The following is an 89,984-nucleotide window of genomic DNA, read 5'->3' as shown; positions in this document are numbered from 1 at the left end:
GTAACACCATAAGCAAAAGCTGTAGGTTTACTTGAATCTACGTAATTAGTTAACCCTGGTGTACCGTTAAAATCAGTTTTTAAGCCTCTTAAGAACACTGCATAAGCTGTATTGGCTGGTACTGTTTGATTACTTGTCCATGTATTATTCGAATTATACGTTTTAATATAATTTGTACCACTAATATCTGCTATGGTATTGCTAATTGATGATGCAGGTGTTAAAGCAGTAAAAAACGGATTTGATAATACTCTGTAACCACGCTGACCTGTAATCCATTGTTGTAAAGTAACATTGGGTATTGTAGAAGCTGAATTATTGATAAATGCACCTGAGGCAGAAGCATTAGATTGTATAGTAATATTACCATTATTAGCGATAGTGCCATTATTGGTAAGTGTGCCAGTAATAGTAAGGTTTATGCCTGCATTTACGGTTAACGTTGCACCACTTGCTACTGTAAGATTTTGTAGAGTTAGGTTGGAACTTACGGTATTGCTAAGCGTAAGCAAAGCAGTATTGGAGTTTAAAACATATTGCCCCATATAGGTTACTACACAACGGTAGTATAATGCCGAATTAGCCGCAGCAACAGTCAAGGTATTGGTGATATTATTACTGCCAGAACTTATACCTGTGCCATTAGAAGCTACATTAGTCCAGTTGGTACTACCATCTGCACTAGATTGCCATTGATAACTATAATTGGTGCTAGCATCTGCCGCATTCATAGTAATAGTAAATGTGGCATCTGCCCCACTTAGCACTGTTGTAGCAGCTGGCTGCGTAGCAATATCAATAGGCGAAAATGCTACACCCCTAAATGCGGTATTGGTAGGCGCAGTAGCTAATGCAGTTGAAAATGAACCAGACATTGTGTTTACAAAGCCAGCAGCATCAGCAATACTATACAAGCTAGCTTGGCTAGTAGCATATAAATTTACAGTAGTACCCGATATATAGCCTATAAGCCCAAAAAGTTGTACACTAGATAAAAGTACACTCCCTTTTGCTGACCATGATGTACCATTAAAATAATATTTATAAATGCCATAAGTACTGCTACTGTTACCATCAGCAACATACATTACTAAATTACTACCCCCTGCAGATAATATCACAAAACTGTTAGGTTGAGTAGTACCAGTAATTACTGTTGTTGGTGTAAGCGGTGATGCTGCCGTGGTGGGCAGACCTGACAACATATAAATACCTTGCGTACCAGATCCAGTGGAATAATAAACGTTACCGTTAAAAATTTTTATGGAGCGAATATTATTTACGTCATTAGTACCAGATCTAGAAGTGAGTGATGTAGTGATGGTTGCGCTAGTGGCATTGCTATTATTATAAGCAACGGTCCTAATACCATCTGTACCATCACCACTTGAGCTAGCGGTACCACCTAACCAAAATTGAGAGCCATCTATAGAAGTAGCAGATCGAAAGGCATTAGATTTATAAGTAGAGGCGTTGGAAAATGCCATAGTATTCACTGTTTGTGCTGCATCTACCCTAGCTACTACCCTATTACCACCATTGGTAGTTGTAAGTGCCGTTGTTGAAGTATTACCATCATAGCCAGGGATGATAATATAGCGTCCATTGGTGGCTAAATTTATTTGCCCATCCGTAGTAGTAGTACCACCTTGTGCTATACGATTGGTAATATTTGTAGTAGTAGTGGTAGGCAATGTTAAGCTAGTACCAGCAGTACCATTTAATTGGTATTCAAGTAAATTAACAGTAGCCCCATTAGTAGTAAGTGCGGAACTACCCCCTTGGGTTATTTGCTGTACAATTAGCCTACCAGCGGTGAAAGATTGGCTAAATGATTTGCCAGCAATGCCACTTAATACAAGTAATAATAAAATTGTTTTGTTTGTAACACCAAACAGTTTGATTGTTTTGGATGGTTTGTAAATGTGCTTTGTCATTTTTGTTTTTTTCTTAATGATTGATTATTTATATTTGGGTAAAGAAATAGCAGAGGCATACTTTTTATATAAGTATACACTAATATTTTGTAAAATTTTAATTAATTATCAGTTAGTTAGCCATCTCGCCTTATAAAGACGTATAGCTGGTATTGCTAGTTGATTGTTTGGATTGAGAAAACTAATATGAAAACTCCACCAACTTTCTTCTGATTTGATGTACATCAATTGTTTTGTAACAGGATGAAATGTAACACATTTTATATCTCTTTGCCCTTCTAACTCTTTAAAGGGGGCAAAAGTTTTAGAGGTAATATCAAAGGTAAATACACCAAATTCAGTTGTAAAAATGAGTTGTTTTTTATCAGGCATCCATTGCAAATCATGGCCAGAACGGTCGGGTATTTTATAACTCTCTATTTTTTTTAACGATGGTTTATTTGTCGCTAAATCTTCTATTTGATATACCCTTAATTCATCGTACCCTAAGGCATATAATACCTGTTTTTCATCATCCCAAATAACACCATGTGCTGCATAAAAATTATCGCTACATAATACTACATCCGATTTATTAAGGTCGAATATTTGTATCGCATTGCCATTATCAGCCGTAGATAATGCCACTGCAATTTTACGATTGGGTAATAATTCGGCAGAGTGTGCATTGGGTGCTTGGGCGTAAAATGTGGTTTTGTTGCTAGCCCTGTTTACCAATGCTACAGCCCCTTTAGATGAGGTAACTAAAAAATCTTTACCATCATTGATTGGCTTACACTCATCTAATGTTCGCAAATATTTTTCTCTAAATAGCCTTGGTAATTCAGTTGAAAACTTCGGTTGCCATTGCCATACAATAGCGGGTACACTATCTGACGACATGGTATAATTAGCCACTGTTAATTTATCATCACCACAAAAAACAATGCTTTGTTTTTGGGTTTGCCCATACGAAACAAAAGTGCCAAACAGGCAAATTAGCAATAAGTTATTTTTCATTTTTTTAGGTATTTTTTTATGGGTCTAATGGGTCTAAACTGTCTACATGCAAAGCTATTTTTGCGGCTAAAAATTCAGTTTCAAAAATGCCAATAGGTAGTATAGATACAAATGGATAATACCCCAATTCTGTAAGGCAGCGTTGTTTAAATTTTTCGCTTTGCATGGTTTTAGTTTGGTACATATCGCTTATAACCAATGTGGTTTTTGCAACAGGTATTTTGTAGCGATACATTAACCTTACGGCATTGCGAATATTGGTAGTGGTGTGCCTTGCAAATGGTTCTAAAATAATGCACTCTTCTGGTATTTTAAACTGCTGCATTAGGTATTTCTTCATTTCAAGCCCTTCGCAAAATGGTGTTTGAAATGGCTTTACAAACCCACCAGAAACAATGATAATGGGTGCCAATTTTTTATTAAATCTATCTACCGCAATTTGTATCCTGCTTTTTGCCCAAGGATCAATTGCTGCTTTATCAATATCTGGCCCAGCACCCGGAATTAGTATAGCATTGTATTTAAATTGCTGCCATTTTACAGTGGGCAAATATGCTATTACTTTTTTATTGGCGGTTGTCAATGGCTCAAACCTTGCGGCTTCATCCCTCATATTTACATCTAACAACTGCAACGAAAAATTTAGCGATGGCTGATAAAACAGTGGCAATTGGGTTGATAACTCATTTAAAACCGTAACCACAATATTTATATTTTCTCGGTAAATAAGAGTTGCCAAATCGTAGCTGGCAGAATCTATTAAAGGATATTTTGGTTTAATACCTAACGCATAGGTTTTCATTATTAAGTTCATACCCTGTGCTACATCCTGCCAAGCTTTTACCAACAAAAATTCATCGGTATCATCTTGGTATTTTTGGTAATACCCCGATGGCCGCATGTGCTTTGCCACCATTTGTTTTACGGCTGGTTGCTGCCTAAAAAGCCTTACTAAAACATTGCCAACAGCGGCCACATCTTGGCTTTGCCATTGCAGGTTATTTACATGGCAAGTCACATTTTCTTTACAAGTGGTTGCTGCATTTGCCAGCAGTTTTAGGCGGTTGTTTTTTATGCCAACCAAAGCAGTATCAGTTTTAAAAATGGCAGCTACGGCGGGCAAATTTTCTATTAACGTAAACAAATAAAAAATTTTATCCTGCACATAAGATTTGCTTTTTAAAAATTGGTAATTGCTAGAAAAATTTTGCGTAAAACTTACTTGCACCCACAATAAAAGCGGTAGCAGAAACCCAATAACAGCCTTTTTTTTGTGTGTTTTATTTTCTAGCATTTTTGCCATTTTTTAAGTTTGCCAATGTGCATTGCTGCAACCAACAATTAGTATGTTTGTTTAATAGTTTTTCAAATTTTTGCCAAGCCGTAGTGCTAAAATTGTTAATTAAACCAGCGTTCTATTTTTTTATAAAACCCACTGTTTGCAAGGCATTGTTGCCATTGCTAAATGTTGCGAAATAGCTGCCTTGGCTTAAGTCACTAACATTTATACTTGTTGCTTGCTCATTAGTTGCAACTAGTTTTTTTACAAGTACTCTTCCTGCAGCATCTGTAATACTAATGGTTGAATTGTAGCTCGCTGGTAAGTGGTTTATCGCAATACTATTTGTAGCAGGGTTTGGGTAAATAGATAGATTGGCAACGGTGCTGGCATCATCTATTTTTACAACTGGGCTGTAAGTAAATTTACCGTCTTTATCCATCATTTTTAGCCTATAATAATTATAACCATTTTTTGCAGAAACCGAGTGTTGGTAGCTGTTTAACTGGGTAGTATTTTTAGAAACAACAGTACCTACGGTATAGAAATCAATACTGTTGGCGCTTTGTTCTACATCAAAAGCTGCTGTGTTTATTTCGTTACTAGTACTCCACCAAAGGTTTACTTGGTTGGCTACTTTAGCAGCATTAAACGATAATAAATTTAATGGTAACGCAGTGGCAGATGGTGCAAAGCATACACCTCTAAAAGCCGTACCAGTAGGTGCAGTAGCTAAAGTAGTAGGTGTTGCTGTAAAGTTGCCATTATAGCCAGAAGCATCTATTAAAGAAATAAGCGCATTGGCATTTTTTACGGCAAATAAATTTACCGTACTACCAGTTGTAGCACCAGCTAACCCACGATAACCTACCGTAGCATCTACCACACCATTATTTACCCAAGTACCACCTACTAAAGAGTATTTTCTAATACCCGGTGTGGTGGTGGCATCATCTACTAAGTACAGCACGTCTGGCCCAGCTACTGTGGCATCCATATCAAACAACAAAAATTGGTAAGGGCTATTTAAATTGGTACTAGAAATGCCCACAAGTGGGGTAATCGCTTGTCCACTAGTGGTAGATAAGCCTGCACCTACAGTGGCTACACGGCCTGTACCTGAGCCTGTGCTTATGTATAATTGCCCGTTAAAAATATTGATGGTTCTAAGATTGGTAGTGGTATTTGCAACCACTGTAGATGCTGCGGTAGACCCGATGGTATTGTAAATAACGCCACCGCTACCACCAACACACCAAATATTAGTGCCATCGTCTGAGACGCAAGACCGAGCATTGGCACCCGATGCGAAATCTGTGAGTGCAGTAGCGGTATTAATATTTTTAGAATTATCTATTCTTGCAACAATACGGTTAGTAGTGGCAGATGCTGAGCCAGATAAGCTAGTAGTTCCAGTACCAAAAGAGGCAGAATCTGCATCGTAACCAACTGCAAAAATGTATAAGCCGTTTACTGAGCGTGTAATTTGCCCTTCGCTGGTAGATGTGCCACTGGTAAATATTCTTTTGTTGCTACCAACAGTAGTTTTGGGCAATGCTACACTTTGTACTAAGGTACCTGTAGTTGTAAATTCATCTAAAAAAATAGGTGCTGCTATATTGGTTGCGATTGAGGCCGTGCCATCGCCTGCCCTAAAAACTACCAAGTTGGCGGGATTAAAATTTTGTGCAAATGCACCCATAACAAAGCCAATACCTACAATAAAAGTTACAATTTTTTTCATTTCAATTTATTTAGTGTTGTTTATAGTGTTTAGTTATAGCCAGGGTTTTGGCCAAATAAGCTAGGGTTATTGTATTTCTGTATTTCAGATGAAGGAATAGGAAATAATGATTGATAATCTTGTATGGTTATCAGTTCATTTAATCCAATTTGTACTTTGGCGGTATTAGTTCTTAATAAATCGAACCATCTATGCATTTCTATGGCAAATTCTAAACGACGCTCTTGATAAATAGCATTCCTAAAGCTTGGTTGATCTGGTAAATTGGTGGTAGTGTAAGCTGCTAAACCTGCTCTTGTTCTGATAGCATTTAATGACTGAAAAGCAGTACTATTAGCAACATATCCAATTTCGTTTAATACTTCTGCTTGCATTAATAATACATCTGCATAGCGTAAAAGAATTAAGTCGTTTCCTGCATTTTTTGTGGTGGTAGATGGGATATCAAAAAATTTATTCAAAGCAAATACATTACCTTGTTTGGTAAATCTGATTAAATTTCGTCTGTTATCAGAAACACTATAAGCGTTAATTAGCGATTTAGAAATAGCTGTAGCAGATACTGTGTCGGTTGTAGATAGCCACAAACCATGACTACTACCAGTAGATTCTTTATTGTAGCGCACAGCATAAATTACTTCTTTATTCAGCTTATTATTAACATCAAATACCAAAGCAGTTGAGGCAAGTAATTGGTATGTGTTTTGAGCAATAAGGGTATTCAATACATCGTTGGCTTGTACATATTTTTTTTGTGCTAAATACACTTTGGCCAATAGTGCCAATGCTGCACCATTTGTTGCCCTACCTGCATCGTTAGTTGTATAAGTTTTGGGTAAATTTTGTATGGCTGTTATTAAATCTTGCTCAATAAAGCTGTACACTTGAGCTACATCTGCCCTGCCAATGGTTAATGCTACAGATGGGCTTATAGGTTGCGAAATAATGGGCGCATTACCCCAAAACTGAGCTACGTAATAATAATTTAAGGCTCGTAAAAACTTAGCTTCACCATCGTACCTTTTTTTAAGGCTATCGCTAATTGCAGCATTGCCAATACGGCTTGTCACCTCGTTACAACGTTCAATACCATTGTAAAACATTGTCCACGCATTGGTAATAATAGTATTGGCAGGTTTGTCTACAAATTTGTCTATATCGTATCTATCCTGTGTACCAGCCGTTGGCGAAATAAGCGCCAACTCATCTGAGCGATAGCCCGTCATTTCTATCAAAGTGTTAAAATAATCTTTAGTGGTAGCGTAGCAGCCAGTAAGTGCGGCGTTATAGTCGGCTGCTGTTATATAAAACGTTTCAGCATTGGCTGATGATTGGGGAGCAATTTCTAAAAAATCTTTTTTACAACTTACCAAGATGATGATCAGAGAGAGAGAGATAATTAATTTATTTTTCATTGTTGGTGGTATTAAAAGTTAATATTGGTACCAAATACAAATGTTTTGGCAAGTGGATAAGCACCATAATCTACGCCTGGGGTTAGGGCGTCAGAATTTCCGTAAAGGTTTACTTCTGGATTGTAGCCCGAGTAATTTGTCCACGTATAAAGATTTTGACCACTGATGTAAAACTTAACGTTGGCAATACCAAGCTTGCTACAAAGCTTTACAGGTAAATTGTAGGCAATATTTATGTTTTGTAGCCTAACGTATGAGCCATCTTCTACATGATAAGTTGATGTACGACCATTATTACCAGTAGATTTTCTATTGGCACGGCTTAACTGACCATTACCAGGATTGGCTTCAGAACGCCAACGATTAATACCATCTACTGTATTATTAAAGTTACCTTCAAGGTTAGAAAGGTATCTTTTTTGAAGATTTACAATTTGGTAGCCTTGCGAGCCTTGAAATGTTGCTGACACATCAAAACCTTTGTAATCAATAGAAATATTGCCGCCAAATGTGTAATCTGGGAAATATTTACCTACAATCTTCCTGTCTTTATCTACATCTAAAATGCCATCACCATCTACATCCTCAAACCTAAAATCACCTGCCCTTGAACTTGCAAATGCAGGATACTTTGCTAAATCGGCTGCTGTGTTGTAAATACCTATTTTGTTAAGCAAATAGTACGAGCCGATGGCACTGCCCACTTGTGTAATAAAGTAGGTGTTGCTGGTACCAGCAGTTTGAATAATAGGTGTATTATTTGGTCCAAGCGATGCAACCTCGTTTTTATTGGCCGAAATATTGGCATTTACTTTTACATGAAAATTACCAATATTGTGGTTGGTTGTAACCGATGCCTCAATACCAGAGTTTATAACACTGCCTACATTTTGCCTAGCGGTTAAAAAGCCTGTAGTGGCTGGCACTGGTGTATTTAATAATAAATCTTTTGTAATACCACGATAATAGTTTAGTTCAAGGGTTAATTTTTGACCAAAAAAACCTGCATCTAACCCTGCATTAAACATGTAGTTTTTTTCCCAACCTAGGTTTTTGTTGGTTACATTATTGGTTATTAAGCCTAAATTGTTAATATTACTACCTAAAATATAATTGGCACTTGTTAATAGGCTAATAGATTCGTAGTTGCCAATATTAAAATTACCCGTAAGCCCATAACTTGCTCTTAACTTCAGGTTACTTAAAAAAGACATTTTTCTAAAAAAATTTTCACTATTCAACTTCCAAGCAGCAGAAACCGATGGAAAATTCCCCCATTTGTTATCTACACCAAACCTTGAGGATCCATCTGTACGAGTAGAGGCTGTAAGAAAATATTTACCAGCATAATCGTACTGTAAACGCAGTAAATAAGAAATAAGTGACCACTCATTAATAGAGCCACCTACGCCAGAAGCCTGACCACCGCTAACCGTTGTAATTAAATCGTTAGGAAAATTGGTAGCATTAACGCTGTAGCTACTGATATAGTCACGTTGCGATGTAAAACCTGCCAAGCCAGTAAAATGATGCTTTTTATATTTTGCCTTGTAATTAAGTGTTTGCTCTACCACCCAGTTATAGTTAAGGTTTGAACTGGAGCGAGCTGTTGGGTTTGATGCCGCAGTAAAAAAAGCTGCACCGAGTGATGGTAAAGTTGAGGGTCTGTAATAATCGTTACGTGAAGTGCTATACACACCACCAACCGATACATTGTAATGTAGGTTTTTTACAAACTCATAATCTGCATAAACTTTGCCAATAATATTTACATTAAAAATATCATCTTTAATGAGGTTGGCAACTGCAACCGGGTTTAAAATCTCGTTGTGCTGATAATCGGTACCAATACGCCAATAACCATTGCCTTGAAAATTATAAGATCCATCGGGATTGTAAACAGACCAAACTGGGGTCATTTGCAACGCAGATGATACAATGCCTTGATTTGAGTAAGTATCATCTGAATTTACTCGTTTACGTGATGAAAAAGACGGGCTAAAATTGATACCGAACTTGAACTTGTTGGACTTTATATCAAGATTGGTACGCAGTGAATATCGTTTATAACCAGAGTTGATAATAGTTCCATCTTGATTTAGGTAATTGCCAGAAATAAAATATTTTACATTTTGATTTCCGCCTGATAAGCTTAAGGTGTGGTTGGTGGTAAATGCTTTTCTAAAAATTTCATCTTGCCAATTAGTATTTGTAAGCCCCTGTACACCTTGTAAGTAAGGATACAATTCTAATGGCGTTCGCATAAAACCTTGTGATCTTATATTATCTGGATCAGCGGCTGTGCCAGTAGGTGTTAAATCTAAATAGGCGTTATCATGCCCATCTTTACTAAGTGCTGCGTACTGATACGCATCCATCATTGATATTTTTTTGGTTACTTCTTGATAGCCACCAAAAGCGTTGTAGCTTATTTTTAATTTTCCTGCTTCGCCTTGTTTTGTAGTAATCAACAACACACCGTTAGAGCCACGAGATCCATAAATAGCTGAAGCGGCTGCATCCTTCAATACCTCTATAGAGGCAATATCGTTTTGGTTAATGGTTTCAAATGCAATGCTTAATCTATCTAAAGGCACGCCATCCACCACAATAAGTGGGTCGTTACCTGCTGTAATAGAGCCAGTACCTCTAATGCGTATGGTAGAGCTAGTACCAGGTGTACCATTACTTTGTAATATTTGCACACCAGCTACTTTGCCAGCTATGGCTTTGTCAAAACCTGTAACTGGCTGCCCTGAAATATCATCGCCTTTTATGCTGCCAATAGCACCAGACACTGCATTTTTTTGTTGAGAGCCGTATCCTACTACTACCACATCAGAAAGGTTATCAACAGCTTCCTTCATTTTTACCAATAATGTTATCGTTTCACCTTCTTTAACCTGATAACCAGTAAACTCTTGCGATTGATAACCAATATTTGAAAAATTGAAGGTAAAACCTGTGCCAATGGGCAATTTTGCAAATTTAAACATCCCTTTTTCATCGGTAATAGTACTGGCACTAAACTTTGTTTTGTTGTTTTTTACGGTTACATTAATGGATGGTAATACTGTACCTGCTTCGTTTTTAACTATCCCAATTGCTGCATTACCACTTTGTGCTTTGCCTACATTTGTAATACACATTATAGTAAGTAACAAATAAATAATTTCTTTGCGCATTGCTATTGTAGAACTTCTATCTCTCATTTTTTTGGTCATTTTATTTACAAGTTTCATTTACTACTTCTCTTTTTTATTTAATAATATAAGTATTGCCTTGTTGGGTTACAGATAAACCGTTGATACCGCATATTGTATTTAAAATGTCTATCAACGCATCCGTTTCTGTGAATTCTGCAGTTACATTAATTGTGTTTACAGTTGAAGCCTCAATTTTAATGGTAGTGTTGTATTGCTTTTCTAGCTGTGCAATTACTTCGGTAAAAGGCTGTGCTTTAAATAATAGGGATTTGGCAGCTTTATTAGCATTTTGTAGCTTGTTATTAGCTTTTGCTGTTGTACTATTTATAAGTGGCAATGTTGCATTATTAATACTAGTAATTGTAGCTAGGTCTGTTATAAGGTTATATACTAGCTGCTGGCTAGGTAATAGATATTTTTCTTTACCCGCAACCCCTATTTTCTTTATCACCACCTTACCTTCATATAGTTGCACATTTACAGATGCTTGGTTACCAATTACTTTAAAAGTAGTGCCTAATGCCGTGGTAGCTATACCATTTGCATACACAGTAAAGGGCTTTGTTTTGTCTTTCGCAACCTTAAAAATGGCAGTACCTACCAAGTTAATCTCTCTTTTGTTATTGATAAATGGTTGATTGTATGAAAGCGAACTATTAGGATATAATTCAATTACAGAACCATCAGTAAGCATTATTTTTTGTTTAGCATTGGTATTGTTTGTATTACCAACTAAACCTTGAGGAACAACCGTAGAAACTTTGGCAGTATCTTTTAACTTTTGTGATTGTTGATTAACTACTAAAAATATACCAACAATTAATATGGCACATGCAGCAATAGCGCCTGCCATACGATACCAATAATTGATTGATACAAATTTAGAAGGTGCTTCTACTTTAGTTTCGCCTAATTGCTCTATTTGTTGATGGATGCCTTCGAGTAATTCTGATGCTCTATATTGTGAGATGCGTTCGGCAATTTGCTCATCAATAAGATGGTATTGATTTACAAAATAAGTTTCAAAATCTTGCCTATGAAGTTGGAGTAAGCGTTGCAAAAGTTGCAACTCTGCGGTTGTTGCAGTATTATTCCAAAATTTTTCAATCAATTGTACTATTTCTTCCATGGTCTATATGTATATCTTAAATACAGGACCAAGCAACAATAGTAGGGTATAGAAATGTTATGTAATTGTTACCAAAAATTATTTGTACAAAGTGTACAGTAAAAAAGCTGTGCAGGCACTATTAAGAGATGCTTTTTGTGAATACGCTTTTATTAATTTAAAAGCAAAATGTACATGCTCTTTTACGGTATTAGTAGATATACCAAGAATATTTGCGGCTTCTTCATAAGTTTTGCCTTCTAGCTTACAAAGAATAAATGCCTGCCTTTTTCGTAATGGCAAATTTTCAACAGCCTCATTAAAAATAGCTAACTGCTGTTCCACTATTTCATGGTCAATATTTATTACCTCACTCTGGTTAATGGGTAAATTATTAGTGGTATTAGCTAATGCTATTTGTACACGTTTTTCCAGAAAATTGATTGACTTATTGTAGCTAACTACTATTAACCAGCCTAGTAATGATTGCGATGCATCTATTTTATCTCTATTTTGCCATAAGGCAACAAACACGTCCTGTAATATTTCTTCCGCTTCATTTTGATTTTTTATAAGCTTAAAAATATTAGCAAACACAATTTTATAAAACGCTTGATACAACTTATTGAACGCTTGAGTATCCCCTATTTGTAGGCATCTAATAAGTTCTATTTGTGATTGATGAATGATAGTGCAGTATTTTGATTTTGTCAAAAGTAGATTGGCGCAACCGCTTAAAAGGGTTTAGCACATTAAAAAATCATTAATAGCACACCGAAACGTTAGTTTGTTAATCAAAACAGTAGTAATTGCGTAAAAGAGATTAACATTTTTGCCAATAAATAAATTAGCTAGTTTATTCATATAATTTTTAGAAATTCTAATAAGACGCTACGCACAGCATGAAGGAAAAAAACGTAACACTGGAATTTTCTTGTCAAACTCATCTTATCATATTTAATTTATTTTACAAGCGTATTCTAATAACCGACTATTATCATGTTATTGTATTATCAGTTACATGTCAATATCATATTGGCATAACTTGTGGGTGTGTGAGGCATTTAAATTAAAAAAGTAGAAAAACGCAACCATTTTCTCATTTTGCTATGGGAAATTAAATGGCATCCCCTATCTTCGCCTACCAAACAAGTAGAGTTTCTTTTTATGCAAACAAAATTCCTACATACTAATCTATATAAACGGTGCTGTTGCATGCATAAAATATAATCTTAGAAACACTTTTAGCTACTACTTCTCTCAAAAAAAGTCATAACAAAAAAATTAAAAATTAAATGTCAAATAACAATTCAATCGACCTTACATCATTAGTCTACCAAATTGGTGGGTTAAAAGTAAGGGAAAGTTTGGAATTACTTGCAAATAAATTTTCTGGGAAGGTTACTTTTTCTTCAAGTTTTAGTTTTGAAGACCAATTAATCAGCCACGAAATACTAGCTAATCAATTACCGATTAGCATTTTTACATTAGACACAGGTCGTTTATTTTCAGAGACTTATAGCGTTTGGAACAGCACAAACGAACGTTACAATACGCATATTAAAGCCTATTATCCTCAAGCCGAAGCACTACAAAATTTTGTTGCAGAAAAAGGCCCCAATTCTTTTTACGAAAGTGTAGAAAACAGAAAAAGTTGCTGCTATATTAGAAAAGTAGAGCCGCTAAAAAGAGCTTTGGCTGGTAATGAAGTTTGGGTAACTGGTTTAAGAGCAGAACATTCACCTGATAGAGAAAACTTGGAAATGCTAGAATGGGACGAAAGTAACAATATTATTAAATATCATCCTTTATTACACTATACCACCGAGCAAGTGAAGGAGGCAATCAGCAAACATAATATACCATATAATCCTTTGCACGACAGAGGCTTTGTAAGTATTGGCTGTTTACCTTGTACAAGAGCTGTAAAACCTGGCGAAGATTTTAGAGCTGGCCGCTGGTGGTGGGAAGACGCAAGCAAAAAAGAATGCGGCTTGCATGTACATCAATAAGTCAATAGTGAATGGGCAATAGTCAGTTAAGATGATTTTTACCATTCGATTATCACAATTACAAAGCGTATTATGAGCAATTACAGATTAGATTATTTAGACCAATTAGAATCAGAATCCATCCACATTATGAGAGAAGTGGCTGGTCAATTTGAACGTCCTGCCCTATTGTTTTCTGGTGGTAAAGATTCGATTGTATTGGTGCATTTGGCATTAAAAGCATTTCGTCCAGGAAAATTTCCTTTTCCATTGGTACATATAGATACTGGTCACAACTTTCAAGAAGCGTTGGATTATCGTGATAAATTGGCGAATGATCTTGGTGAAAGATTAATTGTACGCAATGTAGAAGATACTATTAAAGCTAAAAATTTAACCGAACCAAAAGGCAAGTTTGCAAGCCGTAATGCTTTACAAACCTATACTTTATTGGATACTATTGAAGAATTTAAGTTTGATGCTTGTATTGGTGGTGCAAGACGTGATGAAGAAAAAGCAAGAGCTAAAGAAAGAATTTTTTCGGTTCGTGACGAGTTTGGACAATGGAACCCAAAATTGCAACGCCCTGAATTGTGGAATATTTACAACGGCAAAATAGACAAAGGCGAAAACGTTCGTGTGTTTCCTATTAGCAACTGGACAGAATTGGACATTTGGAATTATATCAAAAGAGAAAACATCGTTTTGCCTTCTATCTACTTTGCACATGATAGAGAAGTGTTGGAATTTGAGGGTCAATATGTGGCAATGTCAGAGTTTATCCAGTTAGAACCAAACGATAAAGTTTCTGTAAAAAAAGTACGTTACCGTACCGTTGGTGATATGACTTGTACTGCAGCCGTAGAAAGCGATGCAAGCAGTATTGACGATATTATCAATGAAATAATTGCTACCAAAACAAGTGAACGTGGCGAAACAAGAATTGATGATAAAGTGAGTGAAGCTGCCATGGAAGATCGTAAAAAGAATGGTTATTTCTAGGCGATAAAACTACGCTTAGATAAAGCTCAATAAAGTATCAAACCGTTGCAGTGTGCGACGCAACGATGCTAAATTGGAAAACAAAAGTTGATTACAAAAAAGAAAAAACGTACATCGTAATAAAGCATATGGACTTACTAAGATTTATAACCGCAGGCAGTGTAGATGATGGAAAAAGCACCTTAATTGGTCGTTTATTGTATGACAGCAAAAGCATTATGATAGACCACCTTGAAGCAATAGAAAAGCAAACCAAAAACCGTGAAGATGGTGAGATTGACTTGGCTTTATTAACCGATGGTTTGCGTGCTGAAAGAGAGCAAGGCATTACGATTGACGTGGCTTACAAATATTTTTCTACGCCAAAACGTAAGTTCATTATTGCAGATGCACCTGGCCATATTCAGTACACTAGAAACATGGTAACTGGTGCTTCAAACTCTGAGCTCATCATCATTTTGATTGACGCTAGAAAAGGGGTTATTGAACAAACGAGAAGACATTCTATTATTGCTTCTTTGCTAAATATTCCACATGTTGTGGTGGCTGTAAACAAGATGGATTTGGTTGAATATTCGCAAGATGTGTACAACAACATTTTGATTGATTATGCAGAACTAGCAAAGCAACTAGGCATTAAAGATGTTACTTACATACCAATTAGCGCCTTAAATGGTGACAATCTTGTTGACAGATCTACCAACTTACCTTGGTATGAAGGCGATACCTTGTTAAACCATTTAGAAAATGTATCTATTGCAGATGATATTAATCTTACTAATAGTCGTTTTCCTGTGCAATATGTGGTGCGTCCACAAACAGAAGAATTGCACGATTATAGAGGCTATGCAGGTAAAATTATCAGCGGTATTTATAAAGTTGGTGATAGCATTACAGTGCTGCCTTCTGGCGTAAAAAGCAAAGTATCAAAAATTGAATTGGGTGGTAAAGAAGTAGCAGAAGCATTTGCACCGCAAAGTATCATTCTGCACCTAGCAGATGATGTAGATGTGAGCCGTGGTGATGTGATTGTGAACGATAAAGACTTACCACAAGTTGAGCAAGAATTAGAAGTAGTATTGTGTTGGATGGATAGCAAACCATTAACTGCTGGTAAAAAATACTTACTTCAAATAAACAGTACAAGAGTAAGAAGTGTAGTAAAAGACATTGCGTACAAACTGAACGTAAACACACTTGAGAAGGAAGAAAATATAGAAAGCGCTGGCTTGAACGATATTGTAAAAGCAACCATTAAAACAGCTATACCTGTTGCATTTGACAGCTATAAAAATTTGCGTGTAAATGGCGGCGCTATTTTAATAGACGAGACAAGTAATGTAACAGTTGGTGCTTGCATGATTCAATAATTAACAATAGATAATGACTGATAGTAACTTCATACAACAATTACTTGAGCGCAATAAAAACTGCTTTGGCAACTTTCCTGACAAGGAACTAACCGAGCAATTTATTGATGATTTATTTACGTTTTTATTTGCTTCATGTAGAGAGAAATTTCATACAGCAGAAACGCTTTTACAGCGCTATCAAAATCATAAAAGTACGTTTGAGGTAATACTATTTGATTTACTGAAAAGTAAAGAACTAGTAGAGAAAAATACTGAGATTTTCTTTGAAGTATTACCTACTCTGTACAATCAATTGATTAAGGATGCTAATGCCACTTTAGAGTTTGACCCAGCAGCAACTTCTATTGAGGAAGTATTGGTGGCATACCCTGGTTTTTACGCAACAGCTGTACATCGCATAGCGCATCAATTACACACGCAAAAAATACCAACCTTACCTCGTTTGCTATCAGAATATGCACATAGTAAAACTGGTATTGATATTCATCCTGGCGCAACCATTGGTGAACGTTTTACAATAGACCATGGCACTGGTATTGTTATTGGCGAAACAGCCATTATTGGTAATAATGTAAAAATTTATCAAGGCGTAACACTTGGTGCTTTGAATGTAAATAAAGCAAGTGCTAGCAAAAAACGTCACCCAACTATTCAAGATAATGTGGTGATATACAGCGGTGCTACCATACTTGGTGGCAAAACAGTTATTGGTCATGATTCTACCATTGGCGGTAATGTTTGGCTTACAAATAGCGTAGAAGCATTTTCAATTGTGTACCATAAAAGCGAAATCACTGTAAAAGGCAGTTATGATTTTTCTGAAGTTTTAAATTTTGTCATATAATCATTCAATCATTTTTAATCATAGATTATGAAAGCAACTAACATTCTACAAACCATTGGTAATACACCTCATGTACAAATCAACAAGTTGTTTGGCAGTAAGCACCAAGTATATATAAAACTAGAAAAAACAAACCCAGGCTCAAGCATTAAAGATCGTATTGCGCTTGCAATGATTGAAGATGCTGAAGAAAAAGGTTTACTAAATAAAGATAGTGTAATCATCGAACCTACATCTGGCAACACAGGCATTGGTTTAGCATTGGTGGCGGCTGTAAAAGGCTATAAAATTATTTTAGTAATGCCAGAAAGTATGAGCATTGAACGTAGACGTTTAATGGCTTTATATGGTGCTGAATTTGTACTAACACCAAGAGAATTAGGCATGAAAGGCGCTATTGCAAAAGCTACGGAATTAACTGCTAGCACACCAAATGCGTGGATGCCTCAACAATTTGATAATCCTGCTAACAGTGAGATTCACCGCCAAACCACAGCATTAGAAATTGCTGCTGATTTTCCTGATGGGCTTGATTATATTATTACTGGTGTAGGTACAGGTGGTCACATTACAGGTGTTGCAGAAGTTTTAAAAGCAAAATTTCCTAACCTAAAAGTATTTGCTGTTGAGCCAGAATTATCGCCAGTATTAAGTGGTGGTGCACCAGGCCCTCACCCATTACAAGGTATTGGTGCAGGTTTTGTACCATCTATTTTAAACACTGAGATTTTAGACGGTGTTATTCAAGTAAGTAAAGATGAAGCATATACCTACGCACAACGCATAGCTAAAGAAGAAGGTATTTTAGTGGGTGTTTCTACTGGTGCATCGTTAGCAGCAGTGGCTAAGAAACTTGCTGACATACCTGAGGGTGCAACGGTGTTAACGTTTAACTACGATACAGGCGAAAGATATTTATCAATTGAAGGTTTATTCTAAAATACATATTAACCACATAGACAGATAGGCACAAAGTAAACTGGGTTTAAAAACTATGTAATTAAACAACAAAGCAATAAAACGACTCTATGTGTCTTTGTGCCTATGTGGTAAAGTAAAACATGCAAGCAAGCAACAACATATCAACCAAAGGCTACGTGGTAATAGCAGGTGCAGGGCCAGGCGATGCAGAATTAATTACCATTAAACTGCAAAAGCAACTAGCTATTGCCGATGTTATTATTAGCGACCGCTTGGTAAATCCTGATATCATTACCAATAATGCTCTTAAAGATGTAGAAGTAATTATTGCTGGTAAACAAGCCTATAACGATGCCTCTTATACGCAAGATGAAATAAACGCTTTAATAGTAGCACATGCTTTAAAAGGCAAGCGTGTATTGCGTTTAAAAGGTGGCGATGTTGCCTTTTTTAGCAATGTACTTGACGAGTTGTATGCGTTGCTTGATAAAGACATTCCTTTTGAAATTATACCCGGCATTACCGCTGCTGCAGGGGCTTCAGCCTACACAGGTATTCCTTTAACGGCTAGAAGTTTTGCCCAAGGTGTTCAATGGATAACGTTTAACCCTAGCACTAATTATCGCCCTGAAAAATGGCGTTACTTGGCTGCAACTGAAGACACTTTGGTGTTTTATATGGCATCGAAAAATGTGGGCTATTTAGCAGAATTACTTACCCGCTATGCACCTAAGAAAAACACACCAATAGCCGTAATAGAACAAGCTACCACGCCTCACCAAAAAGTAAGCATTAGCACATTGCAAAAATGCGCCGCCGACTTTAAAGACATCCAATTTAGCTCGCCTAGTTTGGTAATTGTGGGTGAAGTGGTAAGCTTACATCATCAGTTTAAATGGTTTGAAACCGCAGCAACTGATGGTAGCATTTTTAAAGAACTGACAGCAAAATAACTGTCACCCTGACGAAGGAAGGGTCTAATCGAAAATCGTTAGATGCTTCGTTCCTCAGCATGACAATAAAAAATAGATTTTTTTATGTTGGATGAAGCAAGACTACAGCAATGGAACGCTTTGATAGCAACGCTTTCAAAGGAAGAGTTAACGTGGATACATGGCTATATTGCTGGCAAATTAAGCATTGGCACTACCAGCACAGCACCTATTGCTGCACATGCTAGTGTCGCTTCGCGAAAGGTAACCATTGCTTATGGTACAGAAACTGGCAACTCAAAAAAACTCGCTTCTGACTTTGCTGCTAAAGCAAAAAAAGTAGGCATTAATGCTAAGTTGGTAAGCCTGGATCAATATCGTTTAGCTGACCTTGCAAAAGAAGACTATTTTGTTACGGTTATCAGTACGCAAGGTGATGGCGAACCACCTGTTGGTGCCAAAAAATTCTACGACCATATTCACCAAAATGGTTTTACCGTGCCTAAAATGAAGTACGGTGTTTTGGCTCTTGGCGATACCTCTTATCCTATGTTTTGCAAAACTGGTGAAGATGTAGATGCACAATTTGAAAAGCTTGGTGCTACACGATTTGCGCCTTTAAAAAAGTGTGATTTAGATTACGATACTGAGGCAAATGAATGGTTTAACCAAGTGTTACAAACCATCAATGCACCTACTGCTGTTGTTGCGCCTACACCTGCTGTTGTGGCTGCACCTGCTAAGCGTGTAACTACTAAAAAAACTTACACAGGTACTATTGCTGCCAACATTAACTTAAATGGTAGCGGTAGCAATAAACAAACCCATCACATAGAAATTATTGCAGACGATATTGAGTACGAATGTGGTAATTCGCTTGGTGTAGTGCCAGAAAATGACTTAGAAGTTGCAATAGAAATTCTAACAATCGTAGGCATTAATCAAGAGAAAATTGTTGAGTTTAAGAAAGAGTCTGACACGATATTGAACGTATTAACTAAGAAAGCCAACATTGCTTACTTACAAGAAAATACCATCAAAAAATACGCTGCTATTATTGGGCAAGAGATACCAATTGTACGTATGGATTTATTGGATTTACTAAAAATTTATCCGGTAAAAAGTGGCGAACAATTTGAAGAAGTGCTTGGTATTTTAAATGCCATACCACCACGTTTGTACACCATTGCATCGTCACCAATTGCACATACTGGTGAGGTACACTTAACCGTAGCGAAAGATGTTTTTGAAGTAGATGGTGTGCAGAAATTTGGATTGTGTTCTCGCTATTTATCGTTGCAAAAGCCCGATACACAGCTTAACTTTTTTATACAGCCAAACAAGCGTTTCAAGCTGGTAGAACCAACCAAAGACATCATTATGATTGGCCCTGGCACTGGTATTGCGCCGTTTCGTGCTTTTGTGGCCGAACGTGATGCCACTGGCGCTACTGGACGCAACTGGTTGTTTTTTGGTGACCAACATTTTACCACCGATTTCTCATACCAAACCGAGTGGCAAAACTGGTACAGCACAGGTGTGTTAACCAAAATCAGTTTGGCATTTAGTAGAGACCAAGAAGAGAAAGTATATGTACAGCATCGCATGTTGCAGCAAGCAAAAGAACTGTACGAATGGATAGATAACGGTGCCGTTGTGTACCTTGCTGGCACTAAAAACCCAATGGGTAAAGATGTAGAACACACGCTGGTTCAAATCATCAAAGAGCAGGGCAATAAAACAGAAGAACAAGCGGCAGAATACTTTGAGAAAATGAAGGATGAGTTGCGATATATGGAAGACCTTTATTAGTGAATAGTTAGTGGTGAATAGTGAATGAAAGCGAAGTGTTTTTATGTAACGAGCGCTAGAACAAGCATTAAACTTTAGTTGCGTCGCACACTGCAACTATAGAATGTGTATTGAGCATTTAAGCGTAGATAAACTTTGGCTAAAGCCAAGTTACAAACATAACTAACCCAAGCTTTAAAGCTTGGGTTAAAACAAAATCGAACTTGGCTTTAGCCAAAGCTCTTTTTACAAGAATAAAGCGTTGTGAAACTTTGTGCCGTTGTGGTTAAAACTACGCTACAATAAAAGCTGCATAAAGTGACAAACGTACAAATAGGTGCTTCGTAAACTCAGCATGAACTTGCAACAGACGTTGATAAAAGCGTTATTGCTGGTAACCAAAATAATATTCATTCATCGATGCAAATCGATATTAAAATCCCCCTTTAGGGGTTAGGGGCAACATGGAAAAACAACAATTATCTGCGGTAGAACATATAAAACTGAGAAGTCAAGGGCTGCGTGGTACGCTGCGTGAAAGCTTGCAAGACGAGATTACTGGTGCTGTGCGTGAAGACGACCATGCATTGGTAAAGTTTCATGGTATGTACGAGCAAGATGACCGTGACTTGCGTGAAGAACGTGCCGAGAAAAAGCTAGATAAATTGTATTCTTTTATGGTAAGGATGCGCATACCTGGCGGTTTAATTACTGCGCCACAGTGGGTGGCTGCGCATCATATTGCTGGCAAGTATTCAACTGGTGTTATTAAAATTACCACAAGGCAAACGATACAATTGCATGGCATTTTAAAAAGTGCCATCAAACCTACGCTACAAAGTTTTAGTCAGGTAGGTTTAGATTCTATTGCCGCTTGTGGTGATGTGAATAGAAATGTGGCTTGTGCATCGCACCCACACCAATCGCCTATTCATGCGCAAGTACATGCTTATGCAGATAAAATTAGTCAGCTATTGTTGCCTAAAACAAGGGCTTACTATGAGATATGGCTAGATGAAGAAAAGATTGCAGAAATTAATGAGGCCGACCCATTGTATCAAGACAGATACTTACCTCGTAAATTTAAAATTGGTATAGCCATACCACCTAACAATGAGGTAGACGTTTTAACCAACGATTTGGGGTTAATAGCCATCATAGAAAACAACGAGCTCAAGGGCTTCAACATAGCTGTTGGTGGCGGTTTATCGGCTACGCATGGCAACCCGAATACCTATCCAAGATTGGCAACCGTAATTGGCTTTACCGATACAGAAGAAAAAACTTTGAAAGCCGTTTATGAAGTATTAACTATACAAAGAGATTTTGGCAACCGTGCTGATAGAAAGCTAGCCCGCTTGAAATATACACTTGACAAAATGGGTGTGGAAGCTTTTACCAAAGAGCTTGAAAGTCGCATTGGCTTTGCACTTGAGCCTGCCAAAGAAGTGACATTTACTGCAAGAAAAGATGAGTACGGTTGGGTAAAAGATTATCAAGACAAATGGCACTATACCTTATTTGTAGAACATGGTAGAGTGACGGATGAGAATGATTATCCATTAAAATCTGCCTTGCTAGCAATAGCAGAAGCTGGTAAATGCACATTCAGATTTACGAGTAATCAAAACCTGATTTTAAGCGATATAGCAGAAGCTGATAAGGATGTGGTAGAGGCATTGCTAAACGAGTATCAGATTATAGAAAAGCAAAGCAATTTAACTGGCTTGCGGATAAATTCGATGGCCTGTGTGGCTTTACCAACTTGCCCTTTGGCATTGGCAGAAGCGCAACGTTATTTACCAGCATTAATTAGCAAAGTAGATCCGTTATTGGCGAAATACAAACTTGAAAAAGACGACATCGTTATTCGCATGACGGGCTGCCCTAATGGTTGTGCAAGGCCTTATGCAGCAGAAATTGGTTTAGTAGGTACATCGGCTGGGCATTATAACTTACACATTGGTGGCGATAGAGAAGGCACAAGACTAAACACCAAATACAAAGAACAACTAGACGAGACCGCTATTATACAAGAGCTTGACATTTTATTTGGCCAATATAAAAAAGACAGAAAGAAAAAAGAAACATTTGGCGACTTTGTAATGCGTCAAAAACTAGTTTAAAATAATAAGGCTCGCAATTTTTGCGAGCCTTATTTGTAAATGATGTAATACTAAGATTTTACTTTTGCTTTTGCATCTTCAACTGGTGTAGTTACACCTTTATTTTTTAAGTGCTTTTTGTTAGCATTCAAATGTTTACGGTGTGCATTAATATGCTTTTGTTCTGCACTAGCAGATTTAAGCCTACCATATGCAATATCAGTATTACGCTCTTTACGAGCTTCTTTTAACTCCTTTACATCTTTAACCACTGCTTTTTCAGCAGCTTTTTTTGTAGGTGTAGTTTGTGTAGGTACTTGTGCCATGGCGCTTATAGTAAGTGCTGAACCTAATAATAGAAATAGTGCTTTTTTCATTGTTCATTTTTTCAATGTACCCATCTTGTTATAAAACCGTGCCAAGCTTATTGCTTGTATTTTCTTTAACTTTATGTGCCTGTTTAAACTTTATAGAATAATAGTTTTATAGCAGAAAGTTTCGTTATTTTTTTCTGCTGATTCCATTAGCGATTTATAGTTTCTGCATAATCTTCCTAACTCGTTGTAGTTTAAAGCACTTAGCACTAAACTAAAGAGACTCTACTAGCAGAAAAGGATTGATTTATTTACATTTACCGTAGCAAATTCTTCGTGATTAAGAACTACCTAGGCAAAGCTTTACACCGAGAGCGAAACAAATTTCTTATGACACAACCAGACAATCATTAACTACAAAAACGATTTAATGGGTAAGTATATACCGGAAGACATTTTGAAATCATTTTTACATTCTTATGTAAAGGGTAATGTATGGCAAGTGCATAGCGGTGGTTGACTGTTTGGCTTTATACAAATAACCAAATTGACGACAATAAGAATTTGCCTATTTACCAAAAGATGAAAGAGGAATACTTTGTATTGGTAGAAAAATATCTTGACTTGAAAATTTCTAGTTTTAATGATATTAGCCTAGACTTTGAAAGCAAAGAAAACTTTGACACAAAATATGAAAGTAATTGGCAGTTTTATTATACATAGCAATTTGACATATTAAATCATTCCCTTGAATCGGTGTAGTTTCCACCACTTACCACTCAGCGTAAGGCTTCCATTTTATTACACAACGAGTTTACGTACACTATTTTACCACACCTAGCAGTTCCACTTTACTTTACCCCAAACACTTTCACGTTCAAGTTTTTCATTTGCACATTCATGGGTAGCAATTGTGTGTAAATGGCTAGTTCAAATACCAAATGGTGGTATTGGCGGTAGTCATTTAACGAAAACAAATCGTTGGTAGATACATGATTCCACTGCCTAATTTTAAAATCGTTGTTCATTAAAAAGATGTTGCGGTTACTCCAGTACACGTAGTTTTTACCGTCGTCTTTCGTATCTACCAATCCAAAACGCAAGGCAGGATTTTCATTTTCTTCGCACTCGGTTAGCAGGTTTACATCGCCTGTCATTTCTATGTACAAGTTCTTATAGCCATCTGGTATTTTAAAAATAGGCATTACAGCCGTATCAGAACTTTTGGTGTAAAAGTTATGCTGCTGTGGCTCGTTAAATTCGTACAACAACTGCTTCTCGCCTATCGCAGGGTTTTGGCTCACAGGAAAAATCTTGTTATTGTCACACACATACGAGTTGATTAATTTAAAATTATTAAGCAGTTGGGTAATATGCTTTTTAAGGCTGTCATTTTCGTAAGGCACTTGCAGTAAATCAGGCGTTAACTTGTACAATTGCGTACCAGATAGCAGGTACTCTTTGTAAATGTAGTCGTTAATTTCACGGCTCCAAGCCATAAACGGCATAGCATGAATATTACGAAACTGCGTGCTTGTATCTAGTACACCACCCATCCAGTTCACTTCTTTTGGCTGATAAGGCAGCTTGTAATTATTAAGCAACAGCGATGTAATAGTAGGCGCAATATTGTTGTGAGAATTAACCGATAAAAAGCGCTTAGGCGCTTTTAACATAGGCGAATATACTATCAAAGGCACATGGTAATCGTCTATATCACCAGTGGAAGGAAAAGACCCAATATGATGATCACCCGTAATAAAAAAGATGGTGTTTTTATATTCAGGTCGCTTAGCATAGTCTTTAAAAAACTGTCTGATACAATCATCAGAAAACATAAAAGTTACCAGCACATCTTTACAGCTTTTCAGCGTTTTCTTCATGTCAGCCGATACGGCTAAGGTTTTCATTTTTTTGTCAAACAACTTCTCGTACTGCGGCTTTTGCTCAAACAAGTAAGGCATGTGCGTAGTGCCTGTATGATAAATATTAAAGTAGGGTTCGAAGTTTAAAGAGTCCATTACTTCAAAGGCACGGCTATATAAAGCATCATCAGGGTAGCCCATAGACCAACCTTCTTTACCCATACCCATTTGCTTGTACTTTGCTCCATATTTAGACAGCATAAAGTCGGTGCCTTGCAGGCGAATATAGCCGCCCATATTATCAAAGTCTGGATTAAAGCCTACCAGAAAGTTAGTCTTATAGCCATTGCTACGCAACAGTTTTATCAATGATAAATGGTTAGGCATTGTACCTATGAGAGAGAAACCCCTTCTACCATAAGGCAACGAACCAGACAAAGCAGGATGCGCTGCAAAAGTGCCCGGTGCGGTACTTAAAAAATTATCCCAAGCTAGGCTTTTTGTAGCCAAAGAATCTAAAAACGGTGTGAAGCTACTAGCATAAGCATTGCGGCCGCTAAAGTCACGAGACAAGCCTTCTACCACTAGCAACACAATATTGGGTGGTGTGGTAGTATCAAGATTAAAGAAGCTACCTAGCACATCTTTATCATTGTTTTTACGCAACAACGGATACTCTTGGCTGGTAAACTGAAGAGGTTGGTTTTGTTGGTAAAATTGAATCTCTGATTGCAATTGTTCTGCTGTAAGGTTACTTGCATCAAACTGCCCCTTGGTAGCAAAATAGTGGTAGCTATCGTATGCCCAAAAGCTTAATTTATTGCTGGTTAAATAATAAGCAGCCGTTTGCTTAAAAGTACTTTCAGATGGATTAGAATACTTTATACCAACAGTGCTACAAGCAGTGATACCAACAAAAGCCACAATTACTTTTCCACTAACATTCATTTTGCGAAGCCACCATTGGTACAACAGAAAATAGCCTGTAATGTATACAACAAAAGGTAAGTACACCGTAATGCCACTCGTCATCATTTGCTTGGTAGTAAACCAAGATTCGTGTCTACTTCTGGTAAAAAATTCATGGTCAAATGGGGTATTTCTCTCAGAGAAAGTGATGATTAAAGCGATGTACATCATTAACAGCAACACATGTACTATTTGCAATACAGCTTTGGTAAAGTGCTTATTAATAAGGCTCAATAACAAATAAGGTAATAGTAATAACATACCAATTATGCAAGCAGCCCACACATCATACAATACACCCACAAGCTCATAAGTATAAGCATGTGGCACAAAAAATTTAGAAGCTAGTAAACAATATTCGTAAAGCCTTACCAAAAAGAAAGTAACAGTAAAAGACAGCCAAACACGATAATAAGTAGGTAAGAAAGCAGTAATTCTCGATAACATTAAGGAGGGTTAAGCCGGTAAAATTAATTTATTATTAATTTTTTGAGCAAGTATTTTGGAGAAAGCACTTACGCTTTGTTTTTTACTCAGCAAACCCACAAATACCGTTTTGTTTACACAAATGCTTTTGTTAAAACATTGGCAAATCTAATAGCACAAATAACCCAAGCCGAATGGCTTGGGTTATTTAACATTTATTGATTCTTATAAAAAAGCTGCAAAGCGATTAGAACGTACAAGTGTGGACGCAACAGCAGCTAAATAGCAATACAACTGCTGGTAACACAAAGAAAATACTAGTACAACATACGCACTTTGATAGTTTCTTTTACATTGCGCAATAGTTCTGCTGCTTGTTTTGATAGTTTTTTATCTACGTCTAACACCACATAACCAATATCGTCGTTGGTTTTTAAGTATTGGCCCACAATATTGATGTGGTGCTTACTTAACTCAGTATTGATAGCGCTTAAAACACCTGGTACATTGTTGTGAATATGCAAAATACGATGCGCACCTTCAACCGGTGGCAAGCCAATAGCAGGCAAGGTTACAGAGCCGTTGGTAATACCTTTTTCAAGATATTGGAACAATTTATTGCTCACATCGTCACCAATATTTTCTTGCGCTTCCTCGGTGCTACCGCCAATGTGTGGGGTTAAAATCACATTGCTTAAACCTTGCAATGGTGTGGTAAATGTATCGCCATTTTTTTCTGGCTCCCAAGGGAAAACATCAATTGCAGCGCCACTCAACTGCCCATCTTTTAAGCATTTTGCCAAAGCATCTAAATCAACTACTTCGCCACGGGCATAGTTAATTAAAATAGAACCTTGCTTAAAATGCTTAAGGTTGTTTTTATTGATTAAGTTTTTGGTTTGCGCTGTTTCTGGTACGTGTAAAGAAATAATATCAGAAGTGCTTACCAAATCTTTTAATGTTTTGCAGGCAATGGCATTACCAAGTGGCAATTTGGTTTCAGTATCGTAAAAACGCACTTTCATACCAAGGCTTTCGGCCATAATACTTAGCTGAGAACCAATGCTACCATAGCCAATAATACCAAGGGTTTTACCACGCATTTCAAAGCTACCTTTGGCTTCTTTGTTCCAAATGCCTTTGTGCGCAGCCGCGTTTTTGTCTGGTATTCTGCGAATCAACATGATGCTTAAGCCAATTACTAACTCTGCCACGCTACGTGTATTGCTGTAAGGTGCATTAAAAACGGTGATACCTTGTTTGGTAGCTTCTTTTAAATTTACCTGATTGGTACCAATACAAAAGCAACCAATGGCTTGCAATTTTGCGGCACTATCTAAAACCTTTTTGGTGATTTGTGTTTTGGAACGAATACCTAGTAAGTGAACATCTTTTACTGCTTTTATTAACTCGTCTTCACTTAATGCGCCACCAAGTTTGGTGACATTGGTGTAGCCATTTTCTTTAAACTTTTGAACCGCTTTATCGCTAATGTTTTCTAAGAATAAAATCTTAATCTTTTCTTTTGGATAGCTGGTCAATTCTTGCTTACTCATGGCGCAAAAATAAATAAATTAGAAATCATTTAGCCAATTTGAAAATAATTACAAATTCTTAAAGAATACTAGCCTTTTTCTTGAATATTTTACAATTAGTTTACTAAAATCTAAACTTATTGTAGCGAAATTTAAAGAAGCGATAGTAGTTACTGAAATTCAAAATTCTAAACTTCAAATTTCAAATGCGCAAATAGCAACCCCTATATTTGCCGCAAGTGTAAAAATAGTGTCTGATGCAGAAATTTAAGATAATTCCGGTTCTCTCTTTTTTAGTTTTAGCTTGTAGCAACACCCCTACTAATCATACCACAAAAACCATAGCAAAAGCAGTAAGTTTTGCACCAATTACACCAAAGGAAAAAGAATATTATGCATCGCTTATAGCACCGTTGTATCAATCAATGCTATTACAAAAAGGTTTTAATGGTGCCATAATAGCAGCAAAAAATGGCGAAATTGTATTTGAAGATTATCATGGTTTGTACGATTATAAAACCAAAGACAGCATTACAGCTACCACACCTTTTCATATAGCTTCTACTTCTAAAACCTTTACTGCCATGGTGATATTGCACCTAATGGAACAAGGTAAACTAAACATTGAAGATAATGTACAGCAATATTTACCAACGTTTCCTTATGCTAATATTACCATTAAAAACTTATTGACTCATAGAAGTGCCTTAGCCAATTATGTGCATTTTATGGATGGCGGTAACACCGTAGAAATTATTAGAAAAAAGAACAAAAAAGGTAAAACAATCAGTGTAAGACGTGTAGTAACCAACAGGCAAGCAGGCTTTAAAGGCATTGCTAGCAATAACGATGTGTTGCAATACATGATTGATCATAAAATTGCCCTTGAAGGAACACCTGATAGATTTTTTCGCTACTGTAATACCAACTATGCTTTATTGGCTTTAATAGTAGAAAAAGTAACAGCACAAGATTTTCCTCGCTACATGATGGATAGTGTATTTGTACCACTAGGCATGAAAAGTAGTTTTGTATTTAGTAAAAAAGATACGGCTAATTATCATCCATCGTACCAGCCAAATTGGGCACCTTTTAGGTTTGACAAGCTAGATTGTGTGTATGGAGATAAAAATGTGTACAGTACCGTAAGAGATTTGTTGCAATGGGATAAAGCCTTATATGCAGGCAAATTTGTAAGCCCAAAAACTTTAGAGATGGCTTTTGCAGGCTACAGCAACGAGAAAAGAGGCGAACATAATTATGGCCTTGGCTGGCGCTTAATCACTAAACCCGACCAAACGATTGTGTACCACAACGGTTGGTGGCATGGCAATAATTCTGTTTTTCAAAGATTAATTAAAGACACAGCTACCATTATTATTTTGGGCAATAAATTCAATAGAAATATTTACGCTGCAAGCAAAATGTCATCTGTATTTACTGGTGTTGTTGATACTACCAAAACGATAGAATAGCTTTTTTAGGCAATTAAATAATACCATTATCTGATGAGTTCTTACGGTATTATTAACCGCAAACCTTACCATATTTGCAACTTTTTAACATTTTTCGTAAACGATTGCATATTGCATACATGTTTCCCCTACTTTTGAAATCCTTACAAAAACTAAATCTCTAAAACGAAAACTTGCGTATGAACAATTTGTTTTTTTATGCCGTGCCAGCAATGGGCATTGTTGGTCTCTTGTACACTTTACTCAAATTTAGTTGGGTTTCTAAGCAACCCGCAGGTAACGACAGGATGAAAGAAATAAGCACCTATATAGCTGAAGGTGCAATGGCTTTCTTGAAGGCAGAGTGGAAAATTTTAGGCTATTTTGTGGTTATTGTTGCATTACTATTAGGTTTTATGGCTACCAAAAATGAAGGCAGTCATTGGAGCATTGCAATCTCTTTTGTTATTGGTGCAGTATTTAGTGCAACGGCAGGCTACATAGGTATGAAAGTAGCCACTAAAGCTAACGTTCGTACTGCTGAGGCTGCTAAAACAAGCTTATCAAAAGCACTAAACGTATCATTTACTGGTGGTGCTGTTATGGGCTTAGGTGTATCTGGCTTGGCGGTTCTTGGTCTTGGTGGTTTGTTCTTAATATTAAAGCATTTCTTTTCACCAGATGGTGATGCCGCAGGTATGTTGCGCACCATTGAAGTATTAACAGGCTTTTCATTGGGTGCTGAATCAATTGCACTATTTGCACGTGTTGGTGGTGGTATTTATACCAAAGCTGCCGATGTAGGTGCAGACTTAGTAGGTAAAGTAGAAGCAGGTATACCAGAAGATGATCCAAGAAACCCTGCAACTATTGCAGATAATGTGGGTGATAATGTAGGTGATGTGGCCGGTATGGGTGCTGATTTATTTGGTAGCTATGTGGCTACTGTATTGGCAACTATGGTACTTGGCCAAGAAGTGACCAATGCAACTGGTGGAAAATTGATAGATGCCTTTGGTGGCTTATCTCCAATATTGCTACCAATGGTAATTGCAGGTGTAGGTATTTTATTATCAATTATAGGTACTTTTTTTGTGCGCATCAGCGATTCTGCTGGTATCAGCACGCATGCAGTACAAAATGCGTTGAACATGGGTAACTGGGGTTCAATGGTGTTAACTGCTGTTGCCTGTTATTTTCTAGTAACCAATATTTTACCAGAAACCATGACGTTGCGTGGGCTTGAATTTACACGTAATGGTGTAATTGGTGCTATTGCTGTTGGCTTGGTAGTTGGTGCTTTAATGAGCATTATTACAGAATATTACACTGCTATGGGTAAGCGTCCTGTGTTGAGTATTATTCGTCAATCTGCAACAGGCCACGCTACCAATATTATTGGTGGTTTGGCTATTGGTATGGAAAGTACGTTTTTACCAATACTAGTATTAGCTGGTGGTATTTATGGTTCATTTGCCTGTGCTGGTTTGTACGGTGTGGCCATTGCTGCTGCTGGTATGATGGCAACAACGGGTATGCAATTAGCTATTGATGCGTTTGGCCCAATTGCAGATAATGCAGGTGGTATTGCAGAAATGAGCGAATTACCGCCAGAAATTCGTGAGAAAACTGACGTATTAGATGCTGTAGGTAACACTACTGCTGCAAGTGGTAAAGGTTTTGCTATCGCTTCTGCTGCATTAACGTCTTTAGCTTTATTTGCTGCGTTTGTAGGTGTTGCTATGCCTAGCAATCAACACATTGATATTTATAAAGCAGATGTGTTAGCGGCGCTTTTTGTAGGTGGCATGATTCCTTTTATCTTCTCTTCACTAGCCATTCGTGCAGTGGGTGAAGCAGCAATGGCTATGGTAGAAGAAGTACGTCGCCAATTTAGAACCATACCTGGTATTATGGAAGGAACAGGAAAACCAGAATATGATAAATGTGTGGCTATTTCTACAGAAGCATCTTTGAAAAAGATGATGTTGCCTGGTGCCATCACTATTATATCACCATTATTAATTGGATTTATTTTAGGTCCAGAAGCTTTAGGCGGCTTTTTAGCAGGTGCTACAGTAAGTGGTGTATTAATGGGTATTTTTCAAAATAATGCTGGTGGTGCTTGGGATAACGCTAAGAAAAGCTTTGAAAAAGGCGTAGAGATAAATGGTGAGATGTACTACAAAAAATCTGAACCGCACAAAGCATCTGTAACTGGTGATACAGTTGGCGATCCATTTAAAGATACCTCTGGCCCATCAATGAATATCTTGATTAAATTGATGTCTATTGTTTCATTGGTAATAGCGCCTAGTCTTGCACAAATGCATAAAACCGAAGCTAGCGTGCCTACTACTAAAAAAATAGAAGTAAGTATTGTAAACAAAGAAACAGTTACTGATAGTACTGTGACTGTAAATGCTGAAGCTAAATCGCCTGATGCTTTAATTGAAGCGCTTAAAAAAGATGGTTTAGCTACTGGCAATGATATTAAGTTAAACATCAACAACGGTATTATTTCAATTAATGGCAAAACGCTTTCAGCAGAAGAAAGTAAAAAATACATTCAGTATTTACCAGCAAAAAAATAATTCTTGTTCATATATTTCATAAAAAATCCCATCTAAAAAAGATGGGATTTTTTATGTCAAATACTATCACATTAAACTATATATCTTAATTTTAGCCAAAAATATTGAATATGACTATCAAAAAATTAGGGCTTTTAAGTATGATTATCATGGTTGTAGCATCGTGTAATTCTAACAAAAACAATGAGTTACAATCGTCAGATACAAATGACACCACTACTTATATTACAAACGATACAATATCAAACTTTAGAAAGATTATTAACCAAAAGGCAGTTGCAAGCTTTAGTAAAAACGTGCCAGATGAGTTTAATAAGTGGGTATTTTCTGTAGATGTATACGAAACCAAAGAAACCTTTAAATACAATATGCGTATAAAATACAAAGAACTTGCGGTAACAGACTCTTTGGGGATACCCAATTTTGGTATTATGCCAAAGGTAATTTTACAGAGTGGTAAAGAGCCTTTGAGTTGCATTATAGGTTTTGCAGATAAAAAAGGCAACTTTAAAGAATACCGAAAAGCATTTATTGATAAGGACAGATTAAGAATTGTTTCTCTAAAAAGCTACTTTGTAGGTGTATATCAAACAAAAAAATAACGTTTTTCAGAATTATTGCGTAGCTAACCTTAAAAAATGCTTAAAAAATATTTAAAAAAGAAACTTTTTAACAAAAGACTGCGTATTTAATTGAAAATGTTGTACTTTTGGGCTACAAATCCATAATTACAAAAACCAAATCCTATGTTTACAAAGCTAAAGCTTAACACTGCTTTCATTGCAGTTTCTGCAATCGTTGTGACAGCATCTATCACAGCACCATTCACTAACATGTTCGGTAAACACTACAAAAAAGAAAAAGATTTTTCTTGCTGCAAAGGTGACCAATTAGTAATCAATCATTATTACACAGTAAAATTTTTATGGGCTGACGTATCTACAGGATACACAGCAGAGCCAACAGGAAAAGCGCTTCCAGGTGGTTGTAATATTAAATGCAATTAAAATCTCTATTCTATATCCTTTGATGAAAGACCATCAAAATCCTATGATGTACCTAAGCATTTAACCAGTTACATCGCATTTGCCCCCACTTTTTGGGGGCATTTTAATTTTATAGATTTATTGAAACATTTACGTGAATTTTACTTACAAATTCACAGTTATGAAATACGTTATAGCTTTTTTTGCTACCTGCTATTTTACTGCTTTTTCATTTGCACAAATACCTACTGAGAAAACGCTATTATGGAAAATTTCAGGCAAAGACATCAAAAAAGCGTCTTACCTATATGGCACTATACATGTAATGTGCCCCGACCAAATTGTGATAGATTCAAGTATTAAAACAGCATTCAACAGAAGCAAACAACTATATCTTGAAATAGATTTAGACGACCCCAACATGATGGCTAAAACCATGAAAAGTATGATGATGCCTGATACTTGCTCATTAGAAAAACTAGTAGGTAAAGCAGATTACGACAGCATGAATACCATTTTTAAAAATACAGCTGGCATGCCATTAAGTTTAATGGGCAAAGCCAAGCCAATGTTGCTAATGAGCGCTGTATTTCCTGCCATCTTAAAATGTAATCCTGATGGTTTTGAAAAGCATTTTCAAACCATGGCTAAAGAAAGAAGTATGGATTTAATAGGGCTAGAAACTATCGAGTACCAAATGCGTGTATTTGATACGATACCTTTTAAAGTGCAAGCAGATATGCTAAAGAATATGCTGTACAACTTAGATAGTGCAAGACTTCAATTTGCAGAATTAGGCAAAGTATATCTTTCAAAAGATGTAAATGCCATGCAACAACTAACTACCAAAGACCCTGAATTTGGTAAATACGATGCAATGATGTTGCAAAACCGTAATCAAAATTGGATACCTGTAATTATTGCCCAAGCGAAAGAAAAACCTACATTTTTTGCCGTAGGCGCAGCGCATTTAGGCGGTATAAATGGCGTTATTTATTTGCTTCGTAAACAAGGTTATAAAGTTGAACCAGTGTTTAATTAAAGAAACGATGCAGCCAAACTTTATGAGTATTGTCTGCATCATTTTACCCTATCCAATCTGTTTGTCTAATAGCAGTTTCCAATTGTCATAAACAGTGTTATAAGCTTCCACAGCAGTAGGTTCTATTAATTGTAGCGGTTGCATATTGGCAAATGCTTCTTTTTCTGAGGCAAAAATATTGGCGCCAATACCTGCACCTAATGCTGCACCTACGCTACCATCGCAGTTGTACAATTCTACAGGCACATTGGTCACATTTACAAATGCTTCTGCAAATACCGAACTTAAAAACAAGTTAGCCTTACCAGCACGAATTACAGATGGCTGCATACCATTGCTACGCATAATATCTAAACCGTACCTAAACGAGCAGGCAATTCCTTCTTGCACAGCACGAAAAACATGGGCTTGTGAATGCAAATTAAAATCTAGGTTTTGATAATGTGCACCTACAATTGTATTGTTGAAAATACGCTCTGCACCATTGCCAAATGGTAATACACTTAAGCCGTTACTGCCAATGGCAATTTTTGCGGCTTCGTCGTTAATAGTATTGTAACTTTTATCCGAAGCCAACATTCTTTTGGTAAAACTATTGGCAATACCTGTACCATTAATACATAACAACGTACCAACTCTTGTATTTTCTGCGGTATGATTAACGTGGGCAAAACCATTCACTCTCGATTGTTCATCATAACCCAAACCATCACCTACACCATAAATTACACCAGATGTACCTGCCGTTGCAGCTACTTCACCTGGTTGTAGCACATTCAATGATAGCGCATTGTTTGGTTGGTCACCTGCTTTGTAAGTAACAGGAATATTATTACTCAAGCCTAAGCTATCTGCTACTGCACTGCTTAACCTACCGTGGTCTGTAAAAACCTCTTTAACAGTAGGAAATAAAGACGCATCAAAACCATAATAATCTAACACATCTTTAGAAATCGTATTGGTAGAAAAATCCCATAAAATGCCTTCTGATAAAGCAGAAGCCGATGTAGTAATGTCGCCAGTTAATTTCATAGCAATAAAATCACCTGGCAACATCACTTTATCTATTTGCGCATAAATAGCTGGCTCGTTTTCTTTTACCCAAGCTAGCTTACTAGCTGTAAAATTGCCGGGTGAGTTTAATAATTTAGACAAGCATACATCGTGACCAATACTGTCAAATGCCTTATTGCCATAAGGTACTGCCCTACTATCGCACCAAATAATACTGTTACGCAATACATTTTGCGATTTATCTACACACACCAAACCATGCATTTGATAAGCAATACCAATAGCAGCAACATCTTTAGGATTGTAAGTACCAGAAGCATTCGCTTTTAAAATAGCCTGCTGTACATGTTGCCACCAAGTATTAGGATCTTGCTCTGCCCAGCCTGGTTGCACTGCAATAATGGGTGTTTCTGTTTCAGGATACTGTACCGACACGATGGTCTTTTGCGAAGCAGCATCTACTACTGACACTTTAATAGAAGATGTACCTAAATCTATACCAAGCAATAACATAATTGTGATTTGAAAAGTGACTAATTACAAAACACAATGTTACATTGAAACCGATTGCAAACGAAAAAAAGTTTGTAGCTTTTGATTTTAATGCGATCAGTCTTTCTTCAAAAAATGAAAGCGCAGATAAGACGTCAAAAATTTCCTAGTATGCCGATAGAAATTTCCTAGGTAGGAAAATAATTTTCCTAAGCAGGAAATCTCAATTTCCTAGGCAGGAAATTTTTTATAATTCCAAATAAAAAATGGCAACTTTTATGGAATAATTCCTTGACTGCATCTTAGTCACATTCATCACCAAAAAACTTTGCCTTATGAGACGTTTAATCATTATCTCAGCACTTTGTTTAGCAGCTATTTTACTAGGCGCTATTTACAGTTTAATTGATGGTATTATTTGCGGTAGCTATTTAGGTGTCACTTTATCTCTAGCTTGTATTGCAGCGTTATTTATTGGTGTGCATCAGTTTAAGAAAATGCTACAAGAAGCAACAGAAGAAGAATCTTATTAAGGCCAATTATTTTAGGTTAGTAAAATACAGAGCAAAGAAGTTGCATTTTATTTCACAACTTTATTACAGAGATATTTAAGTCCAATTTACTTCTCCGTTGCTTCTTTGCTCTGTGGTGAAAATTTAAAAACCGTTGCATTTACCCTACATTCGCCGCATGGCAATACCTACAACCCTAGCAACCCGTAGTGGTAATATCTGCGAACTATGCAGTAGTGACGACAATTTAGTAGCTTATGCAGTACCACCAAAAACAGATGATTCAGTGGATAACCAAGTAGTGATTTGTACCAATTGTTTTGGGCAAATAAGCAGCAATAACTATAGCGATGTCAACCATTGGCGCTGCCTTGAAGGTAGCATTTGGAGCGAAGTACCTGCTGTACAAGCGTTAAGCTACAAAATACTAGGTAATGTTACAGAAGATTGGGCCGCTGAAACCAAAGCATCTGTAAGCCTTGATGAAGCTGTAATTGAATGGGCAAATGCAGAAGCAGAAATGGCTGCGAATGTAATAGTGCATAAAGACAGTTTTGGTGTGGTATTAGAAACAGGTGATACTGTGATATTGACACAAAACCTAAATGTAAAAGGCGCCAACTTTATCGCACCAAAAGGCACTACCGTAAGAAAAATAAGACTAGTGCCTGATAATGCAGAACAAATAGAAGGCAAAATAGAAGGCGATACGATTGTGATTTTAACCAAGTATGTAAGAAAATCGGTGTAAAAATTCTTTCACCACATAGGCTCAAAGGCAGATAGATTTTCTATTTGCCTTTGTTATTTATTAATGAAAGTGTTTGGCTTAAAATGATGTGTCTACTGTGGCTATGTAGTAGATTACGCATTACCAAAAAACAAATAGCACAGTAAGATAGACGTGATAATACCTACCAAATCTGCAATTAACATGGTGCTAATAGCGTAACGAGTATTTTTGATACCAACCGAACCAAAATACACAGCAACAACGTAAAACGTTGTATCTGAAGAGCCTTGTAGCACACTAGCCAATCTACCTGCAAAAGAATCTGCACCATGAATATTCATTGTGTCTATCATCATGCCTCTTGCGCCACCACCACTTAAAGGTTTTATTAAAGCAGTAGGCAAGCCATCTACAAAACGTGTATCTGCACCAAGGGCACCAAATACCGATTTCATACCTGCAATAATTACTTCGAATGTGCCGCTAGTGCGTAGCAAACTTATTGCTACCAACATACCTACTAGGTATGGAATAATTTTCACAGCCGTTTCAAAACCTCCTTTTGCACCATCAACAAAAGCATTGAAAATGTCTATTTTTTTATACAGTGCACCTACAATAATGGCTACAAAAATGAATAGGATTAAACCATTACTCAGCAACTTAGAAAAATGTTGTACACCATCTGTATTTAAAGACTTTAGGTAGAAGACCAATAACGTAATTAAACCAGTAGCACCAAGCACCCAACCTAAAATAACTGGCTGTAATAAATTTATTTTCTGCTTAACAGCTACAATAATCATAGCGGCCATAGTAGCTACAAATGTGGCTATCATACAAGGCACAAAAATATCCGTAGGGCTTGCTGCTGCTGGCTTTACAGAAGCTCTTGCAGCAATAATGGTTACAGGTACTAGCGTAAGACCTGCTGCATGTAAACACAAAAACATTAACTGTGCATTGGTGGCTTTCTCTTTTTCAGGATTGAGTTCTTGCAGGCTTTCCATGGTTTTAATGCCAAAAGGTGTAGCTGCATTATCTAGATTGAGTAAGTTGGCCGAGAAATTCATCATCATATAACCGATAGATGGATGATTTTTAGGTACTTCTGGAAAAAGCTTTGAGAAAAATGGGCCAATAATTTTAGCCAACAAACGCATACCACCTGCTTTTTCAGCAATGGTTAAAAAGCCCATAAACAAAGCCATTACACCTATCAAATTGAAACAAATAGTTACAGCAGAATCGCAAGTAGCAATAACACCTGCAGCAGCTTGCTCTTTGTAGGTTAATACTTTGCCTTCGGCTTGTTTGATGTATTTGTTTTCGCCGTTTTTATAATTACCATTTTTGTTAAGCGCAGCAATAATTACAGGTGATAAAGTGGCGCTATCTACCACTTTGGTAAGCGAGGTATCGCCTTGCTTGCCTGTAACCATTTCTGTGAAAATGTCTTTCTTTTCTGGTATGGTTACAAACTTTACAAAAGCTACTATAAATGCAACAAGTATAAAAGCACTCCAAATTCTGCTTAAAGCCATTGGGAAAATTTGAGATTTGTGATTTGGTATTTGTGATTTTGAACGCTGAAAATAAGCAAATTGTTTTTGCTGTCAAATCTTACTTTTGCGGCTCGAAATTTATTGTTCAATAATGTTCTGAACGTACAAGTGTGCGACGCAACAGACGCTTAATAGTAGCACTAGCGCTGGTAACACAACCTTAGTTTTCAGAATAAAACCTCCCTTTAGGGAAAGAGGGTTACATATTATGAGTTTACAAGCAGGAATTGTAGGATTGCCAAATGTTGGAAAATCGACTTTGTTTAATGCCGTGAGTAATAGTGCCAAAGCACAAGCTAGCAACTATCGTTTTTGTACTATAGAACCCAATGTGGGCTTGGTAAACGTGCCAGATGAACGTATGACAAAATTGGCTGAACTAGTAAAACCAGATAGAATTGTACCTACACAATTGGAAATTGTAGACATTGCTGGCCTTGTACGTGGCGCTAGTAAAGGTGAAGGTTTGGGCAATAAATTTTTGGGTAACATTAAAGAAGTTGATGCCATTATTCATGTGATTAGATGCTTTGAAGACGAAAATGTGTTGCGTGAAGAAGGTGCGATAAACCCTGTAAGCGATAAAGAAATTATTGATACTGAGCTGCAATTGAAAGACTTAGAAGCAGTAGAAAGAAAGCTACAACGTAGCGAGAAAATGGCTAAAACCGACCCAAAAGCAAAGGCTGAAGTTGAGATTTTACAACAATGCAAAACGCATTTAGAGCAAGGTAAAAGCATTAGAGGATTAGATTTAAGCAAGGAAGAAAAAATAGCGATTGCTGATTTGTTTTTATTGACTGAGAAGCCAGTTTTGTATGTAGCGAATGTAGATGAAGCCAACATGCATACTGGCAATAAATACTCTGAAGCCCTTGCTGCTGCTGCAACAAAAGAAGGTGCACAAGTGATAGTAATGTGCAACAACATAGAAGCACAAATTGCTGAAATGGAAGCAGAAGATGACAAGCAGATGTTTATGGAAGAATATAAAATGACTGAACCTGCTTTAAATAGATTGATTCAATCGGCTTATAAATTGTTGCAACTTGATACTTACTTTACTGCTGGTGTACAAGAAGTAAGGGCTTGGACGATTCATCATGGCTGGAAAGCGCCGCAAGCTGCTGGTGTGATTCATACCGACTTTGAAAGAGGTTTTATTAAAGCTGAGGTAATTGCTTACGAAGATTTTGTAAAATACGGTAGCGAAGCTGCTTGTAGAGATAACGGCAGATTACGCATTGAGGGTAAAGAATACATTGTAAAAGATGGCGACGTAATGCATTTTAGATTTAACGTATAAATTCAATGTCACAAATTTTAAAGCAATGTCACGAATTACACGAATACAAATATTTTAACAAGATAATTAGTAGAAATTCGTGTAATTCGTGCAATACATTTTATGAAAAAAATACTTCTACCCTTTTTATCAGTTGTTGTACTTGCAGCTTGTAATGGCAATTCTGATTCACAATCAACCGAAACAACTGCACCTGTTGTAAGCAACGAGCCACCAACACTTAGCTACACGGTTACTAATATTTATCCGCACCAAACAAGTGCTTTTACCGAAGGTCTAGAATGGCATGATGGCAAATTGCTAGAAAGTACAGGTAGTTCAGATTACAGCGGTAGTAGCAAACTAGCTTATGTAGATTTAAAAACTGGTAACGACATCAAGAAAATTAATCTTGATAAGAAATATTTTGGCGAAGGTTGCACTTTATTAAATGGCAAAATTTATCAATTAACTTACAAGGAAAAGAAATGCTTTGTGTACGATGCAAAAACATTTGCGAAACTAAAAGAGTTTGACTACGATGGTGAAGGTTGGGGCTTGACAAATAATGGCAAGCAATTGATAATGAATAATGGTGGCGACAAACTTTACTTTAGAGACCCAGAAACATTTGCTGTAAAAAACATTGTAAGTGTTACAGATAATAATGGTCCTATGGCAATGATTAACGAACTTGAATGGGTAAATGGTGAGTTGTATTCTAATGTTTGGCAGAAAGACATTATTGTAAAAATCAATCCTGAAACAGGTAAAGTAATAGGCAAAGCAGATTTTAGCGGTATGAAAGAAAAATATTTTCCTGAACAAGCGGCTAACACAGATGTACTTAATGGTATTGCCTACGATAGTACAGCTAGACGCTTTTTTATTACAGGTAAAAATTGGCCAAAACTATTTGAAGTGAAGTTTTAAGTGATTGTCAATATACAAAAAGCCGTAGCATTATTAAATAGTACGGCTTTTTTATGCGATTACTGCATGCATTATTTTTTAGCTAAAACATAAATAACCGAACTGCAATTTTTAGGATTGCCAATGGTTTTTATATTTGAAACTAACCCTCGAAAGAAAGCAGCTACTAAATTGCCTTTACCATTTTTATATTGCTCACTTAGCATACTTACATAAAAACTATCAAACCACATAGGCTTGTAAGCCTTTACAGTAAAGCCTTTTAGCTTAGCCAACGTATCAATACTTTGGGGTGAAAAATGGTACAAATGTCTTGGCACATCGTAAGCAGCCCAACTGCTGCCGTAATAAGTTGCATCGTAGCTAGTAAAGTTTGGTACAGCAATTACTAACTTACCATTTGGTCTTAAAATGTCGTGAAATTTATTCAAATAGCCTTGTAAGTCATGTACATGCTCTAGCACATGCCACATAGCTATCGCATCAAATTGATTATTGTCTAAATAATATAAATCAGAAGGGCTTTGTAAGTCTAAATGGTATTTGTCTTTAGCTACTTTCCTAGCCGTATCATCAGGTTCTAAAGATATAACCTGCCAGCCTTTGTTAGCCATGATATTAGAAAACGCACCTGTGCCCGCACCTACATCAAGCAAAGCGCCTGTTTGTAATCCTGTTACATCTTTTAATAAAGCCAATTTACTTTTTAGCGTAAAATTTCTTACCAAGTGGTACAAACGATTAATTAAACCTTCGTTGGTATCACTGTGCGATACATAATTGGTAGATTGGTAATAAGGCCCTATTTCTTCTGCTGCAGGTATGGCTTGTGTAAATCTTAGTGAACAAATATCGCAATGCCAAATATCAAATACTTCGTTACTAACTGTATAATCTTTAGCAGACAAACAATTTTGTATTGATACACTACCGCAGCTTGGGCAATGCTGATGTTGAATTCTTTCAGCCATTAAAATTAGAATGAAACATTAAATGTAATAGTACAACAAAGCGCCTACACCCATTAGTGCTAATATTAACGCATATACCCACCAATAATCCTCGTCTTTTTCTTTAATAATCATTTCAAGACGATCATCTTCAGTTTCTTCGGTAATAATTAAATTGTCGCCAGTTTTATATAATTCTACCAAGTTGGCTTTACTATCTGTAGCCGAACTTAATTTAATATCGTTTAGATAGGCTGTTGTAGCAGTATGTTCTTCTGTAAACAAAATATCGTCGTCGCTATAGCCTTTTTGTAACTTACCAATGCCTGGTAATTCTACAGGTTTATTGCTATCAATATTCTCTTTTATAGATTGGCTAAATACTTGAAACGATTGCACAGCTTGCTTTTCATCAACATTTAATGCTTTAGATAAGTACTGAAAAAACTGTCTATCAATAGCAGGCTGTCCTTTCTCAAATGCTACTTTAGGCTGAGGCGCATGTAACACACCTGTTACAAAATCAAGTTTAGCTGAATCGGTATTTACTGAAAAATTACCAATGCCAGGAATGCTAATCTTTCTATTTAAAACAAAGTATTTATAGATTTCTTGGTACATACAGGACTAAAATATGGTACGAATATACAAGCCTTTAAGGCAAGCAACAAATGCTAGTTCATTAAAAGGATAGACAGACAATGAGTTTATTTAAATCAACGCTTCATTTTACTTAATATTTCTCAGTTTACGCAGCTTAGAAGGTTTTCTAGCACCATGTATTATTCCTAGTATAATAATTTCAGTAGCAGCTATTTTATAAACAACTATCCAAGAATGGCAAACTGCTTGTCGGTAAATTTTAGTCTTAGTGGGTAATTGTTGACATTCTTTGAAAACAAAAGGGTTGTCGCCAATTCTTTCAAACAAATTGAAAAACGCATCACCAACTTTTGCAGCACTTAAAGGTTCTTGTTTTACAAAGGCAATATAGCCAGTAATCTCATCAATGTTTTGAAGCGCATTTTCTGAAATTCTTACTTCTCTGCTTGCATCAATTGCTTTCTTTTCTTTTGCCATAAAGCTTTTGCATCGTTTAAGCTAATAGAGGGAGATACTTCTGAATTGGCAATCCAGTTTTTAAATGCTTGCAAATTCAACGCTTTACCAGGCAATGCAGGCGAATCGAACAAGGGCTTTTCGATAATTCTGATAAATGCTTTTTCCTCTAATGTTTGTAACACTTCTTTTGCAAGGTCGTTTGTAATTTCTAATGTTACTGTTTGCATAAACTAGTATTTAAGTGCTAGTAAAAATAAGTAAATAATGCTTCATTATTAATGCTAGTTATCCTTTGGCAAAATTATTTACGCCCCTCTGTCAGTTTTTATGACAGTCTGCGTCTAAAATAACAATGGTGGAAAAGTCAAATAAGCACCTTTTAATTTTGGAGGTATATTTGATATTCATTCAACAAGTAAAAACGGAGAATCATCTCAATCATAAACAAAAATTTACAATCATGGCTTTAGAATTTACAGACGCAAACTTCCAAGCTGAAGTTTTAGAAAGCGAGCAATTAAGTGTTATTGACTTTTGGGCAGAATGGTGTGGCCCTTGTCGTGCTATTGGACCAGTTATTGAAGAATTGAGTAAAGAATACGAAGGCAAAGTAAAAATTGGTAAAGTAAACGTAGACGTGAACCCACAAACCAGTATGAATTATGGCATCACTTCTATCCCTGCTATCCTTTTTGTAAAAGGTGGTAAAGTGGTAGACAAACAAATTGGTGCTGTACCAAAAAGCGTATTAGACAAAAAAATTCAAGCGCATTTATAAGTTGCTTGACTGATTATAAAAAAGCCTCCAAAAATTTTGGAGGCTTTTTTATGTGTATTTGTTTCTTCAAATCTATTAAGGAAAAATACCAAGCTCTGTATAGCTTGTACCTACTTTATTAATAGCACATACATAAGCTGCTGTACGCATATCTGGTATCTCTGGGTTGGCTTTCCAAATATCCATAATTTCTCTAGTGGCAGTAATCATGGTTTCTTCAAGACCACTGTGTACTAAGTCTACCTCATCAGCACCATGTTCTATAAATTTACGCTCAGCATCGCTTACTTTTTTACCAGTAAGGTCTTCTAGTTGCGATAAAATATGGTGGTTCATATTTTCTGTAAAGCGTTTTTCCATTCTACCATAGCGTACATGGCTTAGGTTTTTCAACCACTCAAAATAACTTACCGTAACACCACCTGCATTCAAATACATATCTGGCACTACTAAAGTTCCTTTTTGTGCAAACACTTCATCAGCTTCTGGCGTTAAGGGGCCATTTGCGGCTTCGCCAATAATTTTTGCTTGTACACGTGGTGCATTGTCACCGTTAATCACGTTTTCTAATGCAGCAGGAATTAAAATATCGCAAGCCAATTCTAACGCATCAGTAGTTTTTGCCAAATTAGTAGCACCTGGGAAGTTTAAAATAGAACCAGTTGCTTTTCTGTGTTGAAACAACTCTTCTTCGTTAATACCATCTTCTTTATAAATAGCACCTTCAAACTCTGCAATAGACACTACAATAGCACCATGTTCACGGAAAAACTTAGCACTGTGATAACCCACATTACCCAAACCTTGCACCACTACTTTTTTACCTTCAACACCTGTGGTTAGGCCAAGTTTTGCCATTACGTCTGGCATATTGCACACTTCACGAATACCAAAAAACACCCCCAAACCAGTGGCTTCTTTTCTACCACGCACACCACCTTGCGATACTGGCTTACCAGTAACACAACCAGCACTATCAATTTCACCTGGTTTTAACGATTGGTAAGTATCTACAATCCAAGCCATTTCACGTTCACCAGTACCGTAATCAGGTGCAGGCACATCTATACCTGGGCCTATAAAGTTTTTCTTTACCAATTCGCTGGTGTAACGGCGGGTAATTTTTTCCAACTCATAAGCACTGTGTGCTTTAGGATTGATTTTAATACCACCCTTACCGCCACCAAATGGTACGTTTACAATAGCACATTTGTAGGTCATTAAACTTGCAAGCGCCATTACCTCATCTTGGTTTACGGCCATACTAAAACGAATACCACCTTTACAAGGGGTTTTATGCTGACTATGTTGCACCCTGTAAGCCTCAATCACCTCTATCCTACCGTCATCCATTTTTACAGGAAACTTCATGCTGTAAATACTATTACAAGCTTTAATTTGTTCTAGCAAGCCTTTTTCCCACTTGGTAAATTTTGCTGCTTTGTCAAAACTTTGTTCCACACTGTGGAAAAAGCTATAATTTGCTTCAACCATGACTTTCAATTTTTAATTATTAAATATAGCAATCGTTATAAAAAAAGTAGTTATGTTTTTGTTACCAGCGGCTACCTAAAACCAAGCACCGGTTGTGTCACTCACTTGTACGTTCTGTGCGCTTTTCAGCTTTTCTCACCTAGTATTAGTGGTAACTATTGTGCATTTTCTGTCAATAATACTGCTCTGAGCTTCATGATTGCTGCTCTCACCTACATCGATGCTGCTTTTAACGGCATTGTTGCTGCTCATAACAGCATTATTGCTGCTCACAACGGCATTCATACTGCTTTTAACTGCATTATTGCTGCTCTGAGCTGCATTATTGCTGCTCTGAGCTTCATTCATGCTGCTCTGAGCTTCATTCATGCTGCTCTTAACGGCATTATTGCTGCTTTTAACAGCATTGTTGCTGCTCACAACGGCGTTCATGCTGCTCTTTACTGCATTGTTGCTGTTCATAACGGCATTTTTGCTGCTTTTAGCCGCAACTATATGTAAAAAGCTGAATAAAGAACTAAATGTTACAGTAGGTACTTCGTAAACTCAGCATAAACTCGCAACAAAAGCTACATAGTAGTACCTAAGCTGGTCTCATAATAAAAAAGCTAAAGAACTAGGATTGTTTTTCCAATTTACTCAGCTTTCTATCTACACTTATTAGGTAAATAAAAAAGCCAATCATGATGATAATTACCACAGCCAATACCACATAAATTTTGCCGTTGCTGCGCATCACATCGTTATTATCTGGTGTTTGTGCATTGGCAAAAGCAGTGATAAAAGCAAGCGCCATTACAGCACCAATACGTTGTAATTTATTCATGGGATAGTTTTTTCTCGATTAATAATTGTGTTCTAATTTTTAGTGTGGTAATCCACACACCTAAGAGCGTCCAACCAATAAATGCAGGGTACATAACGCTACGCATAGCCATGGTAGAATCTTTAGGGTTTAAACCAGGATTACCCTGACTGCCTTGCCCACCAGGGTGCAACGACTCTGTAAGGCGGGGCAAAATCCATAGCGTAGGAAACAGCATAAAAAAGGCAAAAATGTTATACACAGCACCTATTCTAGCTCGTTTTTCATCATCGGTCATGCTACCACGCAATACAAAATAGGCCAGATAAATAAGTATGGCAATGGCTGCACCGTTTTGTTTTGGATCACCGCTCCAAGGTTGCCCCCACTGATAATTGGCCCAAACCGCACCAGTAGTAATACCTAGCACCCCAAGCACTGTACCTGTAGTGGCATAGGCAGATGAATAAATATCGTACTTTACAGATGGATTTCTTAAATATAAAATGGCATAAACAAGCGAGGTAGTGAGCAGTACCATCATGGCTATCCACATAGGTACATGAAAAAATAAATTGCGAATACTTTGTTGCAGTGGCACACCAGGTGGATTAGGTACAGGGACCAAAAAACCGTAAGACCCCACGTATAAAAGAAGAACTATTGTTAGTATTTTCCACCAATATTTGTGCATCATATAAAATAGTTTAGCGACCGTCAATAAAACTAACAAGCGTTAACTTATTGAGGCAGCAAATGTAGTGCAAAGCCCTTCATCAAAACCAAACAGAATGTAAAAATTGTTGAGATGTAATTGAAAACTAATTTACTAGTCTTGCAATAATTGTAGCACCAAAACGCATGCAAAAAGCCATAACGCCTTCTTTACCATTATTTACCCCAAACTTTTTTGAAAGACTATTTACAGTGGTTTCTACAGTTCTAGGCGAGGAATTTGTAATAGTTGCAATAGTTTTATAGTCTACCTCAAACACGTTTAGACCAATTATTTCTTTTTGCTTTTTTGTTAATTTGTATTTCTTCTCTAATTCATTTTTCAATGTTTTTCGTTGATTTATTAAGTGTGTTCGCAAAGAAATGTCAAAATCCATACGTTCATCTACATAAGGAATATTATGTACCACACTTTCTAGTGCAACTTCTAATAACCCTTTACCTTCTTTTGTTTTATAAATAGGAATATTCATTTGCTTTGCAAAAGGCATTTCAATTACTTCGCCTTTGTACAAATATCCCATAGCACCGCAAGCAAACATATCGCTAATAACATGCCCCTTAAAATGGCTACTAAACCCAATTACTTTTATTGTAGAAAAATGTTCGCTAATAAAATCCATTGTGGTTATACCATCTATTGGGCGCATTTCAATATCTAAAATAATTACATGCGGTAAATTGTTAGAATTAGCCAAATACCTAATAGCTTCTACACCATCTTTAGCAGTAGTAATAACTTGGTAACCCAAAATTTGGTTTACTATTTTTACAATTTGTTGTAATTGATAGCTGTTATCATCTACCACCATTACTTTTATCATACTCGCTATTAGTTAGGATTATAAAAAACAAAATTAGCTTTTCTGCTATATAAAGGTATACGGGCTAGCCCTGAATTTTGTTAAAAACAAGTATATAAACCGTTAAAATAATGTAGAATAATTAAAATACAGGGCTAGCCCGTATTTTTAGTGTGTCATTGTGCAGATAGTTTTATAGCTGTAAGTAAAGAATACAGTACAATAAAACAAACTTTAACAATTAAAAAAAGAACCATGAAAAAATTCATTTTATTCGCATTGCTGTTAAGTGTAACAGCTATTGGCAACAACACTTTTGCGGCATCAAAATCTATTAATGTAAAAAATATTGCACAAGCAACAATTACACTACAAATTGATGCAAAAAATACCAATCCAAATTCAGAACCAGCAAAATCGGAAGTAATTGATGAAAGCAAGGCATTAATTGCTCGTCCTTGGTTATGTTTTGCATCAGGTTCATGGGAATATGCAAGTACAGCGCCAGATGGAACTGATTATTACAATTATGTAATAACAGTTACTTGTTACTCTTACAAATCTCCATTTACAGCTCAGTATTAAAAATGCAGTATTCTTTACTTACAATTTTAAACACAAGAAATATGACTAAAATTAAATTAACGCTTGGCTTATTTTTTTTAAGCACGATTACAGTTGTCGCTCAAACAAAGAATTATAAAATTATTTATAGGCATTGTATTCAACTAGATACTAATAAGGTATTACGTGATACAATAGGTGCAGAAGCCATTTTAATTGGCAATAAAGCTGCTTCCAATTATAGTTTTTATAAAAAACCACCTGCGCCACCAAATAATAACAATGAGAAACAAGTAAAAATAGAAGATTTAATAGCCAATAAAGTGGAAGGTTCTGGGAAAATAAAAATGGGGATTCTGTATGATAGTGCAGGCAGTATGGTTTTTCATAATAAAGCTAATGATTCCATTTTTGTACGAGAAAAAATGACCAATGAATATGTAATTACAGCGGAAAAAGCCCCACAAATTAATTGGATAATTACTGACGAAACTACAATGATAAAAACTTATAAGTGTATTAAAGCCACTACACATTTTAGAGGACGAGATTATACGGCTTGGTTTACAACCGATATAGCTATAACTGATGCACCTTGGAAGTTTAATGGCTTACCAGGCTTGGTGATGAACATATACGATTCAAAAAATCAAGTGAAAATTTACGTTGAAAGTATTGAATACCCTACAACTGAAACGGTGAGTTCATTTTATCCAGTGGGTACCAAAATAAGTCTTGATGAGTATTTTAGTTTTAAAAACAACGAATACAAAAAACAGTTAAAATCTATGGAAACGATGATCAGAAGCCAAGAAGGTTTTGACAAAACGGGCTTGACTGCTGTTAAATCAACTAGTGCATTGTATTTTATAGAAAAAAATAGAGACTAGCTTAACAATTATAAATAAATAATTTGTTTTTAAAACCTATTATATTTTTGCTTTTCTGCTTAATGGCTATAAATAGCTATGCACAGTTTTGTGTTGAAATTACTGGTAAGGTTGTAGATACAAGCTACAACCCTCTGCCATCTACCATTGTAGAAATAACGTTTTTAGGGCATACAAAATTTGCTATTACCAATAACCAAGGTTTTTTTAAGCAAAAAATTTGCTATGCAAATGATAGTATTAATAGGCTACCAATAACCGTAGCTACTAAAATAATTGGCTACTACAATACGATGACATCTATTGTAGCTAAATCAGCTACAATAGATATAGGCAATATCATCAAGCACCAAAATTTAGCAACCTTATCGGAAGTAATTGTAAAAAATAAGCCTATAACACAGCGTGGCGATACAACAAGTTTTACAGTGGGTGCATTTAAAAATAAACTAGATGCTAATTTAGAAGATGTTTTAAAAAAAATGCCTGGCTTTGATATTGATGCTAATGGCAATATTTTATATAACAATAAACCAATTGAAGACATTTTAATAGAAGGCGACCAATTAGCTAAAAACTATAAGCTGATATCGAAAAATATTAACCCTGACATGGTTGACAAGGTTGAAATGGTAGATAAATACAATATTAATCCTATTTTAAAGGGCTTATCTAACAGTAGAAAGCAGGTAATGAATTTGAAGCTTAAAAATAGTAATAGAATAAATGTATTTGGCGAAGCAAAACCAAGCGTTGGTATAGATGATAAATATGGCTTATCGGGCAATTTGTTCGCCTTAAAAGCAAAATTAAAAACGCTAATACTTTTGAACGCTAACAATTTAGGGCAAAGCCTTTATGAAGAAATAACTTCAACCGATAGGTCGGCTGAAAGTAGAGATTATGAATTTGACAATACAATAATACCTAACTACATTTATGAAAATGGCTTATTTACAAAATCTGAGTTCACAACAAATAGCAATGTAGCTAGTAGCACATTATTTAACGCCTCACGCCTAGCGGTAATAAATAACACGCTGCGATTTAATCCAAAATCAACACTCAAAATATCTACTGATGCATATAAAGATGATATTACAAAAAATCAGCAAAATGCCATCGTTAATAATATTACGCCGCAGTTTTCCTATAATGAGAACCTAGAAAAAAAGTATTCACCTTTTAATAGTAACAATAATATTCAATATAAATATTTGTCGAAAAAAATTCAGGTTATTACTGCTAGTACTCTAGTATTTAAAAATTATAATGAATACGATACAATTACTTCTAACATTGGTTATCAGTCAAACCAAAATGCACATTATAAACGACTTGGCGCTAGCTCATTTATCACTTATCGGTTAGATTCTACAAAAGCTTTAGAAATTGGTTTGCAATATGCTTTTGATAGCAAGCATCAATTTTATGACGTGGCACAAAATGTTAGTAGAAAATTGGATACCATTTCTACCTCTGAACAAATACAGCAAACTGAGAATGATATAGATTACTTTAAAGGTGAAATAAAATACCTTTTTAAGTCAAAAAAAAGGGCTGCAAATATTTTAAGTGTAAGCAATATTTACTTTAACTCTGGTTTCACTTCTAATTTAGATATAAAATCTAATGTAGGTTTACATCTATTTCCAACCCAATTTCAAAATTCAATTACAACTATTGGTAACAAACTATTATTAAACTATAACATTGGCTTTAAAATAAAAAAACTAGATGCTGTGTTTGATTTAGGCATTCAGTATACGCAATTAAAAAATCAATCTTTATTAAGCAATGCAAAACAGGAAAACTCGCAACTTGTACCCAAGCTGAATATTGCGTACAGCATTAACTCAAAAAGTACTCTAAGCAGTAACAGTAGTTTTAACAGCAATTTGCAAGAACTTTCAGCCCTATTTGATAATTCTGTTCTTAGTTCTTATAGAAGCTTTAACAAAAACATACCAAGCATTAACAATATAGACAACTTTCGCACTTCGCTTAGCTATTTGTATAGAGATATAAATAAAGCAACTTTTTTTGTTGCATCTTATTTTCATTCAATTCAGCTTAAAAGCAATGTTAGCAATGTTGCGTTTACCAAAGATTTTGACACATACACCAATCGTTTTATTGCAATACCTCAAGTTAATTCAAACATTTACTTAAAGCTTGATAAATACTTGTATTCTATTAATACAGCTTTTACTTTAAAAAATTCCTTCTCTTGGTTTGCAAATCCAATAGAAGTAAATAATGATATAAAAAGCAGTAAAAATTTTAGTTATAACTGCTTTTTATCGCTAAGACCAACCATAAAAGACAACATTAATGTAAACTTTGGAGCAGATTATAGAATAAATAAAGATCTTCAAAGCAAAAAAAGTAGTTACCAATTAAATCCATTTATCGATTTTACAAGTGTGTTAAGTAAGAAACTATCTGTGGGCATTAAGGCGAATTATTTCAATACCAATTATGCTGTAGATACCAAAAACTATTACTTTTTAAATGCGAATATTTGGTATTCAATAGTACCCAACAAATTAGAAGCAAAACTTGGCATTGTAAATTTATTAAATCAAGATGTAGTGTATGCAGGTAATAGAAATGATGTAATTACACAGTTTGCAGAAACACGCATTTTACCAAGATTTGCCTTATTGGAATGTCGTTTTAAGTTTTAATTTTTTTTAATGCCATACTTGTGTACAGCCACTCGCTGCGAGCTGTAAATACCTTTATGACCACTGCAATAATAAGCTGCAAAACAAGCGATGGCATAATACAAAACATGCTCACCACCAAACAACTCAACACCCATAATAGTACAAGCCAAAGGTGTATTTGTTGCGCCGGCAAAAACGGCAATAAAACCAAGACCAGCCAATAAATCTACCGGGCAGCCCGTGTAGCTAGCCAATACATTACCCAAAGCAGCACCAATAAAAAACAGCGGCGTAACCTCGCCACCTTTAAAGCCCATACCAAGCGTAATAGCTGTAAGCAAAAGCTTCCATAACCAACTAAAATTGGTAACGCCATTGCTGTTAAAAGCAGTAACGATGCTGATACCATTGTTAGGGTTAGTAACACCTAAGCCCATATAATCAAACGTGCCTAGCGCATAACTTATTCCTATTACTAAAGCACCACCAACAACAGGAACAAGCAAAGGCTGCTTAATGTAAAGGCTACTTTTTTGTTTGATAAAATGTGTAGTACTGGCAAATAAACCAGCCGTAAGACCAAATATGCAACCAGCTAAAGCTATTATTACCAAAAGAAACACATCTACTGAAAGAGTAAAGTTGCCCAATTGTGTACTTAGGTTTTCAATACTTGCAATGCTGTAATGAGTATGATGAATACCACAGGCCGCACAAGTAATATCTGCCACAATGCCTGCTAACAAGCAAGGTAGCAGCGCATCAAACTTGATAGAACCAATAGCAATAACTTCAAGCGCAAAAACAGCACCAGTAACAGGTGTACCAAACACAGCACCAAAACCAGCCGATATACCACATAGCAGCAATACACGTTTATCAGCAGGTTTTAACTTAAGCCATGTAGACCATAAATCAGCCGTGCTGCCGCCCATTTGTACAGCAGTACCTTCTCTACCAGCAGAACCACCAAATAAATGAGTGATAATGGTAGTTAACAATACCAAAGGCGCCATTCTAAAAGTGACTTTGGTACTAGGGGTGTGAATGGCATCGATGATGAGATTATTGCCTTTATCGCTGTTGTTGCCGAAAGTTTTATACAACCACACAATTAATACACCTGCAAATGGCAACAGCCAAATGAGCCATTCGTGCTGCCATCGCAGTTTAGTAACCACATCTAGCAGCCATAAAAACAAAGCAACCATTAAGCCAATAACAATAGCCAATGGCAGAACGAAAGCAGATAAACGTATTAGTGATACAACTTTGGTAGAAAAATGATGCTTAAAAAAACTAGCCATGCTACAAATAGGTGGTGTTAGCTAAAAATAAATACTATTTGTAGGCGTCATTAGTGCTTAAGTGTAAAGCAACGGTTAAGTAGGAAGACACCATTTCCTTTGAGAACGAAAGTAGCAAATTTGATTACAAGCACTTGAAAAAAATTATCTTTTAGCTAAGTGACGTATATTGACGCTTGAAGTATGAACCAACCTTTTTTACAAATAAAGAACCTCAACATCAGTTTTGAAGCCAATGGTAATAGCAGCAAGGCTTTAACCGATATTACTATTACAGTAAACAAAGGTGAGATAGTAGCTATTGTAGGCGAAAGTGGTTCTGGTAAATCGGTAACTTCTTTATCTATTTTACAGTTAATTCCTTCACCACCAATTAGGTACGATAGCGGCGAAATTTTATTAACTACTAATGGCGAAACGATTGACATTTTACAATTGCCCAAAGATGAACTAACGAAAATTAGAGGCAACAAAGTGGCTATGATTTTTCAAGAGCCAATGACGTCTTTAAACCCTGTATTAACATGTGGTGACCAAGTAATGGAGGCGATTTTATTGCATCAAAACATCGATAAAGAGACTGCAAAAAATAAAACGATTGCCCTATTTAATCAAGTACAATTACCCAATCCTGAAGCATTGTTTCACCGCTATCCTCACCAAATAAGTGGCGGCCAAAAGCAACGTGTAATGATTGCGATGGCCATGAGTTGCGAGCCAGATTTACTCATTTGTGATGAACCTACAACTGCCTTGGATGTAACCGTACAAAAGAATGTGTTGCAACTATTAAAGCAACTACAGCAACAAACACAAATGGGTATTATTTTCATCACACACGACCTTGGTGTAGTTGCTGAAATTGCCGATAAAGTGGTGGTTTTGTACAAAGGCAATATTGTAGAAGAAAATACGGTCGCTAATATATTTACCAACGCACAACATCCTTATACCAAAGCATTACTTGCATGCAGACCTATTTTGCATAAAAAAGGCGAAAGATTGCCTGTGGTAAGTGATTTTATTACCGAAGGAAACGTAAATCGTCAATCAATAATCGCTAGTACGCTTACGACTAACGATTTACCATTTACGACCACTAAAGAGCTTCAACAAGCAACACTTCTCTCTGTCAAAAACCTCAAAGTCTATTTTCCTGCTAAAAAAACATTTTTAGGTAAAGTATTAGATTACAATAAAGCAGTTGATGATGTGAGTTTTGATGTTTATGAAGGCGAAACTTTGGGTTTGGTAGGTGAAAGTGGTTGTGGTAAAAGTACTTTGGGCAGAACGTTGTTACGCTTAATTGCTGCCACTAGCGGCAGCATTACTTATAAAAGCGAGAATCTCATAGAAACTACAAATGCCAAACTAAAAACTTTGCGTAAGGATATGCAGATTATTTTTCAAGATCCTTATTCATCTTTAAATCAAAGGCTTACAATTGGTGAAGCCATTGCAGAACCTCTGCTTGTTCACAATATCGTTACCAATGCAAAAGCTAGAAAAGAACGTGTAATAGAATTGCTTGAGAAAGTGAGTTTAAGTGCTGACCATTATAACAGATACCCACATGAATTTAGTGGTGGGCAAATGCAACGTATTGTAATAGCTAGGGCTTTGGCTTTGCAACCAAGCTTTATTGTGTGCGACGAAAGTGTGAGCGCCTTAGATGTAAGCGTACAAGCACAAGTACTCAATCTACTCAACGATTTAAAAAGAAATTTTGGCTTTACTGCCATTTTTATCTCACACGATTTATCGGTAGTACGCTACATTAGCGATAGAATTATGGTAATGAACAAAGGCAAGATTGAAGAAATTGGCGCTGCTGAGCAAGTGTATCACCATCCTTCAAGTAGCTACACAAAAAAGCTGATAGCATCTATACCCAAGGGCTTCAATGTATCAGCTTTGTAAAATTTGTCTATAATATTATTCAGTAACCGCAGCTACTTTTTTCTTAACCTCAGCTTTCTTTTTGTCGCCACCTTTATCAGATAAGCTCGCAATATGTGCGCTTAAGTTTTTTAAAGTTGGTTCTTTATCAAACAAAACACCATTTATAAAGAAAGTTGGTACAGTGGTTACGCCCATTTTTATACCTTCATTAAGGTCGTCTTGAACTGTCCAACCGTAAGTACCATTAATAATATCTTCTAAAAATTTCTTATTAGTAGTGCCAATCTCTTTTGCGTAAGATTTTAAGCTAATAATGCCCAAATTCTTTCGGTTTCTAAACAATTCTTTATGCATTTCCCACAGTAACTCACCACTTTCTTGCCCAATAGCAATAGCAGCTTCAGCGGCTTTGTGGGCTTTTTGGTGAATTTTTAGTAAAGGAAAATGACGGATGTTTAAATTAACTTTATCAGGATATGTTTCTAACAATGCTGCAACCACTTCATTTACTTTTGCACATTCATCGCTTTCATAATCTACAAACTCTGTTATTGTTATTGGTGCTTTTGTGTTACCAACGATTATTTTTTTTGGTTCAATAATCTCAACCACTTCTTTTGGCTTCATCTATTCTATTTTATGTATCAAATCCACTTTGGCTAAATCATTTTAATTCATCTTGCAGATTTTTATAAATCAAAGGTACAAAAAAATAAAGATTTTGCCAAATACGTATTAAATTAATAACGTCTATTGTGGTAAATTTTATAGAAATATTAACATTTAGCGTAAAAATTAATGGCGTCATAAGCCTATGCATTACAAAATAAAAGAAGCGGCACACTTTATCGTACGCAATATGAAAGTTATAGCTCATCAATAAGTTACCATCGCATTGTTATATTTTCGCCACATGAGTTTGTTACGTGTTATTGATATTTCAAAAAAAAATAAGAAGGGCTTTGAACTAGAAAAAGCCAATTTTTCGCAAGCTATTGGTCAAAAAATAGCAATTGCTGGCGAAACTGGTTCTGGCAAATCGACACTTTTAAAAATAATCGCAGGTTTAGAACAGCCCGATAGTGGCACCGTTTTTTTTGAAGGCAAAAAAGTAATGGGGCCTTTGTACGAATTAATTCCTGGCCATCCTGGCATTGCGTATCTCTCGCAACATTTTGAATTGCCCAATTTTTTAACCGTTGAACAAGTGCTCATTTACGCCAATCCTTTGTGGGACGAAGAAGCTGAAAAAGATGGAAAAGCCAAGGCTTTGTACAAAATGTGTCGCATAGACCATTTATTAAAAAGACGTACCGATGAGTTGTCAGGTGGCGAAAAACAACGTGTGGCTTTAGCAAAACTCATTATATCTGCACCAAGGTTATTGTTGCTTGACGAGCCATTTTCTAACCTTGACATGATCCACAAAACCATTTTAAAAGACGTCATCAAAGACCTTAGCGAGCAGCTAAACCTTTCTTGCATCATCATTTCACACGACCCATTAGACACACTTTCTTGGGCTGATGACATTATTGTTATGCGTAATGGAAAAATCATTCAGCACGATACACCTTATCACATTTACACACAGCCAACCGATGCTTACACCGCAGGTTTATTTGGCAAATACAACACTATTAGCACCAAACTTGCCGCGTCTTTGGCCACTATTTTAGAAGATAACGCCATCGCTAGCAACACTTTTTTACGCCCAGAACATTTCATTATCAAAAACAGCAACGAGCCTTCTTTTAAGGGCGAAGTAACCGCAACAAGGTATTTTGGCAGCTATCAAGAAGTAGATGTCATCGTTTTTGGCGAAGCCATCACCATAAAAACCAATATTGCCAATGCAAAACCCGGCGATTTTTTAAACATTACGTATCGTTAGTTATATATTTATGTAACCAACTTTAGTACTACTATGTATCGTTCGTTGCGTCACACTGCAACGGTTTATATACTTTTTCAGCTTTTGTCGAAGCGTAATATTCTGCTCGGTTAAGATTTATTGATTGTCCAAATCACCGTTTTTCAATTGGTGTTTTATAAGCACTTTCACATAATGCCTATTGCGTCGACCTCTTTTAGAGTCGGCTCTTTTATCGTTACGCTTGTCTTTTACAATACGGTCTAGGTTGTTAAGGTCTTCAAGCGCTTTAACGTCATTAACAGAAGTTCGCTTTGGCATTGCTATTCAGTTTAATAATCTTCTAAAATAACAAGCATTAAAACAATTTGTTGTAAAGTAGGCGCTTATTTAAGCCAGGAAAAATCTATCGAATCAGCGTACCTATCAAAAGTCTAAGTTTTACTAGAATTACTCACCATCTCTTTCAATCTGTCTATTTCTACTTCACTTAAATAACGCCATTTGCCAAGGGCAATACCATCTAGTTTTATGTGCATAATACGCACACGTTGCAAGCTCATTACGGTATAGTCAAAGTGTTCGCACATGCGGCGAATTTGGCGGTTAAGCCCTTGTGTGAGTATAATTCTAAAGGTATGAGTGCTGACTTTTTTTACAATGCAAGGCTTAGTAAGTCCATCTTTTATGCGCACACCTGCCGCCATCTTTTGCATAAAATAACCATCCACTGGCTTGTTTACTTTTACAATGTATTCTTTCTCGTGATTATTACCTGCACGTAATATTTTGTTTACAATATCACCATCATTGGTTAAAAATATCAACCCTTCAGAATCTTTATCTAACCTACCAATAGGAAAAATACGCTTAGGATACTTAATGTAGGCGATGATATTACCGGGTATTTTTTCTTCGCTAGTAGTAGTGATACCAACAGGCTTATTAAACGCCAAATACACCAATTTTTCAGCCTTTTTAGGTTTATCAGCAGTGGTTATCAAACTACCATCTACCTCAACCGAATCACCAGGATTGTAGCGATTACCAAGTTGTGCAGGTTTATCATTCAGCAATACTCTTCCTTGGGTTATCAGGTTATCAGCTTCGCGGCGAGAACAGTAGCCCGTATCGCTGATGAATTTATTAAGACTAATTGAATTGGAATTCAAAATATACAATTGATGGTTGGCAACGAAAATACTTGAAATACACCGAACGCATTGGCACAAAAAAGAGGCTTCTAGAAAGAAGCCCCTGTATTATAACCCTGCTGCATAAAAACTATTTACTAGACTTTTGGTGGTTCAATAAGTTTAAAGCAGTTTTATTTTTTGTCAATCAAGCCTCTAATAACAACACTCGCCACCATGCAACCAAAAATAGCAGGCATATAACTTATAGTACCAATGACAGACTTTTTAGGGAACGCTTTTTCTGTTACTACTACCCTAGTTGGGTCTATTGGCTCGGGGCTAAATACCACCGTTAAGCCATCATAAATACCTACTTCGTGCAGGCGCTTACGCACATACTTAGCCAATGTGCATTGGTAGGTTTTTGAGATATCAGTTATTTGCGCCTGTGATGGATCTACCTTGCCACCTGCACCTAGCGAGGTTACAATCGGTATATTTCTATCCTTACAGGCTTTAATAAATTGCACCTTCGCACTAAGGGTATCAATGCAATCAACTGCATAGTCAAAAGCATTCTCATCAAGCAGTTTAGTGGTTACTTGATCTTGCAAAAAAATAGGTAATACCGTTAAGTCTAAATCAGGATTAATATCTTTTAAACGTTTAGCCATTACTTCTGCTTTCAGCTTACCAGCCTCAGAATGCAATGCAGGAATTTGACGATTACAATTGCTTAAATCTACCACATCATTATCTACAATCGTCATTTTGCCCACACCGCTACGGGCAATCATTTCAGCACAAATACCACCCACACCACCAAGCCCTACAACAAGTACGTTTTTACGCATCAAGGCACTTACTTGTTCATCACCCAATAATAATTCTGTTCTACTTAACCAATAAGGCACCATATGTTTAGTTTATAGTTGTCAGTTGTCAGTTGTCAGTAAGAAAATGTCAAAGCAATGATTTAAATTGTGCAATCCCAAAACTAATTGACTATTGACTATTGACTATTGACTATTGACTATTGACTATTGACTATTGACTATTGACTATTGACTATTGACTATTGGCTATTGACTATTGACTAAATGATACATCTCAAATCAGTACTCCAAAATAAAAAACGGCTGCTCACAAAAGTGAGGCAGCCGCCGTCTATAGGGGGTATTACAAACCAATGACAAATCACCACTGACTATTCACTTCTCACCATTCACTTTTCACCTTTCACTTTTCACCTCTTTACTCAACAATCGTCTGTCGTCTGTCGACGGTCGACTTTCCTCTACTGCCACCCACCACCAAGTGCTCTGTAAATAGTCACCATCGCATTCATTTGTTGCTTCTTGGTTTCTATCAATTCTATTTTGGCTTCTAGTGCATCACGTTGTGTCATCAATACTTCCATATAATCTGCCCTAGCAGATTTAAATAAGTCGTTGGCAATACCAATAGAATTATTCAACACTTCTACTTGCTTAAATTTCAGGTCGTAGCTTTTGCCAAGATTACTGATATTAGACAGTTGCGTATTCACCTCTAAATAACCTGTAACAATAGCTCGCTCATATTGATACATCGCTTGCAATTGACGCGCATTAGCGCTATAAAACTCAGCTTTAATACCATTTCTATTAATCAATGGGCCAGCAATATCGCCTGCTAAAGAAAAGGCAACCGATTCAGGAAATTTCAACAAATAAGAAGGCTTAAAAGCTTGAAAGCCCAAGCCAGCCGAAATACCAAATGATGGTAAAAACTCAGCCCTTGCAACTTGTACATCTAGCTTGCTAGCGGCCAATTCAAGTTCTGCTTGCCTAATATCTGGTCTATTAATAAGCAACTGCGATGGCACACCTGTTTGCACAAAAGTTGGCTGTAAGTCTAAGAAATTACTGGTATCTCTAGCTATCGGCTGAGGAAAACGACCAAGTAATAAGTTGATATCGTTCTCAGTTTCTTTGATATTTTGTAAAATATCAAACTCTAAATGCTGCGACTTTAATACCTCTGCCTGAAACTTTTGCACCGCCAATTCTGTGACCCTTGCTGCTTCTTTTTGCACTTTAATAATCTCTAGTGCATTGTTTTGCAAAGCAATATTTTGGCGCACAATACGCAACTGGTTATCGTACGATAACAACTCGTAGTAAGCATTGGCAATTTCAGCTACCAAACTTGTTTGCACCAATCGCCTACCTTCTACTGTAGCCAAATACCTTTCTACCGCTGCTTTTTTAGCATTGCGTAGTTTTTTCCAAACATCAATTTCCCAGTTGGCATAAGCACCAAAAGCTAAGTCAGACAATATATCTGGCACTTCTTGCCCCGGTGTAATTTCGGTAGACGCATCACCAGCACCTTGGCTAGTGTACCTACCTACTTTTTCTATGCCTGTACCGCCTCTTGCTGTAACGCTAGGTAGTATCAAGCCCTTCTTAAGCCGTATGTCATTTTTAGCAATCTCTATTTCCTGTAAGGTTATTAATAGCTCTTGGTTATTAGCCAAAGCAGTGTCTATTAAGCTTACCAAATAAGGGTCTTTAAAAAACTGCTTCCAAGCGATGGTAGCACTATTGGTAGAGTCATTTTGCTCGCTACCGTATTGTGCAGGTGTAGCAGTACGAGCTTGTGTTTGCACAGCTTGTGGTATTTTACAACCACCAAGCCACAAGCAAATACACAGTGCTGCTGCATTTTGTAAGGTTCTCATGTTATACATTATGATCAATTTCTTCTGTTAATGGATTTTCTTCTTCGTTTTTTACTAGAATGTGTTTTGCAGATATACTACCAAAGATGTAGTACAAGCCAGGAATGATGATGACACCAAAAACGGTCCCAAACAGCATACCGCCAGCAGCAGCCGTACCAATGGTTCTATTACCGATAGCACCCGGCCCAGAAGCAAATACCAATGGTATTAAACCTGCTATAAAGGCAAAAGATGTCATTAAAATAGGGCGAAAACGCACTTTTGCGCCTTCCATTGCTGCGGCCAAAACAGTAGCGCCATTCTTATGTTTTTGCACGGCAAATTCTACAATCAATACAGCATTTTTACCTAGCAAACCAATCAACATTACCATAGCTACCTGAGCGTAAATATTGTTTTCTAAACCCATAATTTTAAGAAAACAAAACGCACCGAAAATACCTGCTGGTAAGGATAACACAACGGCTAAAGGCAGCACAAAACTTTCGTATTGGGCAGACAAAATAAGGTACACAAAGCCCAAGCAGATTAAGAAGATATAAATCGCTTCATTACCTCTTGATACTTCATCTTTGGAAATACCAGCCCAGTCGATACCAAAGCCACGAGGCAGTGTTTTTTGTGCTACTTCGTTAATGGCAGCAATGGCTTCACCACTACTATAGCCGGGCGCAGCACTACCGCTAATTTCTGAAGCCGTGTACATATTATGCCTAGTAATTTCAGATAAGCCATACACTTTTTCCATCGTCATAAACGATGAATATGGTACCATTTCATCACGACTGTTTTTTACGTACAACTTCAAAATATCTTCTGGCAGGGCTCTATATTCTGGCGAAGCCTGTACCATTATTTTGTATTGACGACCAAACTTGATGAAATTGGTTTCGTAGTTACTACCTACCAATGTAGATAAATTATCCATGGCATTATCAATAGTAACGCCCTTTTGCTGCGCAATGTCGTTATCTATATGCAGCATGTACTGAGGAAAGCTGGCACTATAAAAACTAAACACAGAAGCAAGTTCTTTACGTTTACTTAAGGCTGCAACAAACTCTTTGTTTACCTCTTCTATTTTCTTGTATGAGTTAATACCAGATTTATCTAGCAAGCGCAACTCAAAACCACCTGCTGCACCATAACCTGGTACTGCTGGCGGCTGAAAATATTCAATAGTAGCACCAGGAATATCTTTGGTTTTCTCTTCTAATTCTTCAATTAATTGCGATGCAGATTTTTTACGTTCTTCCCAGCTTTTAAGGTTAATTAAGCAAGTACCAGAGTTAGATCCTGTACCTTCTGTTAATACCTCGTAACCTGCCAATGAACTTACAGACGATACGCCTTCAATACCTTCTGCTACCTTTTGCAATCTTTCAGCTATTTCATTGGTTCTTTCAAGTGATGAACCTGGTGGTGTTTGAATCACCGCATAAATCATCCCTTGGTCTTCATTTGGTATAAAACCTGAAGGAACACTACCGCTTAACAACCATGTACCACCACAAAATGCTAGTAAGATGGCAAATGTTACAAAGCGCCTATGTACAATCAATTTTAGAATGCCTTGGTACTTACCAGACAAATTTTCAAAGCCATTATTAAAGCCAGCTAAAAACTTGTCTACCAAGCTTTTCTTTGTTGCCTTACCATGGTTGTTTTTTAACATGATGGCACACAATGCAGGTGTTAATGTTAATGCCACAATACCAGATAAAATAATAGCGGTAGCCATTGTAATAGAAAACTGACGATAGAAAATACCCACAGGACCACTCATAAACGCAACAGGAATAAATACCGCTGCCATTAAGAAGGTAATGGCAATGATGGCACCACTAATTTCATGCATGGCTTTCATAGTAGCTTCTCTGGCCGATAGATGGTCTTCTTCCATTTTTGCATGCACAGCTTCTATCACCACAATGGCATCATCTACCACCACACCAATGGCTAGTACCAATGCAAAAAGGGTAATTAAATTAAGCGTAATACCAAAGAACTGCATAAACACAAACGTACCCACAAGCGATACAGGTACAGCAATGGCAGGGATAAGCGTAGAACGCCAATCACCCAAGAACAGAAATACCACCAAACCCACTAGAATAAAGGCTTCTACCAAAGTGTGTATTACTTTTTCAATAGAAGCATCTAAGAATTTAGATACATCGTAACTAATCTCGTAATCCATGCCTTTAGGAAAAGAATTGGCTTTAATTTCCTTCATCTTAGCCTTCACATCTTTAATAACCTGACTAGCATTACTACCGTATGATTGCTTTAACACGATAGCCGCTGATGGCTTGCCATTAATGTTAGAATAAATATCGTACATAGAGCTACCAAACTCAATATTAGCTACATCTTTTAAGCGTAATATTTCGCCCTGTGGTGTAGATTTTAAGATGATATTTTCGTAGCCTTCTTTGGTAGTAAAACGGCCTGGATATTTTAACACATACTCAAATGCTTGCGAACGCTTACCAGAACTTTCACCCGTTTTACCTGGCGATGCTTCTAAACTTTGTTCACCAAGGGCTTTCATCACTTCATCGGTAGAAATTTTATAGGCCAACATTCTATCTGGCTTTAGCCAAATACGCATGGCATATTCTCTATTACCCAAAATATCGGCAAAACCTACACCATCTACCCTTTTTAGCTCAGATAAAAGGTTGATATCAGCATAGTTGAACAAGAACTTTTGGTCGGTTAAAGAATCGGTACTGTACAAGTTGATGTACATTAACATGTTGGATTCTTCACGGGTAATTTTCACCCCTTCACGTACCACAATTGGCGGTAACTTATTTACCACCGAAGCCACACGGTTTTGTACAGCTAGCGATGCCTGATTAGGATCGGTACCTAAATTAAACACCACTTGTATAGAGGCTTCACCATCATTACCTGCATCAGAAGCCATGTATTTCATACCTGGCACACCATTTAAAGCCCTTTCTAATGGAATGATAACAGACTTAATCATCAACTCACCATTCGCACCAGGATACTCTGCCGTGATATTTACTTTAGGTGGCGATATGGAAGGAAACTGTGTAACTGGTAAATGCAACATAGCCAGCACACCCAAAAAAACAATAATGAGCGATATAACAATGGACAGGACTGGCCTGTGTATAAACTTATTAAACATGAATGTATTGGTTTAGAGAATTCAATAATTACTCCGCCTTTAAGCGAAGCGCTGCTACTACTTTTTTAGGTTCTACAAATTCGTACTGAACCTTTTCGTCGTCTTTTACTTTTTGAACACCCTCTAGTAAAATTTTATCGGTTTCTACCAAGCCAGATTTAATCACATACAAATCGGGCATTTCGCCACTAACCGTAATGTTTCTCGACTTTACAGTACCGTTTTTATCTATCACAAATACATACAGTTTGTCCTGTATTTCGTAGGTTGCTTTTTGAGGAATAATCAAGGCGTTTTTAAGTGGTAATGTCATTAGCACTTTACCCGTTTCACCATGTTTTAGCAATCTATCGCCATTAGGAAATCTCGCTCTAAAAGCAATATTGCCTGTTTCGTTGTCAAATTCGCTTTCTATTACTTCTACCTCACCTTTGTATGTAAAAGGCTGATTATTAGCCAATAGCAAGTCCACTTTTTTACTACCACGGTTATTAATATGTGTTTGATAATCCAAATACTCTGGCTCAGAAACATTAAAGTACACAAACATTTGGCTATTGTCAGATAAGGTAGTGAGCAAGGCGCCTTCATCTACCAAGCTACCTAATTTTAAAGGTAATCTATCAATAGTGCCATCAAATGGAGCTCTAATATCTGTAAATGATAAGTGAATTTTAGTTAATTGCAACTCTGCTTTTGCTTGGTCTAGCTTGGCTTGCGCCATAGCTTGCTCATTTTTAGAGACTACGTTTTTAGCAACTAGTACTTTGGTGTTTTGCAATTCAATTTCTGCTGAACTAACTTCAGCCTGCGCTTTGGCCATTTCGGCCTCTAAAATTTTAGGCATTATTTTAAACAGTAACTGACCAGCTTTTACAAACTGACCTTCATCTACATAAATGTTTTGCAAAAAGCCTTTTTCTTGCGCTCTAATTTCAATGTTTCTTACCGAGCGAATTTGAGACACATACTGCTTTGTAAAAACAGTATCTACTTTTAAAGGACTTGTTGCGATAAACTTTACAACTTCTTCTTTTTCTTCTTCTTTGTGCGTTTTACAACTTGTTTGGCACAATACAGCCAATACACTTGCGAGCAAAATAATTCGCTTCATAGGTTGAAAATGATACTTTAAAAAATGGTGATTGAAAAATGGAAATTTTACAACGTACACACACAAATGTGTAGGCATTGGTACTTGTAAAATGTATCTATTCAGTAAACAGAAACGCTAATTGGCAGCATTCAAAACCAATTGCATAGAAGCTTGTAAACAATGTATAATTGTTACAGAAGAGAAATTATTCAGCTAAAATAATGACGCAAAATGCAATGAGTAGAGAAAAAATACCAACTAATGAAGTTTGCGTTTATATTCTAAAAACGCAAAATAAAATGGACTTACTAGTACTTGTAAAGGCAACTATTGGTGCTTGAGTTTGCCAAGATTTTGGCGAATAAAAGTGGTAGGCACCTGCTTTTTGAAAAGCTTTTTGGCTAATGCAGAATTGCGTATTACTGTCAGACTGCTTTTTGAAAGATACACATTCAGTGTCTTCATCTTCCTCAACAACCTCTTCTATAGCATCAAAATTATTAGTAATTGAAGATGGCTCGTAAAGCACATTAGTAAGCGTAACAATACTTTTAGTAGCAACTTTTTCAACAACAGTAACGGGTGAAGAAATAAAACTGCTTTGAGAAGTATGCTGTAATGTAAATGTATGTGCATTAGAAATCCCGCTTATGAGAAAACAATAACCAATAAGAAAAATTCTGAGCAACTTTTTCATCATTCTTGTTCAAAAATAACAAATAAATGGGCAAATACTGCAAATACTAAATTGTTAAATATAGTTTAAGGAAAATTTAAGACTAACGCTATCAATTATACACCTCTTAATATTTCATCTAGCTTCAACACTTGTGGTATTAATAACTGTTGATCATCATTAGTAATTACATAGTCACACAGGCGCATTTTAATCACATCGCTTATTTGCTTATCCATACGTTGTATCACCATATCACGGCTCACATTATCTCGGTGCATCACCCGTTGAATACGCAATACATTAGGGGCTGTAACACCAATAATCGCATCTAATCCATTGGCGCTACCAGCTTCAAACAATAAAGCCGCTTCTTTAATGACATAAGTCGCTTGTTGCTGTAACACCCAGTTTTCAAAAGCACTAATAGTAGCAGGATGCGTAGTAGCGTTTAGTAATTCTAATTGGTACGCATCGTTAAATACAATATTGGCAATATAAGCTCGGCTTAATTTACCATTAATATAGGCATCTTCACCAAACTGTGCAGTAACGGCAGCTATTACCGTAGCATCTGTTTCCATTATTTGCTTAGCCACACTATCAGCATCAAACACTGGTATACCTAATGTTTTAAAAATAGCAGCAACAGTGCTTTTACCACTACCTATACCACCTGTTAAGCCTATTTTTTTCATATTGTTGGTTTTTAGTAACAATTCATGCTAAGTAATCACACTATTTCTCGACTAAAATTTATTAATCTAGCCTTAATTCTTATTAACTCAACCAATTTTCTTATTAAACTAAGATGAATTCTTATTAAACTAGCTATCATTCTTATTAAACTCAACCGATTTCTTATTAAACTAGCTAAAATTCTTATTAAACTGCCCCCAATTTTTATTAAACTAGCGGCAGTTCTTATTAAACAATACTCACTTCTTATTAAAATCAGCCTAATTTTTACACTAGGTAATTGACTTTAAAACAAAATTCCCAAACCTCTATTCAAAGTTTGGGAATAATTATCAATCCGTTCAAATGATTATTTGGTTTCAGCTACGGCTGCAGGTTTATTTACACCAGCTGTCCATTCCATGCTAATAGCGCTTTTTTCAATTTTCAAGTAGCTACCAGGATTTACTTCTATTTGCAAAGTCCCATCTTCATTTACTTTATTCACTGTACCGTGAATACCAGCAATAGTTACCACTTTAGCACCTTTTTGTAAATCATCTATAAATTTCTTTTGCTCTTTTGCTTTTTTAGCTTGTGGGCGAATCATAAATAACCAGAAAACCAATACAATACCACCCATCATTACTAATTGTATGGTACCAGCACCACCACCTGCTTGTGGATTGCCCATTAAAATAATTCCGTTGAAAATAGACATGTTGTTTGTGTTTTTTATAATGTAAAAATATTAGCTCTTTTTAGGTACTTCATGCGGAATGGCAATTTTATCGTTGCTTTCGCCACCAATAATCTCGCCTTTAAATAGTAAGTTCATGTCAGAATTTAGCGTGTTGGTAGTTACGATGATGTATTTAGTAACCGATGTACCGTGTGCCTTTTGCGTATCAAATTCGGCCGTTACTAAACCTTCTGCACCGGGTGCAATTGGTTGTTTGGTGTAATCTGCCACCGTACAGCCACAGCCAGGTCTTGCGTTGATGATAATTAATGGCTTAGTACCAGTATTTTGGCAACGAAACTTAATTTGAATTTTCTCGCCAAGTTTTGCTGTACCAAAATTTACAACACTATCTAACCATTTTACCGTAGTAAAATTAGCTGTATCGTTCAGTACAGCCATTTCAGCTTTCTTATTTTCCTTCAACTCATCTTTACAAGACATAGTTGCAGTAACGATAACTGCCAATACAACTAATAATTGCTTCATGTATGTAGTTTTAAATTTATTGCTTACATGTCAGAATCATTCAATCACTTCAATCACTTCAATCATTCCTAATCACAAATCCTATTTACGCTGCCTAAAATCTATCTTATTAATCTTGCCTTCTGCTATCAATTCTTTATGAATATTATCTAAAATACCGTTTACAAAATGCCCACTTTGTTCTGTACTATAGTCTTTTGCCAAATCAATATACTCGTTAATAGATACTTTGGTTGGTATGGTTTCAAAATACAACAACTCGCAAAGCCCCATTTGCATCAATACCATATCAAGCGATGCAATACGATCAGCATCCCAGTTTTGCAACTTTGGCTTAATAGTGTCTAGCAAAAATTGACGTTTATTAAAAGTACTAGTGAGTAGTGTTTTAGCAAATTGCCATTTATCGTCGCTAATAAATGCTGATAAATTGTAGCTACTAGGTTTGCTTAGGTAATTATTTACCAATTGCTCCATCATGTCTGCATCATCATCCCAATTATTAAACAACTCTTCTAGGTGCGAAGTAAAATGCTCATTTGGCAACAAAAGATTTGAGAAAATAAAACGCAGCATGCCTTTCTCGTCGCCCTTATTTCTGCTTTGTTCTACAATGTAGGTCTTGTATTCTTGGGTTTCTACAAGATTGGTATAAATTCTTTTTACCAAATTAGCATCAATTAAATGCTTTGGTTGTAATGCTTCTACCTCACGTATATAAGAAGGGCTTTCTAAAATATCCCATACCAAACCATTACCAGCAATTTTGGTATTAATATTTAAATCTTCAACCGTTTTTAAGTGCTTATTGGCTTTGTTGCGAGCGTCTGTCTCGGCATATTTAGCCACTTCTGTAATAAAATAAAGAATATAAACCAGTAGTTCTTTACTCTTGTCAAATTGCTTCTGTAACTCGTTTACAGGGTTTTTCATGGCTCCGTCTTCAATTGCCATTTCCATCATGTACAACACCTGCATCACCTTTACACGAATATTTCTTCTACTGATCATTCAAAAAAGAGCTTTTGTTTTGCGGCTGCGAAGATAGGGTTTGAAGAGATATGGGCTAAATAAAGGTTTAAAATACAGCTGAAAAGCCTAAACATAAAATCGGGCGCATGAGAACATGCACCCGATATCACTAAAAAACCTATATCCTATCCAACCGCTTATTTATGCAATGTAATTGTGCCTATTGATGTGTTACTATAACCACTAACACTCACATTGTTTATGGTAGTATCTACATAACCATTAGAGGCGTTAATAAACACAGAATATTTACCATCTGGTATACCACGCACTTTAAACTTACCATCACCATTTGGTATAGCATAAGCCGTATCAGTACTATTATACACACTTATAATGGCTTTTGCATCTCTAGGTGCTACCGTACCAGAAATACTATTGGTTTGCTTCGCAATGAAGAAATGAATCACTGGTTTTAAGTAAAAAGTATTGTTCACATTAACTATTGAACGAGCCACATCAAAATCTAACCACAAGCGATAGCTGCTATTGGCGAAGCGCTCACATTCATTACCTTTTAGTTTTACCAAAATGTAATTATTGGCATTCGGTGGTAAGTTTAATGGATAAGTAACGCTATCTTTTACCAAAGAATTATTAGTACCTAACTCAATTTTAATTAAGCGAATACTACCTGCTTTAATATTGGCAGATGATAACAAGGTATCTACGCCATTACTTAAAGCCAAAAGATTGTAAACACCTGCGGCTACATTACCATCTTGCCACACTAGCGACGAATCTAATTTACCGCCTCTACCATTGGCATCCCAATCGTAATGGTCGTGCTTTCTAGTGTCTGTACTTGTGTCTACCAGAATTTTTACCGACTTAATATCTACAAACACTTTGTCGTACAAACCAGGACCATCTGTTAAATAGAAAGTCATGTTTTGTGTTCCTTCAGGAACGTCTGCAGATGTGTTTTTAGAACAGCCCGTGAAGGCAACTGCTAAGCCCATTGCTACAATGGCCAAGCCAAGAAGGGTGTGCTTTGTTTTCATGTTGATTAAAAATTTAGTGTAGTAATATCAATCATGTATGGCATTTTTGAGTTGAGAAATGGTGTGTTTGTGTAGTAGATACACAGCGACAAACTTTTGTTTACTAAGGTTTTGTTAAAGGCTAAAAGTTTTTTACCAGTCATCATTTCTATTAACCTTTAATATGCCAAAAACACAAAAGCGAAAAGTTATTTACCTCTCGCTTTTGTTAAAGTTACTTTTATCAATTGTTGATTATTGGTCTACTAAAGTTAAGCGTACCAAATACTGTGCATTTTCATCTTCCATTAAAAACTCAGTTTTAAAGCCTGCATCGTAAGCGATGTGTTGTAGCGTGGCTTGATCTACATACAACCAAGTAAACCAATCAGTTTTTAACTTTTTGTATTGATATTGATAATCTATTTCGCCAAAATAATTACCTGATAAACCAACCGAGCCATCATATAAATAAGACACATCAGAAGAGTCGAATAACAACTGACCACCAGGCTGTAAAAATTGCTTTACATGCTCTAAAAATTTTTGCAAGCCACTCAAATTAGCCGTGAGCCCTATACCATTCATCAGCAACAACAGTGTATCGTAACGCTCATTATTAAAAGCAAAAACATCTTGGTTGTAAATGGTTGCGACGCCTCTTGCTTTCATTACCTCACAAGCTAATGGCGAGATTTCTAAAGCAGTAACATCTTTATTTTTTTGCTGTAACCACAAAACATGGCTACCTGCACCTGCACCTATATCTAAAATCTTGCCTTTACACAATTGCAAAGCCATCAATTCTAGCTTTGTCATATTGGCTTCATCTCTAAAATACACCTCCACAGGCATCTCTTCTCTAGCCCAATATTTATTATTAATCCAAAGCTTTTTAGGCTCGGTTTGGTAATAAAAATCTGCTATTGCCTGCCCTAAAACATCTATCATAACTCGTGTTGTTTGCAAAGTGCATAATTAAGTTTTTAGGCACAAAAGCAATCAATATTTTTTTGAGGCTTAATAAATCCAATACACTAATTGTGCGGCTTTCGTTCTATGCGTGTTAATACCATTGTAATAGAATCCTTTGCTAGTGTACCTTGTAGCGTCATAGCTTTTGGTGTAAGATTAGAAACTACAGCTTTTAACGTATCTACTTGCTTTTCCTTTACAGGAAAGCTAGCCACCAAAGTATGTGCAGTAGTATCGTATGTATAGCTACCTTTTTTAGATTGTTCGGGTATGTATTTATAAGGGTTAGGCGATAAAGCAATACCATATCTACCTTCAATATACACTTTCGTCCAAGCGGTGCTATCTACTTGCCATGCATTGGCAGAAACGGTATCTTTATTTTTAATCAAGGTTTGTATTTGCCATGTACCTAATAAGCGTTTATCAGCGGCACCAGCAACAACATAATAGTAGATTAATCCAAAAGCACAACCAACCATTAAGAATTTAAGAACATACTTAAAGAAGCCAAGTTTTATTGCTGGTAAATCATCAGTAGTTAACTGAAAGAATGCCCTAATTTTTCGTTGCTCAGTAGATATTAATAGTAGTAGTGCAAGCGTAAATAATATTGAGTTTAAAAAAGCGCCACTTGCTATGGTAAAAAAGATATTAATCAGCAAAATATTCACCATTACTGGCATTAAAATAAATGCACCAAGCAATGTGGTTTTTCTAAATAGCAACAAAATAGAACCGCCTATCTGTACACTTGCAATAATGACTGCTAAGGTGTAAGAGTAACCATAATAATACCAAGTAAGTCCAAAACCGGTCACTTCACCTAAGGGCATATCTAGCCTGTAATCAGGCGTATGAAATTGTGTACCTAATATTTTGGCAAAGCCATAAGTACATATTTGCGAAGCCAACCAATACCTTATAATACCACGCAAAATGGCATGAATTTTACCACTATTACTAACACCTGCTTTTTCTTTTTTATGCCAATAAATACTGTAGCCAATGGCTATCAAAAGGCTAATAACTATCTGGCCTAGATAGAGATTTTCAAAAAAGCTTTCTGGTATAGCTGTTACATACTTTTCTGGCAATATTTCAAAAACAATACTGAGCGTATTGAAAATAGCTAGCGTTGCCAATACAAATTCTGAGAACTTGAAAAACCAAGACGTACGATGAGCTGGTGCAGTAAGCATTTGATGTTAGTTTTGATAAAAATACAAAATATTCCTATCGCTACTACACGCTTTCTACCACTTTTGATACGGTTAATTCATCTTGCCCTGTGGCGTCACCAAGTGCTTGTAATTTACCAAAAGCTGCTGCTGTAGAAATGAACTAAAAAGATTTAGTTTTACTTAAAAATACAACCATTTTGCCAAATGCCTAAGATGTACATAATAGCAGGTTGTAATGGTGCAGGAAAAACAACTGCTGCCTTTGCTTTATTGCCAGATGTATTTAAAACCGATATTTTTATTAATGCAGATATTATTGCAGCACAATTAAATGCAACCAATCCTGAAGCTGTAGCAATAACTGCTGGTAGAATAATGCTTGATAAAGTACAACAAGCTATTGCCCAAAAAGAAACATTTGCAATTGAAACAACCCTAGCAACAAGAATATATTTCAACATAATAAAACAAGCTCAACTATTAGGCTACGAAATCATCTTGTATTTTTTCTATTTGCAATCAACTGAAATGGCAAAAGAAAGAGTACGATTAAGAGTAAGCAAAGGAGGACATTATATACCACCTGATGTTATTGAAAGAAGATACCATCTTGGTATAGAATATTTTTTCGAGTACTTGAAATTAACAGATAGGTGGTACATTTACAACAACAGTTTTACCAACTCAACATTAATTGCAAGAGGTGAAATGCCCAATACAGTTTTAATCTATAATTTTGAGCTATGGGAGCAATTGAAAAAAAAATAGGATTTAGTGATAAAGCACAAAAAGAATTTGAACTAACACAATTAGCACTCAACAAGGCTAAACAAAAACTTATTGCCGAAACTAAGGCTAAAAACAGTTATTTAGTTATTGCCGACGAAAAAGGTAATATCAAAAAAATACCTGCTAAAGATTTATAGTCTACTACACACTTTCTACCACTTTTGATACCGTTAATTCATCTTGCCCTGTGGCATCACCAAATTCTTGTAATTTACCAAAAGCCGCTGCTGTGGCGTAATCTATAATATCTTGTGGTGCATGTTGGTTGTACAAACCATAAATTAAACCAGCCATAAAACAGTCACCACTGCCAGACCTATCTACTACGCCTTTGGTAGTAAATTCAGCCGAGTTAAACTGCTTGCCTTGTGTAAATAAACTGGTATAATACAGTAAATGATTGGCCTCACCATCAAATCGAAAAGTGTTAGCTACCGTGTGGCATTTTGGGTAGCGTTTAATAATTTCTTCCGACGTGAATTTTGAATGGTCTAAGTAAGCTTGCTTTGTTTTTTTATCGTGAATATGTTCATCAACAGGAATACCAAGCAAAGTATTGGCGCTCCAAATATTGCCCATAATTACATCGCAATAAGGCACCAATTCTGTCATTACATCTATTGGCTGCTTACCGTATTTCCACAATCTTGAGCGATAGTTTAAATCTACTGATATAGTAATGCCTTTTTGCGAAGCAGCATCTAAAGCTTCTTTACACACATCTACCAAGTTTTGGTTTAATGCAGGCGTAATGGCAGAAAAATTAAACCAAGAAACATCATGCAACACTCTATCCCAATCTACCGTGCCTGTGGTTAATTCAGAGAATGCTGATCGGTCTCTATCGTACACCATTTTACCTTTTAAATCTGCACCACGTTCTAGATAATACAAGCCTACTCTATCGCCTTGCAGCAAAATAGAGGAAGTATAAATGCCTTTGTATTCTAGGTAATGCAGCATGTGCTTACTCATAAAATTATCTGGCAAAACAGTAAAGTATTTTACAGGAACATCCCAGCCAGCAAGGGCTGTAGCCACATTGGCTTCTGCACCGCCTACATATACTAGCATCGATTGTTTATCGGTTTGCTCTTTAGGTGCAGGCGAAATTCGTAACAACAATTCGCCAAAGGATAATACTTTCTTCTTACGCATAGCAACGCTAATTTGACGACAAGATAAGCAGATAGTTTTGACTAAATCCTACATCTACCCATCATTATTCATGGTATCGTTTGCGCTATTTTACCACATAGGCACAAAGGCACAGTAGAATAAAAAACAAAACACCCTATACACTTCTAAACTTCTAAACACAAAACATAAAACTCAGAACATAGAACTTCAAACCGCTATCTCCCTACTTTTGCAAAAATTTTACAACAATGGAATTGCAAAAATTAATATTAGAAGCATGGAGCAACAGGGAGCTTTTAAAAGACCCAATTTATGCTGATGCTGTAAGAGCGGTTATTGAAGAAGTAGATAAAGGTAGATTACGTACAGCCTCGCCTACTGATAATGGCTGGCAGGTAAATGAATGGGTAAAGCAAGCCATTCTAATGTATTTTGGTATTCAACAAATGAAAACCTACGAGCTAGAACCATTTGAGTTTTACGATAAAATGTTGTTGAAAAAAGACTACGCTAGCCTTGGTGTTCGTGCTGTGCCGCATGCAGTGGCTCGCTATGGTGCTTACTTGGCTAAAAACGTGGTATTAATGCCTAGCTATGTAAACATTGGTGCTTATGTTGATGAAGGCACTATGGTAGATACTTGGGCAACTGTAGGTAGCTGTGCGCAAATTGGCAAGGGTGTGCACTTAAGCGGTGGTGTAGGTATTGGTGGCGTGCTTGAACCTTTACAAGCTAGCCCTGTTATCATAGAAGATGGTTGTTTCATTGGTAGCCGTTGCATTGTGGTAGAAGGTGTAATTGTAGAGAAAGAAGCGGTTCTTGGTGCTAATGTGGTATTAACACAATCAACCAAAATTATTGACGTAAGCGGTAGCGAGCCAGTAGAAATGAAAGGTCGTGTACCTGCACGCAGCGTGGTAATTCCTGGTAGCTACAACAAAAAATTCCCTGCGGGTGAATTTGGTGTAGGCTGTGCATTAATCATTGGTCAGCGTAAACCAAGTACCGATTTAAAAACAAGCTTAAACGATGCATTGAGAGACTTCAATGTAAGTGTATAGTAATTTTATGTTACCAGCTTTGGTACTGCTATTTCGCATCGTTGCGTCGCACACTGCATCGCTTTGATACGTTATTCAGCTTTTATCTAAGCGTACTTTTTAACACATAGCTGCATAGTTTAAAGAAAAAAACACATAGCTAACTGCTATGTGCACTAGATTTCAAACTATGTATCTATGTGTTAATTTTTTTAGTCACCAAAATCCAAAAAATCCTTCCAACCCGATAGCTATCGGGTCCTAGTTCAGACAAATTATGGCGCAACCAGTTACATACAATATCACCATCAAAGGACTTATCATTGCCCTTACTGGTGCCATTTTGTTTTCTACCAAAGCCATTTTTGTAAAGCTAACTTTTGCAAGCACCAAGGTTGATGCTATTACATTGCTCAGCTTGCGTATGTTATTTTCTTTACCCTTTTACTTAGGTATTGCTTGGTTTGCCTCTAAAAAAGAAGGTGCAGAAACCGTTACCACTAAGCAGTGGTTTTACATAGCAGCAATGGGTATTCTTGGCTATTACATCAGTAGCCTTTTCGATTTTATCGGCTTACAATTTATTACAGCAGGTTTAGAGCGTTTAATTTTATTCCTCTACCCTACTTTTTCTGTATTAATTAATACCTACTTTTTTAGAAGCAAACTCAACCGTATACAAATCATAGCCCTGTTGCTAACCTATGTTGGTATTGGCATTGCCTACTATGGCGAGCTACGTATTGACACTAGCAATCCCAACTTTTTCTACGGCAGTTTTATGGTGTTTTTATGTGCTGTTACTTACGCTGTTTATCTAGTTGGCACAGGCAAATTGGTACAAAAAGTAGGTGCAACACGCTATACTGCTTACGCTATGTTGTTTGCAACACTAGGTGTATTTACACACTATTTTACTACCAGAACTTTTTCTGCTTTTCACTTTACACCTACACTTATTGGTTATGGATTAGCATTGGCCATTATAGCCACCGTTATTCCTTCGTTTATGATATCAAATGCCATGAAACGTATTGGCAGCAACAATGTATCTATAGTTACAAGCATTGGCCCTGTAAGCACGGTTTTGCAAGCGCATTTTATTCTAAACGAGCACATATTTACCGAACAAATTATAGGTACTGTTATAGTGATTGCAGGTGTTATTTTAATAGGCTGGAAAAGAGATACGGCATAAAAAAAGCCGCAACAAAAGTTGCAGCTTTTACTTTAAATTGAATGATTTTATTGACCAAATGCATGTCTAATAGCTTCAGGATCTCTAAGTCCTGCAACACCAACTAGTGCAATAGCAGCTACAATAAGTAAGATGTACAAAATAGACAAACTGATACCAATAATGGCACAAATTCTACCAGACTTTGCATTTTTATAGGAAGCCTCTGTGTAAAGCTCAGGACTTGCCATATACAATTGTTTGTCTTTGCTAAATAATACTATCGCAATAATGCTACATATTAAGCCCGGTACGCCGTAGCAAAAGCATCCTACAATACCAATAATACCCAATACTAATATAGCAGTTGCATTTGGTAATGGTTTTTGTACTTGAAAGTTTTGAAACTGTGTTTGTTGTTCATTTGTTTCCATTAGCAGAAAATTTTGTGGTTGATGATTTTATAAATATAGAACGTCAAGATAATAACCGCAATTAACATGAACAAATATTTTATAACAACAGCGCCAAAACGAAACTCAAACTTGGTATGCAAGGCTGTATAAATCATTAGAACAACTATCGGTGCCATTGCAGGATACAGTTGCCAACTTTTACCAAAATCACCTTCTAGCAATGCAAAAAAACTACGTTGAAAGCCACAACCAGGGCACTCAATATGCAGCAATTTTTTAGAAGGGCAAGTAAGCATAAAGCCTTTTAGCCATTGAATGACATAATGATAAGTAAGCGTAAGGAAAGTTGACCACATAGGCCCATAGGCACATAGAAAATGGATAGTTATCTTCATGGAAATTCTATAAAACTTTAGCTAAACTACTGTGTCTTTGTGCCTATGTGGTAAAAACTACAAGTATTCCTTCTTCATTTTATCTTTAAAATATTTCTCCAATTTCTCAACCTTTGGCCTTGCTACAAAGTAGCAATAGCTTTGGTTTTGGTGATTATTGTAATAATCTTGGTGATACGCTTCTGCTTGATAAAAGTTAACAAACGGCTCTATCGTGGTAACAATTGGTTTATCAAATACACCAGATTTATCAAGCTCAGTTTTGTACTGCTCAGCCTTTAGTTTTTGTGCTTCATTGTGGTAATAAATCACACTTCTGTATTGTGGCCCTACATCGTTACCTTGTCTATTTAAAGTAGTTGGGTCGTGTGTTTTCCAAAAAATCTCTAGCAATTCTTCGTAACGCACTTTGGTATTGTCAAACGTAATTCTTATCAGCTCAGCATGGCCAGTTTGTTTATCGCACACTTGCTCGTAAGTTGGGTTTACTACATGACCACCACCATAGCCACTAAGCACACTAACAACACCTTCTACCCTTTGAAATACAGCCTCTACACACCAAAAACAACCTGCGCCAAAATCAGCAATTTCTAGGTTGTTGTCATTCATTGTATTGTTCATAATTTTTCATTTTACACTCATAGAGACGCAGAGCTACTACTAATCTTACAGCGATTCGCATTACATCAGCATATCATCTAATTAACACATTATTTACCAATACTGTCTTTTACCTCACCACAAGTCAACATTTTTTTAGGTAAATACGGGTTTTCAATGTCTGATGATTTACTTAACCAATTAGCACCTGTTTCACCAAAAGCCATAGGGCAATATTGCTGATACACTTTTTGGTTATCGTATTGTACGGTTCTTGCAAGGTCAAATAAATGGTCGCTTGCCATTTGGAACGATTTACGTTTTGCATCAATCGTTTTTTCAGCTACCAATGCTTTTAATTCAGCCGCAATACTTTCTGAGTAAGATTTCGCAGTACTAATAACGCTACTATCAGCTTTTAGTTCTTTTAGGTTTAAACTATCTGCATCAGCTATTATAGCATTTGCGTAAGCGGTAATAGCACTGTCTTTTTCAGCAATAAAATTGTCTTTCAGTTGAAAATAATCGTCCATCAACTTATCAAACTGCAAGTTAAATGCTGCGCTGTTTTTGCTTTGTGCCAATGGTGCTTGCTTTACTTCTTCTGCAGGTTTATCGTTGCCACCACAAGCTGCTAAGCCAGCTATCATTACTAATCCCAATATTTTTTTCATATTTTATAGTTTATCATTCAAAAGTAAAGTAAAAAAACGCTCACCGTCAATTACCTTCGCCGTTCAAAAATTTTTTGTGCATGTTATTAGGTTTGCAGAACGTTACGTTTGAGTTTGGTGCTAGAGTGATTGTTGAAGATGCAACTTGGCATATTCATCCGGGTGAAAGAATCGGTTTAATTGGTTACAACGGTACAGGAAAATCTACGCTATTAAAGGTTTTAGTAGGTCAATATTTACCGTCAAAAGGCACGGTAGAAAAAGGTCGTAACACTAGCATTGGCTATTTACACCAAGATTTATTGAGTTTTGATACTAATGATTCTATTTTAGAAGTAGCCATGGGCGCATTTGAACGTGTACGTGAGTTAGAAAAAGAAATAGAAGCTTTGGGCAAATTATTAGAAGAAAAAGAAGACGAAAAATTACTGATAGATTATACTGATAAACTACATGAAATGGATGTATTGGATGGCTACAACATTCAATACAAAACAGAAGAAGTGTTACATGGTTTAGGCTTTACCAACGAGCAAATTGAGAAACCATACAAAGAATTTAGTGGTGGCTGGCGCATGAGAGTATTGCTTGCAAAAATGATATTGCAACAGCCTGATGTATTGTTACTGGATGAGCCTACCAACCACTTGGATTTACCATCTATCGAGTGGCTAGAAAAATACCTATTACATTATCAAGGTAGTGTGGTAATTGTGAGCCACGATAAATATTTTCTTAACCGCATGGTAAATAAGATTGTAGAGATTTACCAGCAAGAGCTACATATTTACTCAGGCAATTATGAGTACTACGAAACAGAAAAAGCTATACGTATTGATATGCAGCAGAAGGCTTACGAAAATCAGCAAGATTATATTCGTCAGCAAGAGCGATTTGTAGAACGTTTTAAAGCAAAAGCGAGTAAAGCTGCCGCTGCGCAAAGTATAGTAAAACGCCTTGACAAGATTGAACGTATAGAAAACGTAAGCCTAGAAAGACCGAACATTAAAATCAACTTTCAGGTAGATAAGCAGCCGGGCAAAGTGATTGTCACATTGAAAGATGTTAACAAGCAGTTTGGCGATAATATCATTGTACAAGGTGCTGTTGCCGAGATTGAACGTGGTGATAAAATTGCCTTGATTGGTGCCAACGGTAAAGGTAAAAGTACTGTGCTGCGAATAATAGCAGATGCTGAAACCTTTGAAGGCGAACGTGTTTGGGGCCATAATGTACAGAGCAGTTTTTATGCACAGCATCAGCTAGAAGCTTTGAACTTAAACAACACCATTTTAGAAGAAATGAGTGAATGTAGAAGTGGCAAAACCGAACTAGAACTACGCAGTTTATTGGGTTGTTTTTTATTTAGTGGTGATGATGCTGATAAAAAAATTAAGCTACTAAGTGGTGGCGAAAAAGCCCGTGTTGCACTAGCAAAAGTAATTGTAAGTAAAAGCAATTTTATGATGCTGGATGAGCCTACCAACCACTTAGATATGCATAGCGTAGAGTTGCTAGCAGAAGCTTTAAACAAATATGAAGGCAGCTTAATTTTAGTAAGTCACGACCGCTTTTTTGTATCGCAAACAGCCAATAAAATTTGGGAAATAATAGACCACGAGATTAAAGAATTTAAAGGTGGCTACACCGAATATTTAGAGTGGAAAGAAAGAATGGCTAAGCAAGCTAGAGAAGAAGGCAGAAAGCAACAAGAGCCAAAAGCAAAAGCTCAAGAAACAGCTGTAAAGCCACAAGATTCCAAAAACAAGCCACAAGAAAAGCAGCGCTTTGACAATACTGAACTGAAAAATCTGCAAAAGAAATTTCAAAAAGTTGAAGCTAGCTTAGAAGATTTAAAACAAAAAAAGACAGCTATAGAAGCAGAACTTGGCAACCCTGATATTTATAAAAATGCAGCAAAATTTGCTGAAACAGAAAAGAATTATAAAACCATTCAAACGCAATTAACACAAGCTGAAACTGAATACGAGCAACTATTTGAGAAGATTATGGAAATAGAAAGTGTTGCATAATTTCACACAAAGTAACAAAGCATACAAAGGGCGCAAAGTAAATTTTGCGCCCTTTGTGGTTAAAAAAAGATATTCAAGTTTCAAGGCATTAAACAGATTTTCTTTATGATACTTTGTGTTGTTGTGGCTTTGTGGCTAATAAGCAAACTCAAGCATAATAGCATATTGCTTTTTGTAGCCGTAATCGGTTAACATTGGTTCAGGCAAAGCCACTAAACTTAGGATTACGGTTTTGCGTTTGTAATTCTCCAAGTCTTTTACTTGTACAAAAGCCCAACGCTTAAACACAGGACCTTCGCTTGGGCAAGGCACACTGTAAAACACATAATCGCTACCAAGACTTGTACGTATGTTTGATAAATACACATCAAACTCAGTACGAACCGTGAAGTAATCATCAAAATCTGGCTTTTGGTAAGAGATGAAAACCGTATCGTTTGCCAGCCTTTTACCAAGGCATTTAAATGGCGGTACGGTTACAGGGCAAGTGGTCATTGCTTGGCTTTGCAAAGCTGCTAAATTGCTACGCAACACATTCACCATATTAAAGCTACCAATGGGCTCATTTTTAAAAATACGATAGTAAAACTGCGGCTTACCTTTGTATATCTGTAGCAAAATTCTAAACTTGCCATTGTGTAGCAAGCGAATAATATGCAGTGCAATATTAAAATGATAAAAGCCCCTGTTGGTACAATAAGCAATCTTTTCAAGCCTTACAACTGTGCCATTGGTATCAAGGTAATAGTCTTTTATAAAAGTGCGATTTTCTATGGCTGTGCCTACATTTTTTTCTAGCAAATCATAAGCAGCAAAAGCGTCTAGCATTTGTTCGTAATCACCAAAATAGTATTCTGCGTAAATGGTGCTATCAGTTACAATTCTACCGTACGTACTACCTGCAATTGCAACAGCTGTTTTAAAAGTATTTGAGGCCAAGTGAATCGTATCTTTTTGGTTGATTTGCTTGCCTTTTATATGCTTAAAATCATCACCAGCATCGTTGAGTACTTTTAAAAATGTACTGGTAAAAGCATCTGTTTTCTTAGGAATTTCAATAGTAAAACCTTGGGCAAAAATTTGGCTGTTGTTATTTAAAACTAATAAAATTATTACCAATTTTTTCATCAGATAACTATCAACTATTTTAAGTTGTCCCTATTTGCATATAAAACTAATTAAAACAATCCGTTGCTGGTATATAAATCGTATTTCTAAATACTATTAATTTGTAGTTACTGGCCTTTATATTTATAAACTTATGATTAGCATTATCATTCCTACATATAACGAAACAAATACGATAGCCGCACTATTGCAATTTTTAAAAAAATGTATTGAGCAATCAAGTTCTGAAATAATAGTTGTTGATGGTGGTAGCAACGATAATACGGTTGACGTTGCGAAATCTCAAGGTGCAATAGCAGTTATTTCACCAGAAAAAGGTAGGGCTGCGCAAATGAATTACGGTGCAATTTTAGCTAAAGGCGATATATTTTATTTCGTTCATGCAGATACTTTTCCATCAAACACATTTGTAAATGACATAACTGATGCTATACAAGCTGGCTATGGTTTTGGCAGGTACAGAACACAGTTTGACAGTAGCAAAACAATCTTAAAAGTAAATGCTTTTTTTACACGTTTCGATTTATTTGTGTGCTATGGTGGTGATCAAACTTTGTTCATTAAAAAAGAGCTCTTCAACGCAATTGGTGGTTTTAACAGCACCATGCGCATTATGGAAGATTATGATATAGTTGTAAGAGCAAAGCAAAAAGCAAAATATAAAATTGTACAAAAAGATGCACTAATTTCAGCTAGGAAATACGATACCAATTCATGGTTTACCGTGCAATTTGCCAATTACACCATTGTAAAAATGTTTAAAAAAGGCGCTTCACAAATGGCAATGGTAGAAAAGTATAAAACAATGTTAGATTATAGATAAACAGAGAAAACTTGTTTCATTACAATACCGTATTTTAAAATAACATTTTACTCATGCAAGATATTATAACTGGTATTCAACAAGTTGGTATTGGCGTAGCAGACGCTCAAGAAGCAAAATTGCTGTACAAGCAACTATTTGGTATGGATGTTTTGATTTTTGATGACAAGGCAGAGGCAAGTTTAATGACCCAATATACTGGTAAAGAAATTCATGAAAGACGTGCCATTTTATCTCTAAATATGAGTGGTGGTGGCGGCTTTGAAATATGGCAATTTTTAAGTAGAAAACCTACTCAAACTAGTGCCACACCATCGCTTGGCGATTTAGGTATTTTTGCTGTTAAAATTAAAACTAGTAATATAAAAGCTGCTTATCAATACTTCTGTAAGCTAGCATTTATAAGTGTTTCTGAGTTATTTGATAGCCCAGATGATAGGCAACATTTTTGGCTCACAGACCCTTATGGCAATTGCTTTAACATTGTAGAAGGCGATGAATGGTTTAAGCAAAATAAAGCCATTTGTGGTGGTGTTGTAGGTGCAGTAATTGGTGTGAGTAATATGGATAAAGCGTTGCACTTTTACCAGCAAGTATTAGGCATTAATAATGTAATTTATAGCGGTACTGCACCCATGATAGATGTACCACACAACCAAACTAAAGGGCAAATATTTAAACGCGTATTGTTAAAAAAGTCACTAGTAAATAAAGGTGCGTTTAGCAAATTATTAGGCTCAGTACAAATAGAATTAATAGAAATAAAAAATAGTGCCCCAAAGAAAATTTATGCCAACAGATTTTGGGGTGATTGCGGCTTTATACATTTATGCTTTGATGTGTTACACATGAACGAACTCAAAGCCTTGTCTCAACAATGTGGCTATCCGTTTACTGTTGATAGTGCCAATTCATTTTCAATGGGTAGTTCTGCTGGAAGATTTTGTTATGTAGAAGACCCAGATGGCACATTAATAGAATTGGTTGAAACACACAAAGTACCCATTTACAAGAAATTTGGCTTTTACTTAGACCTCACCAAACGCAAGCAGGATAAGCCATTGCCAAATTGGATGATTAATTTATTGGCTTTAAACAAGGTGAAATAATTACTGGATAAACTGTCTTAGTTCATCTGGCAAACTTGCCTCATCATCTACATCATTTAAAGTAGGCAAAACAGTATAGCTTAGATGTAATTGATTAAAAACAAACAATGTAGATTGAAAAACAGCATCAGTACTCCATTTTATATTACTGAAAAGTTGTGGCTGCAAGGCTTTCATACCCAATAAATAATAACCACCATCCTCACAAGGGCCGATAACTGCATCTCTTTCATTTAATGTATCAAAGCCAATTTCTAATTGTTTTTGCGATAATTCGTAGCAATCGCTACCAATAATGATTACATTTTTATAGCCTAAATTCAATACCCATTCAAACGCATTTTTCATACGTTCACCTAAGTCAGCGCCATATTGCAATTGTTTTTTGTAAATACCATTGGGCCATACATCTAGTTCATTTATATAGTCACCATAAAAAACAAATTTATCTACGGCCAAATGTTGTGTAATATTAAAATTGTGCTGCAATAACTGTTTGTACACAGCTACTGCAGCACTATTACCTACTGTTTTAGCAAGCCTCGTTTTCACTTGGCCTTCAACAGGATTTTTTACAAATATGATGAGTGCATTTGTCATAATAGTTTAGCAACAACCGCCCCCATCGTAAAAGAAACTTGAACCAGAAATATAAATATCTTCTTTACCTAAAGCGACTAAAGCAGCACCAGTTTTGTCGCACACAGCCAAAGGTTGGTTAGGCATCAAAATATGACCTTTGTTATCATCAAAGCACTCATCATCACCAAAGTAAATAGCTGTTTTACCAGTAAATACACAAGGCCCATCAGCTGGCATAGGATCCTTTATGGCACACACTTCTACGCTTTCTATAAATAACAATTCATCGGTAGCGTAATGCTTAGGATCTAAAATTCTGTATGGTCTTTTTGCTCTAATTTCTACAGTGCCAAAACCGCAATCTGTAATCATTTTTATATAATCCCACAAAGGCAAAGAACCGCTTAAACACAAAGCTCTCAAGCGTTCATCTTCACGCAAAGTTTCATTAATAGGTTGTTCGCAAATCGGATCACTCATTACCAAGCGACCATGTGGTTTTAACACACGATACATTTCTTGCAAAGCCAACTTCAACTCATCGTGTTTAAAAATATTAAACAAGCAATTTTGCGCAGCAACGTCAATGCTATTATCTGCAACAGGCAAGTTTAAGGCATCACCTTTTTTCAGGTCTACAAATTCGCTATTAAACCAAGTATTTAAGGCTTCTGCTTCTATAAAATTATCTCGGCTTGCTTGCAACATTTCCTCCACCACATCTACACCAATCACACCATTTTTTTGTCGGCTGAAATACGCAAACTGCAATAATTCCATACCGCCACCAACACCTACATACAGTATTTTAGGATTGTTTACCAAATCTCTCGGATGCACCGTGCTACCACAACCATAGTTCATTTGTTGCATACGAACTGGAATATCCAAACCTGGTAATTGCCATATTGGTGTTGTAGTGCAACACAAACCCACTTGTGGATTTTCGGCTGCTTCTTTATACACGTTCTTGGTGGTTTCTAAGTAAGCGGTACTCATTTTTTATACTATTTTTTCGTTAAAAATTTTATGTTGCCAGCAGCTGTAATCCTTATCTGGCTTATGTTGCGAGTTTATACTGCGTTTACAAAGTACCTACTTGTACGTTCATTACTTTATGCAACAGAACCGCCGCAACTACTGCCTGCACCAGCTGTACAACCATAGCAATGCTGGTTAATTACTATAGAACGTTGACTTAAAATTGCTGCATTAAAATTTGAAATATGCTGGCTGCTACAAGCAACTTTTAAATCTAACATTTGGTTAAAATCACAGTCGTAAATAAAGCCATCCCAACCAATAGATAAGGTATTGCGGCACATTACACTTTTAGCAGCATTTGGGTTAAATGCTGCCGTTAGTTTTTCCATGTATTTTTCGTAGTTACCGCTTTTTAGCAAGTAATCTAAATAACGGCTTATTGGCATATTGGTAATGGCAAATAATTGATTGAACTGAATGCCAAAAAGTTTCATTAATTCGGTTTTATATTCTTTCTGTAGTGCCTCTTGCGATGGTGGCAAAAATGCACCAGCAGAATTGTACACTAGGTTTAGCGTTAAGCCACTACCGTCTATACCATAGCCTACAGCATTCAACATTTGCAGGGCTTTTATACTATCTTGAAATACACCGTCACCTCGTTGTTTATCGGTTCTATCTTGTGTGTAAGATGGTAACGATGACACCACTTCTATACCATGATTTTTAAAATATTCCGGTAAGTCATGGTACTTTTTATTGGCCAAAATAATGGTGAGATTACAACGTACAATTACATGCTTACCTAGCTTTTTAATTTCATCAACAAACCATCTAAAATCTGGGTTCATTTCCGGTGCGCCACCTGTTAGATCTACCGTTGTAAACGATGGATTATTGGCCAAAATATCCAAGCATTGCTGCATGGTTTCTCTAGTCATAATTTCCTTTCTATCGGGCCCAGCATCTACATGGCAATGCTTACAAACTTGGTTGCACATTTTGCCAACGTTAATTTGAAATATTTCAAGATTTGTAGCTGGCAAAGGATATAAACCAATACGCTCTAGTTGTTGCTGAAAAGGTACTAAACGAAACGCATCATCGTGATTAACACCATGCTCTAAAATATCAATTTGCTCTTGTGAATTAGCCAAGATATTGCCTTGCGCTTTTAAGCTTTTTGTAGCCATATTTTTGTTATTGCTGATAAAAGAATCTAACCGTTGCAGTGTGCGACGCAACAATTGCTCAATTGAAAAACAACTGCTGGTTACATAAAAAATTACATGGCAATCTCTTTTACCTTGTTCATCATTTGCACACCATGTACCAGTACTGCACCACCTTTTATAGCACTAGCTACATGTATTGCTTCCATCATTTGTGCCTCGCTGTAGCCTTTTTCGTAGGCATCGCTACTGTAGGCATCTATGCAGTAAGGGCATTGCACCGCATGTGCAACTGCAAGGGCTATGAGAGACTTTTCTTTAGCAGATAAGGCACTGTCTTTAAAAACTTCGCCATACCAACCGAAAAATTTATCGGCCATTTCTTTTTGGTACTCAGCTATGTTACCGAATTTTCCAAGATCTTCTGCGTTGTAATAATGATTAGACATAAAATTGTGTTAGCTTTTAAAATTATCTAAATAGAGATTCCAATTGTATTTTTTAAAACTGATTTTGGGATGTTTATCCTGAGGTACAATACCTAGTTGCTTAACCAACACTAGCATTTGTTTTTTACCACCAAAATCGTGTCTAAACCAGCTCATTAAGGTGGGCAGTTCTAAGGTGTTGTTGGTTGCGTTATATGTAGCTTCACCAGATAAATAAGCTTGTGTAGCAATATCTAATTGTTGGTTAATTTTTACAGCATTGTAAAAAGCAATTGGTGGGCAACTTTTAGCACCACAATTTAAGGAAAAATGAATGCGGTAATCAAGCGTATCTACCCGTAAAGCTTTTTCTGTTTTAGAAGGAAACCATTTGTTTAAATAGCCTTCGCTCCATTTAATTTTTGAATGCCTTAATATGCCATGTTCAATATCATCTAAGCTAAATAATTTGCCAGCAATGGTTATTTGTTTTGCAGAAAAAAAACGACCTCGCTTTGTATATCGTTCAGGATTTTTATCTAAAAATACATGCGTAAACCCATTGTATATATTAATCCAAAAGGCTTTTTTATCATTATCGGTAACCAAATGATTGCGTAAACTATCGAAGTATAATGTTGCTAAATTATTGATTAAATTAACTGTAGCTGTGCCAGTTTTGGCTGCATAAATAAATTGCTCTGATAGTTGCACAACTGTGTTGATAGGTGTTTTTTCTACTGCCATTACAGTTTCTATTTTCTTAACCACAGGCTTTGTTGTTTCAATGGTTTGTGCCATTTGTTTATCTGTATTTGCCAATAAAGAATCGATAAATTTATTAGTTAAATTTTCAGCTTTGGTGATAGCAATCACTTTTTTTTGTTTGTTTAAAACGACTGTATATGGGTAAGCTGGTGGCTGAAATAATTTGGTAATCGCTTCGCCCCTATCAACAATAATTGGCAACGAAAAGCTTTTTCTTTGGGCTATAAAATCCTTCAATCTTTGTTCCTCTTCTATAGAAATTAATACAATATTTAACTGTGAAGGATATTGTTGCTGCAAGGAAGTTAAAGTGGGCAAGGCTTTTACGCAAGGCACACACCAAGTGCCAAAAAAATCTAGAATTACAATATCGCCGTTTATATTTTTAAGTGAAGTAGCAGGTTGCTTAGCATTTAGTTTAGTGTCAATGGAAAAATCGTTTACAATACTACCAACCTTGTAAGGCGTTTGAGACAATACCTTACAAGTGAGGCACGTGAAAATTGATATAATGATGATCTTGTTCAATAGAGGTTTTAATTGTACTAGATTTACGACGTAATTAGGATTATAGTTTTTGAATCTAAACCAATAATCTAGCAAAGTGTTTAATAATTTTTTTAACGATAAATATAAAGAAAGATTTTATGGAAAATATGCTTGAGAAAATTAAAGAGACAGTCAGTTTTTTAGAAACAAAAGGATTTGTAAATGCTAAAGTAGGTGTGGTTTTAGGCACAGGCTTAGGGTCATTTATCAATAAAATTGACATTGAAGCAACCATACCTTATCACGAGATTCCCAACTTTCCTGTGGCAACGGTTGAGTTTCATAAAGGACATTTAATAATTGGTAAAGTTGGCAACACGAAAGTGATTGCCATGCAAGGTCGCTTTCATTATTACGAAGGCTATACTATGCAGCAAATTACGTTTCCTATACGAGTGATGAAAGCTTTAGGTATTGAATACTTGTTATTAAGTAACGCTGCAGGCGGTATGAACTTAGCTTATAAAAAAGGCGATTTGGTATTGCTAGATGACCACATAAATATGCTTCCAGAAAATCCTTTGCGTGGCTTAAACGACCCTGCTTTTGGCAATCGTTTTGTAGATATGTGTCAGCCGTATAGTGGTTATCTCAATATTTTATTATCAACTTCTGCTGCGTCATTAAATGCTACCATGCAGAAAGGTGTGTATGTAAGTGTAATGGGGCCAAATTTAGAAACACGAGGTGAATACCGATACTTAAGAAACTGCGGTGCCGATATGGTAGGTATGAGTACAGTGCCAGAAGTTATTGTAGCCAATCATATTGGGCTTGCTTGTGCCGCAGTAAGTGTGATTACAGATGAATGCAATCCTGATGATTTAAAGCCTGTAAATATTGCTGAAATTATTGCCGTTGCTGGTAAAGCAGATGAAAAGTTGAGTAGCATTTTTGAAGCAGCTATCAAACAATTATAACAATTACCAGCAACAGGGTTATTGAGATTAATTCTAGTAAACTTGCTGCATACCTTTTACAAAGTCGCTTACCAAGTAGCTAATCAACTTGCCTGTACTCATGTCGCTTCTGCCATTTAGTAAGTTGGTAGCACCTTCACAAATGTGTAAATAAGCTGGTTGCGTATCAAGCACAATATAGTTTACATACTGCCTTGCCTGAATAGCCGAAATACCTACCGGCGACATGTCGCAACTTAATGTATTCGCTATACAATCTAGGTCTAATTCTATACCACACAATGTATCATCTGTAAACTCAGTGGCATCTTTTAAAGCTTGTGTAAAATCTCTTTTTTCGTGAATAAAAATATCTTCAAACGTAATGCAATCAATAAATGGATTGTTTACCATATCCATCCACACGTTTTGTTGCAAATAATTTTCGTGTAAGCCTACCACACAATATTTCTCTAAATAACCATCTTCTTCTGCATATCTAAAAGCATTGCCACTGTGGCGGCCTTCCATTGGTCTGTAATCTGCATGTGCATCTAAATTAATCGCATTTATTTGTGCAAAAGGAATCACGCCGCTTTTATGCCACCCTTTTGCTGCGCCTTTAATACATGGGTAAGCATTGTTATGCCCACCACCAATTACAATAGGCAATTTTCTGTTCTGGGTTACAATATGTATCAGTTGTTCTACCTCATCATCCACCATATTTACCGCATGGCGATAGGCATCTACTTTTTCATCAAAACTTTGTGCCGATTCTTCTATTAATTCTGCCACTGCGCTAAAGTCAAAATGACCTAGCAATATGATTTCTTCACCGCCTAAAAAGTCATTACTTTGGATATTTAGAAAGGCATCTAAAAAACTCTGCCAAGCAGTGTCTGCACCACCTATACCTAAGTTGGCACGTACACCTATATCTTCTGGCACACCAATAATTACATAACGTGCCGATGTTTTTTGCAAGCTTTCTTCAAGGTCTTTTGGATTGCTTATTATCTGTAAACGCTCACCTAATTTGGTTTCAAAGCGGCGAATTTTGGTATAGCTTAAAACGTCTTGCTTTGTATAAATCTTCAAATGTTGCATATCGTTCTTCATTTAGATAATAAATGTAAAACTATCTGTACTAAAGGTATATTTTTTTATTTGTTGTAACTACCCTATTGTTAAACAAAAAACATTTGACTACAGAAGAAGAAATAAAAGTATTATTACAATTTAATAACCCTTGTTCACCATAAAACACATTGCTTCATGCGCTACTTTTCAGTCCTACTAATATTGTTTTTAAGCATCTGTATTATTACACTTAAATCAAACGCACAAGGCAAGCAGCTTAGTTTTCAATCGAATAATGCCATGTTTCCAGACAATCGATTTAACCCAAACTATAGCAGTAACGACAGTAGATTTAATGACAATAGTGCCATCATTTTTGTGCCTAAGCATTTTAACCAAAACAAGCCTTGGCATTACTTCTTATGGTTTCATGGTTGGAACAACAATATTTACAGTACGCTTGAGCAATTTAAATTAAAAGAGCAACTAAATGCATCTGGCGCTAACGCTATTTTGATAATGCCTGAAGCAGCCAAAAATGCACAAGACAGCTATTGTGGCAAATGGGAACAAGCAAATTATTTTAATAGATTTATGCAAGATGTAAACGACAAACTTGTAAGCGAAAACATCATTAATGCAAATACTAATGGTGATTTAATTATTGCTGGCCATAGTGGCGCATCTAGAGTGCTGGTGCAAATAATTACTTACAGCAACTTATCTATTAAAAGCATTTTGCTTTTTGATGCCATAAGTGGTAATGAAGATAAAATTGCAAGCTTTCTTCAAAATCACACCAATTGCAGCTTGATTAACTTGTACACGAACAAGCAGAACACAAATGCTAGTTCAAAAAGGCTACAGCAAATTATTCAAAAAAATGGTTTGGCATTTGTGCAAAAAGAAGACACACAGTTTGTCGAAAATGATATGAGACAAACAAGAATTTTATTAATGCACACCCTTTTGTCTCATAATGATGTGGCCACATCTAATGATTATATTGCTAAATTTTTAAGAGCCGTTAATTAATTAACGCAAGTTGCTAGTTATAAAATAAGTGAGCATCGAAAAGAGTTTAAAAGTTACCACACTCATCAAAC

General features: G+C 36.3%; 83 protein-coding genes and 1 riboswitch. Of the genes, 34 read left to right on the top strand and 49 right to left on the bottom strand.

The window, feature by feature from the left end:
* The 8 genes from ACT9TX_RS09455 to ACT9TX_RS09420 form a co-directional block, all read right to left on the bottom strand.
* Window positions 1-1,937, bottom strand: a 1,937-nt coding sequence (locus tag ACT9TX_RS09455; protein WP_481338038.1) for a hypothetical protein, incomplete at its 3' end; no start/stop codon positions are given.
* Between the two features lie 108 nt (window positions 1,938-2,045).
* Window positions 2,046-2,936 (bottom strand): DUF6528 family protein, encoded by an 891-nt coding sequence (locus tag ACT9TX_RS09450; RefSeq protein WP_481338037.1) that lies wholly within the window; start codon window positions 2,934-2,936, stop codon window positions 2,046-2,048.
* A gap of 16 nt (window positions 2,937-2,952) precedes the next feature.
* Window positions 2,953-4,239: a YdcF family protein gene (locus ACT9TX_RS09445; RefSeq protein WP_481338036.1), complete on the bottom strand. Its 1,287-nt coding sequence runs from the start codon at window positions 4,237-4,239 to the stop codon at window positions 2,953-2,955.
* Window positions 4,240-4,351: 112 nt separating this feature from the next.
* On the bottom strand, window positions 4,352-5,959 hold the full coding sequence (locus ACT9TX_RS09440) for a T9SS type A sorting domain-containing protein (RefSeq protein ID WP_481338035.1): 1,608 nt from the start codon (window positions 5,957-5,959) through the stop codon (window positions 4,352-4,354).
* A 29-nt stretch (window positions 5,960-5,988) separates the two neighbouring features.
* Window positions 5,989-7,374 carry a RagB/SusD family nutrient uptake outer membrane protein gene (locus tag ACT9TX_RS09435; RefSeq protein WP_481338034.1) on the bottom strand — a complete coding sequence of 462 codons (1,386 nt, stop codon included), beginning with the start codon at window positions 7,372-7,374 and terminating at the stop codon, window positions 5,989-5,991.
* A gap of 11 nt (window positions 7,375-7,385) precedes the next feature.
* The gene (locus tag ACT9TX_RS09430) at window positions 7,386-10,616 is read right to left on the bottom strand and encodes a SusC/RagA family TonB-linked outer membrane protein (RefSeq protein ID WP_481338033.1); all 3,231 of its coding nucleotides are present in this window, start codon (window positions 10,614-10,616) and stop codon (window positions 7,386-7,388) included.
* Window positions 10,617-10,632: 16 nt separating this feature from the next.
* Window positions 10,633-11,709, bottom strand: a complete 1,077-nt coding sequence (locus ACT9TX_RS09425; RefSeq protein WP_481338032.1) for a FecR family protein — start codon at window positions 11,707-11,709, stop codon at window positions 10,633-10,635.
* Window positions 11,710-11,787: 78 nt separating this feature from the next.
* A complete protein-coding gene (locus tag ACT9TX_RS09420; RefSeq protein WP_481338039.1) occupies window positions 11,788-12,309 on the bottom strand; it encodes an RNA polymerase sigma factor in 522 nt (173 codons plus the stop codon).
* Between the two features lie 674 nt (window positions 12,310-12,983).
* On the opposite strand from ACT9TX_RS09420, the gene ACT9TX_RS09415 reads away from it, so the two are divergent.
* The 8 genes from ACT9TX_RS09415 (at window position 12,984) to ACT9TX_RS09380 (ending at window position 22,668) form a co-directional block, all read left to right on the top strand.
* Entirely contained in the window at window positions 12,984-13,700 is a 717-nt protein-coding gene (locus ACT9TX_RS09415; protein ID WP_481338031.1) for a phosphoadenylyl-sulfate reductase, read from the top strand.
* 72 nt (window positions 13,701-13,772) lie between these two features.
* Window positions 13,773-14,681, top strand: coding sequence for a sulfate adenylyltransferase subunit CysD (gene cysD, locus ACT9TX_RS09410; RefSeq protein WP_481338030.1), 909 nt, complete (start codon window positions 13,773-13,775; stop codon window positions 14,679-14,681).
* Window positions 14,682-14,809: 128 nt separating this feature from the next.
* Entirely contained in the window at window positions 14,810-16,051 is a 1,242-nt protein-coding gene (locus ACT9TX_RS09405; protein WP_481338029.1) for a sulfate adenylyltransferase subunit 1, read from the top strand.
* Between the two features lie 13 nt (window positions 16,052-16,064).
* Complete coding sequence (locus ACT9TX_RS09400; RefSeq protein WP_481338028.1) at window positions 16,065-16,898, top strand: serine O-acetyltransferase; 834 nt, start codon at window positions 16,065-16,067, stop codon at window positions 16,896-16,898.
* Window positions 16,899-16,925: 27 nt separating this feature from the next.
* The gene (cysK, locus tag ACT9TX_RS09395; protein ID WP_481338027.1) at window positions 16,926-17,837 is read left to right on the top strand and encodes a cysteine synthase A; all 912 of its coding nucleotides are present in this window, start codon (window positions 16,926-16,928) and stop codon (window positions 17,835-17,837) included.
* A 122-nt stretch (window positions 17,838-17,959) separates the two neighbouring features.
* Entirely contained in the window at window positions 17,960-18,772 is an 813-nt protein-coding gene (gene cobA / locus ACT9TX_RS09390) for a uroporphyrinogen-III C-methyltransferase (RefSeq protein ID WP_481338026.1), read from the top strand.
* An 84-nt stretch (window positions 18,773-18,856) separates the two neighbouring features.
* Window positions 18,857-20,563 (top strand): diflavin oxidoreductase, encoded by a 1,707-nt coding sequence (locus tag ACT9TX_RS09385; RefSeq protein WP_481338025.1) that lies wholly within the window; start codon window positions 18,857-18,859, stop codon window positions 20,561-20,563.
* A 443-nt stretch (window positions 20,564-21,006) separates the two neighbouring features.
* Window positions 21,007-22,668, top strand: a complete 1,662-nt coding sequence (locus ACT9TX_RS09380; protein WP_481338024.1) for an NADPH-dependent assimilatory sulfite reductase hemoprotein subunit — start codon at window positions 21,007-21,009, stop codon at window positions 22,666-22,668.
* A gap of 50 nt (window positions 22,669-22,718) precedes the next feature.
* Here the strand turns inward: ACT9TX_RS09380 and ACT9TX_RS09375 are convergent, their stop codons facing one another.
* Window positions 22,719-23,024, bottom strand: coding sequence for a hypothetical protein (locus tag ACT9TX_RS09375; protein WP_481338023.1), 306 nt, complete (start codon window positions 23,022-23,024; stop codon window positions 22,719-22,721).
* A 519-nt stretch (window positions 23,025-23,543) separates the two neighbouring features.
* Between ACT9TX_RS09375 and ACT9TX_RS09370 the strand changes: the two genes are divergently transcribed.
* Entirely contained in the window at window positions 23,544-23,684 is a 141-nt protein-coding gene (locus tag ACT9TX_RS09370; protein WP_481338022.1) for a hypothetical protein, read from the top strand.
* A gap of 128 nt (window positions 23,685-23,812) precedes the next feature.
* On the opposite strand, the gene ACT9TX_RS09365 is transcribed toward ACT9TX_RS09370, so the two are convergent.
* Together ACT9TX_RS09365 and serA are read right to left on the bottom strand one after the other, a co-directional pair.
* Window positions 23,813-26,242 (bottom strand): LTA synthase family protein, encoded by a 2,430-nt coding sequence (locus ACT9TX_RS09365; RefSeq protein WP_481338021.1) that lies wholly within the window; start codon window positions 26,240-26,242, stop codon window positions 23,813-23,815.
* Window positions 26,243-26,538: 296 nt separating this feature from the next.
* The gene (serA, locus tag ACT9TX_RS09360; protein ID WP_481338020.1) at window positions 26,539-27,777 is read right to left on the bottom strand and encodes a phosphoglycerate dehydrogenase; all 1,239 of its coding nucleotides are present in this window, start codon (window positions 27,775-27,777) and stop codon (window positions 26,539-26,541) included.
* A gap of 236 nt (window positions 27,778-28,013) precedes the next feature.
* Here serA and ACT9TX_RS09355 point away from each other — a divergent pair, with 236 nt between their 5' ends.
* The 5 genes from ACT9TX_RS09355 (at window position 28,014) to ACT9TX_RS09335 (ending at window position 33,832) form a co-directional block, all read left to right on the top strand.
* Entirely contained in the window at window positions 28,014-29,231 is a 1,218-nt protein-coding gene (locus ACT9TX_RS09355; protein WP_481338019.1) for a serine hydrolase domain-containing protein, read from the top strand.
* 179 nt (window positions 29,232-29,410) lie between these two features.
* Entirely contained in the window at window positions 29,411-31,804 is a 2,394-nt protein-coding gene (locus ACT9TX_RS09350) for a sodium-translocating pyrophosphatase (protein ID WP_481338018.1), read from the top strand.
* Between the two features lie 110 nt (window positions 31,805-31,914).
* On the top strand, window positions 31,915-32,406 hold the full coding sequence (locus ACT9TX_RS09345; protein ID WP_481338017.1) for a hypothetical protein: 492 nt from the start codon (window positions 31,915-31,917) through the stop codon (window positions 32,404-32,406).
* A 144-nt stretch (window positions 32,407-32,550) separates the two neighbouring features.
* Window positions 32,551-32,811: a hypothetical protein gene (locus ACT9TX_RS09340; protein ID WP_481338016.1), complete on the top strand. Its 261-nt coding sequence runs from the start codon at window positions 32,551-32,553 to the stop codon at window positions 32,809-32,811.
* 160 nt (window positions 32,812-32,971) lie between these two features.
* Window positions 32,972-33,832, top strand: coding sequence for a TraB/GumN family protein (locus ACT9TX_RS09335; RefSeq protein ID WP_481338015.1), 861 nt, complete (start codon window positions 32,972-32,974; stop codon window positions 33,830-33,832).
* A gap of 48 nt (window positions 33,833-33,880) precedes the next feature.
* Here the strand turns inward: ACT9TX_RS09335 and ACT9TX_RS09330 are convergent, their stop codons facing one another.
* Window positions 33,881-35,359, bottom strand: coding sequence for a xylulokinase (locus ACT9TX_RS09330; protein ID WP_481338014.1), 1,479 nt, complete (start codon window positions 35,357-35,359; stop codon window positions 33,881-33,883).
* Between the two features lie 314 nt (window positions 35,360-35,673).
* Between ACT9TX_RS09330 and ACT9TX_RS09325 the strand changes: the two genes are divergently transcribed.
* The gene (locus ACT9TX_RS09325) at window positions 35,674-35,871 is read left to right on the top strand and encodes a hypothetical protein (RefSeq protein ID WP_481338013.1); all 198 of its coding nucleotides are present in this window, start codon (window positions 35,674-35,676) and stop codon (window positions 35,869-35,871) included.
* A gap of 157 nt (window positions 35,872-36,028) precedes the next feature.
* Window positions 36,029-36,601 (top strand): PhnA domain-containing protein, encoded by a 573-nt coding sequence (locus tag ACT9TX_RS09320; RefSeq protein ID WP_481338012.1) that lies wholly within the window; start codon window positions 36,029-36,031, stop codon window positions 36,599-36,601.
* 113 nt (window positions 36,602-36,714) lie between these two features.
* On the opposite strand, the gene ACT9TX_RS09315 is transcribed toward ACT9TX_RS09320, so the two are convergent.
* Entirely contained in the window at window positions 36,715-38,127 is a 1,413-nt protein-coding gene (locus ACT9TX_RS09315) for a nucleoside recognition domain-containing protein (protein ID WP_481338011.1), read from the bottom strand.
* A gap of 229 nt (window positions 38,128-38,356) precedes the next feature.
* Here ACT9TX_RS09315 and ychF point away from each other — a divergent pair, with 229 nt between their 5' ends.
* Window positions 38,357-39,454, top strand: coding sequence for a redox-regulated ATPase YchF (ychF, locus tag ACT9TX_RS09310; protein WP_481338010.1), 1,098 nt, complete (start codon window positions 38,357-38,359; stop codon window positions 39,452-39,454).
* A 102-nt stretch (window positions 39,455-39,556) separates the two neighbouring features.
* Window positions 39,557-40,366, top strand: coding sequence for a glutaminyl-peptide cyclotransferase (locus ACT9TX_RS09305; protein WP_481338009.1), 810 nt, complete (start codon window positions 39,557-39,559; stop codon window positions 40,364-40,366).
* Between the two features lie 71 nt (window positions 40,367-40,437).
* On the opposite strand, the gene ACT9TX_RS09300 is transcribed toward ACT9TX_RS09305, so the two are convergent.
* From ACT9TX_RS09300 to ACT9TX_RS09285, 4 genes are all read right to left on the bottom strand, one after another.
* A complete protein-coding gene (locus ACT9TX_RS09300) occupies window positions 40,438-41,337 on the bottom strand; it encodes a class I SAM-dependent methyltransferase (protein ID WP_481338008.1) in 900 nt (299 codons plus the stop codon).
* A gap of 18 nt (window positions 41,338-41,355) precedes the next feature.
* Window positions 41,356-41,937 (bottom strand): HU family DNA-binding protein, encoded by a 582-nt coding sequence (locus ACT9TX_RS09295; RefSeq protein WP_481338007.1) that lies wholly within the window; start codon window positions 41,935-41,937, stop codon window positions 41,356-41,358.
* Between the two features lie 108 nt (window positions 41,938-42,045).
* The gene (locus tag ACT9TX_RS09290; RefSeq protein WP_481338006.1) at window positions 42,046-42,396 is read right to left on the bottom strand and encodes a type II toxin-antitoxin system RelE/ParE family toxin; all 351 of its coding nucleotides are present in this window, start codon (window positions 42,394-42,396) and stop codon (window positions 42,046-42,048) included.
* On the bottom strand, window positions 42,354-42,605 hold the full coding sequence (locus ACT9TX_RS09285) for a hypothetical protein (RefSeq protein WP_481338005.1): 252 nt from the start codon (window positions 42,603-42,605) through the stop codon (window positions 42,354-42,356). The genes ACT9TX_RS09290 and ACT9TX_RS09285 overlap by 43 nt, the downstream gene beginning before the upstream one ends.
* Window positions 42,606-42,838: 233 nt before the next feature.
* On the opposite strand from ACT9TX_RS09285, the gene trxA reads away from it, so the two are divergent.
* Window positions 42,839-43,156, top strand: a complete 318-nt coding sequence (gene trxA / locus ACT9TX_RS09280; protein ID WP_481338004.1) for a thioredoxin — start codon at window positions 42,839-42,841, stop codon at window positions 43,154-43,156.
* A gap of 75 nt (window positions 43,157-43,231) precedes the next feature.
* On the opposite strand, the gene ACT9TX_RS09275 is transcribed toward trxA, so the two are convergent.
* Complete coding sequence (locus ACT9TX_RS09275; protein ID WP_481338003.1) at window positions 43,232-44,650, bottom strand: Glu/Leu/Phe/Val family dehydrogenase; 1,419 nt, start codon at window positions 44,648-44,650, stop codon at window positions 43,232-43,234.
* Between ACT9TX_RS09275 and ACT9TX_RS09270 the strand changes: the two genes are divergently transcribed.
* The gene (locus ACT9TX_RS09270; protein ID WP_481338002.1) at window positions 44,621-45,151 is read left to right on the top strand and encodes a hypothetical protein; all 531 of its coding nucleotides are present in this window, start codon (window positions 44,621-44,623) and stop codon (window positions 45,149-45,151) included. The two genes, ACT9TX_RS09275 and ACT9TX_RS09270, sit on opposite strands and share 30 nt — an antisense overlap.
* 115 nt (window positions 45,152-45,266) lie before the next feature.
* Here the strand turns inward: ACT9TX_RS09270 and ACT9TX_RS09265 are convergent, their stop codons facing one another.
* The 3 genes from ACT9TX_RS09265 to ACT9TX_RS09255 form a co-directional block, all read right to left on the bottom strand.
* Window positions 45,267-45,476, bottom strand: a complete 210-nt coding sequence (locus ACT9TX_RS09265) for a CcmD family protein (RefSeq protein ID WP_481338001.1) — start codon at window positions 45,474-45,476, stop codon at window positions 45,267-45,269.
* Window positions 45,469-46,152 carry a cytochrome c biogenesis protein CcsA gene (gene ccsA / locus ACT9TX_RS09260; protein ID WP_481338000.1) on the bottom strand — a complete coding sequence of 228 codons (684 nt, stop codon included), beginning with the start codon at window positions 46,150-46,152 and terminating at the stop codon, window positions 45,469-45,471. Before ccsA ends, ACT9TX_RS09265 begins: the two co-directional genes overlap by 8 nt.
* Window positions 46,153-46,276: 124 nt before the next feature.
* A complete protein-coding gene (locus ACT9TX_RS09255; RefSeq protein WP_481337999.1) occupies window positions 46,277-47,014 on the bottom strand; it encodes a response regulator transcription factor in 738 nt (245 codons plus the stop codon).
* Between the two features lie 234 nt (window positions 47,015-47,248).
* Here ACT9TX_RS09255 and ACT9TX_RS09250 point away from each other — a divergent pair, with 234 nt between their 5' ends.
* The 3 genes from ACT9TX_RS09250 (at window position 47,249) to ACT9TX_RS09240 (ending at window position 51,137) form a co-directional block, all read left to right on the top strand.
* The gene (locus ACT9TX_RS09250; RefSeq protein ID WP_481337998.1) at window positions 47,249-47,578 is read left to right on the top strand and encodes a hypothetical protein; all 330 of its coding nucleotides are present in this window, start codon (window positions 47,249-47,251) and stop codon (window positions 47,576-47,578) included.
* 41 nt (window positions 47,579-47,619) lie between these two features.
* A complete protein-coding gene (locus tag ACT9TX_RS09245; protein WP_481337997.1) occupies window positions 47,620-48,447 on the top strand; it encodes a GLPGLI family protein in 828 nt (275 codons plus the stop codon).
* A gap of 62 nt (window positions 48,448-48,509) precedes the next feature.
* On the top strand, window positions 48,510-51,137 hold the full coding sequence (locus ACT9TX_RS09240) for a hypothetical protein (RefSeq protein ID WP_481337996.1): 2,628 nt from the start codon (window positions 48,510-48,512) through the stop codon (window positions 51,135-51,137).
* Here the strand turns inward: ACT9TX_RS09240 and ACT9TX_RS09235 are convergent.
* Entirely contained in the window at window positions 51,134-52,426 is a 1,293-nt protein-coding gene (locus tag ACT9TX_RS09235; RefSeq protein WP_481337995.1) for a voltage-gated chloride channel family protein, read from the bottom strand. The two genes, ACT9TX_RS09240 and ACT9TX_RS09235, sit on opposite strands and share 4 nt — an antisense overlap.
* Window positions 52,427-52,460: 34 nt before the next feature.
* Window positions 52,461-52,533: riboswitch (Fluoride riboswitch) on the bottom strand.
* Window positions 52,534-52,609: 76 nt separating this feature from the next.
* On the opposite strand from ACT9TX_RS09235, the gene ACT9TX_RS09230 reads away from it, so the two are divergent.
* Window positions 52,610-54,346, top strand: coding sequence for an ABC transporter ATP-binding protein (locus ACT9TX_RS09230; protein ID WP_481337994.1), 1,737 nt, complete (start codon window positions 52,610-52,612; stop codon window positions 54,344-54,346).
* A 15-nt stretch (window positions 54,347-54,361) separates the two neighbouring features.
* Here ACT9TX_RS09230 and ACT9TX_RS09225 read toward each other — a convergent pair whose 3' ends face one another.
* The gene (locus ACT9TX_RS09225) at window positions 54,362-54,955 is read right to left on the bottom strand and encodes a DsbA family protein (RefSeq protein ID WP_481337993.1); all 594 of its coding nucleotides are present in this window, start codon (window positions 54,953-54,955) and stop codon (window positions 54,362-54,364) included.
* Between the two features lie 286 nt (window positions 54,956-55,241).
* Here ACT9TX_RS09225 and ACT9TX_RS09220 point away from each other — a divergent pair, with 286 nt between their 5' ends.
* Window positions 55,242-56,222, top strand: a complete 981-nt coding sequence (locus tag ACT9TX_RS09220; RefSeq protein WP_481337992.1) for an ABC transporter ATP-binding protein — start codon at window positions 55,242-55,244, stop codon at window positions 56,220-56,222.
* A gap of 117 nt (window positions 56,223-56,339) precedes the next feature.
* Here the strand turns inward: ACT9TX_RS09220 and ACT9TX_RS09215 are convergent, their stop codons facing one another.
* From ACT9TX_RS09215 to ACT9TX_RS09150, 14 genes are all read right to left on the bottom strand, one after another.
* On the bottom strand, window positions 56,340-56,522 hold the full coding sequence (locus tag ACT9TX_RS09215; protein WP_481337991.1) for a hypothetical protein: 183 nt from the start codon (window positions 56,520-56,522) through the stop codon (window positions 56,340-56,342).
* A gap of 113 nt (window positions 56,523-56,635) precedes the next feature.
* On the bottom strand, window positions 56,636-57,373 hold the full coding sequence (gene rluF, locus ACT9TX_RS09210; protein ID WP_481337990.1) for a 23S rRNA pseudouridine(2604) synthase RluF: 738 nt from the start codon (window positions 57,371-57,373) through the stop codon (window positions 56,636-56,638).
* A 155-nt stretch (window positions 57,374-57,528) separates the two neighbouring features.
* Window positions 57,529-58,254 carry a tRNA threonylcarbamoyladenosine dehydratase gene (locus ACT9TX_RS09205; protein ID WP_481337989.1) on the bottom strand — a complete coding sequence of 242 codons (726 nt, stop codon included), beginning with the start codon at window positions 58,252-58,254 and terminating at the stop codon, window positions 57,529-57,531.
* Between the two features lie 380 nt (window positions 58,255-58,634).
* Window positions 58,635-60,062: a TolC family protein gene (locus ACT9TX_RS09200; RefSeq protein WP_481337988.1), complete on the bottom strand. Its 1,428-nt coding sequence runs from the start codon at window positions 60,060-60,062 to the stop codon at window positions 58,635-58,637.
* Between the two features lies 1 nt (window position 60,063).
* Complete coding sequence (locus tag ACT9TX_RS09195; RefSeq protein ID WP_481337987.1) at window positions 60,064-63,231, bottom strand: efflux RND transporter permease subunit; 3,168 nt, start codon at window positions 63,229-63,231, stop codon at window positions 60,064-60,066.
* A gap of 28 nt (window positions 63,232-63,259) precedes the next feature.
* Window positions 63,260-64,345 (bottom strand): efflux RND transporter periplasmic adaptor subunit, encoded by a 1,086-nt coding sequence (locus tag ACT9TX_RS09190; protein ID WP_481337986.1) that lies wholly within the window; start codon window positions 64,343-64,345, stop codon window positions 63,260-63,262.
* 256 nt (window positions 64,346-64,601) lie between these two features.
* Complete coding sequence (locus ACT9TX_RS09185; protein ID WP_481337985.1) at window positions 64,602-65,024, bottom strand: hypothetical protein; 423 nt, start codon at window positions 65,022-65,024, stop codon at window positions 64,602-64,604.
* A gap of 95 nt (window positions 65,025-65,119) precedes the next feature.
* Entirely contained in the window at window positions 65,120-65,701 is a 582-nt protein-coding gene (gene coaE, locus ACT9TX_RS09180) for a dephospho-CoA kinase (RefSeq protein WP_481337984.1), read from the bottom strand.
* A 350-nt stretch (window positions 65,702-66,051) separates the two neighbouring features.
* Window positions 66,052-66,402 (bottom strand): preprotein translocase subunit YajC, encoded by a 351-nt coding sequence (gene yajC / locus ACT9TX_RS09175; RefSeq protein ID WP_481337983.1) that lies wholly within the window; start codon window positions 66,400-66,402, stop codon window positions 66,052-66,054.
* Window positions 66,403-66,432: 30 nt separating this feature from the next.
* Window positions 66,433-66,912, bottom strand: coding sequence for a DUF1573 domain-containing protein (locus tag ACT9TX_RS09170; RefSeq protein WP_481337982.1), 480 nt, complete (start codon window positions 66,910-66,912; stop codon window positions 66,433-66,435).
* 81 nt (window positions 66,913-66,993) lie between these two features.
* Complete coding sequence (gene nusB, locus ACT9TX_RS09165) at window positions 66,994-67,923, bottom strand: transcription antitermination factor NusB (protein ID WP_481337981.1); 930 nt, start codon at window positions 67,921-67,923, stop codon at window positions 66,994-66,996.
* Between the two features lie 158 nt (window positions 67,924-68,081).
* Window positions 68,082-68,948 carry a DUF4382 domain-containing protein gene (locus ACT9TX_RS09160; protein WP_481337980.1) on the bottom strand — a complete coding sequence of 289 codons (867 nt, stop codon included), beginning with the start codon at window positions 68,946-68,948 and terminating at the stop codon, window positions 68,082-68,084.
* 234 nt (window positions 68,949-69,182) lie between these two features.
* The gene (locus tag ACT9TX_RS09155) at window positions 69,183-69,878 is read right to left on the bottom strand and encodes a class I SAM-dependent methyltransferase (protein WP_481337979.1); all 696 of its coding nucleotides are present in this window, start codon (window positions 69,876-69,878) and stop codon (window positions 69,183-69,185) included.
* Window positions 69,879-69,964: 86 nt separating this feature from the next.
* On the bottom strand, window positions 69,965-71,104 hold the full coding sequence (locus tag ACT9TX_RS09150) for a hypothetical protein (RefSeq protein ID WP_481337978.1): 1,140 nt from the start codon (window positions 71,102-71,104) through the stop codon (window positions 69,965-69,967).
* 186 nt (window positions 71,105-71,290) lie between these two features.
* Here ACT9TX_RS09150 and ACT9TX_RS09145 point away from each other — a divergent pair, with 186 nt between their 5' ends.
* Both ACT9TX_RS09145 and ACT9TX_RS09140 read left to right on the top strand, forming a co-directional pair.
* Window positions 71,291-71,854, top strand: coding sequence for an ATPase (locus tag ACT9TX_RS09145; RefSeq protein WP_481337977.1), 564 nt, complete (start codon window positions 71,291-71,293; stop codon window positions 71,852-71,854).
* Entirely contained in the window at window positions 71,830-72,012 is a 183-nt protein-coding gene (locus tag ACT9TX_RS09140) for a hypothetical protein (RefSeq protein WP_481337976.1), read from the top strand. The genes ACT9TX_RS09145 and ACT9TX_RS09140 overlap by 25 nt, the downstream gene beginning before the upstream one ends.
* A gap of 4 nt (window positions 72,013-72,016) precedes the next feature.
* Here ACT9TX_RS09140 and ACT9TX_RS09135 read toward each other — a convergent pair whose 3' ends face one another.
* Window positions 72,017-73,033, bottom strand: coding sequence for a sugar kinase (locus ACT9TX_RS09135; RefSeq protein WP_481337975.1), 1,017 nt, complete (start codon window positions 73,031-73,033; stop codon window positions 72,017-72,019).
* A gap of 230 nt (window positions 73,034-73,263) precedes the next feature.
* Between ACT9TX_RS09135 and ACT9TX_RS09130 the strand changes: the two genes are divergently transcribed.
* Window positions 73,264-74,076 (top strand): 2,3,4,5-tetrahydropyridine-2,6-dicarboxylate N-succinyltransferase, encoded by an 813-nt coding sequence (locus tag ACT9TX_RS09130; protein WP_481337974.1) that lies wholly within the window; start codon window positions 73,264-73,266, stop codon window positions 74,074-74,076.
* A gap of 256 nt (window positions 74,077-74,332) precedes the next feature.
* Entirely contained in the window at window positions 74,333-75,253 is a 921-nt protein-coding gene (locus ACT9TX_RS09125) for a DMT family transporter (protein WP_481337973.1), read from the top strand.
* Between the two features lie 47 nt (window positions 75,254-75,300).
* On the opposite strand, the gene ACT9TX_RS09120 is transcribed toward ACT9TX_RS09125, so the two are convergent.
* The 4 genes from ACT9TX_RS09120 to ACT9TX_RS09105 all read right to left on the bottom strand — a co-directional run bounded on the left by ACT9TX_RS09120 (window position 75,301) and on the right by ACT9TX_RS09105 (window position 77,320).
* Entirely contained in the window at window positions 75,301-75,666 is a 366-nt protein-coding gene (locus ACT9TX_RS09120; RefSeq protein WP_481337972.1) for a CCC motif membrane protein, read from the bottom strand.
* Window positions 75,666-76,043 (bottom strand): DUF2752 domain-containing protein, encoded by a 378-nt coding sequence (locus tag ACT9TX_RS09115; RefSeq protein ID WP_481337971.1) that lies wholly within the window; start codon window positions 76,041-76,043, stop codon window positions 75,666-75,668. The genes ACT9TX_RS09120 and ACT9TX_RS09115 overlap by 1 nt, the downstream gene beginning before the upstream one ends.
* A gap of 57 nt (window positions 76,044-76,100) precedes the next feature.
* A complete protein-coding gene (gene msrA / locus ACT9TX_RS09110; protein WP_481337970.1) occupies window positions 76,101-76,667 on the bottom strand; it encodes a peptide-methionine (S)-S-oxide reductase MsrA in 567 nt (188 codons plus the stop codon).
* Window positions 76,668-76,756: 89 nt separating this feature from the next.
* Window positions 76,757-77,320, bottom strand: coding sequence for a DUF3347 domain-containing protein (locus ACT9TX_RS09105; protein ID WP_481337969.1), 564 nt, complete (start codon window positions 77,318-77,320; stop codon window positions 76,757-76,759).
* 80 nt (window positions 77,321-77,400) lie between these two features.
* Here ACT9TX_RS09105 and ACT9TX_RS09100 point away from each other — a divergent pair, with 80 nt between their 5' ends.
* On the top strand, window positions 77,401-79,353 hold the full coding sequence (locus ACT9TX_RS09100) for an ABC-F family ATP-binding cassette domain-containing protein (protein ID WP_481337968.1): 1,953 nt from the start codon (window positions 77,401-77,403) through the stop codon (window positions 79,351-79,353).
* Window positions 79,354-79,488: 135 nt separating this feature from the next.
* Here ACT9TX_RS09100 and ACT9TX_RS09095 read toward each other — a convergent pair whose 3' ends face one another.
* Entirely contained in the window at window positions 79,489-80,481 is a 993-nt protein-coding gene (locus tag ACT9TX_RS09095) for a hypothetical protein (protein WP_481337967.1), read from the bottom strand.
* Between the two features lie 133 nt (window positions 80,482-80,614).
* On the opposite strand from ACT9TX_RS09095, the gene ACT9TX_RS09090 reads away from it, so the two are divergent.
* Window positions 80,615-81,304, top strand: coding sequence for a TIGR04283 family arsenosugar biosynthesis glycosyltransferase (locus ACT9TX_RS09090; protein ID WP_481337966.1), 690 nt, complete (start codon window positions 80,615-80,617; stop codon window positions 81,302-81,304).
* A gap of 53 nt (window positions 81,305-81,357) precedes the next feature.
* A complete protein-coding gene (locus ACT9TX_RS09085) occupies window positions 81,358-82,413 on the top strand; it encodes a VOC family protein (protein ID WP_481337965.1) in 1,056 nt (351 codons plus the stop codon).
* Here the strand turns inward: ACT9TX_RS09085 and ACT9TX_RS09080 are convergent, their stop codons facing one another.
* The 5 genes from ACT9TX_RS09080 to ACT9TX_RS09060 form a co-directional block, all read right to left on the bottom strand.
* The gene (locus ACT9TX_RS09080; protein WP_481337964.1) at window positions 82,414-83,013 is read right to left on the bottom strand and encodes a TIGR04282 family arsenosugar biosynthesis glycosyltransferase; all 600 of its coding nucleotides are present in this window, start codon (window positions 83,011-83,013) and stop codon (window positions 82,414-82,416) included.
* A gap of 6 nt (window positions 83,014-83,019) precedes the next feature.
* A complete protein-coding gene (gene arsM, locus ACT9TX_RS09075; RefSeq protein WP_481337963.1) occupies window positions 83,020-83,994 on the bottom strand; it encodes an arsenosugar biosynthesis arsenite methyltransferase ArsM in 975 nt (324 codons plus the stop codon).
* Between the two features lie 116 nt (window positions 83,995-84,110).
* Window positions 84,111-85,172: an arsenosugar biosynthesis radical SAM (seleno)protein ArsS gene (gene arsS / locus ACT9TX_RS09070; RefSeq protein ID WP_481337962.1), complete on the bottom strand. Its 1,062-nt coding sequence runs from the start codon at window positions 85,170-85,172 to the stop codon at window positions 84,111-84,113.
* A gap of 92 nt (window positions 85,173-85,264) precedes the next feature.
* Window positions 85,265-85,600, bottom strand: a complete 336-nt coding sequence (locus tag ACT9TX_RS09065) for an arsenosugar biosynthesis-associated peroxidase-like protein (RefSeq protein WP_481337961.1) — start codon at window positions 85,598-85,600, stop codon at window positions 85,265-85,267.
* Between the two features lie 9 nt (window positions 85,601-85,609).
* Window positions 85,610-86,875, bottom strand: a complete 1,266-nt coding sequence (locus tag ACT9TX_RS09060) for a DUF547 domain-containing protein (protein WP_481337960.1) — start codon at window positions 86,873-86,875, stop codon at window positions 85,610-85,612.
* Window positions 86,876-86,994: 119 nt separating this feature from the next.
* On the opposite strand from ACT9TX_RS09060, the gene ACT9TX_RS09055 reads away from it, so the two are divergent.
* Window positions 86,995-87,816 (top strand): purine-nucleoside phosphorylase, encoded by an 822-nt coding sequence (locus ACT9TX_RS09055; RefSeq protein WP_481337959.1) that lies wholly within the window; start codon window positions 86,995-86,997, stop codon window positions 87,814-87,816.
* Window positions 87,817-87,849: 33 nt separating this feature from the next.
* On the opposite strand, the gene ACT9TX_RS09050 is transcribed toward ACT9TX_RS09055, so the two are convergent.
* Window positions 87,850-88,905: a formimidoylglutamase gene (locus tag ACT9TX_RS09050; RefSeq protein ID WP_481337958.1), complete on the bottom strand. Its 1,056-nt coding sequence runs from the start codon at window positions 88,903-88,905 to the stop codon at window positions 87,850-87,852.
* Between the two features lie 168 nt (window positions 88,906-89,073).
* Here ACT9TX_RS09050 and ACT9TX_RS09045 point away from each other — a divergent pair, with 168 nt between their 5' ends.
* On the top strand, window positions 89,074-89,913 hold the full coding sequence (locus ACT9TX_RS09045) for a hypothetical protein (protein ID WP_481337957.1): 840 nt from the start codon (window positions 89,074-89,076) through the stop codon (window positions 89,911-89,913).
* Window positions 89,914-89,984: the final 71 nt, after the last annotated feature.

The sequence above is a fragment of the Parasediminibacterium sp. HNIBRBA5674 genome (assembly GCF_056745525.1).
Note: the sequence above shows the minus strand (reverse complement) of the source record. Positions and strands in the feature narration are given on the sequence as shown.

Coding starts and splice junctions, on each gene's coding strand:
- ACT9TX_RS09370 (WP_481338022.1), top strand. CDS start 23,544: ATGAAAGAGGAATACTTTGTATTGGTAGAAAAATATCTTGACTTGAAA.
- ACT9TX_RS09300 (WP_481338008.1), bottom strand. CDS start 41,337: ATGGCTGAAAGAATTCAACATCAGCATTGCCCAAGCTGCGGTAGTGTA.
- ACT9TX_RS09150 (WP_481337978.1), bottom strand. CDS start 71,104: ATGCTTACTGCACCAGCTCATCGTACGTCTTGGTTTTTCAAGTTCTCA.
- ACT9TX_RS09095 (WP_481337967.1), bottom strand. CDS start 80,481: ATGAAAAAATTGGTAATAATTTTATTAGTTTTAAATAACAACAGCCAA.
- ACT9TX_RS09265 (WP_481338001.1), bottom strand. CDS start 45,476: ATGAATAAATTACAACGTATTGGTGCTGTAATGGCGCTTGCTTTTATC.
- ACT9TX_RS09045 (WP_481337957.1), top strand. CDS start 89,074: ATGCGCTACTTTTCAGTCCTACTAATATTGTTTTTAAGCATCTGTATT.
- ACT9TX_RS09330 (WP_481338014.1), bottom strand. CDS start 35,359: ATGTTATTGCTTGGTATAGATTTAGGTACATCTTCTATTAAAGTGTCA.
- cysD (WP_481338030.1), top strand. CDS start 13,773: ATGAGCAATTACAGATTAGATTATTTAGACCAATTAGAATCAGAATCC.
- ACT9TX_RS09285 (WP_481338005.1), bottom strand. CDS start 42,605: ATGCAAACAGTAACATTAGAAATTACAAACGACCTTGCAAAAGAAGTG.
- arsS (WP_481337962.1), bottom strand. CDS start 85,172: ATGGCTACAAAAAGCTTAAAAGCGCAAGGCAATATCTTGGCTAATTCA.
- ACT9TX_RS09430 (WP_481338033.1), bottom strand. CDS start 10,616: ATGAAACTTGTAAATAAAATGACCAAAAAAATGAGAGATAGAAGTTCT.
- ccsA (WP_481338000.1), bottom strand. CDS start 46,152: ATGATGCACAAATATTGGTGGAAAATACTAACAATAGTTCTTCTTTTA.
- nusB (WP_481337981.1), bottom strand. CDS start 67,923: ATGATCAGTAGAAGAAATATTCGTGTAAAGGTGATGCAGGTGTTGTAC.
- ACT9TX_RS09230 (WP_481337994.1), top strand. CDS start 52,610: ATGAACCAACCTTTTTTACAAATAAAGAACCTCAACATCAGTTTTGAA.
- ACT9TX_RS09450 (WP_481338037.1), bottom strand. CDS start 2,936: ATGAAAAATAACTTATTGCTAATTTGCCTGTTTGGCACTTTTGTTTCG.
- ACT9TX_RS09385 (WP_481338025.1), top strand. CDS start 18,857: ATGTTGGATGAAGCAAGACTACAGCAATGGAACGCTTTGATAGCAACG.
- ACT9TX_RS09290 (WP_481338006.1), bottom strand. CDS start 42,396: ATGGCAAAAGAAAAGAAAGCAATTGATGCAAGCAGAGAAGTAAGAATT.
- yajC (WP_481337983.1), bottom strand. CDS start 66,402: ATGTCTATTTTCAACGGAATTATTTTAATGGGCAATCCACAAGCAGGT.
- ACT9TX_RS09345 (WP_481338017.1), top strand. CDS start 31,915: ATGACTATCAAAAAATTAGGGCTTTTAAGTATGATTATCATGGTTGTA.
- ACT9TX_RS09435 (WP_481338034.1), bottom strand. CDS start 7,374: ATGAAAAATAAATTAATTATCTCTCTCTCTCTGATCATCATCTTGGTA.
- ACT9TX_RS09425 (WP_481338032.1), bottom strand. CDS start 11,709: ATGGAAGAAATAGTACAATTGATTGAAAAATTTTGGAATAATACTGCA.
- ACT9TX_RS09250 (WP_481337998.1), top strand. CDS start 47,249: ATGAAAAAATTCATTTTATTCGCATTGCTGTTAAGTGTAACAGCTATT.
- msrA (WP_481337970.1), bottom strand. CDS start 76,667: ATGAACAATACAATGAATGACAACAACCTAGAAATTGCTGATTTTGGC.
- ACT9TX_RS09240 (WP_481337996.1), top strand. CDS start 48,510: ATGGCTATAAATAGCTATGCACAGTTTTGTGTTGAAATTACTGGTAAG.
- ACT9TX_RS09325 (WP_481338013.1), top strand. CDS start 35,674: ATGAGACGTTTAATCATTATCTCAGCACTTTGTTTAGCAGCTATTTTA.
- ACT9TX_RS09200 (WP_481337988.1), bottom strand. CDS start 60,062: ATGAGAACCTTACAAAATGCAGCAGCACTGTGTATTTGCTTGTGGCTT.
- cysK (WP_481338027.1), top strand. CDS start 16,926: ATGAAAGCAACTAACATTCTACAAACCATTGGTAATACACCTCATGTA.
- ACT9TX_RS09170 (WP_481337982.1), bottom strand. CDS start 66,912: ATGAAGCAATTATTAGTTGTATTGGCAGTTATCGTTACTGCAACTATG.
- ACT9TX_RS09105 (WP_481337969.1), bottom strand. CDS start 77,320: ATGAAAAAAATATTGGGATTAGTAATGATAGCTGGCTTAGCAGCTTGT.
- ACT9TX_RS09055 (WP_481337959.1), top strand. CDS start 86,995: ATGGAAAATATGCTTGAGAAAATTAAAGAGACAGTCAGTTTTTTAGAA.
- ACT9TX_RS09135 (WP_481337975.1), bottom strand. CDS start 73,033: ATGCGTAAGAAGAAAGTATTATCCTTTGGCGAATTGTTGTTACGAATT.
- ACT9TX_RS09305 (WP_481338009.1), top strand. CDS start 39,557: ATGAAAAAAATACTTCTACCCTTTTTATCAGTTGTTGTACTTGCAGCT.
- ACT9TX_RS09130 (WP_481337974.1), top strand. CDS start 73,264: ATGGAATTGCAAAAATTAATATTAGAAGCATGGAGCAACAGGGAGCTT.
- ACT9TX_RS09120 (WP_481337972.1), bottom strand. CDS start 75,666: ATGGAAACAAATGAACAACAAACACAGTTTCAAAACTTTCAAGTACAA.
- ACT9TX_RS09100 (WP_481337968.1), top strand. CDS start 77,401: ATGTTATTAGGTTTGCAGAACGTTACGTTTGAGTTTGGTGCTAGAGTG.
- ACT9TX_RS09245 (WP_481337997.1), top strand. CDS start 47,620: ATGACTAAAATTAAATTAACGCTTGGCTTATTTTTTTTAAGCACGATT.
- ACT9TX_RS09185 (WP_481337985.1), bottom strand. CDS start 65,024: ATGAAAAAGTTGCTCAGAATTTTTCTTATTGGTTATTGTTTTCTCATA.
- coaE (WP_481337984.1), bottom strand. CDS start 65,701: ATGAAAAAAATAGGCTTAACAGGTGGTATAGGTAGTGGTAAAAGCACT.
- ACT9TX_RS09340 (WP_481338016.1), top strand. CDS start 32,551: ATGTTTACAAAGCTAAAGCTTAACACTGCTTTCATTGCAGTTTCTGCA.
- ychF (WP_481338010.1), top strand. CDS start 38,357: ATGAGTTTACAAGCAGGAATTGTAGGATTGCCAAATGTTGGAAAATCG.
- ACT9TX_RS09050 (WP_481337958.1), bottom strand. CDS start 88,905: ATGCAACATTTGAAGATTTATACAAAGCAAGACGTTTTAAGCTATACC.
- ACT9TX_RS09400 (WP_481338028.1), top strand. CDS start 16,065: ATGACTGATAGTAACTTCATACAACAATTACTTGAGCGCAATAAAAAC.
- ACT9TX_RS09405 (WP_481338029.1), top strand. CDS start 14,810: ATGGACTTACTAAGATTTATAACCGCAGGCAGTGTAGATGATGGAAAA.
- ACT9TX_RS09415 (WP_481338031.1), top strand. CDS start 12,984: ATGTCAAATAACAATTCAATCGACCTTACATCATTAGTCTACCAAATT.
- cobA (WP_481338026.1), top strand. CDS start 17,960: ATGCAAGCAAGCAACAACATATCAACCAAAGGCTACGTGGTAATAGCA.
- ACT9TX_RS09315 (WP_481338011.1), bottom strand. CDS start 38,127: ATGGCTTTAAGCAGAATTTGGAGTGCTTTTATACTTGTTGCATTTATA.
- ACT9TX_RS09155 (WP_481337979.1), bottom strand. CDS start 69,878: ATGATAGATGTTTTAGGGCAGGCAATAGCAGATTTTTATTACCAAACC.
- ACT9TX_RS09125 (WP_481337973.1), top strand. CDS start 74,333: ATGGCGCAACCAGTTACATACAATATCACCATCAAAGGACTTATCATT.
- arsM (WP_481337963.1), bottom strand. CDS start 83,994: ATGAGTACCGCTTACTTAGAAACCACCAAGAACGTGTATAAAGAAGCA.
- ACT9TX_RS09320 (WP_481338012.1), top strand. CDS start 36,029: ATGGCAATACCTACAACCCTAGCAACCCGTAGTGGTAATATCTGCGAA.
- ACT9TX_RS09355 (WP_481338019.1), top strand. CDS start 28,014: ATGCAGAAATTTAAGATAATTCCGGTTCTCTCTTTTTTAGTTTTAGCT.
- ACT9TX_RS09145 (WP_481337977.1), top strand. CDS start 71,291: ATGCCTAAGATGTACATAATAGCAGGTTGTAATGGTGCAGGAAAAACA.
- ACT9TX_RS09445 (WP_481338036.1), bottom strand. CDS start 4,239: ATGGCAAAAATGCTAGAAAATAAAACACACAAAAAAAAGGCTGTTATT.
- ACT9TX_RS09065 (WP_481337961.1), bottom strand. CDS start 85,600: ATGTCTAATCATTATTACAACGCAGAAGATCTTGGAAAATTCGGTAAC.
- ACT9TX_RS09195 (WP_481337987.1), bottom strand. CDS start 63,231: ATGTTTAATAAGTTTATACACAGGCCAGTCCTGTCCATTGTTATATCG.
- ACT9TX_RS09080 (WP_481337964.1), bottom strand. CDS start 83,013: ATGACAAATGCACTCATCATATTTGTAAAAAATCCTGTTGAAGGCCAA.
- ACT9TX_RS09350 (WP_481338018.1), top strand. CDS start 29,411: ATGAACAATTTGTTTTTTTATGCCGTGCCAGCAATGGGCATTGTTGGT.
- ACT9TX_RS09335 (WP_481338015.1), top strand. CDS start 32,972: ATGAAATACGTTATAGCTTTTTTTGCTACCTGCTATTTTACTGCTTTT.
- ACT9TX_RS09160 (WP_481337980.1), bottom strand. CDS start 68,948: ATGAAAACAAAGCACACCCTTCTTGGCTTGGCCATTGTAGCAATGGGC.
- ACT9TX_RS09225 (WP_481337993.1), bottom strand. CDS start 54,955: ATGAAGCCAAAAGAAGTGGTTGAGATTATTGAACCAAAAAAAATAATC.
- trxA (WP_481338004.1), top strand. CDS start 42,839: ATGGCTTTAGAATTTACAGACGCAAACTTCCAAGCTGAAGTTTTAGAA.
- ACT9TX_RS09255 (WP_481337999.1), bottom strand. CDS start 47,014: ATGATAAAAGTAATGGTGGTAGATGATAACAGCTATCAATTACAACAA.
- ACT9TX_RS09090 (WP_481337966.1), top strand. CDS start 80,615: ATGATTAGCATTATCATTCCTACATATAACGAAACAAATACGATAGCC.
- ACT9TX_RS09190 (WP_481337986.1), bottom strand. CDS start 64,345: ATGAAGCGAATTATTTTGCTCGCAAGTGTATTGGCTGTATTGTGCCAA.
- ACT9TX_RS09140 (WP_481337976.1), top strand. CDS start 71,830: ATGGGAGCAATTGAAAAAAAAATAGGATTTAGTGATAAAGCACAAAAA.
- ACT9TX_RS09295 (WP_481338007.1), bottom strand. CDS start 41,937: ATGTACCAAGAAATCTATAAATACTTTGTTTTAAATAGAAAGATTAGC.
- ACT9TX_RS09115 (WP_481337971.1), bottom strand. CDS start 76,043: ATGAAGATAACTATCCATTTTCTATGTGCCTATGGGCCTATGTGGTCA.
- ACT9TX_RS09365 (WP_481338021.1), bottom strand. CDS start 26,242: ATGTTATCGAGAATTACTGCTTTCTTACCTACTTATTATCGTGTTTGG.
- ACT9TX_RS09215 (WP_481337991.1), bottom strand. CDS start 56,522: ATGCCAAAGCGAACTTCTGTTAATGACGTTAAAGCGCTTGAAGACCTT.
- serA (WP_481338020.1), bottom strand. CDS start 27,777: ATGAGTAAGCAAGAATTGACCAGCTATCCAAAAGAAAAGATTAAGATT.
- ACT9TX_RS09205 (WP_481337989.1), bottom strand. CDS start 58,254: ATGGTGCCTTATTGGTTAAGTAGAACAGAATTATTATTGGGTGATGAA.
- ACT9TX_RS09375 (WP_481338023.1), bottom strand. CDS start 23,024: ATGAAAAAAGCACTATTTCTATTATTAGGTTCAGCACTTACTATAAGC.
- ACT9TX_RS09440 (WP_481338035.1), bottom strand. CDS start 5,959: ATGAAAAAAATTGTAACTTTTATTGTAGGTATTGGCTTTGTTATGGGT.
- ACT9TX_RS09380 (WP_481338024.1), top strand. CDS start 21,007: ATGGAAAAACAACAATTATCTGCGGTAGAACATATAAAACTGAGAAGT.
- ACT9TX_RS09235 (WP_481337995.1), bottom strand. CDS start 52,426: ATGGCTAGTTTTTTTAAGCATCATTTTTCTACCAAAGTTGTATCACTA.
- ACT9TX_RS09220 (WP_481337992.1), top strand. CDS start 55,242: ATGAGTTTGTTACGTGTTATTGATATTTCAAAAAAAAATAAGAAGGGC.
- ACT9TX_RS09085 (WP_481337965.1), top strand. CDS start 81,358: ATGCAAGATATTATAACTGGTATTCAACAAGTTGGTATTGGCGTAGCA.
- ACT9TX_RS09275 (WP_481338003.1), bottom strand. CDS start 44,650: ATGGTTGAAGCAAATTATAGCTTTTTCCACAGTGTGGAACAAAGTTTT.